Here is a 100,636-nt window from a genome sequence, read left to right as displayed (position 1 = left end):
TCTTGAGCTCCCGGTACGGCTTGCCCTCGATCAACGCCGCACCCGACGTCGGCTGATCCAAACCCAGGATCATCCGCATCGTCGTCGACTTACCGGCACCGTTCGGGCCCAGGAAGCCCGTCACGATGCCCGGCTTGACCGTGAACGACAAATCGTCCACCGCTTTCGTCGGTCCGTAAACCTTGGTCAATCCCCTCAGTTCAATCATGAGGAGAACTGTGCCCTACCGGCACTGACCAGCACATCGGTCCCGAGGATGACATGAACCCTGAGATGTGATTACGGCAGTTCAGGGAAAACCCTGTGCTCGACCGGAAGTCGGAACTGGCGCGGCATGCGGGTAGGGCGCATCGAAGTCGCCGTCGAACAATCGCCAGTAGAAGTCGTTCATCCTCGCAGCGGCGGGCGCGTGCCGTGTCACGATCGCGGCCACCTCTGGTGTCACATCACCTGGAATATGACCTGTGGCGCATCGTCGTACGTACTGGTTGCGGGCGACTGGTCCGCCGCTCGTCGGCCTCGGTACCCCGCAGACCTCGGTCACCAGCCAGTTGACCAGAAGCATGGCGGCGTAGTCGGCGTCATGAGTGGCGTGGCGCCGGACGAAGTCGTGCTCGGCAGTCGACAGGTCGAAGTGTGGGGATGTGGCCAGTCCGAAGTCGGTGAGATAGATCCGCTCCATGTCGGTGCGCATGTTGCCGAAATGTCCGTCCATGTGCAGCAACTGTCGATCGCGCAAGAACGCCACGATCTCCGAAAACTGTCGCTCGACTTCGGCAGCTTTGGCGGACGGGTTGTCTTCCAGCCAATTCGAGATCGGGTGTTCGATGTACTCGCAGAACAGTACGAGGCTGCACGGCGCAGCGGCAAGCGCTTCGAGACGGGTCCGCACTTCACGGCTGGCGCCGGCGGTGTGAACGGAATCGATGTCGGCGTGTTCGGCCGCAACGGGCGAACGTCCGGGAAGTATCCGCCAGTGGTAAAGCATTGGGAACGACTGTGTTTCGCCGGCCAGAACGGCATCGGTGACCACGAGGTTCGCGGCCAGTTCTCGCCAGGCGTTGAAGCTTGGGCCACCAATGCCGTACTGGCAGAACGTCGGCAGATCGAAATGGTTGGAAGTAGAGCCCACCTCGGCGATTTCCCGCACGCTCAGTGGGATGCGTTTGGTGAATACCGGAACGCCGTTGAGCCTGTTGTCATAGACCCTGATCACTCCTGCGGCGCCACCTACGCCGACACTCGAGATTCGAACGGTGTCGACCAGTCGGGCCAGTTCGACATCGTTCTGGGAAGACAGGAACGCCGACAGCTTTCGGTGGCGGTCAATCCTGACGTCTGTCATTCCACGACTGTGCCACAGGCTCGTCCGGCTTCGATTTCGCGGAGCCGCCTGTCGAAGTCACCGATTCTGGCGGTGTCCTCGTAGTAGTCCTCTTGCTCGATGATCTTTCCCCACTTGGTCCGAACGAGAAGCACTGTTCGATTTCGATAGATGACGGCGCCGTCGGGGCCAAGGGCTCGGTCGTCGAAACGGGCGAGCAGGGTCATGCGCCAGAGCGGACCACCGAAATACGCTTCGGTGACCGCGCCTTGAAGCCCCGCATCGACAAATTCTTGGAGAAACGTCTCGATTCGGTCCCGTCCGGCATGCACTCCTGACCACCGGTGATCACCATCCGCGAATCTCAGCACCGCGTCGCGGTGATAGGAATTCAACAGCGGCTGATAGTTGCCGGAATTGAGTGCACGTACGTCGCGTCGGAACTTGAAGATCAGCGCTTGGCGCAGTAGCGATCGCGAGACGATCGCCGTTCCGAAGCCCGCCGCGAACCATCGTTTCATCTTCGAAGCTTGTCGTGGCATCGAATGCCCTGTCAACGAAATGCCCGGGTCTGCTGATATCTGACAGAGAATTGGATATTGACAGTGACTGTCATAATAGGTGAGACTCGCATTATCGAGAACGGCCGGATCTCGGCCGAGGCGGGAGGACGTTGCTGATGTCACTACGGGAGAGACAGCGGTTGCAGGTGCGAGCAGACATTCAACGTGCGGCATTCGATCTGTTCGCGCGTGACGGTTTCGAGGACGTGACCACCGAGCAGATTGCGGCGGCAGCGGGGGTGTCGGCGAGTACGTACTTTCGGCACGTTCGTAACAAGGAGGATCTGCTGTTGGATCCGGTCAGGCAGGGCGGTGCCGGAATCGTGACGTTGCTCGAGGATCGCCCACCGACCGAGTCGGCTGATCTTGCGATATCACGGGCAATCCTCGAGCGTTCCAATGCTTTCGAGTCCGCGGAGATCGATCAGTGGCGATCGGCGTTCCGTACCGCGCCGCACCTGATGGATCGTGTCGCTCTGATCGCGCCCGAGCATCGTGATCGGTTGGTCGAGTTGGTGGCGCAACGTATGCAACTCGATCCGGAAAACGACAGCCGCCCAGGACTTCTCGTTCATTTGATGTTGGCGGCGGCGGAGTTCGGTTATCGGCAATGGATACGTAACCCTCACAAGCGCGGGGCATCACTTCCCGTGTGCGTCGAGGGGGCGCTCGACGCTGTTCGAGGATCCCGGTGGCACACGCAGGACGAAGATGACACGAAAGGTCGTGACCAGTGATGGACGAGAACCCTCAGGGCGCCGTGCCGCCCGTAGTAGATGTGCCCGTAGTGGATGTCGTTGTTGTCGGATCGGGGGCTGCCGGCATGTCTGCAGCTATCACCGCAGCCCGCAACGGACTCTCGACGATACTCGTGGAGAAGTCCGAATACTGGGGCGGTTCGTCGTCCCGGTCCGGGGGCGGCGTGTGGATTCCGGGAAACTCGATACTTCGCCGCGAGGCACCGACAGATGATATCGACTCTGCGCGAACATATCTGAAGAGCATTGTCGGAGAGGATGCAGACGCCGACCGAATCGACACGTATATCGATCGGGGTCCGGAAGCCCTCGATTTCCTGATTCGTCACTCTGCGTTGGAGCTCGAATGGGTGAAGGGGTACTCCGACTACTTTCCCGAGGCACCTGGCGGACGTGCAAGCGGCCGCTCGTGCGAGCCGCGCCCGTTCGACGCGCGAGCTCTGGGCGACGATCTTGCGACACTTCATCCGCCGTACATGAAGGTTCCGCTCAACATGGTTGTCCAACAATCTGATTACCGTTGGCTGAGCACGGGGATCCGGCATTGGCGGGGTCCGGTGCGGATGCTTCGGGTAGGAATGAGATCCCTGGCCGCAAGAGCTCGGAGGAAGAAGCTGATCGGGCTCGGGCCGGCGCTCATGGCCGAACTGATGCTCGGAGTTCGGGACGCCGGAGTGACGGTGGAGCTCGGGACGAGGCTTGTGGATTTGGTGACCGACAGTGATCGTGTCGTGGGTGTGCGACTCGAGTCCGGGGGAGTGCAGACCACCATGCACGCTCGATGCGGTGTCATCCTCGCGTGTGGCGGGTTCGACAACAACGACGACATGCGAGGCGAGTACCAGCGACGGCCGAGTAGCGCGCAGTGGACTCTCGGGGCACCGACCAATACCGGGGATGGCATCCGTGCAGCTCTACGCGTCGACGCCGCAATTTCGTACATGGACGACGCGTGGTGGGCCCCGTCGATTCCACTGCCCAAAGGCCCGTGGTTCGCCTTGGCGGAACGCTCGTTGCCTCGCAGCCTCATGGTCAACGCCAGCGGTCAGCGCTTCATGAACGAGTCACTTCCCTATGTCGAAGCGGCACACGCCATGTTCGGCGGAAAGTACGGCCGAGGTGAAGGACCCGCTGAGAACATCCCGGCTTGGCTGATCTTCGATCAGACGTACCGTGACCGTTACCTGTTCGCGGGGGTTCCGGCGCGCAGGCCGATACCTCGGTCGTGGATCGAATCGGGTGCGATCGTGCGAGCTGGATCGATTGCCGAACTCGCTGCCGAGATCGGAGTGCCGGGCGATGCGCTGTCCGCGACCATCACACGATTCAACAGTCACGCGCGCGACGGAGTCGATCGCGACTTCGGCCGTGGGACAAGCAGATACGACCACTACTACGGCGACTGCACCAACAAGCCCAACCCCAGCCTCGGAGAACTCACGAAGGGTCCGTTCTATGCCGCGAAGATGGTGCCTGGAGACCTGGGGACCAAAGGCGGCATCAACACGGACGCTCGCGCGCGAGCGTTGCGCGCCGACGGTTCGGTCATCGACGGGCTCTACGCAGCAGGTAACACCAGCTCACCGGTGATGGGTCATACCTATGCCGGTCCAGGTGCAACTATCGGTCCCGCAATGGTTTTCGGATATCTGGCGGCGCTCGATGCGGTCGGACGATCCCACGACGGTAGTGAGCTCGAGACCGAAGGCAGGAATAATGGTTTGGCAGATCGCCGTGGGTAGGGTTCTCTTGACAGCGTGACCCACCTCAACATCGCCGACGTCGACTACTTTCTCCCTGATGGTCGGCAACTGCTCAGCGGTGTCAGCTTTCGGGTCGGCAACGGTGCAAAAACTGCACTGATAGGCCCCAACGGGACTGGTAAGACGACGTTGCTCCGCATTGTCGCCGGAGACGTCGTCGCCGACGAGGGCGCTGTCACTCGATCCGGAACACTGGGCGTGATGCGGCAATTCGTCGGCCAGGTTCGCGACGAGTCCACCGTGCGCGATCTTCTGTTGTCCGTCTCGCCGGCACGGATCCGGGACGCAGCACTGGCGCTCGATACGGCAGAAAACGCGATGATCGAGCGCGACGAGGAATCAACTCAAATGAAGTATTCGCATGCGCTGGCCGATTGGGCCGACGTGGGCGGCTACGAGACCGAAGACTTCTGGGACAAGGTCACTACCGCGGCTCTCGGTGTTCCCTATGACCGTGCGAAGTGGCGCGCGGCCAACTCCCTCAGTGGTGGCGAGCAGAAACGGTTGGTTCTCGAAGCACTGTTCGCTGGGCCCGACGACGCACTCCTACTGGACGAGCCGGACAACTACCTCGATGTTCCGGGCAAGCGATGGCTGGAAAAGACGATCTCGGAATCGTCGAAAGTGGTTTTGTTCGTCAGCCACGACCGCGAACTGATCGCCAACGCGGCCACCCACATCGTGACGCTCGAGCCCGGAATCAGCGGCGCAACGTCGTGGACCCACGGTGCTGGGCTGGCCAGCTACCACCAAGCCCGCGAGGATCGCAACGCTCGATTCGAAGAACTGCGCCGACGCTGGGACGAGGAGCACGCGAAATTACGTGCCCTGGTTCTGCGATTGCGTGAAAAGGCCAAGTTCAACGACGGCGTCGCTGCGCGGTATCACGCCTCGCAAACCAGGTTGGCGAAGTTCGAGGAGGCAGGGCCACCCGAAGCGATTCCACTTCAGCAGAAGGTGACGGTTCGGCTGGCGGGCGGGCGAACCGCCAAGCGCGCGTTGGTATGCCAAGATCTCGAGCTGACCGGATTGATGAAGCCTTTCGACACCGAGATCTGGTACGGAGATCGGGTTGCCGTGCTGGGCTCCAATGGATCCGGAAAGTCGCATTTCCTTCGGCTCTTGGCGGGTGGAGGGACCGATCCGGGGACCGAGCATCTGCCCGTCGAGGCGCTCGACATCGCGCCGGTCGAGCACGGGGGTACTGCAACGCTGGGTGCCCGGGTACGTCCCGGATTGTTTGCGCAGACACACTCCAGGCCCGATCTGACCGGAAACACGCTGCTCGAGATCCTGCACATGGGCGACGAACACCGCAACGGAATGGGACGCGAAGCGGCGAGCCGCGCGCTGGACCGTTACGGATTGTCCCAAGCTGCGGAACAGAAGTACGACGACCTGTCCGGCGGTCAGCAGGCACGATTGCAGATCCTGCTCCTCGAGCTCTCCGGCGCCACGATGTTGTTGCTCGACGAACCGACCGACAACCTCGACCTTCATTCGGCTGACGCGCTCGAGCAGGGCATTGCTCAGTTTGCCGGCACGGTCATCTCGGTCACGCACGATCGCTGGTTCGCGCGCGCGTTCGACAGGTTCCTCGTCTTCGGATCGGACGGGAACGTGTACGAGAGCGAGTCGCCGGTGTGGGACGAGGCCAGGGTCGAACGAGCGCGCTGAGATCGAGCAGCCGCTCCCTACCTGGGGAGAGGCGGCAGCTCGTCGATCACCGCGCGAAGAAGGCCCAGATCGCTGCGATCCGATCGAGGTGGGGGACAGCGCGAAAGATCGAGCTGTGTCGGAAAGCGCCACACAACGCGACCTGGATCTACCCTGTCCACCGCCGAGTACCAGTGGGTGAGGGGCTCGGCGAGCGCCGCGTGAAGCTCGAAATGCCGTCGGCGGCGGCTGGGGTCTCCTTCGCGCTGAAGTAGAAGCTGCTCCGGTGACGGTATCGAGATGACGGTCAGATCCGCGAAACCCAGTTCGAGGCGCGTAAAAGCCGTCTCGACTGCCGCGAGCTCGTACTCGAATCGCTCCCGAGGTGCTGCGCCCACCGCAGCGAGACACCAGCTGTAGTGCAGTTTCAGCGGGTCGCTGTCGCAGAGCGCGATACCGGTTCTCGCTTCGAGATCTTCCGCTTGCGACCATCGCTTCGAATTGACCGTTGCCCAGTAACTTGCCTGGACGTCGAGATCCGTACCGTCCGGCTCGCGCCCCGTGGGCTGATACTCGGCGACGAATCCTTCCGCTGCGGTTTGTACACCGAGTTGGGTTCGGCACCAGGTGGTCTTGCCGGCGGCGCTGGGTCCTTCTACTGCGATGATCACCAGTCCATTCTCCATAGTGATTGGGGCGGTTGGTTTTTCCCGTTGCCAGGACTCTCTTAACATCCCCAGGATCCTCGTTGGCGGTCCGACACGGCCTGTTTCGGTGTGGTGGGTCACAAAATCACCGTGACGGTTGCCACATAACGGACGGATAACGATCGGTATGGTTGAAGCTCGAATCAATTAGTTGACCTGTGGTTATTGCTCGAGTTTCGACTGAGTCTGGTACAGCAGTGCCGGAAAACTGCCCCGTGACCAATCCGTGACCATCACCTACGGTCGTTGACAGCCCGAAACTACCGGGCAAACACCGACCCGCAACTGCGTGCTTCTGCCCCGCGGGTCCGGTACTCCCGAAACCTTCGCGGGGCAGGAGTGAAACAGACGAGTCGATCGACGAGACGTGAAAGCGTCCGGGCCGACCTCGTCCGCGGTAGCGGAGAGGATTTACCCAATGACCAGCATCACCTTCAAGCGCGCCCTCGGCGCAGTTGCAACCGCAGGCGCAGTCGTCGCGATCCCGCTCGCCATGAGCACCGGCACCGCTTCGGCAGCCGGCCACGACTGGTCCGGAGTCGCAAACTGCGAGTCCTCCGGTAACTGGGCCGCCAACACCGGAAACGGCTTCTACGGTGGTCTGCAGTTCACGCAGAGCACCTGGAACGCATTCGGTGGATCGGGCAACGCTGCCAACGCCAGCCAGGCCGAGCAGATCCGTGTCGCCGAGAACGTTCTCGCAGGCCAGGGCGTCGGCGCATGGCCCGTCTGCGGTCAGTACCTGACCACCGGCACCACCGCAGGCAACTACGAGGCCGCAGCCGCCCCCGTCACCGCTGAGGCTTCCGTCGAGTCGGCTCCGGCAGCAAGCACCGGAAGCGGCAACTACGTGGTCAAGGCAGGCGACACCCTGTCGAAGATCGCTGCTGCACACGGCATCTCGCTCGAGAACCTCGCCAGCCAGGTTCCGAACATCAACCTGATCTTCCCGGGACAGTCCCTCTCGGTCTAGTCTCGTGGCCGTTTAGGTCCTCAATGCGTCGAAATTGTCCGGAGCTGATGCAGCCCCGGACAGTTTCGGCGTTTCTGCGTTCGCAATGATCGTTGCCGCTTCCGTATGGATGGGGTCAAGATCCTGGCGCCACCCAAGAATGTGCAGCGCCGACCCGGCGATGACGGCGGCGTCGGGAATCGGGGTGCCTTCGAGCGCGTCGGCTCGCGCGCTGATCACACTTTCTACCAGGCGAAACGGAAGCTCGGCCAGGTGCGTTGATGATGGATCGTCAATCGCGTCGAGCACATCCTGGGCGAGTGCCCGGTATTGCTCGCGAAGCCGATCGCGATCGGCTCGGAACGACATGAACCTGTCACTTCTCAGTTCCGGTAAGAGATAAAGGACGCCGAGGTTCCACCGTCCGGTGATCAGTTGTGCCGCGTCGATGTACGAAAGTGCGTACAGCTTGACCTCGGGTGCGGTGTCGAGTGGCCTGAGATTCTCCGCGAAGTCGAGCGCCGGCGTCACGGTGTCGGCGAGAAGTGCAACCAGAATGTCGTCCTTGGTGGCGAAATGGTTGTACAGCGACGCCTGACGCATTCCGACTGCTTCGGCGATGTGTCGTGTGGACGTCGCGGCGAAGCCTCGGGTGGTGAACAGTTCAGCGGCTGCATCCAAGATCTCCGCCCGGGCAGTGCCACCCGGGCGTCGGCGAGCGGTCAGGCGGGGTCGTCCGGGGCCGGCGTTGGTCACGCCTTCCATAGTGGCAGGCTGCGGCCTTACGTGCGGGATGGCCGCCGCTGTGAGCATTCGGTCACGTGCTCGAAACGTACTCAACGAGCCTGTTACAGAATCAGGCGAATCGTATACGCGGGCGTCACCTGCGGCGAGTGGATTTCACGAAAACTATCAATCGACAGTTATTCGCCTCTGAATCGCTTCGCCGAAGGAGTACGCCGTTGAGTGCAACCACCCCGGCTGCGCAGCCCACCACCGCTTCCGCACTCGCCTCTTCGCCTCACGACGACGGTGACCTCGCGGAGTTCGGCTACGAGCAGCAGCTGCATCGATCGCTGGGAAAGTTCGCGTCTTTCGCCGCGGGCTTCTCCTTCGTCTCCATCCTCACCACGATCTTCCAATTGTTCGGCCTCGGTTTCGGTTTCGCGGGTCCGGCATTCTTCTGGACGTGGCCGGTCGTCTTCATCGGTCAGTTCATGGTCGCTCTCAACTTCGCGGAACTTGCTGCCAGATATCCGATTTCGGGGGCCATCTACCAGTGGTCGCGGCGGATGGGTGGTGAGATCGTCGGCTGGTTCGCCGGTTGGTTCATGATTCTCGCTCAGATCGTCACTGCATCGGCCGCCGCGATCGCCTTGCAGGTCGTGCTCCCCAATGTGTGGAGCGGGTTCCAGATCATCGGCGAGGACAGCGCACTCACCTCATCGAGCGGTGCCGCCAACGCCGTGCTGCTCGGATCGGTACTTCTGGTTCTGACCACCTTCATCAACTGCATCGGCGTCAACTGGATGTCGCGTATCAACAACATCGGCGTGACCTGCGAAATCGTCGGTGTCATCGCGGTGATCGGGATGTTCTTCACCCACGCTCAGCGCGGACCGGACGTCGTCTTCGACACCGGCAGTGCCGGCGGTCAGCCCGGATACGCCTGGGCGTGGATTATGTCCGGACTGATGGCTGCTTACGTCATGGTCGGCTTCGGTTCGGCAGGCGAACTGGCCGAGGAGACCCGCAACCCCCGACGCGTCGCACCTCGTACGATCCGGCTTGCACTGTCCGCTTCCGCGCTCGGCGGCGGTTTGATGATCCTCGGCGCGTTGATGGCAGCGCCCTCTCTCACCGACGGACGCCTGGCCACGGAAGGTTTGCCGTACGTACTGACATCGATTCTCAGTTCCCCGTGGGGCACGGTCTTGTTGATCGACGTCTCGATCGCAGTGTTCGTGTGCACCTTGGCCATTCAGACTGCTGCTTCACGGCTGATGTTCTCGATGGCCCGCGACGGGCGTCTGCCTGCCTCGCAGATACTGGCAAAGGTCAACCCCCGCACCGGAACACCTATCGCGCCGTCCGTCCTCATCGGTTTGGTCTGCATTGCCGTCCTGGCCGTCAACGTGGGCAACTCGGCAATCTTTGCAACCCTGTCCAGCGTATGCATCATCTTGATCTACTTGGCCTACCTCATGGTGACCGTGCCGCTGCTGGTTCAGCGTCTCAAGGGATGGCCGCGCACCGCTGTCGGCCCCAAGTTCGACGCCGAAGGCAAAAAGCTTTTCTCCCTGGGTATCTGGGGAGTTCCGGTCAACATCGCCGCGGTTGTGTACGGCGCGCTGATGGTGATCAACCTGTCCTGGCCACGAGCCGAGATCTTCAACCCCACCGGGGAGTACCCCATTCTGCAGTGGGCCGCGCCCATCACGGTAGCGCTGGTCGTGGGGCTGGGAGTCGCTTGCTTCCCACGTGGCCGCGCCACCCCGAATCCCGTCACGATCGGAGCCTGACCATGAGTACTCAGACCACCGCCGGAGCGCGCGAGCATGCCCGGTCTCAAGCTGGAACGATCACCGATTCCATGCCCGTATTGCCGGCAACGCGTTGGCCGAACCCACCCGAAGACGTCGCTCCCGAACGTCTGACCTGGGCTGAGACCGTGCCGGGTGGGCGGTACACGACCAAGGTTCTCGCACGTGGAACCCGATTGCGACTTCGCGACATCGCTGGCAGCGCCTGCGCAAACATCTTGCTCTATCGCGCCGACGCCCCCTGGGAGCGTCTCAACGTCGCCGATACCGTCAAGGTGCCATGGCAGGCCTATCTCGGCGTCGGGCACCCGTTGCTCTCCGATCAGGGGCGAGTACTTGCGACCGTGGTCGCAGACACGTCGGGTCACCACGATGCGTTCTGCGGAACGACGTCACGCGCCACCAACGAGGCGAAGTACGGGCAGGGCTCGCTGCACAGTGCCTCACCCGCCGGGCGTGAACTGTTCACCGTCGCTGCCGCGAAAAACGGGCTCGGGCCGCAGGACATCGCGCCTCCGTTGTCCTTCTTCCATGGTGTCCGCGTCGAGGCGGACGGCGCTCTCACCAGTACGGGTTCCGCCGGCGCCGGCGCGACGGTCGATCTTCTGATCCACCTGCCCGTCATCGTGATGATCGCCAACACCGCGCACCCACTCGATCCGGCGCCGCAGTTTCCCACCACGTCCCTCGAAGTGCTCGCGTGGAAGGCCGCCGACGAACTCGGCAGCCTTGACGATCTCGGGCCGGAATACCAACGCGCAGTGCTCAATACCGAAGATGCCTGGACGGCTTCGAACCTGGAGGAGATCGCATGACCACCACCTTGGATGTCCCCGCCCTCGTTCCCGGAACGGTGATCCTCGACGAGATTGCTGACGCATTCGGGCCGTGGTCCGCAGTTGTCCGTGCCGGTGACGTTCTGACCATCGTCGATCTACACGGAAATCAAGCCGTCGACACCCTCGTCTACGCCGGTGACGATCACAGCGTTCGGTACTCGGCAGCAGCGACGGTCACAGCCCAGAAGAACCTGTTTCTGTCCACAGGCTCCGTGCTCCGCAGTGACGACGGAACTCCACTCATGACCCTGGTCGCAGACGAGGTCGGAAACCACGACACCGTCGGCGGCGCGTGCTCACAGGAATCGAACACCCTGCGATACGGCCACCACACCAAGCATCAGCACGCGTGCGTCGAGAACTTCCTCGTCGAGGGCGCAAAATGGGGGCTCGGTAAGCGGGACCTGGTGTCCAACATCAACTTCTTCATGAACGTCCCGGTCGACCCCGACGGAACACTCGGAATCGTCGACGGACTGTCGGCACCAGGCAAGCGGCTCGCGTTGCGTGCCGAACGTGACGTGCTCGTCCTCGTGTCCAACTGCCCGCAGATCAACAACCCGTGCAACGGCTTCGATCCCACGGCCGTCCGCATGATCGTCACACGGCCGGGAGCAGACGAATGAACGCAAAACTGACCATCGTGCGTCCCGGAATGCTGACGACGGTTCAGGACTATCCAGGACGCGTCGGATACTGGCAGATCGGAGTCCCACCATCGGGCCCGATGGACGACCTGTCGTTTCGGTTGGGAAACACCGCACTCGGAAACCCCGAAGGCGCCCCCGGCATCGAATGCGCGATGGCCGGACCTGCCATGACGTTCGACGAAGACACCACGGTCTGCATCACAGGTGCCCCGGTGTCGGTGACCGTCGACGGCGTCGTACACGGTCAGTGGCGTCCCGTTCTCGTCCCCGCTGGATCGGTGCTCGACGTTGGAACGGCCAGCGGCCCGGGACTGCGCATCTACGTACTCGTACAGGGCGGAATCGAGACCGACGATTATCTCGGCAGTGCGTCGACCTTCACCCTGGGCAGGTTCGGGGGACACGAAGGTAGGACTCTGCGGGCAGGAGACGTTCTCAAACTCGGACAGGCGACCGGGGTCGCGGGAGCTGTTCCCGCCGAGCATGTTCCGGCGATACACACGTGCTGGGAACTTGCGGTGACCGAGGGCCCGCACGGGGCGCCGGAGTTCTTCACCCGCTCCGACATCGACACGCTGTACGCGACCGAGTACGAGGTCCACTTCAACTCCGACCGCACCGGTGTCCGGTTGATAGGTCCGAAACCAGACTGGGCCAGAACCACCGGCGGCGAAGCCGGACTTCACCCTTCGAACATCCACGACAACGCGTATTCGATCGGTGCACTCGACTTCACCGGCGACACGCCCATCCTCCTCGGACCCGACGGACCGAGCCTCGGCGGCTTCGTCTGCCCGATCACGGTGGTGTCCGCTGATCGCTGGAAGCTCGGACAGTTGGCTCCCGGGAACAAGATACGCTTCGTGCCGGTCCGCGCCGAACGGGCAGCCTCCCGGCGTGACCTCGGAGTATCGCGTCGAGCCTCCAATTCGGTTGTTCATTCCTCCGGTGGTGACGGCGACGACGGCGTCATAGCCCGTCGTGACGGCGACACCGCGGTCACGTACCGGCGCTCAGGCGACGACAACGTGTTGGTCGAATACGGCGACATGAATCTCGACCTGGCGTTACGTGCGCGTGCTCATGCACTGCATCAGCGACTCGAAGCCGAGAAGCCGGCCGGACTACTCGATCTCACCCCGGGAATCCGCAGCCTGCAGGTCCGCGTCGACCCGGACGTGCTGCCCGTCCGCAAGCTGATGGGAATGCTCGCCGAGGCGGAGGACACCTTGCCGGCGGTCAACGAACTCGTTGTGCCCAGTCGCACTGTGCGGATGCCACTGTCGTGGGACGACCCGGCTACGCGCGAAGCGATCCAGCGGTACATGCACGGGGTTCGCGCCGACGCGCCGTGGTGCCCGTGGAACATCGAGTTCATCCGCCGGATGAACGGTCTCGAATCCGTGAACGACGTGTTCGACACCGTCTTCGGCGCCGAATACATGGTGCTCGGACTCGGTGACGTTTACCTCGGAGCGCCGGTCGCGACGCCGCTCGACCCACGTCATCGCCTTGTCACGACCAAGTACAACCCCGCCCGCACCTGGACCCCCGAAAATGCCGTCGGGATCGGTGGGGCGTACCTCTGCATCTACGGCATGGAAGGCCCGGGCGGGTACCAGTTCGTCGGACGTACGACGCAGGTGTGGAATCACCGCCACCCCGCGAAGTCCGGGCCGTTCGAGGAGGGCACTCCGTGGTTGCTGCGATTCTTCGACCGGATCTCCTGGTACCCCGTCGAGCCGGAAGAGTTGATGGATCTGCGCGCGGACACCGCCGCCGGCCGCGGTGGGGGCGTCGAGATCGAGGACGGCAGCTTCTCGCTGGCCGAGCATCAGGAGTTCCTCGCGTCGAACTCGCGCTCGATCGACGAGTTCCGCGCGATGCAGTCCGTCGCGTTCGGGGCCGAGCGTCAGCGTTGGTCCGACGCAGGAGAGTTCGCGCTGCCCGGCTGATGGTCGAGTGAGCACAGTCGTCTTAGAGTGAGCACCGCTTCCAGAGTGTCGGAAGCGGTGCTCACTCAGCAGTAACGGTGTTCAGTCCGCCTGGAACGGGCAGCAGATGTCTGCGTCAGCGAGTCAGCGCGCGATTGAACAGATCGGTGAACGGGCGAGGCGACGGGGTTCCGGTGGGCCGGAAAGGCGCAGAATCCCTCGACGCGGATACCCACTCGGTTCTGCTCACCCGCGACAAGTCGAGCTGATACCGGGTGTCCGCGGCGAGTCGGTGCAGGAAGAGGGTTCCGGTTCGCCCGTTTCCTTCCCGAAACGGGTGGGCATGATTGAGCGTCGAGTACACCGATGCGAGCGCGAACGACGCAGCGCCGTTATCGAGCGCTACCCAATCGACGGCGGCGATGATCTCTTCCACCTCGGACAGGTAGTTCCGAATCGCCGAGACCGGAGCAAACGTTGCCGCACCTTTCCTGATGTCGACGGTTCTGATGTGGCCGGCCCACTGGTACAGATCTTGGAAAACGTGCTGGTGAAGTAGGAGAAGTTCGGCTGTGTCTCGCGTGTGCGGTACGAGGTCGCTGCCGAGATGCGCCTCACCCAGACGAAGCGCGGTCGCCGCGAACTCGAGTGATTGCAGTGCGGCGGGATCTCGCACGTCGAAATTGTTCTCGAGCACCGATGTACCGCGATAGACGTACGGCGCTGATCTTCGCCAGCGGATTCGCGGGGGAATTGCAGACGAGAGGCCGACTGCTCGCGCTAATTCCTGCTCGAAATACTCACGCCGAGAGAGCATCCCGATCATGACGGCCTCGAGTTCCGCGATCTGCTCGTTACTCGGATCCCAGCCTTCGAGGCGCTCCGCCGCTAGAACCTGTTCGAGCGCAGTGCGATTCACGGGTCGATGTCGGGTAGCGCCGACGCGGACGCGGCATATTCGAGTCGTCGTTGCACACCTGCGACCTCGCGCACTGCATTGCTCAGCAAGCTCCGCGAGAGCGGAGTGAGTTCGGAGATCACGACTTCGTCGGTCGGTGGCCGACCTGCCGCGAACTGATCGGTCTGGTGGCGGACACGAATCTGCTGCAACACCTCGAAAGATTCGATCAGTACCTGGGCGTCGTCGTCGAGTAGGAAACCGCTTCCCGCTGCAGCCTTGAGGCGTTCGAGTGTCGAACTCGTGCGGGCGCCCACGGAAATCCCCGCCCAACGAGCGATGTTCACGATCGGTTGGACGGCGCTGGCTTTGAGGTCGACGGTTCCGGTCCGACGCGTCATCACGTCCTTGAACGAATGGAGCTTTGCCTTGTCTCCGACGGCTTCGCGAAGGAGCAGTCGCATGACGGCCGGATGCAGTCGCAGTTGATCCAACGCCGCAGGACGAGGATCCAACGCCGGATCGCCCGCGACGACGCGGGCATCCGCCAGCATCGACAACATGACCAGGGCTTGGTCCTGGTACGGATTGGATACCCATTTCCGCAGCGCAGTGCGCCATTGTGGGAGCGTCCGAGCAAACCTGGCCTGGGTCGCGACGGCGTTCTTGGTGTCGCGAGGGAACCCGCAGAGATCGAGGATGTCGTGGATGGTCTTCGCGGCGTCGGCTCCCTCGTGATGAGATTCGCCGCCCCACACCAGCGCACTGTCGATATCCGAAGAGGGGAGCGCTTCACGTCTGGCGACGCTGCCGAGCGACAGCCACGCGAAATCCGGTCGCTCGTCTCCGCCCACCACCAATTCGATGGCGCGCCTGACTGTCACGTCGATCAGCACCGCCAGCGTCGCACCGATGTCGAGCGGAGAGACCCGTGACGCCACCAATTCCGTCACCAGAACAGGGACCGCGCGGGCTGTTTCGACGAGGTGGGCGTCATCCTGTGCTGTGGCGAGCGCTGCGCGCAGTTCGAAACCCTGATTGGTGGCCGAAGTCAGGAGGTCGCTGAGTTCGAGCACACCCATCAGTGCGCCTGCCTCGGTCACGACCGGGAGATGGCGCAATCCGTACTCGAGCATGTCGGTCACGGCGTCGGCGCCCAATCGATCCGGATCGACTGTCACTGCTGACGGCGTCATCACCGTTGATACCGGCTGATTGCTGTCGATACCACCGACTACCACACGAGCACGTAGGTCACCTTCGGTGAAGATCCCGAAACCGGTTGTCTCCGTCGGGATCACAACAGCGCGGCGGCCCGCATCGGTCATCAACTTCGCGGCCTCGCGGATGGTTGCCCGGCCATCGCAGACAATTGCGGGCCCGCGCAACAGGTCTCGCACCCGGCGCATGGCGGGACTCTGCATGCCTTGCCCCGTCGAGTGCCCCGTCATGGGGTCATTGTCGCAGGTGTGTCCGGTTCAGGCAGCGGAGGGTGAGATGTCAGAGACCACCGAGTCGCGAGAGTACGTCGAGAGCGGAATCTGTAGTACGCCAGAGCGCGTCGATCTCCTGTTCTGCGCCAGGACGTGTCTGCGGATTCTGGAGGGCGAATCCGTTGGCCAGCGTGATGGTGTTGTATCCGCTGTCGGCGGCGCGGAGCAACAATTCCGAGGGCTGCGAGTTTCCGGCCAATCGGTCGAGTCCTTCGCCGACGAAGTAGAACCGCCAGAGCGGCCCCAGATCGGCGTCGTACTCGGCCTTGGTGAGGGTCACGATCGAACCACCCTTGACGGCAATGGAATCGACGATCTTGTAAAAATCGGGGACATCCTCCGCAGTGGTTCCGGACGTGGCGACGGCGTGAGCGAGGTCGACGGTGAGATGCGCGTTGTAGCCGGCCATGGCGACCCGTGCTGGACTGGCGTCGCACTGACGTGTCAGGGCGAAGTAGTTGCTCCACGCCGGATCGGTGGGCGTACCGGTGAACTCTGCATGGACGTTCACCAGGTACCTGCGCAGCAATTCGAAGCTGACGGAATGGGCCCACTCGTCATCGGCGAAGGCCGCAGGGTCTCGCTGCAGCGGCATCACCGCCTCGTGTTCGACAGCGTCCAGGCCGATGGAGAACAAGCCTCGCCAATCGTGGTGTGAGACGAGGATCGACGTGATCTCACGATGTCGTTCGACAGCGGTCTCGAGCCGAGGCAGTCCGGCACCGTTCAGGGTCGTGACGTCGCTGAGTTCGGCAATCCGGCCCACCTCGGCATTGCTCAACTGGCTGCCGCAAGCCGTCGAAAGACTCTCGCCCGGTTCTGCGAGTGCAGAACCGGGCGAGAGGAAAGCGGCGGTGATGCCGAGCGCGAGCGTCAACGGATACAGCCGCATCGGTTTCATCGGCTCAGACTAGGCGCCCACTGTCACAAACGTCCGGATTGGCGATCAGCTGAGAACCGCGTCGGCCTCGATCTCGATGAGCAGAGCGGGGTCGATCAGCGAGCTGACCTCGAGGATCGTCGTGGCGGGACGAATCTCGCCGAACACTTCACCGTGCGCGAGAGCGGCCTGCTCCCACTGCGTCATGTCGCGCAGGTACATGCGAGTGCGGATGACGTCGTCGAGCGAGGCGCCGGCCTCGGCCAGTGCCGCCTTGATCGTTTCGAGCGCTGCGCGGGTCTGATCTGTGAGGGTCTCACCAGGAGCGGTGGTGCCGGAGACTGCGATCTGGTTACCGATGCGCACGGCACGGGAGTAACCGATCTTGGGTTCCCATTCGGAACCGGACGAAATATTGATTCTGTTCGACATGCACCGAATTCTGCCAACAACTTCCCGGCCGTGGTGAGGCACGGTCGGGTATTCGCTCCATCTTGACATACCTTAGAACAAGTGTTCGACTTGGGGCCATGAGGTGGTCGGGTCAGGCATTGGATGCAGATGACGGAGCGCTACCCGGACTCGAACGGGCCGGGTTGGTTCGCTCCGTGCAGACTCCCGAGTTCGAGGGAATCACGTTTCACGAGGTGCTCTGCAAGAGCGCGCTCAACAAGATGCCCGAAGAGTCGACGTTGCCGTTCAGCTTCACCGTCAACCCTTTTCGTGGTTGCTCGCACGCATGCCGATATTGTTTCGCGAGACCGAGTCACGAGTATCTCGACCTCGACGCCGGCGCGGATTTCGATTCCCAAGTGGTCGTGAAGACGAACATTGCCGCGGTGCTCCGCAAAGAGTTGGCGCGAAAGTCCTGGAAACGGGAGGCGGTGGCACTGGGTACCAACACCGATCCCTATCAGCGAGCCGAGGGCCGATACCGCTTGATGCCCGGCATTATTCGCGCGTTGACCGAATCCGGAACTCCCTTCTCGATCCTGACGAAGGGAACTCTGCTCCGACGGGACCTGCCGCTGTTGAAAATGGCGGCAGCGCAGGTCGACGTCGGAATCGGTGTGTCGTTGGCGATCAACGACGCTGCACTTCAGAAGCAGATCGAGCCTGGTACCCCGTCGCCGCGGGCGCGTCTCGAGATGATCCGCGCCATCACCGACGCGGGATTCTCGTGCAATGTCATGGTGGCGCCGGTCATTCCGTTCCTCACCGATTCCACCAGTCATCTCGACGGGCTGTTCGAGGCACTGTCCGAAGCCGGTGCGACGAGTGTGACGGTCTTCCCGATGCACCTGCGGGGGAGTACTCGGGGTTGGTTCATGAATTGGCTTGCTCAGGAACATCCGGCGCTCATCCGTCGCTACCGCGAGCTGTACGGGCGGGGCGCGTATGTCACTCCCGAATACAAGCGTTGGCTCGCAAGCCGTGTCGAGCCATTGGTCGAGCGCCATGGGTTGGGTGGTCGTTCGGAGCATCGAGACGTCAGTGCAGCTGGCAGTGAGCCGCGTGAGGCGCCCCGGGAACTGGTGGGTGCGGGAGCAGCTCTCACTTTGTTCTGACGGCCGCGGGCGCGTAAATCGGAGGCGCCCCGGACGTTTGCCGGGCTACATTCGCCTGGTGCTACTCACACTGACGTCCACCCCGACCCCGCAGACTCCTGATGCGACCGCGTTGAGCTACCTGCTGCACAAACATCCCGACCGCGTGCAAAGCTTCGACTTGGCGATCGGCACCGCCACGGTTCTGTACCCTGAGGCCTCAGCCGAAAAGACCACGGTGGCAGTGATTGTGGACGTCGACCCCATCGAACTTGTGCAGAGTAGGTATCGACGCGGCAAGAGTGGCGACAACTTTTCGCTGGGTGAGTATGTCAACGATCGTCCGTATGCGGCGTCGTCCATACTCTCGGTTGCTCTGTCGAAGCTGTTTCGCACCGCGTTGACGGGAACGTGCAAGTCGCACCCGGAACTCGTCGGAACCGAACTCGCGTTGACTGTCTCGATTCCGGTGGTTCCGTGTGGCGGCGATGCGGAATTGCCTCGTCGGTTGTTCGAGCCGCTGGGCTGGGATGTGGCCGCGATACCGGTGCAGCTTGATCCGCACCTGCCGACGTGGGGAAACTCCGACTTCGTGTCGTTGACGCTCACCGGGGAACACACGGTGCAGAGTGCCCTTCGGCACCTCTACGTGCTGTTGCCGGTCCTCGACGACGTGAAGCACTACTGGGTGGGACCCGACGAGGCAGACAAGTTGATCCGCGTCGCTGGAGAGTGGTTGGCGTCGCATCCGGATTCCGCGCTGATCATGTCCCGCTACCTGGCGCGTCGACGCGACTTGGTCGAATCGGTGGTCGATCGACTGATTCCCGACCAAGCAGAGGCGCAGATCGAACTACCGCGACCGGATCCGCCGCTGGCACGGCTTCGCGTCGACGCAGTTTTGGCGACGCTTCAGCGACTGCACGTCAGAACGATTGTCGACATCGGTTGCGGCGAAGGCAAACTGATCGAGGTGCTGATGCCGCACGCTCAATTCGACAAACTTGTCGGCGTCGATGTGAGCGCGCGCGAACTGACACGGGCGCAACGCAGATTGAAGTTCACCGAAATGTCCGACGCCCAACGTGAACGTGTGTCTTTGATGCAGTCGTCCGCGACGTACCGCGACGCACGCTTGAAAGGCTTCGACGCAGCCGTGCTGATGGAGGTGGTCGAGCACGTCGACACGGCGCGCCTGCCGGCGCTGGTCAGATCGGTCTTCGTGGACGCAGCACCGCAGTATGTGCTGCTGACTACTCCGAATGCCGACTACAACGTGCTGTATCCGGCATTGGCCGCGGGAGAGTTCAGGCACCCCGATCACAGGTTCGAGTTCTCCCGAACCCAATTCCGCGACTGGGCAACCGAAACGGCCCGAGTCCACGGCTATTGCGTGGAGTTCGAATTTATCGGAGCAATTGATCCGGTCCTTGGCGGGCCGACACAGATGGCAATCTTCACGAAGGAGGCACGAACGTCATGACGGTGTACGAGATTCCAGATCTCGCCCTGGTAGTACTCATCGGCGTCAGTGGCTCGGGAAAGTCGACCTTTGCGGCGCGCCACTTCGGTGAGTACGAAACCCTCTCGAGTGACACATTCAGAGGGTGGGTCAGTGATGATCCGAACTCACAGGAGTCGACGTCCGATGCTTTCGAAGTGCTGGAGTTCGTCGCGGCCAAGCGTTTGCGACGCGGACGCCTCACGGTGGTCGACGCGACCAACGTCCAGCCCGCCGCGCGCAAGCGACTCGTCGCGTTGGCTCGCGAGCACGACATACTGCCGGTGGCAGTCGTGCTCGATGTTCCGGAATCGGTCTGTTCTGCACGAAACGACGCTCGCTCTGACCGGACGTTCGGACGCGACGTGATTCGCCGCCAGCACCAACAGCTGACTCGCTCGCTCCGCGGGCTGGGTAAGGAAGGTTTCCGTTCGGTTCACATCCTCAGAGGTGAGGACGCGGTTTCCGAAGCCACATTCTTGCGCCACCCGCTCCGCAGCGATCTGCGTGTCGAGCGTGGTCCGTTCGACGTCATCGGTGACATCCACGGATGTCGAAGCGAGCTCGAGACGCTCCTCGTGAAACTCGGCTACACCGTCGACTACGGGACGGACGGCAGAGCTGTCGATGCGGTGCCGCCGGAAGGGCGAACTGCCGTCTTCCTCGGTGACTACGTGGATCGAGGACCGGATTCGGTCGGTGTGCTGCGTCTGGTCATGGGGATGGTCGCGGCGGGACATGCGATAGCGGTTCCGGGTAACCACGAGAACAAACTCGTCAAGGCCTTGCGCGGTAAGAAGGTCACGGCCAGTCACGGACTCGCCGAGACCCTCGAGCAGATGGCCACCGAGTCGGCGGAGTTCCGCGAAAGCGTCGTCGACTTCTGTGACGGCCTCGTCGCGCACCTCGTCCTGGACGACGGCAAACTCGTTGTCGCGCACGCCGGTCTCAAGGAGGATTACCACAACAGGGCATCCGGTCGAGTCCGGAGCTTTGCGCTCTACGGTGAAACTACCGGTGAGACGGACGAATTCGGCTTACCCGTTCGATACCCGTGGGCGCAGGACTACCGAGGATCAGCGATGGTCCTCTACGGTCACACGCCGGTGCACGAGGTGGAATGGATCAACAACACCGCGTGCCTCGACACCGGGTGCGTCTTCGGTGGATCCCTCACCGCCCTTCGATACCCGGAACGAGAGATCGTGTCGGTTCCGGCGGAGCAGGTTTGGTACGAGCCGGTGGTACCGCTGGCACCGCCGACTCGTGATCCGGATGTGCTCGATCTCGCCGACGTCCTCGAAACGACCGGCGTCGACACCGAACTGCGCGGTCGAGTGTCCGTTCGCACCGACAACGCTGCCGGCGCCTTGGAAGTGATGAGCCGATTCGCGGTCGCGCCGCAATGGCTGCGATACCTACCGCCGACCATGGCGCCCTGCGCGAGCGCCCAATCCGATGACTATCTGGAACACCCGTCGACCGCGTTCGACGCATACCGGGCCGGCGGAATCGGAACAGTGATCTGCGAAGAGAAGCACATGGGTTCGCGGGCAGTGGTGCTCGTGTGCCGTGATCGATCGGTTGCTCAGTCCCGCTTCGACGCTCCGGATGCGCTCACCGGGATGGTGCACACCCGCACCGGCCGCCAGTTCTTCGACGACGACCTGACTCAGCAGTTGATCGACGACATCGCCGCCGCAGTCACCTCCGCTGGGTTGTGGGAAGCGCTGGGCACCGACTGGCTGCTCCTCGACTGCGAACTGTTGCCGTGGAACGTCAAAGCGGAAGGTCTGCTGCGCTCGCAGTACGCGTCGGTCGCGGCGGCCGGGCGATCAGACCTCACAGCTCGCGAGGCCGTGTTGGCGCGGGCCGGGTCGCAGGGCCTGGACGTGGCGGAGATGTTCGAACAGACAACTGTTCGGGCCGCCAGTATCGAGCGCTTCGGCGAGGCGTACCGACGGTACGTGTGGCCGACGAACGGACTGGACGGCGTCACCATCGCGCCGTTCCAGATTCTGGCGGCCGAGGGCCAGTCGTACGGGGAACGGGATCACGAATGGCACCTCGGTATTTCGGACCGCCTGGCCGCGGCCGACCCGAGTCGATTTACCACTACACGTCGCCTGGTGGTCGATCTCGGTTCCGAGGACTCGGTGTTCGAAGCGACGAAGTGGTGGGAGTCGATCACCGGCGACGGTGGTGAGGGGATGGTCGTCAAACCGCTGGCGAATCAGATTCACGGACCGCGGGGGTACAACGCGAAGGTTCAGCCGGGGATCAAGGTCCGCGGCCGGGAGTACCTGCGATTGATCTACGGTGCCGACTACCTCGAACCGTCGACGCTTGCGAGATTGCGTAACCGCAACCTCGGACACAAGCAGTCGATGGCGCTGCGCGAGTACGCGCTCGGCATGGAGGCGGTATCCAGGCTCGTCGACCGTGAACCTTTGTGGCGAGCGCACCAGGCCGTGTTCGCGGTGTTGGCTCTCGAATCGGAGCCGGTCGACCCGCGGTTGTGACGGCCGGTGCCGGGGCTCGGATTGATACCGTCGGGTATGGGTGTGATTGCTCGCTTGGACGGTTTCAATCGACGCCATCCGTGGAGTCACAACGATCACTACGGCCGGTGGGTTCTACGTAGTCTGCGCGGGGTCAGGTCCGGTCGCGCTCTCGACGTGGGGAGCGGGACGGGCAATCTGATCGACCTCTTGCGTCGGCGGTTCGACGTGGTGGTCGGTGTGGAACCCGACCTGACAACCTCGGCCGCCGTGCGCGCAAGGTTTGTCGACGACGAGAACGTGATCATCGACGCGCAGCGGATCGAGGACTTTGCATCCGAGGCGAAGTACGACGCGATCACAGTCGTCGCAGCGTTGCATCATCTTCCACTCGAAGAATCGATGAAGCAGCTGAGTAGCCTGCTCGAACCGGGCGGGCGGCTCGTCGTGGTCGGGTGTTATCGGTCGACCACACCCACCGATGCACTCCTGTCGGTGTTGGCGACCGTGTGCAATCCCGTCGTCGGAGTCGTCAAGCATCGACGGGTTGCCTTCGAGCCACTGAAGGCGATGACAGCTCCCACCGCGGAACCGGGTGAGTCGATGGCTGACGTCCGGCGCGCGGCCGCGTTGTGTCTGCCAGGTAGCCGGATCAGGAGACGCCTGTTCTGGCGATACACCCTGATCTACGACGAGAGTCCGGCCGGCGCGTCGGTGGGGGAGTGAGTAGACCGTTCCGGTTCCTGGGGAAACGCGCGTCGGCCGAACCCGACTATCGCCAACGAAGCGATCATCAGAGCGACCCCGATGCCCGCCAGATGTGAGAGCCCGCCACTGTCGACGACGGCCGCACCGAGCAGAGCGCCCGTTGCAATCGCGATCTGGAACACGACAACGTAGATGGCCGAGGCACGGTCGGTCCCGATAGGGACGGCGCGCAGAACCGAGGACTGGAGGCAGATCGGAACGGTGGTGAACGCCGCACCCCACAAGATCGTGGCGACGACAGCGAACGCTCCCATCGATGGCGCCAAGAGCCAGAAGATGGCCAGCGCGCCTGCCACCGTCGCGATCGAGATGAGCGTGAAGAGACGCGGTCGGCGGTCGTAGTACTTGCCGGCGACCCACACTCCGACGGCGCCGGCGGCACCGTAGACCAGAAGCATCGCGGTACGGATGCCACCGGACGAGCCGAGGCTTTCCTCCACCAGAAGTGTGAAGAACGTGTACGAAGCGAATTGCCCCAGGGCGGCAAACAGCGTTGCCGCGCAGATGACGGCGAGTGCCCGTTTCATCGCCGGCGTCGGCTTCGGTTTGTCTCGCTTGCTCCGATGGTGTTGATCGACCGGCATTTCGGGCAACGCACGATGCAGTGAGAAAGCAATGACCACTGCCACCACACCGATTGCCGCCGATGCGGTCCGCCAACCCCAGGACTGGCCGATCGCCGAAGACAGTGGACCTCCGAGAACAAATGCGAGAGACGTACCGGCATACACCATCGCGATGGCCTTGCCCTGTTGTCCGCGCGGAACCAGAGTGGCTGCGACCGGGGCAACGACAGCCCAGAACACTCCGTGCGTCGCAGCGCAGAGCAATCGTCCGATCACCAGCATCGGATAGTTGACGGCCAATGCTGCGACCAGTTGCGACACCGCGAGGGTGGCCACCGTCAGAACGACGACGCGTCGTCGCGGCCAGGTTTTGACCGCTCCGATCAGCGGAAGCGTCAACGCCGCGACACCGTATGCGTAGAAGGTCAGCAGTAGGCCGACACGCCCTTCGGTGACGTCGAGGTCCGTCGAGATTTCGCTGAGCAGTCCGACGGGGAGCATTTCGGCCGTCACGTAGGCGAAGGCTGCTCCGGCCAGTGTCATCAGCCGTAGCGTGGTTGCCTTCGGCAGTCGAGCAGTCATGGTGTGTAACGATACATGTATCGATACACACCTGCGTAATGGATATTTTTCACTCGCTATGCTGATGCTCATGGCCATACGTGCGCAGCGTTCGAGTCGTCCGACGATGGCCGACGTCGCCAAGGCCGCAGGCGTGTCGGTGATGTCGGTGTCGTACTCCTTCGCGCAGCCCGAGCGCGTGTCTGAATCAACGCGGGCCAAGGTGTTCGCCGCAGCCGAAGAGCTCGAGTACGCGGGCCCGAACCGGGCGGCGCAGTCCTTGCGGAGCGGGAAATTCAACAACATCGCGGTCGTCTTCAGCGAGAAGCTGACGTACGCCTTCGAAGACGCAGTAGCTCGGCGATTCCTCTCGGGAGTCGCCGAAGCGTGCCTGGATGCGAACGCCGCGCTGATGATGCTGCCGAACTCGGGGAAACCGGGAGACGTCGACAGAGTTCGCGACGCGGCAGTAGACGGTTTTGTCGTCTGGACCACCGTCTTCGACGATCCCATCCTCGACGCGATTGTCGGCACCGGAAAACCCGCATGCGTCCAGGGGGGGCCGTTGCACGAGGGTGTGGATCTCGTCGGGATGGACGATGTTGCCGGCGCCGTTGCGATCGCGGCAGTCGGGTTGTCGGGGGCGCAGCGACCCGCGGTGATCAGCCTTCCGTGGGATCGTGAGCGTCGGTCCGAGATTCGGATGGACGTGGATCCAGGTGAAGCGTTCTTTCCGGTGTCCCGCCATCGGCTCGAGGGCTACGAGCGCGCCGTCCGCGATGCGGGCCTCGATTGGTCCTCGGTGCAGGTGGGGGTGGTCACCGTCAACGAGCGAAGTGAGGGTGCGCGGATGGCTCGGTCCCTGCTCGACGTTCCCGAGAGCCGAAGGCCCGATGTCATCTTGGCGATGAGTGACGAACTGGCTCTGGGGGTTCTGGACGCGATCCGTGAACTCGGCCTCGCGCTGCCCGACGATGTCGCAGTCGTCGGATGGGACGACACAACAGCCGCATCGGACGCCGGCCTGACGACCGTTCGCCAGTCCCTGTTCGATCAAGGGCGCAATGCAGCTCGCGTGGTTCTCGGGCTGGACGATGCGGTCGAGCCGGTCGAATGGTCGGTGCGTCGGCGAACCTCGACGCGATGATCACGCCGGTAGTCATCGACGGTCTGCGTTTTCGGTGGTTTGTTCCTCCAGAATTGGGGGAGACCGTCCGTTGGGGGCTCTCGTGGAATGCCGACAACCCGCGCCGGTGGGCGGTTGCCGAAGTCGCGGGTGCATTGCACCTACTTGCCGGAACTCCTCGTGACGACCCAAACGCGCGTCAGGCGTGATAGACTTCGGCGCAGATGCCGCCACGACCGGAGTAGTTCGGCGCCTGCGGCTCATGTCGATCGAGTCCGACATGCTTCCCGACCCGAAGATTCCGCACGGCGCAGATTGGGGTTGGGCTACGACGCAATTCGTGCCGGGCTCCGAGCGCTTCTACGAGTTGGCGCGTGCACCTCGTGCGTTGCGCTCGTACCAGCTGACCGATCGTGAATACGGGCCGCGGCGCGAGGACTTCCTCCTGGTCGACCTCGAGACGGCTGCTTGATCGTTGGGACCTGACACCGTTTTCATTCAGTGGACATAGACTCCAGCTGACCGGAACCAGTGTCTGCTCGACGCAACCGGTGCCAGGTGCTGCGACTAGCGCGCTCCACCGGCCACGTTCAGTGAGTATTTGCCGGGCGGCGCCCCGACATGCTTGACGAAGTGCCGCGACAGGTGGGATTGATCGTGGAATCCGACGTCGACGGCCACGTCCGCCAATTCGCGCCCGGCGAGGATTGCGCGTCGCGCCAGATCGATTCGACGTCCCGTCACGTACTTGTGAGGCGGAAGCCCGAAATGCTTCGCGAAGTTCTTGATCAGATACGTGGGGTTCCGCTGCAGGATGTTCGACGCTTCCCGCATCGTGATTCCCGTTGTGAGTCGCGCATCGAGCAGGTCCCGAAGTTGATCGGCAACGCGTTCGTCAACGGTCGGCGTGTGACGGGATCGACCTGTGGCCGGTGTGAGGATCTCGTTCAATCTTTCAGAGAGGAACCCCAGGCGACTTTCGGCCTCGAGTGATTCGCCGTCCGGGCCGAGTGCAGAGTGCAGTTGATCGATGCGATGGCGCAGGAGATGGTCTCGAATCTCGGGGCTGTCCACCGCCGGGCCGATGAGGACCTCGCCGAGAACTGACGTGTCGAGGTAGAGGATTCGTTGACGAAATCCGGCCTCGGTGACCGGAACTCCGTCGTGTGCGATGCCTGGCGGCAACAGAGTCACGATCTCGGGTGCCGCGCCATGAGCGCGATGATCGAGGTCGTATGCAATCGTGCCGCGGTCGACGAGCATCAGGGACCACTGATCGTGCGTGTGTTTGGGATAGGCGTGTCCGACGAAATCGGCATGGAAGACCTCGGTGATTCCCGCGAGGCCCGGTGCCCACGCGGTGATCTGTGCGCCGCGGGGGTCCATGTCAGAAACGTACAAGACGCAGCTGCCTCGGGTGACGAAGAGTGGCGGGGTCGTCATCGCAGTGGTGGCGCGCCCGAGGGAGGAACAACATGAACAGTTCGGCAACAGCGGTATCGCTCCGCGAGAAGTTCGGTCAGTTCACCGAGCACTGGTCGCCCAAGAAGATTGCGGCCCTCAATGATTACGAGATCAAGATCGTCAAGATCAAAGGTGAATTCGTCTGGCACTCCCACACCGACACCGACGAAATGTTTCTGGTGACAAAGGGGCAGATCCGAATCCAACTGCGCGACGGAGATGTTTCGCTGGGGCCCGGTGAATTGTTCGTTGTGCCTCGCGGAGTCGAGCATTGTCCCATCGCCGAAGAGGAAGCGGAGGTGATGTTGATCGAACCCGTGGGCGTGGTGAATACCGGGAACGTCGGAGGATCACGAACCGCGGTGCTCGAGGACTGGACGTAGCTAGCGGCTCTTCCAATCCAGGGGATTGGTTCGGAGCGGCAGTGCCATGCCCGATCTCCAGAGCGTCGCCGCGCGAGAGTGCGGACGGAGCTGGACCTCGCGCCTCATCGACTGCGTGAACTCGTCGGTGAACCCTGTTCGCGGGTACTCCGCGATTGCTGCATCAACAGTTGCTCGCGGAATTTCGGGCGCACGCCGACCGGCAACGTCGAAATGCGCTGCGGCATGCAGTAGATAGGCGTCAGCGCCCGCGCCGCGGTCGACGGTCAGATCCATGTGCAGACGGATCGCTTCGCCGATTCGCTGTACCGACCTCTCCGAAGTTCCCACTCGGGTCGCGAGTTCTTCTGCGTCTGCGGCACTGATGTAGGTGAAACACCCGTGCTCGGCCGATCCTTCTGCGCCCAGTCCGACATCGTGAAGGGCGCACGCAGTGAAGAGATCTTCGGGGTCGTACTCGATCGCATCGATCTGCGCGAAGGCGTCGGCCCAGATCCAGCAGCGCAGGCTGTGGTTCAAGACCGCGGGGGAGAGGGTTCCTCTGGCGTGATCGAGCGCTTCGCTGCACAGCTTGGTGTCGGGGAGTGGGCGTTTGCGCAGCTCGGGTGTGCGAGTGGGGTAGCGGCCGAGCCGGAGTCGGAGCATCGACGGAGCACTCATGGCCTGCGCAGCAGCCGCGCGGGCCATGAGTTGTATCTGCTCGAGAGTGGTGAGCTCACCAGGGCGCATCGAATTCCTGTTCTGGGTGGGGGACAGCTGGATACGAATCTAGTTGGCAGGGAAACTTCTTCACAGATGTCCAATATCTGCCAATGACGGAAACACGGAATTATCCGAATATTGGTTGAAAGCAAGTGCCATCCAACGGCAACCCCGAATCTGTAGCCTCACCTCTGCACTTCGCAAGAACCATCAAGCAACGACGGTGGGGCTCGGGCTCAGATGACGCCGAACCCGACGATCCCCGGGACTTCCGACGGGACGATGCGATGGAGCATGACCTTGTTGTTCTCGTTGCCGCCGACGGTCGTCAGAGTGCCGGCGTCGTTGACCAGAACGACGTTGACGTGTTGGCCGAAGGGGCTCGAGTCGCCGTACAGGATCGTGTCGCCGACCTTGGGTTGGTAGTCCTGACCGTAGGGGACAAACGCGTCGACGGACTCGTAATACTCCTGCAGCGTGTACACCCCGGGGATGCGCCACGACCCTGAGTTGGGGTTCGAGAACGGCGTGCCGATCTGGTTCATCGACCAGCTCACGAAATCGGCACACCACGATTCTTCGACACCCTCGGCGTATTTGGTGCCGGGACTCCCTGACTCCCACTCCTGCTCGAGGACGCCCAGTAGCGCACTCTGCTGAGCGCTGAGAATGCTGTGGTCGACGGCCGGGAACGAATCGAGATTCTCGCCGGCAAGAGCGTCGTCGCCGCGCGCGAACCACCACAGTGCGCCGGCGACAACTACGACCACCACAACGCCGAATACGCCCAGAACAGCGAGAGTGCGTCTGGGCGTATTCGGTGCGTGCGACATCACGCCACGATAGTCAATTACTCGAGCGGGGGCGCCGAGCGATCGATCGTCGTCGCGAGGGGCTTCTCCTTGACGAAGAGCAACAGGACAACCGCCGCGATGACCAAGGGGACGAGGTACAGGAAGATCGGCGCCAGCGCGTCGTTGTATGCACCGACGATGATCTCGCGAACCTGGCTCGGCAACTTCCAGAGGATTCCCGGGGTCAAGGAGTTCTCGTCACCACCGACCGCGCCGCCATTCGCCGGGAGTCGCTCGGCCAGGAGATTGGTCAGACGCGAGGCGAACAGGCTGCCCACGATCGCGCTGCCCAACGACGCACCGATCTGGCGGAAGAAGTTGTTCGACGCGGTGGCCGTTCCCACTTCGGCCGCGGGGAAGGTGTTCTGCACGATCAAGATCAAGATCTGCATGACGAGGCCGAGTCCGATACCCATGAGTGCGATGTAGCAACCGAAGACCAGCAGTGAGGTCGACGGCGTCAGACGTGAGAGCAGGACCAGAGCAACAGCGACGATGGATGTTCCGACGATGGGGAAGATCTTGTAGCGGCCGGTCTTGCTGACCAGCTGGCCGGACCCGATGGAGGCGACGAGCAGGCCCGCCATCATGGGAATCATCATCAATCCAGCTTCGGTGGCGTTCTTGCCGGTCACCATTTGGATGTAGGTCGGCAGGTAGGCGAGCGCACCGAACATTGCGATTCCGATGATCAGGCCGGCGACGGTGGTCAACACGAAGTTGCGCTGAGCGAACAGGTGCATCGGAATCACCGGTTCGTCGGCACGCTTTTCGACGAAGACAAAAGCCACTGCCGTCACGACGCAGCCGACGATCAACCCGATGATGACGGCCGATCCCCAGGCGTAGGTGTTTCCGCCCCAGGTAGTGAACAGGATCAGACACGTCGCTGCCGTCGCGACGAGAACCATGCCCAGATAGTCGATGCGAGGCTTGCCGAGGTTCGGCTTCCGCAGGTGCAGAAATGCCATCGCGCTCGCGATGGCGAGTAGGCCTAGGGGGATGTTGATCCAGAAGGCCCAACGCCAACCGATGCCCTCGGTGAACCAGCCGCCGAGTAGGGGACCGGCAACCGAAGCCAGTGCGAACACCCCGCCCATCGCACCCATGTACCGGCCGCGTTGCCTGGCGGGGACGACGTCGGCGATGATCGCCTGGGAAAGCAGGATCAATCCGCCGCCGCCGAGTCCCTGCACGGCTCGACCAGCGATGAGTGTGGTCATGTCGTGGGACAGACCGCCGATCACCGAACCGACGATGAAAATGCTGATGGCGCCGATGAAGAGGCCCTTGCGGCCGATCAGGTCACCGAGTTTTCCGTACACCGGCATCATGACGGTCGAGGCGAGGATGTATGCCGTCGTCACCCAGACCATGTGGTTGACGCCGTTCAATTCGCCCACGATGGTGGGCAACGCGGTACTGAAGATCATCTGGTCGAGCGAAGCCAGAAGCATCGTGATCATCAGCCCGACAAAAACGAGGATGATCGACCGTTTGTCCGGCGAGGCCTCGGTGTCGGTATGCGTGCCGTCGGGCTCGACGGTCGCAGCTTCTCGAGTGGACATGTAGTTCCTTAGTTGAGTGACGGCGGGTGCGAGAGTGTGGATCAGCTCTCGGACCTCAGTATTCGAGCCATCAGGAGTAGTGCCGGATCGAGCAAATCTGTTCTGGGGCTTGCCCGTTCACTGTTCTGCCATTTTCGGAAGACGTAACGCATCGCGGCGCCTGCGGTGATGACCGTTGCTGTGGCTTCGTCGGCAGCGGCTGTGTCCGAGTGCAGGCGGCGATACTCGGTTCTGTTCGACAACTCCCGCGTGAGGATCCGGGTGAGCGTGTCTTCAAGATCGTGGAAGGTGGCCAGATGTTGTTGCAACAGCGTGGGATGACGCTCGAACAATTCGCGTCGATGCGCGAGCAGATCGGGTCGCTCGTCGACGATTTGCATCGCCGCCTCGAATACCGCGAGGGCGCCGCGCAGCGGATCGTCCGGGTGCTCGCCGATGAGCGTGAGCATGGTCGTCTCACTTGGCACGACGAGCATGAGCCCACCGATCGCTGCGTCCTTGGTGGGGAAGTAGTTGAAGAACGTGCGGGTCGACAGATTGCAGGCTTCGCAGATTTTCTCGACGGTCACTTCGTCATAGCCCAGGTCGAGAACGAGTTCGACGGCGGTGTGCTCGATCAGCTGCCTCGTCGCAATTCGTTTTCGTTCGCGCAATCCGAGAGTTTCGGTTCCCATTTCATCCATAATTGCACAGAGTGCAAAGTTTCATCGAATGCAATATTTCGCCCAAGAATGCCTCATGAAATGCAAAAATGGGGATCGGGTGCCTGGTGGATAGGATGAACCGCGTGGAAGACACCTTGCCCCCTTGCCCTGAATGCGCCGGCGAATACACCTACGAGATGGGCGCGTTGATGGTCTGCCCGTCCTGCACGCACGAGTGGGCGCCGACCGATAGTGCCGGCGAGGACCTGGGTGTGGTGAAAGATGCCGTAGGCAACATTCTTGCGGACGGCGACACGGTGACGGTCGTCAAGACGCTCAAGGTGAAGGGCAGTCCGACCGGCATCAAGTCAGGTACGAAAGTTCGCAACATCCGCCTTGTTCAGGGTGTTGGTGACCACGACATCGACTGCAAGGTCGACGGCATCGGACCGATGCAATTGAAGTCGAGCGTCGTCAAGAAGGTGTGACCGGACAGCGATAGTTGTCGGCTCGAAATCCTGTTCAGTTTCGACGGTTCGATAGCCACAATCGAGGTGATTCTCGACCGCTCGAACGAATGGACCGAACTGTGCCGAACTCGATCTGCCTGGCGCCCGCACTCGATAACACCGCACTCGATACAGAGGAGCAGTGGAAACGCATCGTCGATGCGCTGACGCGCAGGGGTTTCCTCGGCGCCGGGCTCGGTGCCGCGGCCGCGACCTTGCTGGCAGCGTGCAGCAGTGACGAAAATGGCTTGGAGTCAGGCGGTCTCGTCACGGTGCAGGACGAGACGGGCAGTGTTGAGATCCCTTCGGATCCGCAGCGAATGGTCATCGCCCATGTCAGCGCCATGGCGACGGTGCTCGACCTCGGTGTGCCGCCGGAGAAGATCGTCGGCGGCTTCTTCGGTCTCGAGGGTGTGAGCGGTGACGCGGTGTTGCGCACGATGCCGGAGGCTGCGAACATCCCGAACCTCGGCACGGCGGGAACGTGGAACAAGGAAGCAATCATCGGCGTGTCGCCGGATCTGATCGTCATGCTCCTGACGGCCGGAAATGCTTACGCAGCAAAGTCTTACGACGAACTCTCTGCCACAGGCGTGCCGGTGTTCGCCGGCTTCAACGGGTTCCTCACGTGGGACGAGATGAAGAAATTGGTCACCTCGATGGGCGTCGCGGTCCGACGCGAAGACGCGGCGGCCGAATTGAACGCGCGAACGGAAGACCGCCTCCTCACAATCAAGGATCGACTCTCCGCCCTCGGTTCGTTGCCGTCGGTGACCCTCCTCCGCACCGGCGAGAACGGTGTCGTCTACAACCAGGTCGACGCTCTTCTCGACGCCCTCGGTTTCCCCGGCGAACGAGCTACATCGGAGGAGTTCACGCGCACACTCACAGCGGAGCAACTCGATCAGGTGACCAGCGACGTGATCATCGTGGGCGCATTCCAGGACCAGCAGGACGTCCGCGCGCAGTTGGCGATGAACCCGCTCTGGGAGCGTCTTCCCGCTGTCCGCTCGGGGAACGTCCATTACGTCGACGACAGCCTGTGGGGCTCGGGCTATTCTCCCCGCGCGACCGAGCTGCGACTCGACGACATCGAGCGGATCTTCAGCTGACGCCGTCGTGTCACCTCGACTTATCGGTGCATTACCTCGAGAATCATGACCATGGACAAAATCAGGTTCTTCGAGCTGGTCACCGAATGGTTCGAGGTACTCGGTGTTGTCGCCATGGTTCTCGGGTTCGTGTTCGCATTCGTGATCGCGGTGCGCGCATGGAGTCGAACGCGGGACGGTAGTTCGGCGTTTCGTACTCTGCGCGAGACCATGGGCGCGGTCATCCTTCTCGGCCTCGAGATCCTTGTCGCCGCTGATCTGGTGAAGACGGTGACGTCGTCGCCGTCGCTGACAGACGCCGCAGTTCTGGGCATGATCGTTCTTATTCGGACCGTGCTGAGCCTGTCGATTCAGATCGAGATCGACGGGGTACTTCCGTGGCGCAAGGCGTTGGTGTCAAGTCCGGAACTCCTGGTACGCGCAGCGCGCGGATCAGGAGGCCGCACGACGCCCGACGCGTCGAGTTCGTAGCGATAGCCGTTGCGAGTGAAAGGTCGGGCAGATGACAGCAGTGCGTACCGAGCATCTCACGGTCGACGAAAGGCGGGCGCGCGGGCGTCAGGCGCGTAGAGATACGCCATTGGCCGCGCTCGCGGATCTGGCAGAGAGTGACCGTGATCCGATATCACTGCTCGAATTGCAGGCGAAGTCGCGGGTACAGGACCTGGTGCCCATCCGATACGGGCGGATGTCGGCATCGCGGTTATCGTTCTTCCGCGGCGCTGCTCTGGTGATGGCCGACGATTTGTCACGCAGTCCGGATTCGGGTCTTGCCAGCCAACTCTGCGGCGACGCGCACCTGAGCAACTTCGGTATCTATGCGACGCCCGAGCGAAAGCTCGCGTTCGACATCAACGACTTCGACGAAACGTACCCGGGACCGTTCGAATGGGACGTGAAACGACTGGCCGCAAGTTTGGTGATCGCCGCAAAGGACAACGGATTTTCGGGCAAGGAGCGGAAGAAGATCGTTCGCGGATGCGCGGCCGAGTATCGGGAAACCATGATCACCCAGGCAGGATTGGGAAATCTTGCAGTCTGGTACTCGCACATCGCACCCGAGGACGGGCTCGAGGCTCTCCAGATCGACCTGAAGAAGCGCATGCTTGCTCGCACACAAGCGACGCTGGACAAGGCTCGTCGCCGCGACAGTGTGCAGGCGGCAGGCAAGTTCACCGAAATCGTCGACGGCCGGCGGCAATTCATCAGTGATCCGCCGCTGATCGTGCCCGCAAACGAGTTGTTCGCAGGGACCGATCTCACGCAGATCGAGGAGTTGCTACGTCAGCGCGTTCGGTCGTATCGGAGCACGCTGCAGTGGGACCGTCGGGTGTTGCTCGAAAGCTTCGAGATGACGCACATTGCGCGGAAGGTTGTCGGTGTCGGGAGCGTCGGAACACGCGCATGGATGATCCTCATGAAAGGCGTCGACGACGACGATCCGTTGATCCTGCAGGTCAAGGAAGCGCAACCCTCGGTATTGTCCGGCTACGTCGATGGTCCGACCTTCAAGAACGAAGGGGAACGCGTCGTCAACGGGCAACGCTTGATGCAAGCGACAAGCGACATCTTTCTCGGCTGGGAACGAGGGCCGGGGCTCGACGAGGGTGAGCACGATTTCTACATTCGTCAACTGCGTGACGGTAAAGGGTCGGCAGTCATCGAAGAGATGGTGCCGCAGGGGCTGGAACTCTACGGGCGCCTGTGCGCCAGGGTCCTTGCCTACGCACACGCTCGCTCGTCCGATCGGATAGCGATCGCCGAATATCTCGGTGACGGAACCGAATTCGATTTCGCGATCGGGGAGTTCGCGGCTGCCTACGCCAAGCGCAATGCTCGCGATCACGCCGCTCTGCTGACCGCGATCGACGACGGTCGCGTGTCAGCAGAGCGGGGAGTGTGACGACTCAGGCGAACGCGCCGTCGAGCCAGCCCTGCCACGCTGCCGTTGCTGATCCACCGTCAGCACCCTCTGCGAAGAGGTGATGGGCCGCGTCGACGGTGCCGCCGAAAGCATTTCGGCCGTAGAACCGCAGCAATGCGTCCTGGGTGCGCAAGCCGATGAACCAGTCGTTGATGTAGTCGACAATCGCGTCGACGGTTCCGATTCCGGGGACTTCCACCGACGCGGAGTCACCGACAGCGGCGTCCGAGGTGATTCCGAGGGCGCTGCGAAGCGTTCCCATCGCTTGCGGCGCGGAAGAGGATTCCGGGCCTTCAGCCGAGACATAGGTGGTGGGCCTGCCGGCGAAGTACCGCACGTACTGGCCGAGACTGTGCAGGTAGAAGTCCGTGTGCTTGCTCGCGCCGTCGTACTGGTTGTCCCAGTCATCGGCAAACACTCCGGCGTGGACGTAGCGGACAACGGCGGTGCTCTCGTCGCGGGCCTCGACGACGTATTCAAGGTTGTTGAACCAGCCGTCGGGGCCTTGCATGTGGATGGCGAGTTCGCGGGGTGGCTCCCACGTGGCGATGATCGGGCTGTCCGGGCGGCTGCCGTCGGCGGGGATCTCGAGAGGGGAGGGGAACATCCAGCCGGCCGTTTCGGCCGAGATGGCGGCCCAGATCTGCTCGGGAGTTCCTGGGACGACCACCTCGCGGCGGATTTCGAATTTCTCGGACATTGCTACTTCTCCGTTTCGGGCGCGTCGATCGCTTGGGTTGTGATGGTTTGGGGTGTGGTGAGGCTGGGATGCAGGGCGACAACGAGGCGGTGTTTGCGTCCGCCTTCGGAATTGCCGTCGTGATACTTGGCGACGAGTGAGTTGATCGACTCGCCGAGTTCGCCGGCGAAGGCGGCACGGTCGGCCGCCGTGGCAAAGGTGATGTCGCTGTCGATGGCAAAGGACGCCAACGGTTTTCCGGCTGCAGTTGCTCCGGCGATCAGTTCGCCGACCTCTCGGACGATCCGCGCTGCGAGACTGACGAGCCAGCGCGCCGAGAGTTGATCGGGGAACCGGCCCGGGTCCGGGGCGAGCGCCGACATGGCGGCAGGGGATATGACGTACGACGCGGCACTGGCCTGCATGATTCGCTCGGTCATGTTGCCTCGCTTGCGTTCCTCGACGAGCTCGACAAGTCCGTGGTCTTCGAGAGTGCGCAGGTGGTAGTTCACCTTCTGGCGTGTCAGCCCGATCCGGGGCGCCAGCGAGGATGCCGATCCCGGCACCGCCAATTCGGCCAGAATCCGTTGCCGAATCGGATCGAGCGACGCCTCGGCAGCTCCGGGGCGATCGATGACTGCTACGTCCAACATGAGAAAACCATCCCACCGACAACAAAATCTGTCAAGACAGAAAAAATTGTCGGTGGGAGGGTTTCGGAGATTCGCTATCGCTTGAGGTCGGGCGGGTTGTTCAGATCCCGCGCCGAGTACGTGTCACACGACGAAATCTGGCCGGTCTGGTATCCGGTCATGAACCACGCCTGACGCTGTGCGGAGGAGCCGTGTGTCCAACCTTCAGGGTTGACCCGACCGGTCGTGGACTTTTGGATACGGTCGTCGCCCACCGACGAGGCGGCGGACAACGCGTCGCGAATGTCGTCTTTTGACAAGGGCTTCAGGAACGGTTGACCGGTCGCCTGATCGGGAATCGTGTCCGCAAAATGTGCCCAGACGCCTGCGTAGCAATCGGCCTGGAGTTCGGTGCGAACCGCACCCGACTGCTCACCCTGCGGGTCGGCCTGCGCGCGGCCGATGTCGCCGAGCTGATTCTGGATGTGATGTCCGAACTCGTGCGCGACCACGTACTCCTGTGCGAGCGGTCCGGCGCTGGAACCGAAACGGTCGACGAGTAGTTGGAAGAAACTCGTGTCGAAGTACGCAGTCTGGTCGGCCGGGCAGTAGAACGGACCGACGTCACTAGACGCCTGGCCGCAACCGGTGTTGACCGAACCGCTGAACAGAATGACTTCGGGTCGCACGTACGCCGTGCCGGTCTGCTTGACCAACTGCTGTTCCCAAACGTCGTCGAGGCTTCCGACGGTCAGTGTGACGCGGCAGTTCACATCGGCGTTTGCCTGAGCGCCGGTGCACTCGTCGACCGACGACAGTCCGGTCGACGAACTCGAAGTCTCGGTAGACGTACCCAGGAGTGAGCCGGGGTCACCGCCGAACAACAGCGCCAGGATCAGAACGATAATGCCGCCCGCGCCACCGCCGATCGCGATTTTGCCGCCGCGGCCACCGCCACCCCCGCCGCCTTGAACCTGAACGCGTCCCGCTTCGCCGCGGGCCCCCTCGTTGAAGGTCATCTATGTCCGCTTTCTGCTGTCGTGAACAAGTGCTTGCCGTCACTTCTGGAGATAGCTTCGCATGCGATGCGGGTCCGCGTTTCCGCTCTGTGCAGTTCGCTCCGTAGGATCGCAGGCAAAGTAGTCGGTCGTCGGTTATTGGAAGTAGTTCGAAAGGAATCCCGTGCTGCGCACACATCTCGCCGGTTCATTGCGACCCGAGCAGGCAGAGCAGACCGTAACGCTCACCGGTTGGGTAGCCAGGCGTCGTGATCACGGCGGAGTGATCTTCATCGATCTCCGTGATGCATCCGGAGTTGCGCAGGTAGTTTTCCGGGCAGGTGACGTGGCCGAGCAGGCGCACCGTCTGCGCGCGGAATACTGCGTTCGCGTGACCGGAACGGTCGAGGTTCGCCCAGAGGGCAACCAGAACTTCGAGATCCCCACCGGAGCGATCGAGGTCAACGCCACAGAACTCGAGGTTCTCAACGAAAGCGCACCGCTGCCGTTCCAGCTCGACGATCAGGTCGGCGAAGAAGCGCGCCTCAAGTACCGCTACCTCGACCTGCGTCGTGAAGGCCCCGGCTCCGCAATTCGCTTGCGCTCCAAGGTAAGTGCTGCAGCGCGCGGCGTTCTCGCGCATCACGAGTTCGTCGAGGTCGAGACTCCGACGCTCACGCGCTCGACGCCCGAGGGTGCCCGTGACTTCCTGGTGCCGTCGCGCCTTCAGCCCGGTAGCTTCTACGCACTGCCGCAGAGCCCGCAGCTGTTCAAGCAGCTCCTCATGGTCGGCGGCATCGAGCGCTACTACCAGATCGCACGTTGCTACCGCGACGAGGATTTCCGCGCCGATCGCCAGCCCGAGTTCACTCAGCTCGACATCGAGATGGCTTTCGTCAACCAGGACGACATCATCCTGCTCGCCGAGGAAATCCTGACGGCGCTCTGGAAGCTCGTCGGCCACGAGATCAAGACGCCGATCGACCGCATGACCTACACCGAGGCAATGCGTCGTTACGGCAGCGACAAGCCGGACCTGCGTTTCGACATCGAACTCGTCGAGTGCATGGACTTCTTCAAGGACACGACGTTCCGCGTGTTCCAAGCGGAGTACGTCGGCGCCGTCGTGATGCCCGGTGGTGCAAGCCAGCCGCGCAAGCAACTCGACGCCTGGCAGGAATGGGCCAAGCAGCGTGGGGCCAAGGGTCTGGCGTACGTGTTGGTCGGTGAAGACGGCACTCTCGGTGGACCTGTTGCCAAGAACCTGACCGACGCCGAGCGTGAGGGCCTGGCGGCTCACGTCGGAGCTCAGCCGGGAGACTGCGTCTTCTTCGCAGCTGGTGCAACGAAGCCGATGCGCGCCCTCCTCGGCGCTGCCCGTGGTGAGATCGCCCGCAAGAAGGACCTCATCGATCCTGACGCGTGGGCGTTCGTGTGGATCGTCGACGCTCCGATGTTCGAGCCGACCGCCGACGCCACTGCATCCGGTGACGTCGCTCTCGGCCACTCCGCGTGGACCGCCGTGCACCACGCGTTCACGTCGCCGAAGCCGGAGTTCTTCGACACGTTCGACACCGATCCGGATTCCGCTCTCGCCTACGCCTACGACATCGTCTGCAACGGCAACGAGATCGGCGGCGGCAGTATTCGTATCCACCGCAAGGACATTCAGGAACGAGTGTTCAAGGTGATGGGTATCTCCGAGGAAGAGGCGCAGGAGCAGTTCGGCTTCCTCCTCGACGCCTTCGCCTTCGGTGCGCCGCCGCACGGCGGAATCGCATTCGGCTGGGACCGCATCACCGCGCTCCTCGCCGGCATGGATTCCATCCGTGAGGTCATCGCGTTCCCGAAATCCGGCGGCGGCGTCGACCCGCTGACGGATGCTCCGGCACCGATCTCGGCTCAGCAGCGCAAGGAATCGGGTATCGACGCGAAGCCCGAGAAGAAGTCGGAGGACAAGAAGTCCGAAGGCGACACCGGCGAAGCCAAGTAGAGCCGACACCGGATCGCCATGCTGCATTTGCGGGTGATCTGCCCGACCGAGCGCACCGAGCAAGTTCTCGGTGCGCTCGCGTCGCAGCGGGGCGCGACACACATCGTCGTGATGCGCGATGTCGCGGTTCATCCTGCCGGCGACATGGTGGAGGCCGACGTCGCCCGTGAGGCGGCAAACGACGTCGTCGATGCCCTGAACGAACTCGGCGTCGCCGAGGACGGCGGAATGACGCTCGTACCGGTCGAGACGGTGTTGTCGGCGTCGGCGCGCAAAGCCGAGCGTGACGTGCCTGGTGATCCCGCGGATTCCGTCGTGTGGGAGGAATTGCTGTCCCGCACTCGCGAAGAGTCGACTCTCAACGGATTGTTCGTCGCGTTCCTGACCATTGCGTGTCTGCTGGCCGCGATCGGCGTCGTCACCGACTCTCAGATCACGATCGTCGGCGCCATGGTCGTCGGTCCGGAGTTCGGTCCGCTGGCTGCTTTGGCAGTCGCACTCGTACGGCGAGATCGACGGTTGCGTCGACGTTCGATTCTCGCGCTTGCCGTCGGATTCCCCATCGCGATGGGCGTGACGCTTGCCGCAACGTTCGTGGTGAAGTTCTTCGGATGGATGGACGTCGTCAGTCTCGAGTCACTCCACGAGGTCGATTTCGTATACAAGGTCGGGCCCATTTCGTTTGTCGTCGCGCTTCTTGCCGGTGCGGCTGGGATGCTGGCACTCGTCTCGTCGAAGTCCGCTGCATTGGTCGGGGTGTTCATCTCTGTCACCACGGTTCCTGCCGCCGGTTTCGCGGTGGTTGCGGCAGCAAACGGAGAATGGCGGATCGCCGGGTTGTCGTCTCTGCAACTGGCTGTCAACCTGCTCGGGATCGTCACTGCCTGCGTGCTTGTTCTCTGGCTTAGAACCCGGGCCGACGAGGAATTCGAAGCAGCGTTGAAAGGCATTTCTCGATTTGTCGACGAGGACAAGACTCCATGACGTCGCAGGTTCGGAGTTCTGCTCACCGACAGCAAAATTCTCGAGAGAACTGTGTGCCGGTGTGGCGATTGGGGACTTTTGTCATCGCCGCAGGTAGTCGGCAATTTCTGTTGCTGTGAGGCCTTGAATTCTCCGCTGCGAGCGGACGAGCTGGGCATGATCGGAGTCACTAACGGGTAAGTTGGTCGGTGATGACCGCATTACTGGCAGACCCCGTTTCCGAAGTCGTCGCAGCTGCTGAGCAGTTGCTGACACGCCGCACAGGGGCACCCGTAACCCTGGTGGATCCCGTAGATCTCGGGGGGAGTGGCCGCACCGTCGTGCTGCGCGTTCGTGTCGCCGAGAACCCGTTCTCCCTGCCCCGAACTTTGGTGATCAAGCAGGTCCGCGACAACTTCCAGGGAGCTACCAAAACAGCGATTGCGCTCCCGGCCGCGTCCGAAGGTGACTTCGACGTCGAGACCGCATTCCTTCGTGAAGCGGTGTCGTATCAGTTCGCCAACGCGCTTGCCAAGGACGCACGCCCCGGCGCCGAACTGTTGGCGTCCGACCTCGATGCTCGCCTCCTGATCCTGAGTGATCTCGGCGACGCCACCGCAATCAGCGTCCGACTCGAAGACTCCGACCCGGACACCGTCACTTACACGTTGATGGCCATGGCTCAGGCAATGGGACGCATGCACGCCGCGACCGTCGGCCGGGAGGACGACTTCACCGCACTGCTGCGTCGAGCCGAGGTTGCCCATTGCTCCGATGAAGTTGCGGATCAGGTGGGACGTGCCGTGGCCGGTGTTCCCGCGATGCTGGTGGAAAGTCTCGGCATCGATGTGAGTTCGGACATTCTCGAGCAGGTTCAGCATGCGCAGACACTGTTCAGCGGTGGCCGGTTCCGTGCCTTCAGTCCGTCGGACCTGTGCCCCGACAACATCATCGTCAACGACGACGGCGTGCAGTTCCTCGACTACGAGTGGGGTGGCTACCGCGATGCCCTCCTCGACATCACCTACGCGTTGGTGTCTTTCCCCGGTTGCCTGTGCAACATCGACCTGACCGAAGAGCGGGCGTCGGCGATGGTCGATGCCTGGCGGGCCGAGGTAGTGGGGATGTGGCCCGCCCTGGCCGACGAGGCCGAATTGGGCCGCCGGATTGTCGAGGCCCAACTCATCTGGGTCTGGCTCAGTACCTATCTGTACCTGCCCGAGGATCATTCGCGTATCGCCGCCGTCCGCGAACATTATCTCTCGATTCCACGCGCCGACGCACTGGTCGGACGCTGGGCCAGGCTCGCACGCTCGGCTCAGCTCGCCGGCAACGCCGCCGTCGAGGCACACGCCCGCGACGTCGTGGCGGCGCTGCGGACCGAGTTCAGCTGACCGATCACACACAGAAGGGCGCCCGTGCACGAAGCACGAGCGCCCTTTCTCGGTCGAGTCCGCTCAGTTGTCGGAGACCAGATCGTTCTCGGACAGGTCCGTCGCCGCGAGCGCTGTCGCCAGATCGGGATGCCGGAACGTCGACGTCACCTGGTCGGCCACGACTCGGAAAGCAGAGGCCAGGGTCGCGGACTTGTCCGGTTCGGCCGCCCACGTTGCGGTCTGTTCGACGACGACCACGCCGTGGTGGACGTACATCTTTCCGGGGACGAGCGTGATGCCGGCGTTGGTGGCCCACTCGCGCAGGGCAGCAAGTCCCTGGCTCGCGCCCTTGGGGCCGCCTACCTCGATGTCGTCACTCGACAACTGCAGCAGAGTGTCGACGTCTTGGGAGTTGAGTGCATCGTGCCACGCGAGGACGGTGGCGATCTCGGAGGTGCTCATGGCGACAACGCTATCCAATGCGGATTCACGACTGGGTGAGGGCTGGCGGAACAGCGGATTGTGTCGGGCGTCGGTGGTCTCTAGTAGCGTCGATTCGTGAGCGATTGGCAAGCGGAAGACAGTGTGGGGGCGAAAGACGGCGTGGTGGCGGAAGACGGCCTGTTCGAGGCAACCCCGGAGGAATCCGCGATCGTCGACGAACCAGATGTCGTGTCTGTAGCCGAGCGCGCCCTGTCCTCGGTGCCGCCCGGAGCTCCTCTGGCTGTCCGCATGCGTCCGCTCACTCTTGGTGAAGTTGTCGGTCAACAGCACTTACTCGGGCCCGGCGCGCCACTCCGCAGAATGGTCGAGGGGTCCGGCGCCGCATCGGTACTTCTGTACGGACCTCCCGGCACCGGCAAGACCACGCTCGCATCGTTGATCTCGGGTGCTACCGGCCGCCGGTTCGAGGCTCTGTCGGCTCTGTCCGCCGGAGTCAAAGAAGTCCGCGGTGTCATCGAACTCGCGCGCCGCCGCCTGCTGAACGGCGAACAAACCGTCTTGTTCATCGACGAGGTTCATCGCTTCTCCAAGACCCAGCAGGACGCCTTGCTCGCCGCGGTCGAGAACCGCATCGTGCTCTTGGTCGGCGCGACCACCGAGAACCCGTCGTTCTCGGTCGTCTCCGCTCTGTTGTCGCGCTCGTTGGTCCTGCAACTGCAATCGCTCACCGCTGCGGATGTCCAGGAACTGCTCGAGCGCGCTGTCGCCGACGAACGCGGGTTCGGCGGAGCGATCACGATCGACGACGACGCGATGGAACACCTCGTTCGTCTGGCGGCCGGCGACGCCCGCCGAGCCCTGACGGCACTCGAGGCTGCCGCCGGAGCTGCACTGGACACCGCAGGTGACGCTTCGGGCCCGGTGGTGCTCGACCTCGCGACCGTCGAGGCCAGTGTCGACAAGGCCGCGGTTCGGTACGACCGTGCCGGAGATCAGCACTACGACGTCATCAGTGCATTCATCAAGAGCATTCGTGGATCAGACGTCGACGCCGCCCTGCACTACCTCGCACGGATGCTGACCGCGGGCGAAGACCCTCGCTTCATCGCACGGCGTCTGGTGGTTCACGCCAGCGAAGACATCGGCATGGCTGATCCGATGGCGCTGCAGACTGCCACCGCCGCGGCGCAGGCAGTGCAGCTGATCGGTATGCCGGAGGCTCGTCTGGCGCTGGCACAGGCCACCATTCATCTGGCGACGGCTCCCAAATCGGGTGCGGTCATCGCCGCACTCGGCGCGGCCATGGCCGACGTGGCCGCCGGAAAATCCGGACTGGTACCGCCGCACCTGCGTGACGGGCACTACAAGGGCGCCGAGCAATTGGGCAACGCAGTCGGATACAAGTACCCGCACGACACACGTGATGGTGTTCTGCGGCAACAGTATCCACCGGACGATCTGGTGGGTGTCGACTATTACCAGCCCACCGCGCACGGCAACGAGCGGGAGATCGCCGATCGGGTGAGCAAACTTCGCCGAATAGTTCGTGGCTGACGCCTGCCAGGTTCCACCGGCCGACGCGTTAGTCTGGACACCCATAGCTCGACGCTCTTGAAGGTAAGGACCGGTTAGTGCAAACCCACGAGATCCGCAGGCGATTCCTCGACCACTTCGTCAAGGCCGGCCACACCGAGGTGCCCAGCGCCTCGCTGATTCTCGACGACCCGAACCTTCTGTTCGTCAACGCGGGCATGGTTCCGTTCGTGCCGTTCTTCCTCGGGCAGCAGACGCCGTCCTACTCACGGGCGACGTCCGTGCAGAAGTGCGTCCGCACCCTGGACATCGAAGAGGTCGGCATCACCACCCGCCACAACACCTTCTTCCAGATGGCGGGCAACTTCTCCTTCGGTGACTACTTCAAGAAGGAAGCCATCTCCCACGCCTGGCAGTTGCTGACAGGTTCGGTCGAGGACGGCGGATACGGCATCGATCCCACGCGCCTGTGGGCCACCGTCTACCTCGACGACGACGAAGCATTCTCGATCTGGCGCGACGAGGTAGGAGTGCCCGAAGAGCGCATCCAGCGCCGCGGCATGAAGGACAACTACTGGTCCATGGGCATTCCCGGGCCGTGCGGCCCCTGCTCGGAGATCTTCTACGACCGCGGCGCCGAATACGGCGTCGAGGGTGGCCCCGAAGCCGACGAGGATCGCTACATCGAGATCTGGAACCTCGTGTTCATGCAGAACGAGCGCGGCGAGGGCACCAACAAGGGCGACTACCCGATCCTCGGACCGTTGCCGAAGAAGAACATCGACACCGGCATGGGCGTCGAGCGCGTTGCGTTCCTCCTGCAGGGCGTCGAAAACGTCTACGAGACAGATCTTCTCCGCCCCGTCATCGACAAGGCCGCCGAACTGACCGGCAGTGTCTACGGGACCGACCACACTTCAGACGTCCGTTTCCGCGTCATCGCCGACCACGCACGCACCGCAGCGATGTTGATCGCCGACGGTGTGAACCCCGGCAACTACGGCCGCGGCTACGTCCTGCGCCGGTTGCTGCGTCGCATCGTGCGTTCGGCCAAACTGCTCGGCAGCGAGCAGCCCACCATGCGCGAGTTCATGATCGTCGTCCGCGACACGATGGCGCCGTCGTACCCGGTTCTGGAAACCGACTTCACGCGCATCGAGAACGTTGCCGTCGGCGAGGAGACCGCGTTCCTCAAGACGCTGGCTTCGGGTTCTGCTCTGTTCGAGAATGCTGCCGAGACGGTCAAGTCGTCCGGAAAGTCGGTCATCGCCGGCGATCAGGCGTTTGCACTGCACGACACCTACGGCTTCCCGATCGACCTCACGCTCGAGATGGCGTCCGAGGCCGGTCTCACCGTGGACGAGGACGGCTTCCGCACGCTCATGGCCGAGCAGCGCAAGCGCGCCAAGGACGACGCTCAGGCTCGTAAGCACGCCCACGCCGACCTCACGGTCTACAAGGAACTGCTCGACCGAGGCGCCACCGAGTTCACCGGTTTCGACGAACTCGTCTCCGAGGCTCACGTCCTCGCACTGATCGTCGACGGCGTCCGTGTCCCGGTCGCGAAGGCCGGTCAGGACGTCGAGGTCATCCTCGACCGAAGCCCGCTTTACGCAGAGTCCGGTGGACAGATCGCCGACATCGGTTCGCTCACCGCGCCGGGCCTCGAAGCCAAGGTCAACGACGTACAGAAGATCGCCAAGAAAGTCTGGACGCACAAGGTGACGGTGCAGAAGGGCGAGATCACCGAGGGCGACGTCGTGCTCGCGCACGTCGACGCCGAGTGGCGCAAGGGTGCAACCCAGGGGCACTCCGGTACCCACATGGTGCACGCGGCGCTGCGTCAGGTGCTCGGCCCCAACGCCGTTCAGGCGGGCTCGCTCAACAAGCCGGGTTACCTCCGCTTCGACTTCTCCTGGCAGGGCGCGCTGTCCGACTCCCAGAAGCAGGACATCGAGGCACTCACCAACGAAGCCGTGGCGTCGAACTACGCGGTCAACACATTTGTCACGGATCTCGACAAGGCCAAGGCGATGGGTGCGATGGCACTCTTCGGTGAGAACTACGGCGACGAGGTTCGTGTCGTCGAAATCGGCGGCCCGTTCTCGATGGAACTGTGCGGTGGCACTCACGTCGGAAGCTCCGCACAGATCGGTCAGGTAACGCTGCTCGGTGAGCAGTCGGTCGGCTCCGGAATCCGACGCGTCGAGGCGTACGTCGGTTTGGACTCCTACCGCTACCTCGCCAAGGAACGCGCGCTCCTGGCCGGACTCTCCTCCTCGCTGAAGGTTCCTTCGGAAGAGGTGCCCGCCCGCGTCGAGGCGCTCGTCGAGCGACTCAAGGTGGCCGAGAAGGAACTCGAGCAGACCAAGGCCAAGGCTGTGCTGGCGTCGGCAGGCGAGTACGTCGCCAAGGCCAAGCGCATCGGCAGTGTCCTCGTCATCGCCGAGCCTGCTCCCGCCGGAGTCGGCGGAAACGACCTGCGCAGCCTCGTCACGGACATCAAGGGTCGCCTCGGCTCCGAACCTGCCGTCGTAGCTCTGCTCGGTGATGTCGACGGCAAGGTTCCGTTCGTGGTCGCCTCGAGCAAGGCAGCTCAAGGTCTCGGTGTGAAGGCCGGTGAGCTGGTCGCGTCGTTCGGTCCCAAGATCGGTGGCCGCGGCGGCGGAAAGCCCGACATGGCCCAGGGTTCGGGTTCGGACTCCGCAGGAATCCCGGCGGCGCTCGATGCGATCCGGGACAGAGTCGGAGAGCTGGCGGGCGGCAGCTGACGGTGGTGGCTACGCAGCAGGGTCCCGATCGCCCCGGCATCGACGACCCTGGTCGCGGGCGGCGCATCGCCATCGACGTGGGCAGTGTTCGCATCGGCGTCGCGTCCAGCGACCCCGACGGCATCCTCGCGACACCGGTGGAAACGGTTCCACGCTCGAAGGAGCGTGGGCCCGACGCGCCGGATATCCGGCGCATTATCGCCATCGTGTCCGAATACGAGGCCGTTGAGGTTATCGTCGGACTGCCACAGACGCTGCGCGGTGAGCAAGGTAAAGCCGCCGGTATCGCGACTGCATTCGCCAAACGACTGCAGCGGGCCGTCGAACCGATCCCGGTGAGACTGTCCGACGAACGACTGACGACCGTCACGGCTGCGCGCAATCTCCGCGAAAGTGGAGTCAAGGCACGCGGCCAGCGACCGATGATCGATCAGGCTGCGGCGGTGGAAATCCTGCAAGGCTGGCTGGACGAGCGGAGTAGAGCTGTGAAACCAGGGGAGTCGTCGAAGGACGCTGCACTGGAGGGCGATCTGTGAACGCGCGGTGGGATGAGGGCGGCGGAAGCCGGCCCACCAGTTCGTTCGACTTCGACAACGACGAGACCATGGTCATGCGTGCACTGCCGCAGAACATCGATCCGCCGCATATGTCGCGAGCCGAGGCACGCAAGCAACGCGAATCGCGCAACAAGCGCGCCAAGCGTGGCAAGAAGGTCGGCGTTCTCGCCCTGCTGGTGTTGGTGATCGCAGTCCTCGGTGTCGGTGCATACGGCGCTCTCTGGTACATGGATCGCAACAAGACCGCGGAGGATTTTGCCGGCCCCGGCGGCGCACCCGTGGTCATCCAGATCAACAGTGGAGAAACCGCATCGGAGATCGGTGCGACGCTCGAGGCGAAGAACGTCGTCGCGAGTTCCGCTGCTTTCTACAACGCGGCGATCGCCAATCCGTCTGAGATCCAGAAGGTGCAACCCGGCTTCTACCAGGTGCCGGTGCAGAGTAGCGCCGCGAGCGCTCTCGACACCTTGGTTGCCCCGGACTCCCGAGTCGGCAGTGTTGTCATCGCCGAAGGGCGTCAGCTGCACGACAGTTCGGACGCGCAGACCGGCTCGCTCAAGAAGGGCATCTACAACCTCATTTCCGAGGCGAGTTGTGTCGGCCCGGTTTCCGCTCAGAAATGTGTCTCGACAGACGAATTGAACACTGCGGGAGCATCTTCCGATCTGGCTTCGCTCGGCGTGCCCGAATGGGCGATGTCGTCGGTCAAGAGCGTGCCGGACAAGGACCGTCAGCTCGAAGGCCTGATCGCCGCCAGCAGTTGGGATTTCGATCCCACTGCGACGCCCACCGAGATCCTGCGGTCGTTGGTCGAGGGTAGCGCCGCCAAGTACGAGGCCACGGGAATTCTGACAGCCGGCAGCGGGGTCGGAATGTCTCCGTACCAGTTGTTGGTGGCAGCGTCGCTGGTCGAGCGTGAGGCGTTGCCCGCAGACATGGCCAAGGTCGCGCGGGTGATCGTCAACCGACTCGCAGTCGATCAGCCTCTGCAGTTCGACTCCACGGTCAACTACTCACTCGACACCACCGAGGTCGCAACCACGGATGCCGACCGTGAGCGCGTCACGCCGTGGAACACGTACGCAATGCCGGGTCTGCCTGCAACGCCCATCGCTTCGCCGAGCATCGACGCGCTGAAGGCCGTGGAATCGCCGGCGGCCGGTGACTGGTTGTACTTCGTCACGATCAACAAGGAAGGCCAGACGCTCTTCACCAAGAGCTACGAGGAGCATTTGGCCAACATCGAACTGGCACAGCAAAGTGGGATTCTCGACAGTGGACGGTAGTACCGCGACTTCGCTCGCGACGCCACGTAAGGCGGCAGTTCTCGGAAGCCCGATCGCTCACTCGAAGTCCCCGTTGCTGCATCTTGCGGCGTACGCGGCTTTGGGGCTGAGCGATTGGACCTACGAGCGGATCGAATGCACCGGCGAGCAGTTGCCTGCCCTCGTCGACTCACTCGGCCCCGAATGGATCGGTCTCTCGGTGACGATGCCGGGCAAGATCGCAGCACTCGAATATGCCACCGAACGCACACCGCGAGCGGTGACCATCGGCTCGGCCAACACCCTGGTTCGCATCGACGGCGGTTGGCGTGCCGACTGCACGGACGTCGACGGAGTCAGCGGTGCGTTGATCGCCGGCGGTGTCGGCGATCTCAGCGGCACTTCGGCGGTAGTTGTCGGCGCGGGCGGCACCGCGCGGCCGGCATTGGTCGCGTTGGCCGACATGGGAGTTCGGACGGTCACCGTGGTCGCGCGTGATCCGGGGCGCGCATCCGGTGCCATCGAATGCGGCGGTGCTGTCGGGTTGGACATTGATCTGGTCGCCTTCGACGACGCACGGCTAGGCGGGATCTGCGCCGAATCCTCGGTCTTGGTCAGTACCGTTCCCGCGGAAGCGGCAGCGCCCTTTGCCCAGCAATTGGGGAAGGCGCGATTTGTCCTCGACGCGATCTACAACCCCTGGCCGACGCCACTTGCTTCGGTTGTCGAGGCGGCCGATGGCACGGTGATCGGTGGCCTCGAGATGTTGCTCAATCAGGCCTTCGGGCAGGTAGAGCAGTTCACGGGCAAGCCCGCTCCGCGAGAGGCGATGGCAGCCGCTATCGCTTAGGTCTGTTCACAGTGTCGAGGTAGTCCACAAGACGATTCGTAGTCTGCCGCTGGCGAACGGCAGACGCCAAGCTCGAAACCATGTGGACGTTGATGGTCTTGGCAGGCTCGGGGGTAGTCGCTGGCTTCGGAGCTCGGGCGATCGTCGACAATTGGTTGCGGCGACACGGTTATCGACCAGTCGTGACTTTCTGTTGTGTGCCGCAGTGCGCCGTCGCAACAGGCTGGGTTGTCGTCGGTGCGCTGAATACCTCGGTGGTGCAGTTATTTTCCGGTCTCGCCGTGGTGTGGTGGTGCGTCGCGATCTCGACTGTCGACCTGGCTGTGCGTCGGCTGCCCAACAGTTTCACGCTGCCGGGCTACGCCGTCGTGATGGTCTACGCGACGGTGTCGGGAACGGTGTGGGTGGCGGTGGTGGGGTCGGCACTGCTCGCCGGAATCCACCTCCTGGCGCACGTGATGTCGCCTGGTTCCATGGGCGTCGGCGATGTGAAGCTCTCGCTTCCTCTGGGCGCCGTGACCGGATTGGTGGGAGCGGACGCCTGGCTGTGGTCGTTGGTGTCTGCGTCGGTGCTCACCGCAACGCTGGGCACCGCGCTGGAACTGCGAAGACAAGGGCCGGTAGCCCATAATTCGCCCATTGCGCACGGACCCTCGATGTGCCTGGCAGCCTGCGGTTCGATTGTGTTTGCCTGGCTGACGTGACGAGTGCAACATCCGCGAGAAGTCTGGCGTTATTGACCGTTCAACGACGGACGGTGAACTGCAGGAAAGACGTAACCGTCGGTTTCATAAATGCGGGTATTGCCAGCGCGCGGTCCCAGTATGCGGCGAGTCGGACTTGCCGAATGTCCACATCCTGACGTTCACTGAGGTTTCGGAAATGGGACAAAACGAATCTCGTTTCGCACTCGATTATCGGGGGAACCTATGCGCACAAGGCTTTTCGTCGCTGCGGCAGCCTGTTTGGCGGCTGTGGCTGCAGGAGCGGGCGTCGCCGGCGCCGCGCCTGCACCTTCATCGGTGGCACTGGGCGGGGGCTCAGGAATCCTGCTGCCGGACGTGGATCACTCCGATCCTGACCGAGTTGCAGCATGCACGTTGACCGCGGTCGGCTACGACAACGCCGGTTCTCTCGTGGCACTCACCGCCGGACACTGCGGAGTTGTCGGGGACCGGGTGTTCGCCGAGTACCTGCCCGAGGCCGGACCCATCGGTCGGTTCTCTTACTCGAGTCCGGTCTCGGACATCGCCGTGATCGATCTCGACGACGCCAAGGTAGCTCCGCTGCGTACCGTCGGCGGCACGACGATCAACGGAATCGGCGCCCCGCCGGCCCCGGGCACGATCGTGTGCAAGGAAGGCCGTTCGACCGGCAACACGTGCGGTATCACCTGGGGTTACGACTCCGTCTACGGTGAGATCGTCGAGCACACGTGCTCGATTCCCGGTGATTCCGGTGGACCGCTCGTCGTCGGTGACCGCCTGGTGGGCTTGATCAGCAACGGCTACCCGCCGTACTGCTTCGAGCCGCTTCCGCCGCCGTTCCACGCTCCCGACAACTCGGCGGACATCAACATCGGTTTGGCTGACATCAACGCAAACGGTGGAGGATTCCGCCTGTTCTAGACCCACAGGTACCTCTGAGATGGCCCACACGCCTCGTGCGTGTGGGCCATCTGTGTTCACCGGGAGGACCACTGTGACAACTGAGGTCTGCGACGTGGAAAGATGGTCGGCGTGCTGCGTTGGATAACTGCCGGAGAATCCCATGGTCCCGCCCTCGTCGCGATGCTCGAGGGCATGGTCGCGGGGGTCGAAGTGACCTCTGAGGCCATCTCGTCCGAACTTGCCCGTCGTCGACTCGGTTACGGCCGTGGCGCACGGATGAAGTTCGAGGCCGACAAGGTCACCATCATCGGCGGTGTCCGCCACGGATTTACGCTCGGTGGCCCCGTGGCCATCGAGATCGGCAACACCGAGTGGCCCAAGTGGGAAACCATCATGTCCGCCGACCCGGTCGACCCGGACCTGCTCGCCGATCAGGCTCGCAATGCCCCGTTGACGCGCCCGCGTCCCGGACACGCCGATTACAGCGGCATGCTCAAGTACGGCTTCAACGACGCGCGTCCCGTCCTCGAGCGCGCCAGCGCTCGCGAGACCGCGGCCCGCGTAGCCGCTGGAACCGTCGCACGGTCCTTCCTGCGTCAGGTATTCGGTGCCGAGGTCGTTTCACACGTTATTTCCATCGGTGCTTCCGAGCCGTACGTCGGCCCCGTGCCGGCGGGCAAGGATCTCGACGCGATCGATGCGAGCCCGGTCCGCGCATTCGACAAGGCTGCAGAAGAGTCGATGATCGCCGAAATCGAATCGGCGAAGAAGGACGGCGACACCCTCGGTGGCGTCGTGGAGGTCGTCATCCACGGCCTGCCGGTCGGACTCGGCACCTTCGTCAGCGGCGCCGAGCGTCTCGATTCACGACTTGCTGCTGCTCTCATGGGAATTCAGGCCATCAAGGGCGTTGAGGTCGGTGACGGCTTCGAGACCGCGCGACGTCGTGGCAGCGAAGCTCACGACGAAATCCGCCCGGGCCCGGACGGCATCGTGCGCTCCACGAACCGCGCAGGCGGAATCGAAGGTGGCATGACCAATGGTGAGGCTCTTCGAGTTCGCGCCGCGATGAAGCCGATCTCGACGGTTCCGCGCGCTCTGGCGACGGTCGACATGGAGAGCGGCGAGGAAGCGGTTGCCATCCACCAGCGCAGCGACGTGTGCGCGGTTCCGGCCGCCGGCGTCGTCGCCGAGTCGATGGTCGCGCTCGTCGTGGCTCAGGCTGCACTCGAAAAGTTCGGTGGTGATTCCATTGCTGAAACCACTGCCAACTACCGTCGTTACGCCGAGGGCATCGCAGCCCGACCGCCTCGATAGGACTCACGTATCGATGAAGCCGAAGGCTGTACTCATCGGTCCGCCCGGTGCCGGCAAATCGACCATCGGTCGACGTCTCGCGCAGGCACTCGAACTCGAATTGGTCGATACCGACGCCGAGATCGAACGGACCACGGGTAGGACGATCCCGGAGATCTTCACCCATGACGGAGAGCCTCGGTTTCGTGAAATCGAGGAATCGGTGGTTCGCGAAGCGTTGCAGGCCACCGACGGAATCGTCTCGCTCGGCGGTGGTGCGATCCTCTCCGATCGCACGCGCGAACTGCTCCAGGGGCACACGGTCATCTACCTCGAGATCAGTGTCGCCGAAGGGCTTCGCCGCACGGGGGCGAACAATCATCGCCCGCTGCTGGCCGGCGGAGATCCCAAGGTCAAGTACCAGGAGTTGATGAGGCGTCGTCGTCCGCTGTACCGGCGTTCGGCCACGATTCGGATTCGGACCGACGGCCGAAGTCCGGCGCGTGTCGTCGGGCAACTGGTGTCGAAACTTCAAGACAAATGAACAACCGGAGCGGAGTAGTGGAGCAGTGACCGAACCCGTACGTGTAGAGGTGAAGACCGCAAGTCCTTACCCGGTCGTGATCGGCCGCGGCCTGCTCGGTGATCTCGTTGCCGAGTTCGACGGCGCGCGCACTGTCGCGATCTTCCATCAGCCGCCGCTGGCAGAGACCGCGGAGGCCGTACGGGCTGCGTTGGCGGAGAAGGGAATCGACGCCCACCGTATCGAGATCCCCGATGCCGAGGACGGCAAGGATCTTGCTGTGGCGGGCTTCTGCTGGGACGTGCTCGGCCGGATCGGCCTGACTCGCAGCGACGCGATCATGAGTTTGGGCGGGGGAGCGGCGACCGACCTCACCGGCTTCGTCGCGGCTACGTGGATGCGCGGTGTCAAGGTAGTTCACGTCCCCACCACCTTGCTCGCGATGGTCGACGCAGCAGTGGGCGGCAAGACCGGTATCAACACCGAAGCGGGCAAGAACCTCGTCGGTTCGTTCCACGAACCGGGAGCGGTGTTCATCGATCTCGCGACGCTCGAGACTGTGCCGCACAACGAGATCGTTGCAGGCATGGCCGAGGTCATCAAGACCGGATTCATCGCCGACCCGGTGATCCTGGATCTCATCGAAGCCGATCCCAAGGCAGCTCTCGATCCGTCGGGAACTGTTCTGCCCGAGTTGATTCGGCGCTCCGTAGAGGTCAAGGCCAAGGTCGTGGCCGCGGATCTGCGCGAGTCGGATCTGCGCGAAATCCTCAACTACGGCCACACCCTCGGCCACGCGATCGAACGTCGTGAGCGCTACAAGTGGCGCCACGGTGCCGCTGTCTCCGTCGGCCTGGTCTTCGCTGCCGAACTCGGACGGCTCGCGGGCCGACTCGACGACGCCACCGCGGATCGTCACAAGTCGATCCTCGATCTCGTCGGGCTGCCGACGTCGTACGACGGTGATGCGTTCGGCGATCTGATGAAGGGAATGCAGACCGACAAGAAGAACCGTGCCGGGCTGCTGCGTTTCGTGGTCCTCGACGGACTGGCCAAGCCGGGTCGCCTCGAGGGGCCGGATCCGAGTCTGCTGGTTGCGGCGTACTCCGCGATTGCCCGCGATGCGCGGCCGGCCGGCGGAACGGTCCTGCTGTGAGGATCAACGTCGTCAACGGACCCAATCTGGGGCGTCTGGGTAAGCGTCAGCCCGAGGTCTACGGCGCGACCACACACGACGATCTGATCGAATTGTGCGTCGCGGCAGGCAAGGAGCTCGGTGTCGAGGTGATCGTCCGTCAGAGCGATCACGAAGGCGATCTGCTCGGTTGGATCCACGACGCGGCGGACGCGGGGGAACCGGTGATCCTCAATGCCGGTGGCTTGACGCACACGTCGGTGGTCCTGCGAGATGCATGCGCCGAACTGACCGCAGGTCTCGTCGAGGTACACATCTCGAACGTTCATGCGCGAGAAGAGTTTCGGCACCACTCCTACCTGAGTCCGATTGCGACCGGAGTGATCGTCGGACTCGGCGTCGCCGCGTATCCGCTGGCGATCAGGTTCCTCGCCGAGCGAGGCTGAACGAGGCAAGTCGAAAAAACAGTCACACGAATGCGGCCCCGAGGAGAATATCCTCGGGGCCGCATTCGGTTGTGTGGACGGCGGGCGTTACTGCTCGCGCTTGCCCAGATCGATCGCCGGGAAGACCGCGGTATCGGCGTCGGATTCCTCGACGGACATGGCGGCTCCGCTGTATGCGTGCTGCTCGGTGGGGGAGTCGTAGCCCTCGCTGACGGGCACCGGTTCGTGGTGACGCTCGTGGGACGGGGTCTGCGGAGCTGTTCCGTTCTTGCGCTGTTCACGGCTGACGAAGAAGCGTCCGACAGTGATGGCGATCATGGCGGGGACGAAGATGAGAAGGATCGTGAACGCCGCACCGGAGGTCACCTCGAAGAACAAGCCCTGCTGGGTCAGTTCGAGGGAGGGGACGAGGCTGAGTGCCCAGCTGGCAGCGCCGGAGACGAACCCGCCGACCAATGCGGCCTTGAGCCACAGCATGGTCAGATCGGCGCCGTCCTCGGGTTCGGGGAAGCTCCGGCGGTCTCGAATGCCGTCGATACCACCCCAGATCGCGGCGAAGACGATGACGATCAACAGGGACAGCCAGCGCAGGGTGGACCCCTGAAGTGGCCACTGTGCGATCGCTGCACCGAGCAACGCACGAAACACAACATGTATCAGGGCCATGCCGAGGCCACGTACCAACCACGCATTCATGGGTACAGCCTAACTAGAACCCATTACACCTTGTGGCCTAACCCACACTTATTGCTGTAACCGCGAGTTTCGAGTTGATCGGCAGGTCTGCGCGGGCGGTAGGTTCGAGGGATGCCGGTCGACTTCAGAACACGCCGTGAATCCCTCAGACGCCTCCTCTCGGAGCGCGAACTCGACGCGATTCTCGTCACAGATCTCCTCAACATCAGATACCTCACCGGTTTCACCGGTTCCAATGCGGCGCTCGTCGTCAGTGCATCCGATTCAGCGTCCGACGAGCGTGAGACGGTGATCTGCACCGACGGCCGCTACGTGACGCAGGTGTCAGAGCAGGTGCCGGACCTTCGGGCCGAAATCGCCCGTTCGAGTGCTGCGCACTTGATCGAGAAGTCCACGGCGCCCGTTCTCGCGTTCGAGTCACATGTGGCGACGTTCGCCGAACATCGGGCTTGGACCGAAGCAGCGCCGAAGATCCGGTTCGAACCGGTGAGTGGACTCGTCGAACAATTGCGCATGGTCAAGGACGAGTACGAGGTGGAGTTGTTGCGAGCCGCGTGCACCGCAGCCGATGTCGCGTTGGCGCAGTTGATCGCTCGCGGCGGTCTGCGACCTGGCCGAACGGAACGAGAGGTCGGCCGCGAGCTGGAAAATCTGATGCTCGACAACGGGGCGGACGGTATTTCCTTCGAGACGATCGTGGCGGCCGGCGCCAACTCGGCGATTCCGCATCACCGACCGACCGACGCGATCCTGGCGTCGGGTGACTTCGTGAAACTCGACTTCGGCGCCCAGGTCGGTGGGTACCACTCGGACATGACACGGACCTACGTGCTCGAGTCCGTTTCCGATTGGCAACGGGAGATTTACGAGCTCGTCGCGCGTTCGCAAGCTGCCGGTTGCGACGCGCTCGCGCCGGGTGTCGAATGTGCGGCAGTCGACGCCGTCGCCCGTGCGGTGATCGACGATGCAGGCTACGGCGAGTTGTTCCTGCACGGCCTCGGCCACGGTGTGGGGCTCGAAATCCACGAAGCACCGGGGATCGGCAAGCTCGGCACCGGTACACTTCTTTCCGGCGCGGCGGTGACCGTCGAGCCGGGCGTGTACTTCTCCGGGCGCGGAGGTGTACGGATCGAGGACACGCTCGTTGTTCGTGAGCAGGGGCCAGAGCTGCTCACACTGACCGCAAAAGACCTTACCGTCGTCTGAGACGGTTTCCCGACCCCTAGGAGACGCGAAGCAAGTGGCTTCCACCAGTGATTTCAAGAATGGTCTGGTTCTGCAGATCGAAGGCCAGCTGTGGACGATCATCGAGTTCCAGCACGTCAAGCCCGGCAAGGGCCCTGCCTTCGTGCGCACCAAGCTCAAGAACGTGCTCTCGGGCAAGGTAGTGGACAAGACGTTCAACGCCGGTGTGAAGGTCGAGACCGCCACGGTCGACCGTCGTGACATGACGTACCTGTACCACGACGGCAGCGACTACATCTTCATGGACGGCGACACCTACGACCAGGTGTCGATCAGCGAATCCACCGTCGGCGACCAGTCGCGTTTCCTGCTCGAGAACATGGCAGTCCAGGTCGCGACCCACGAAGACGTTCCCCTCTTCGTCGAGCTTCCGGTCACCGTCGAGCTCGTCGTCAAGCACACCGATCCGGGCCTGCAGGGCGACCGCTCCACCGGCGGCACCAAGCCTGCGACCCTCGAGACCGGTGCCGAGATCAACGTCCCGCTCTTCATCAACACCGGTGACAAGCTCAAGGTCGATTCTCGTGACGGCAACTACCTCGGGCGTGTGAATTCCTGAGTGTCCGGCACACATAAGAAACTCGGTGCACGCCACAAGGCGCGCAAGCGTGCCGTCGACTTCCTCTTCGAAGCCGAGGCACGTGACCTCGATCCGGTCGCACTGGCGTCGGAGCGTTCCGATCTGTCCGTCAAGGACGACGCGGTAGCACCCGTCGCGGCCTACACCGTCACGTTGGTGTCCGGCGTTGCGGAGAATCTGGACCGGATCGATCAGGTCATCTCCTCGCATCTGCAGGACTGGACGCTCGAGCGTCTGCCCGCCGTCGACCGTGCGATTCTGCGTATCGCCGTGTGGGAGCTCTTCCACGCGACGGACGTTCCGCCGGTTGTCGCCGTGGACGAGGCCGTCGAACTCGCGAAGCAGCTCTCGACGGACGACTCTCCGGGATTCGTCAACGGAATCCTCGGCCAGGTCGTTCTCGTTGCGCCGCAGGTTCGATCGGCTGCGGCCGCGACCTCCCAGCGCGCGCAGGAATCGGATTCGGGTACCGAGTAGCAAGTTTTGTTCCACCACCGCCGTGCGAGTGTCACCGAGCGCGTTGTGTGTCTGCACACAACCGGTCGGAGTCGCTGCTCGCACGGCGGGATCAGGTCTGTCGGCTGATAGGGTGGGGACCGTCAGACATCCTTTAACGATCCGTCCAGTGAGGCGGAGAAGGAGGTCGCTGCATGAGCGTGCCCGAAGGGTCTCGCCCATCCGATCTTGCAGGTCCAGGTAACTCGAAGGCGCCGGTCGGTGCCGAGGCAGGTAGCGAAACCCGCGAATTGTTGTCCGCCCAGGATGTGGGCCGGACCATCGCGCGGATCGCTCACGAGATCATCGAGAAGACCGCACTCGACGGACCCGAGGGAACTGCCCCTCGTGTGGTCCTGATCGGGATCCCGACGCGTGGAACCACCCTCGCCACGCGACTGCGCGCCAAGATCGAAGAATTCTCCGGTGTGCGTCTTCCCATCGGATCTCTCGACATCACCCTCTACCGCGACGATCTCCGGAACAAGCCGCACCGCCCGCTCGAGCGCACGTCCGTCCCCGAAGGTGGCGTCGACAATGCGCTGGTCGTTCTCGTGGACGACGTCCTCTTCTCCGGTCGCACCGTGCGCTCGGCACTTGACGCGTTGCGCGATCTGGGCCGCCCCCGCGCGGTCCAACTCGCAGTGCTCGTGGATCGTGGTCACCGCGAACTCCCGCTGCGCGCCGACTACGTCGGCAAGAACGTCCCGACCGCGAGGTCCGAGGACGTCAAGGTTCTCCTCCAGGAGCACGACGGCAGGGAAGCGGTAGTCATCTCCGGGGGTAAGAGCGCGTGAAGCACCTACTTTCCATCGCGGACCTCGATCGTGAGTCCGCGGTAGAACTTCTCGACGAGGCAGAACGGTTCGAGCAGGCACTTCTGGGACGAGAGGTACGCAAGCTCCCGACGCTGCGCGGACGCACGGTCATGACGGTGTTCTTCGAGAACTCGACGCGCACCCGGGTGTCTTTCGAGGTGGCAGGCAAATGGATGAGTGCCGACGTCATCAATGTCAGCGCATCCAGTTCCTCGGTGTCCAAAGGTGAATCCCTGCGCGATACCGCGATGACCCTGCGCGCGGCCGGTGCCGACGCACTCATCGTGCGCCACCCGGCTTCGGGCGCCGCCCACCAGATCGCAAAGTGGACCGGAGCGGCCGACGACGGTGGCCCGGCAGTCATCAACGCAGGTGACGGCACGCACGAGCACCCCACTCAGGCGCTTCTCGACGCTTTGACCCTTCGCCAGCGTCTCGGCGACATCGAGGGCAAGCGGATCGCCATCGTCGGCGACATCCTGCACAGCCGTGTCGCCCGCTCCAACGCACTGCTGCTCTCGATGCTCGGTGCCGAGGTTGTTCTTGTTGCGCCGCCGACACTGCTGCCGGTCGGTGCGCACACGTGGCCGGTCACGGTCTCGCATTCGCTCGACGCGGAACTGCCCGGACTCGACGCGGTGCTGATGCTGCGGGTTCAGGCCGAACGCATGAACGGTGGCTTCTTCCCGTCGCAGCGCGAGTACTCGATCAACTACGGCCTGTCCGAGAAGCGGCTGGCGATGCTGGCCGATCACGCGGTGGTCCTGCACCCCGGCCCGATGCTGCGCGGCATGGAGATTGCATCCGCCGTTGCCGATTCCTCCAAAACTGCTGTACTGCAACAGGTTACCAACGGCGTACACATGCGCATGGCTGTCTTGTTCCGACTGCTGGTCGGGTCGGAGGACGGTGCGCTGTGACCAGAAACGAGAACGGAGAATCACCCGTGAGTGTCCTGCTCCGCGGAGTCCTGATCTACGGAGAAGGTGAGCCCACCGACGTACTCGTCGGCGACGGCACGATCCTCGAGATCGGCGTGGACCTCGATCCGGCCACGGCATCCGAGGTGATCGATGCCGGCGGGCAGATCCTGCTTCCCGGCTTCGTGGACCTGCACACACATCTGCGTGAGCCCGGCCGCGAAGACACCGAGACCATCGAAACCGGAAGCTCGGCAGCGGCTCTGGGTGGATACACCGCGGTCTTCGCGATGGCCAACACGAGTCCCGTCGCCGATTCGGTGGTCATCACCGATCACGTCTGGCGACGCGGGCAGGAAGTCGGCCTCGTCGACGTCCACCCCGTCGGCGCAGTCACAGCGGGCCTGGAAGGCAAGCAACTCGCCGAGATGGCGACCATGGCCGCAGGCGTCGGCAAGGTCAAGATGTTCTCCGACGACGGCCACTGCGTTTACGACCCACTGATCATGCGTCGCGCGCTCGAATACTCCAGCTCACTGGGCGTCCTGATCGCCCAGCACGCGGAAGAGCCGCGTTTGACCGTCGGTGCGGTCGCCCACGAGGGCCCCACGGCCGCGCGTCTCGGCCTGGCCGGATGGCCGCGAGCAGCCGAAGAATCGATCGTGGCCCGCGACGCACTGCTCGCGCGTGACGCCGGCGCCCGCGTTCACATCTGCCACGCCTCCACCGCCGGAACCGTCGAACTCGTGAAGTGGGCTCGCAGCCAAGGGATTTCGATCACCGCCGAGGTCACCCCGCATCACCTGCTCCTCGACGATTCACGGCTCGAGACGTACGACGCGATCAACAAGGTCAACCCGCCCTTGCGTGAGGCCAGTGATGTTGCCGCGCTGCGCAAGGGTCTGGCCGAAGGAATCATCGACTGCGTCGCGACCGACCATGCTCCGCACGCCGAGCAGGACAAGTGCTGCGAGTTCGCAGCCGCTCGCCCTGGAATGCTCGGCCTCGAGACCGCACTCTCGATCATCGTGCAGACGATGGTCCAGCCCGGCCTGCTGGACTGGCGCGGTGTTGCCCGGGTCATGAGCGAGCGCCCCGCGGCAATCGTCGGCCTCGACGATCAGGGCCGTCCCATCGAGGTGGGGGAGCCCGCGAACCTGACATTGGTCGATCCATCGGCCGAGTGGACGGTCCACGGTCCCGACCTGGCGAGTGTCGCGCATAACACTCCGTACGAGTCGATGACATTGCCCGCTCGGGTCACGACCACACTGTTACGTGGCCGCATCACCGCACACGACGGGAATGTGCGGCTGCGGAGTAGCGAGGAGTAGCGCGTCATGGACAGAGCACTGTGGATCATCGGTCTGGCGATCTTCTGGGTCGCGATGATCGGCCTGATGTACGTCGGCTGGCGTGGACGCGCTCGACGCCAGAAAGACAAGATCGGCGAACTGCCGACGGTACCGGCAACCCTGGGTGAACTGCTCGTCCTGCCGACCACCGGCCTGTACGTCGGCAGCACCATCGCACCCAGTTGGCAGGACCGTATCGCCGTCGGCGACCTCGGTTTCCGCGCCACCTGCGAGATCAGCCGCTACAGCGGCGGAATTCTGGTCGAGCGTGACGGCGCGTCGGCCATCTGGATTCCGGAGAAGTCGATCCGCGCGATCCGCACGGAGAACGGTCTTGCCGGCAAGGTCATGAGCAAGGACGGCGTCCTGGTGATTCGCTGGGAATTGCCGAGCGGAACCGAGATCGACACGGGCGTGCGCGGTGACGACAAGACGGTTTATCCGGACTGGGTCAAGCCGGTGACTGCTTCGAACAAGACCGCTTCGAACAAGACGAATGACAACGAAGACGCAAGCTCTGGCGACATCGAGCAGAACGGAAAGAACGCATGAGCGGCTTTGGCAACAGCCCCGCAGTACTGGTCCTCGAAGACGGACGGGTGTTCCGCGGAACCACCTTCGGTGCGGTTGGACAGACCCTGGGCGAAGCGGTGTTCAGCACCGGCATGACCGGCTACCAGGAAACGCTCACCGATCCCAGCTACCACCGCCAGATCGTCGTCTCCACCGCACCGCAGATCGGCAACACCGGCTGGAACGACGAAGACGACGAGTCGGTCGGACCGACCGGCGAGAGTGCCGGCGCCAAGATCTGGGTTGCCGGGTACGTCGTTCGTGACCCCTCGCGCGTCACCTCGAGCTGGCGTGCAACCGGTTCGCTGCAGGCCAAGCTCGAAGAGCAGGGCATCGTCGGAATCGCCGGGATCGACACCCGCGCCCTGGTTCGCCACCTGCGTACTCGCGGTTCGATGAAGGCAGGCGTCTTCTCCGGTGAAGCCATCGCCGCCGATGACGAACTGGTCCGACGGGTTCAGGATCAGCCGACCATGCTCGGCGCCGATCTTGCCGGTGAGGTCAGCACCACCAGCGGCTACGTCGTCGAGCCGAAGGGCGGGGAGGCGCTGTACACGGTTGCCGCCATCGACCTCGGTATCAAGACCAACACCCCGCGCATGTTCGCCGAGCGCGGTATCCGCGTCCACGTGTTGCCGTCCAACGCGAGTCTCGAACAGATCCTCGACCTGAAGGCCGACGGAGTGTTCCTCTCCAACGGTCCCGGTGACCCAGCCACCGCCGACGGCGCAGTCCACCTCACGAAAGAGGTCATCGGACAGGGCTTGCCACTGTTCGGTATCTGCTTCGGTAACCAGATCCTGGGCCGCGCCCTGGGCCTGAGCACCTACAAGATGAAGTTCGGCCACCGCGGAATCAACATCCCGGTGATCGAGCATCAGACCGGTCGCATCGCGATCACCGCTCAGAACCACGGCTTCGCGCTCGAAGGCGAAGCCGGTCAGGAATTCGACACCCCGTTCGGCCGCGCGGTGGTCAGCCACACCTGCGCCAACGACGGAGCCGTCGAAGGTGTTCGCCTGCTGGACGATTCGGCCTTCTCGGTGCAGTACCACCCCGAGGCGGCAGCCGGCCCGCACGACGCCGCGTACCTCTTCGACCGCTTCACCAGCCTGCTCTCCGCACGGAAAGAAACCGGAGTCAAGAACTAATGCCACGCCGTACAGATCTCAAGCACATCCTGGTAATCGGCTCCGGTCCGATCGTCATCGGTCAGGCCTGCGAGTTCGACTACTCGGGCACCCAGGCCTGCCGCGTCCTCCAGGAGGAGGGCCTGCGCGTCAGCCTGGTCAACTCCAACCCGGCCACCATCATGACGGACCCCGAGTTCGCCGACGCCACGTACGTCGAGCCGATCACGGCCGAGTTCCTCGAGAAGGTCATCGCCAAGGAAGCCTTGCAGGGCAACAAGATCGACGCCGTCCTCGCGACGCTCGGCGGTCAGACTGCGCTCAACGCCGCAGTGGCGCTGCACGAGCAGGGCATCCTCGAGAAGTACGACGTCGAACTGATCGGCGCCGACTTCGACGCCATCCAGCGCGGCGAGGATCGCCAGAAGTTCAAGGACATCGTCGCCAAGGTCGGTGGCGAATCCGCGAAGTCCGCAGTTTGCTACACGATGGACGAAGTACACGCCACGGTCGCCGAACTCGGTTACCCGGTTGTCGTGCGTCCGTCCTTCACCATGGGCGGCCTCGGTTCCGGCATGGCGTACGACGTCGACGATCTCAACCGCATCGCCGGTGGCGGTCTGGCCGCGTCGCCGACGGCGAACGTCCTGATCGAGGAATCCATCCTCGGCTGGAAGGAATACGAACTCGAGCTCATGCGCGACAGTCGCGACAACGTCGTGATCGTCTGCTCCATCGAGAACGTCGACCCGGTCGGTGTCCACACCGGAGACTCGGTCACCGTCGCCCCGGCGATGACGCTGACCGACCGCGAGTACCAGGCGATGCGCGACCTTTCCATCGACATTCTGCGTGAGGTGGGCGTCGACACCGGCGGCTGCAACATCCAGTTCGCGATGGACCCGAAGGACGGCCGCCTGGTCGTCATCGAGATGAACCCGCGTGTCTCCCGCTCGTCGGCTCTGGCGTCGAAGGCGACCGGCTACCCGATCGCGAAGATGGCGGCCAAGCTTGCCATCGGCTACACGCTCGACGAGATCGTCAACGACATCACCAAGGAAACCCCGGCTTGCTTCGAGCCGACGCTCGACTACGTCGTCGTCAAGGCTCCGCGGTTCGCTTTCGAGAAGTTCCCCGGTGCCGACGGAACTCTGACCACCACGATGAAGTCGGTGGGCGAGGCCATGAGCATCGGCCGCAACTTCACCGAGGCTTTCGGCAAGGTCATGCGTTCGCTCGAGACCAAGCGTGCGGGTTACTGGACCGGCGCCGACATCGAGACGGAGAGCCTGGATGCACTGCTCGCCGATCTGAGCGTTCCGCAGGACGGCCGCATGTACGGCATCGAGAAGGCATTCGCGCTCGGCGCAACTGTCGAGCAGCTCTTCGACGCCACCAAGATCGATCCGTGGTTCCTCGACCAGTTCCAGCAGATTCACGAGCTCGGTGAAAAGCTGCGCGCTGCAGAGTCTTTCGACGAGGCTTCCCTGCGTCAGGCCAAGTACCACGGCATCTCGGACCGCCAGATCGCGGCTCTGCGCCCCGAACTCGGTGGTGACACGCACGCAGGTGAGGACGCCGTTCGCGCTCTGCGTGATCAGCTGGGCGTGCGCCCCGTCTACAAAACCGTCGACACCTGCGCCGCAGAGTTCGAGGCCAAGACGCCGTACCACTACTCGACCTACGAGCTCGATCCCGAGGCCGAGTCCGAAGTTGCTCCGCAGACCGAGCGACCCAAGGTTCTGATCCTCGGATCCGGCCCCAACCGCATCGGTCAGGGCATCGAGTTCGACTACTCGTGTGTCCACGCGGCGCAGACGCTGTCCGAGGCCGGGTACGAGACCGTCATGGTCAACTGCAACCCCGAGACCGTCTCCACGGACTACGACACCGCTGATCGCCTGTACTTCGAGCCGCTGACGTTCGAGGACGTCTTCGAGGTCTACCGCGCGGAGGCGCAGTCGGGCACCGTTGCCGGCGTCATCGTCCAGCTCGGCGGCCAGACCCCGCTCGGACTGGCGAAGCGTCTCGAAGCTGCCGGCGTCCCCATCGTGGGAACCAGCCCCGCAGCCATCGACCTGGCGGAGGACCGCGGCGAATTCGGTCGCGTACTGACCGAAGCCGGTCTGCCCGCACCGAAGTTCGGTACCGCCACCACGTTCGACGGCGCCCGCGAGATCGCAGCAGGCATCGGCTACCCGGTGCTGGTGCGTCCGTCGTACGTGCTCGGTGGACGCGGCATGGAGATCGTCTACGACGAGGCTTCCCTCGCCGACTACATCTCGCGCGCCACGGAGATCTCCGACGATCGTCCGGTCCTGGTCGACCGCTTCCTCGAAGACGCGGTCGAGATCGACGTCGACGCTCTGTGCGACGGCACCGAGGTGTACCTCGGCGGCGTCATGGAGCACATCGAGGAAGCCGGCATTCACTCCGGTGACTCGGCGTGTGCGCTCCCGCCCATCACTCTGGGCCGGGCGGATCTCGAGAACGTCCGCCGCTCCACCGAGGCTCTCGCGAAGGGCATCGGCGTCAAGGGCCTGCTCAACGTCCAGTACGCCCTCAAGGACGACATCCTCTACGTGCTGGAAGCAAATCCCCGCGCCAGCCGCACGGTTCCGTTCGTGTCCAAGGCGACGGCCGTCCAGCTGGCCAAGGCATGCGCCCGCGTCATGCTCGGCGAATCCATCGCGGAACTGCGTGCGAGCGGCATTCTGCCGGCGAAGGGCGACGGCGGAAACACCCCGGCCGGTGCACCGATCGCGGTCAAGGAAGCTGTGTTGCCGTTCAACCGCTTCCGCCGCGCCGACGGTACCGGCGTGGATACCTTGCTCAGCCCGGAAATGAAGTCCACCGGTGAAGTCATGGGAATCGACTTCGACTTCGGTACGGCTTTTGCCAAGTCGCAGACTGCCGCCTACGGTTCGTTGCCCACCACGGGCGCGGTGTTCGTCTCGGTCGCCAACAAGGACAAGCGTTCGCTGATCTTCCCGGTCAAGCGCCTGGCAGACCTCGGATTCACCATTCTTGCCACCGAAGGAACCGCAGATGTTTTGCGGCGCAACGGTATCGAGTGCAAGCAGGTGTACAAGCAGTCGGGTGAAGATGTTCCGGCCGGTGCCGAGACCATCGTCGACCAGATCCGCAGCGGCGAGGTCGCCATGGTCATCAACACGCCGTACGGCAACAACGGCCCGCGTGTCGACGGCTACGAGATCCGAAGCGCAGCGGTTGCGTCGAACATCCCGTGCATCACGACGGTGCAGGGCGCCTCGGCTGCCGTGCAGGGCATCGAAGCAGCCATTCGCGGCGACATCGGAGTTCACTCCCTGCAGGAATTGCACGCAGGTCTTCGTCAGCCGGCACAGCAGTCGTGAGTCACAGTTGGGGGCAGCGTCTCCGGTCCGCGATCGCGGACCGGGGGCGGCTGTGCGTCGGTATCGACCCGCATCCCGCGCTTCTCGACGCGTGGGGACTGCCGCGTACGGCCGAAGGTCTCGAGACTTTCGCCGAGATCTGCGTCGAGGCCTTCACCGGTGAGGTCGGACTGGTCAAACCTCAGGTCGCGTTCTTCGAGGCTTACGGCAGCGCCGGCTTCGCCGTGTTGGAGCGGACCATCTCGGTTCTTCGCGATGCGGGAACTCTGGTCGTCGCGGATGCCAAGCGCGGTGACATCGGTTCGACGATGGACGCGTACGCGCAAGCCTGGTTGGGTGATTCGCCGTTGGCCTCCGACTCGGTCACCGTTTCGCCGTACCTGGGATTCGGGGCGCTGACTCCGACACTCGAACTGGCAAGGCAGAACGCCCGCGGGATCTTCGTCCTGGCACGAACCTCCAATCCGGAAGGCGGCGTACTTCAACAGTCGTCGACTGACGGTGTGAGCGTGGCTCAGTCGATCGTCGACGCTGCGGTCGATGCGAACGGCGACGGCCGTGACACCGTCGGACTGGTGGTCGGTGCAACTCGGGACCACGGTCTGGACCTGTCGCAGTTCAACGGCCCGATTCTCGCTCCGGGACTCGGCGCTCAGGGTGCGACGGCAGCGGATCTCGCAGACATCTTCGCGGGATCGACCGAGCTCCTGCTGCCGAACACTTCCCGTGGGGTGCTCAAGCATGGTCCTTCGGTATCGGCACTTCGGGAGGCAGCAATGCGTGACCGAGACGAGATCGAAGCCGCATTGGCGAACTGATCCGTGAGTGACCTCGAGGCTCGTTCGAGCGGTGGAACCCGGTGGTACCGTCCGTCGGTGAATCGTTGGTGGCAGATCGGACTTCTCGTCGCGGCGTGCGCGCTGCTGGCCACCGGGTTCCAATCCGTCACCGGCGTACACGGCGACGATCTCGCCGTGTACCGGACAGCGGGTCAGGCCGTCCTCGACGGCTCGAACCTGTACGACGAGTCGTTCAACGCGAGACTGCCGTTCACGTATCCGCCCTTCGCTGCGCTCGTCGCCGTTCCCGTCGCCTTGGGTTCCTGGGGTGCGGTCCAGTGGGGATGGAGTTTCGTCAGCCTCCTGATGCTGGCCGCGATCATCGTGCTCAGCTATCGCGAAGTCCCGTTCACACGTAAGCGGCCAGTCGTCGTCTACGTGGGTTTCCTGGTCCTGTGGACGGCGGCATCGCCGATCTCCGATCACCTCGGGTACGGCCAGGTCGGGTTGTTTCTGACTCTCCTGTGCTTGATCGACGTGCTGGCTCGACCACGGTGGATTCCCGAGGGCGTGCTGGTGGGGATCGCCGGCGCGGTCAAACTGGTGCCACTCGTCTACATCGGTTACTACGTGATCACCGGGCGCTGGAAAGCAGTTGCGGGCGGCCTCGCCGGCTTCCTCGGCGCCACGGCTCTGGGCTTTGCGGTTCTCCCACGCCAGACGATCGACTACTTCGGCGACATCGCCTCACTCTCGGGGCGCGTCGCCGTCGGTGACCCGTCCGTGTTCGGTAACCAGTCCGTGCGTGGAATGGCCTTGCGGCTACTTCCCGAGGGCCTGGTGGGTCCGGCATGGCTCGTCGCCTGTGCGGTGTTGGGTGTCCTCGGAATTGTCGCGACGCGGCGCGCTCAGCGCCTGCGGGGCGATCTCGCCGGTTTCACGGTGGTGGCTCTGCTGGCGGCAATCGTGACTCCCATTGCCTGGACGCACCATTTCGTGTGGTTGGTGCCGGCGGTCGGTGTACTCCTCGTTCCGATCAAGTCTGGCGTGGGGGAGGGCACTCGATCGGTCCCTGTGTGGTCCTGGATCGCGATCGGTCTCACCGCTGTCGTAGTGCTGTTTCGGCTTCCTCGAGTCGGCGCGGACATGGATATCCCGGTAGTCGGCTTCGTGCTGGAGAATTCATTGCTCTGGGCGAGCCTCGCGGTAGTGCTCGCTCTGGCCGCCCCCGGCGTGAGTCGCATCGAACCCGAGACGGTCGACGCCGGCGATCCGAAATCGTCGCTGCAGACCTGAAAACGGGCCGCGACACGCGCATAGGCGCCGAAAATGCTCGAAAATTTTGGATGTGTCGGCGACCACGTTCATTCCCGCAGGTAACGATTTCGCACACTCGCACGGGGGTGTCGCACGCTATGGGTCGAAATACATTGTGTTACAGTCTATTTCGGTACTGTACGCACGTTCGTGCGGCGTCGAATTCGTCTCGATCCAGCCGAAAACGGTGACGATCCGTGACATCGATTCGACGCGCATAACCCACCGCGATCTGCATCGGACCGCGGGGGGTGGGTTAGCAATTCGCGCCAGGCGTGAGTACGGTCGCTATCGCTGCTGGTTATCAGCGGAATAGACAAAATTTGCACACGACGAGACGGAGGAACCGTGGCCCTTCCCCAGTTGACTGATGAGCAGCGCGCTGCTGCTTTGGAGAAGGCAGCTGCTGCCCGCAAGGCCAGGGCTGAGCTCAAGGAGCGCCTGAAGCGTGGCGGCACCGACCTCAAGCAGGTCCTCAAGGACGCCGAAGACAACGAAATCTTGGGCAAGATGAAGGTTTCGGCACTGCTCGAGGCGCTGCCCAAGGTGGGCAAGGTCAAGGCTCAGGAGATCATGACCGAGCTGGAGATTGCACCGACCCGTCGCCTTCGTGGCCTCGGTGATCGGCAGCGCAAGGCTCTGCTCACCAAGTTCGACTTCGAGGCCTGAGCCGACAAGTGATGATTGCTGACGCGGCAGTGTCTGATGATTGCTGACGCAACAGTGTCAGAGAGCAAGACCGCAGTGCGGAGGGGTCGGCTGGTTGTACTGGCCGGCCCTTCGGCTGTCGGTAAGTCCAGCGTCGTTCGCGAGCTGAGAACTCGGTTGCCTGAACTCGTTTTCAGTGTTTCGGCGACCACTCGCGATCCCCGCCCAGGTGAAGTGGACGGCAAGGACTACCGATTCACCTCCCGTGAAGAATTTCAACGGATGATCGACTCCGGTGAACTTCTCGAATGGGCGGAAATCCACGGCGGCCTGCAGCGCTCCGGCACCCCCGCAGCTCCGGTCGAAGAAGCGCTCGAAGCTGGAAAGCCCGTTCTCGTCGAGGTCGATCTCGCCGGAGCACGAGCTGTCCGCAAGGCGATGCCCGAGGCTCTGTTGGTGTTCATGGCTCCACCGAGCTGGGACGTTCTGGTGCAACGGCTGACCGGACGTGGAACCGAAACGGAAGACGTCGTGGCGCGCCGACTCGAGACGGCCCGAGTGGAATTGGCCGCACAGGACGAGTTCGACACGGTCATCGTGAACGAGGATGTAAGCCGTGCTTGCGATGAGTTGGTATCCTTGTTGGTTGGGAACTGATTCCGCACCCTTCGGGAACCGATTTCCACCCCGTTTCTCAGATATCCGGATCGATAAAACTAGTTCTTCAATGAAGATCTAATTCAGGAGATACAAGAGTGAGCAGCACTTCAGCCGCGTCCGCAGCAGGTCAGGGCGCTCTGCCTGCCTACGACACCCCGCTCGGCATCACCAACCCGCCGATCGACGAGTTGCTCGAACGCACCTCTTCCAAGTACGCCCTGGTCATCTACTCGGCCAAGCGCGCGCGCCAGATCAACGACTACTACAACCAGCTCGGTGACGGCATCCTCGAATACGTCGGACCTCTGGTCGAGCCCGGTCTGCAGGAAAAGCCGCTGTCCATCGCGTTGCGTGAAATCCACGCTGATCTCCTCGAGCACACCGAAGGCGAGTGAGCACCACATCTGCCGCACCCGAACCTCGTTCGGGTGTCGGGGGAGTGTCCGACGCGCCCACATCGATACGTAAGCGCATTGTCGTCGGTGTCGGTGGGGGTATCGCCGCGTACAAGGCGTGCTCGATCATCCGCAGCTTCACCGAGAGCGGTCATCACGTCCGCGTGATTCCGACCGAATCCGCTCTGGAGTTCGTCGGGCGCGCGACGTTCGAAGCACTCTCCGGCAACCCGGTTCACACCGGCGTCTTCAACGACGTCCCGCAGGTTCCGCATGTCCGTCTCGGACAGGAAGCCGATCTGGTCGTCATCGCGCCGGCAACCGCTGATCTGATGGCGCGAGCGGTCATGGGTCGCGCAGACGACCTGTTGACGGCCACTTTGTTGACCGCGCGCTGTCCGGTCGTCTTCGCCCCAGCAATGCACACCGAGATGTGGGAGCACCCCGCAACGGTCTCGAACGTGGCGACACTGCGTTCGCGCGGCGTCCACGTGATCGAACCTGCCTCCGGGCGTTTGACAGGGAAAGACACCGGAGCCGGTCGACTTCCCGAACCCGACGAGATCGTCGGGTTGGCTTCGTTGCTCCTCGAGCGCTCGGACGCGTTGCCGCGCGACCTGGAGGGTCGCCGCATTCTGGTCACCGCCGGCGGTACTCGCGAGCCGCTCGATCCCGTGCGCTTTCTCGGTAATCGCAGCTCGGGCAAGCAGGGCTACGCGCTCGCCCGTCTTGCCGCGCAACGCGGCGCGCACGTGACACTGATCGCCGGGTACACGGCTGATCTCGCCGATCCCGCCGCTGTCGACGTCGTGCACATCAAGACGGCCGAAGATCTCCGGTTGGCAGTGGAAAAGCACGCACCGGGACACGACGGAGTCGTCATGGCTGCGGCTGTCGCGGACTTCCGCCCCACCACCGTCGAAGGCAGCAAGATCAAGAAGGGCGCAAACGAACCCGACTCGATCAGCCTCACCAGAAATGCCGACATCCTCGCCGGTCTCGTCGAAGCGCGTCGTGACGGCGACTTGGATGCTCGAACGGTGATCGTCGGATTTGCCGCTGAGACCGGTGACGCCCACGGTGACGTTCTCACCTATGCCCGCTCCAAGCTTGCCCGCAAAGGTTGCGATCTCCTCGTGGTCAATGCGGTCGGCGAGGGCAAGGCGTTCGAGGTCGATCACAACGACGGTTGGCTGCTCGGTTCCGACGGCTCGGAGTCCGCTCTCGAACACGGATCCAAGGCTTTGATGGCCAGTCGAGTACTCGACGCCCTGGTCAAGCTCTTCCCCGAGTAGCGACACGCGCCCGGTGATGAGAGTTACCCCACGATAATCGGGTGAGTACAAGGGTGTTGCGCAGGCGGTCCAACCGTTATCGTCGGCTCAGCCCCCAGCTAACAAAGCATGACAAAACGGTCACCGAACGGTGATTCGGATACTTCAATAAGCTGTAGTCAAGAACTCAGTCGTCGAGAGGGAGATCTGTGAGCAAGTCCGGCAGTCGGCTATTCACCAGCGAGTCCGTCACCGAGGGGCACCCGGACAAGATCTGTGACGCGATCAGCGACTCGATCCTCGACGCGCTGCTCACCCAGGACCCGCGCGCCCGCGTGGCCGTCGAGACACTGGTCACCACCGGCCAGGTTCACGTAGCCGGTGAGGTCACGACCACTGCGTACGCGGACATTCCGAAGATCGTGCGCGACACGGTCCTCGAAATCGGCTACGACAGCTCCGCAAAGGGCTTCGACGGAAATTCGTGCGGCGTCAACGTCGCGATCGGCGCCCAGTCGCCCGAGATCGCGCAGGGTGTCGATCACTCGCACGAGGCCCGCGTCGACGGAATCAGCGACGACGAGATCGACCGTCAGGGTGCGGGCGACCAGGGCCTGATGTTCGGCTACGCCACCACCGACACGCCGGAACTGATGCCGCTGCCCATCGCGCTGGCTCATCGTCTCTCTCGCCGGTTGACCGAGGTCCGTAAGTCCGGCGTGCTGCCGTACCTGCGCCCGGACGGCAAGACCCAGGTCACCATCGAGTACGACGGTGACAAGGCTGTCCGTCTCGACACCGTGGTCATCTCCACCCAGCATGCCGCTGACATCGACCTCGACAACCTGTTGACGCCCGATCTTCGCGAGAAGGTGCTTCACTCGGTGCTGACCGACGTCAACCTCACCGATCTCGACACCTCCGATGTTCGTCTGTTGGTGAACCCGACGGGCAAGTTCGTCCTCGGTGGCCCGATGGGTGACGCCGGTTTGACCGGCCGCAAGATCATCGTCGACACCTACGGCGGAATGGCTCGCCACGGTGGCGGCGCGTTCTCCGGCAAGGACCCGTCAAAGGTCGACCGCAGCGCTGCCTACGCCATGCGCTGGGTGGCCAAGAACGCTGTTGCCGCAGGTCTGGCCGACCGCATCGAGGTTCAGGTCGCCTACGCCATCGGCAAGGCAGCTCCGGTCGGACTCTTCGTCGAAACCTTCGGCACCGAGAAGACCGATCCGGCACGGATCCAGAAGGCGATCACCGAGATCTTCGACCTGCGTCCGGGAGCGATCATCCGCGACCTCGACCTGCTGCGCCCGATCTACGCGCAGACGGCGGCATACGGTCACTTCGGTCGCACCGATATCGACCTCCCGTGGGAGAGCACCGATCGCGCCGACAAGCTGCGTAGCGCAGCTGGTCTCTGATCACTGACGTACAGACGGGGCGCGGGTGGGCGCGGAAAGAGTAGCGGCAGAAGTCGATCCGGTCGCCCGGGTGCTGCCGATGCTCCCGCTCGCTCACCTCGACCGTGAATTCGACTACCTCGTTCCTCGTGAACTCGAAGCGGATGCGCAGCCCGGAGTCCGGGTGCGCATCCGCTTCGCTGGTCGTCTGGTGGACGGTTTCATCGTCTCGCGCGAGGCGACCAGTGACCATCAGGGGAAGTTCGGCTGGCTCGAACGCGTCATCTCGTCCGAGCGGGTCCTGACGGCCGAAATCGCGCAAGTCGTCGATCGTGTGGCGGAGCGTTATGCCGGAACCCGTGCCGATGTTCTCCGTTTGGCGGTACCGCCGCGGCACGCGAAGGTCGAGGCGGAACCGTGGGGGCCCGCCGAGCCGCCGTCCGCTCCTGAACCGATCGAAAATGGTTGGCATCTCTACAGATTCGGTGACGCCTTCCTGTCCGCGATTCGCGAGTCGAAAAGCCCACGTGCGGTCTGGCAGGCGTTGCCTGGTGAAAACTGGCCACTGCGCCTGGCCGAACTGGCCGGGGCCGTAGCGGCAAGTGGTAAATCCGCGATCCTGGTTGTGCCCGATCAACGCGACCTGGACCGCGTCGTCGCCGCTTGTACCGAACTCTCCGGAGCGGATGCGGTGGTAGGTCTGTCCGCGGGCCTGGGGCCGGCCATGCGATATCGGAGGTGGCTCGCTGCACTGCGCGGGACCGCCCGGATCGTCGTCGGCACGCGGAGTGCTGTTTTTGCGCCGACGCCAGAGACCGGTCTTGTCGTCGTCTGGGACGACGGCGACGACAACTTGTCCGAGCCGCGGTCGCCGTATCCACATGCCCGCGAAGTTGCCGTCCTGCGTGGCTACGTCGCCGGGTGCGCCGTCGTGATCGGTGGGTTCTCCCGTACGGCAGAAGCGCAGGTACTCGTCGACTCGGGATGGGCGCACGATCTGGTCGCTACGCGGGACGTCGTTCGTGCCCACGCACCCAAGATCACCGCGCTTGCCGACAGCGATCAAGCCTTGGCCCGCGATCCGGGAGCCAGAGCGGCTCGTTTGCCCGCTATTGCATTCGCGGCCGCCCGGCGCGCTCTGGGTGAGGGCAACGGAGTCCTGGTACAGGTGCCTCGGCGGGGGTACGTACCGACCCTGGCCTGCGGAAAGTGCCGTGCCCCGGCACGGTGCCGTCGGTGCAACGGCCCACTGGCTCTTCCCGCTGCGGCAGGTCCCGACGGCGCCGGGACACCGGCGTGCCGCTGGTGCGGGGTTGCCGATGCCGCCTACCGATGTCACGCGTGCGGGGCGAAAGCGTTGCGCGCGGTGGTGGTCGGTGCCGGCCGGACCGCCGAAGAACTCGGGCGGGCGTTTCCCGGTGTGAAAGTTGTTCTGTCCGGGGGCAGTGATGTGGTCAAGGAACTGCCACACGGGCCCGCGTTGGTGGTCTCGACAGTGGGTGCGGAGCCGGTGATGACCGGCGGCTACGGCGCCGCGCTCTTGCTCGACGGTTGGGCACTGCTCGGCCGGCCCGATCTTCGCGCCGCCGAGGAAACACTCAGACGCTGGATGTCGGCTGCTGCCATGGTGATTCCGCTGTCCGAAGGCGGTGAAGTTGTGGTTGTCGCAGACTCGGGTATCCCGACGGTGCAGGCGTTGGTCCGATGGGATCCAGTGGGGCACGCACAGTCTCAATTCGAGGAACGGGACGAGGTCGGCTTTCCTCCGGCCGTTCACATGGCTGCGATCGACGGTGGATCCGCGGCAATTGCGGAGTTGGTGGATTCAGCTGATCTGCCGGCAAGTGCTGTACTGCTCGGACCAGTGGAATTGCCTGCGGGGGAGAGGCTTCCGTATTCCGGTGAGGACGAGAGCGGTGTCGCGCCGGAGCGAATGCTGGTCCGCGTTCCACGCAAGGACGGTCGCGGCCTTGCGGACGCTCTGGCACATGCGAGGGCCGCGCGCAGTGCGCGGAAGTCTTCGGGTCCGGTCCGCATTCAGATCGACCCACGCCGCATCGGCTGAGTTTCGAGTTGTCGGAGGAATCCTTGCGCTACCCGATATGACGATATATCGTCGAACTATCAACGATAGTGATGGAGGTTCGACGATGGATGCAAGTTTCCCGAACGAGGGGATGTTCGGCCGGCGCGGTTTCTTCGGCGGTTTCGGCCGTGAGCAACGGCCACCATTTGTGATGTGGGTGCCGACGGACGACGGCGCGTCGGGCGATGGTCCCGGCGATCGAGACGGTGGACGACGCGGTCGACCGCACGAGCGGCCGGGCTTCGGTGACATGCCACGCAGAGGCCATCGGCGGGGGCGTTTCGGTCCAGACGGCGGACCCGGCCCCGGCTTCGGTCCGGGCGCTCAGTTCGGTCGCGGGCGAGGACGTGGCGGACGAGGTCGTCGAGGAGATGTGCGCGCTGCGATTCTGCTGTTGATCGCGGAAGAGCCGATGCACGGCTACGAATTGATTCAGCAGATCGTCGAGCGCAGCGGCGGCGTCTGGAAGCCGAGTCCGGGCTCCATTTATCCCGCGCTGTCCCAACTCGAGGACGAAGGACTGGTGATCATCGAAAAGGTTGCCGGCCGCAAGACCGCCAAGCTGACAGAAGAAGGCGTCGCGTACGTCGAGGAACATCGCGCCGATCTCGGGGCGCCGTGGGATGACGTTCGTCTCAGCGTAGGGGAGCCGGAGCAGGACCTTCGAGAACTGATCGGCCAGCTGATGGGCGCGGCCGGTCAAGTGGCTGCTGTAGGCACACCAGCGCAGGTCAAGGCCGCAGCCGACGTGCTTGTCGAGGCGCGCAAATCGCTCTACCGAGTGCTTGCCGGTGATGACGCCGATGAAGGCGGCAATTGAGACGTCGGATACCTACTGTTCGGTAGGGTATGCGCCTCGAAGTTTCTGGTGTTACGGTCAGCTCCCTCGTAGGATCAGAGCAGGAGCAGGAACAATGTCTGGCGTCAAACGGTCTGTGGGACTGACATTTTCGGTAGCAATGGCGCTGCTGATCGGAGCACCGCCGGCGATATCGGCTGCCGCACCGACGCTCCCGTCTGCGAGTGCCGACGCGATGGATGTTCCCCTCGTCATCGGCCCAGGCCAGGTGTCACGTTCGGTAGCCACCGCATTCGCTCATGCTCATCCAGGATCCGCACCTGCCGGGTCGAACGATTTCGGCTGTGAGCCTTCCGGCACGCATCCCCGACCGGTTGTACTCGCGCACGGAACCGACACCGAGGCGTACGCGGATTGGGCGGCCCTGTCGCCGGCACTGGCAGCTGACGGCTACTGCGTCTTCGCCCTCAATTACGGCGGTGCGATCAAAGAAGAAGACGGGGACGTCGCACACGAGACCTACGGCGTCGGCGACATAGTCGGTAGTGCCACCGCGTTCGGTTCTTTCGTCGATCAGGTGCTGACCGCGACCGGAGCGGACAAGGTCGACGTGATCGGCTACTCCCAAGGCGCGACGGTGACGCGGTACTACGTCAACAAGATGGGCGGCGACGCCTACGTCGATCATTGGGTCGGTTTGGCTTCGCCGACCTACGGTGGGGTGATGTTCGGGTTGGTTCCCATTGTCCGTGCGATCCCCGGCGGAGAAGACTTTGTCGAAGACGTCTTTTCGCGAGCTGTCCGCGAGCAGATGCAAGGGTCGGATATGTTGAACGCCCTCAACGCCGGAGGCGACACCGTTCCCGGAGTGCGCTACACGACCATCGGGTCCACTGTCGACGAGATGATCCAGCCGTCCTCGAACATCGCGCTCCGCGATGCCGGTGCAGAAAACATCGTCCTCCAGGATCTGTGCCCGTCGAACCTGACCGGCCATTTCCGCATGCCGTACGACCCCTACGTGATCGACGTCATCCGGACGGTCCTCGACCCCGATGCCGAGCGGCACGCTTCGTGCACCGTGGTGCCGCTCGGCACGGATATTCCGCAAGTGGTCATCGACGCAAATTCGTGAGCTGCAACTTCGTGAGCTGCTAACTCGTGAGCACCGAGATCACGTGGGTCGGGATGTTTACTCGGCGAGCTTGGCAGTGGCCTGCGCCCACAGGAAGAACTTGTTCGTTCCGAGGTCGCGGACGGTCTTGATGTTGAACGCTGCCTTCAAATGTTCTGCGTCCGAATCGCTCACGCCGTTGAGTGCCGCGACCGGGGCGTCCGCCAATTCTTCGACGGACTTTCCTGCGTAGGCCTTGTCGAACTTACTGTCGATGCCTGCCATCTAAGTTCCTCCGTGTGATCGGTGTATCCCGTATCAGCCTCCGCCGAGTGGCGACGACAGAAACAGTCAATACCGAGGACCGGTGAATGTGCAGGGTTCTGATCAAAGAAATTGCTGAGAAAGTGGTTCGGTGCGGCGCGAGGTAGGTCGTAGCTCTCGCAGTCCTTAGACTGACAGTTCCACCCACCGACACATCCGGGAGCATTTTCGTGAGTTGCAGTCCACCGCGTTCGACAGGCCGATCGGCTGATCAGAGTCCGAAGAGCCCAACGAAACGGGAGAGCTGACATGCGCGTCGTGTTCGCCGGAACACCCGAACCCGCGGTTCCTTCACTGCGTCGGCTCATCGAATCCGCCAACCACGAAGTGGTAGCCGTCGTCACGCGTCCGGACGCTGTGGCGGGCCGCGGTCGAAAAGTCACCCGATCGCCGATCGGTCTGCTTGCCGACGAGCACGGCATCCCGGTGCTGACGCCGGCCAAGGCGTCCGATCCCGACTTCGCGGCCGAACTCGCCCGCCTCGAACCGGACTGTGCACCCGTCGTCGCCTACGGAAACCTGTTGCCACAGAACGTCCTCGACATTCCGAAATACGGTTGGGTCAATCTGCATTTCTCGTTGCTTCCCGCGTGGCGCGGCGCCGCGCCGGTGCAGGCCGCGATCAGTGCCGGTGACGAGGTGACGGGTGCGAGCGCGTTCCGTTTGGAAGCCGGGATGGATACCGGCCCCGTGTACGGAGTGATGACCGAGCGGATTCGCGACACCGATACGGCGGGCGACCTGCTCGGACGTCTCGCGGAAAACGGCGCTGCCCTCCTCGAATCGGTACTCGACGGACTCGAGGCCGGCGAGATCAACGCGGTTCCGCAGTCTGCCGACGGCGTCTCGTATGCCCCCAAGGTGACGGTGGACGCGGCCCGCGTGCGGTGGGAACTGCCCGCTCGCACAGTGGACCGGCATATCCGAGCCGTCACACCCGCACCCGGGGCATGGACGATGATCGGTGATCTTCGAGTCAAGGTCGGCCCGATCACCGTCACGGATGAGACCCTGGCAGTCGGTGAGATCTCGGTACGCAAGGATGGTCTGTACATCGGTACCGCGACCACCGCGGTGCGACTCGGGCAGATTCAGCCCCCGGGCAAGAAATTGATGTCGGCAGGGGACTGGGCACGCGGTGCCCGACTCGACGCGGAGGTACGAGCACAGTGACCGAATCACGACGACCGGCACGACGGGCACAGGGTCCCGGAGCCAAGACCGGCGGCGGCGCCAAGAACACCAAGCCGAAGCAGGCCAAGCGGCCTGATCCGGCAACCGCCGGGCTCGATCAACCGCGTCTGGCGGCGCGTGACGTCCTGCGCGCGGTCCGTGAGCGTGACGCGTACGCGAACCTGGTTCTGCCAGGGCTCCTGCGTGACCGCAAACTCGACGCACGCGACGCTGCGCTGGCAACCGAACTGGCGTACGGCGCGGCACGTGCTCAGGGACTGCTGGATGCGGTGATCGCCCATGCAGCGGGTCGGCCGATCGAAGAGATCGACGGAACGCTGCTCGATGTACTCCGACTCGGCTCGTACCAATTGCTGCGCACTCGTGTCGCACCGCACGCTGCCGTCGCAACCTCGGTCGATCTGGTCCGCGCCGAAAACGGCCAGGGCCGAGCAGGATTCGTCAATGCGGTCCTGCGCCGTGTTTCCGAACGCACCCAGGAGGAGTGGGTCGAGCTGCTGGCCCCGAAGGACCCGGTCGGCCGGCTCGCCTTCGAGCACGCTCACCCCCTGTGGATCGCGCAGGTATTTGCCGACTCGCTCGGCGCTGCTGCCGGTGAACTCGAAGACGTCCTGATCGCCGACGACGCCCGCCCTGCCGTACACCTCGTCGCCCGCCCCGGCGAGATCTCCGCCGAGGAGCTTGCACTGGTGACCGGCGGCGAGATCGGGCCGTACTCGCCGTACGCCGTGCATCTCGACGGCGGTGACCCCGGACAGCTCGAGGCGGTCCGCCAAGGCTTGGCGGGCGTGCAGGACGAGGGCAGTCAGCTGGTGGCCCGCGCCCTCAGCATTGCTCCTCTCGAAGGTGAAGACTCCGGACGCTGGCTCGACCTCTGTGCAGGTCCAGGAGGAAAAGCGGCACTTCTCGGTGCTCTTGCCGGCATTGAAGGTGGTCGACTCGACGCCGTCGAGCCCGTCGAACATCGCGCCGAACTGATCCGCAAGACCACTCGCGAACTTCCCGTCGACGTACACGTGGCGGACGGCCGCGAATCCGGGCTCGAACCCGGATACGACCGCATCCTCGTCGACGCTCCCTGCACCGGGTTGGGTGCGCTGCGTCGGCGCCCGGAGGCACGTTGGCGTCGCCAGCCGTCCGATGTGGCTCCGCTCGTGAAGTTACAGCGTGAATTGCTCGCTGCCGCAATCGAACTGGTTCGCCCCGGCGGAGTGGTGCTGTACTCCACGTGCTCGCCGCACTTGTCGGAAACGCTGGCAGTGGTCGCCGATGCAGTGCGACGTCACGGCGTCGTGGAACTCGACACCAAGGAATTGGTGCCAGGTGTCCCAGACGTCGGCGACGGATCGTCGGTTCAGTTGTGGCCGCACCGACACGGGACCGATGCGATGTTCATGGCCGCTTTGCGCAAGCCGCTGGCCTGATCGGATGACTTCTGGGCATCGGTAGTCGTATGGTGCCTACATGGTTACGTGGGAACAGGTTGTAGTACTGGGTTCGGCTCTTCCCTCCGTGGAAGAGTCGACCTCGTACAACACCCCGGCACTCAAGGTGGCAGGTAAGACTTTTGCGCGGCTCCGCACCGAAGCGGAGGGCGCTTTGGTCGTGATGTGCGGTCTGGACGAGAAGGAGGCGCTACTCGCCAGTGGCGAGGCGGCTTTCTTCACCACCGATCACTATCACGGGCACGGCTCGATCCTCGTGCACCTCGAACTGATCGACGAGGTGCAGTTGGGTGAGATGCTCGAAGACGCGTGGCGGATCAAGGCACCGGCCAAGGTGCGAAAGCTCCACACCGTCGTCAAGAACTGATCTGATTGCACCGGCTCCGATGTGCATGCATGGTCGGCAATGAGACACAGCTAAACTCGGCGTCGTGGCTTCCCCGATGATTGCACCGTCCATTCTGTCCGCAGATTTTGCTCGACTCGCTGATGAAGCGACTGCCGTGTCCGGCTCCGACTGGCTTCACGTCGACGTGATGGACGCGCATTTCGTTCCCAATCTCACGCTGGGTCTGCCGGTGGTCGAGAGTCTGCTGAAGGCGACGGATATTCCGCTCGACTGCCATCTCATGATCGAGAATCCGGAGCGCTGGGCGCCGCCGTACGCCGAGGCCGGTGCGTACAACGTCACGTTTCACGCCGAGGCCACCGACGATCCGCGTTCGGTTGCCCGCGATATTCGTGCAGCTGGTGCCAAGGCGGGGCTGAGCATCAAGCCTGGAACCCCGATCGACGACTACCTGGAAATCCTCAAGGACTTCGACACCCTCTTGATCATGAGCGTCGAACCCGGATTCGGTGGTCAGTCCTTCATGCCTCAGGTGCTCGACAAGGCACGCGCAGTTCGAAAGCTCGTCGACTCGGGTGAGCTGACGCTCCTTGTCGAAATCGACGGCGGCATCAACGCTTCCACGATCGAGCAGGCCGCTGAAGCAGGGATCGACTGCTTCGTCGCCGGTTCGGCGGTGTACGGAGCGAGTGATCCCGGTGAGGCGGTGCGCAAGCTGCGCGCGCAGGCCGCCTCGGCGTCGCCGCACCTGACGCTGTCGGTCTGAGCCGCTCGATGGCAAAGGGTGGACAGGCGTCGACGGCTGATCTCGACGCCGCGATGCAGATCGCGCTGGCCGCAGCTGATTCCGCGCGCGGATTCACCAGCCCCAACCCACCGGTCGGCGCGGTCATCCTCGCTGCCGACGGAACCATCGCGGGCGTCGGTATGACGCAACCGCCCGGTGGACCGCACGCCGAGGTTGTAGCTCTCGACGAGGCCGGCGATGCGGCACGTGGCGGTACGGCAGTGGTGACACTGGAACCGTGCAATCACCAGGGACGAACCGGCCCTTGCTCACAGGCATTGATCGACGCCGGAGTCTCGGCGGTTGTCTACGCCGTCGGTGATCCCAATCCCGAGGCTTCCGGCGGCGCAGCGACGCTCATGCGCGCTGGAATCAGCGTCACGGCCGGACTGCGAGCACCCGAGGTGGAAGCTGGTCCACTGCGAGCCTGGCTGCACAAACAGCGCACCGGTCGCCCGCACATCACGTGGAAGTACGCGGCCAGTCTGGACGGACGCAGCGCCGCCGAGGACGGAACGAGTCAGTGGATCACCGGTCCGCAGGCGAGGGCGCGCGTGCATGCGCAGCGAGCGCAGATCGATGCGATCGTGGTCGGTACCGGCACCGTGTTCGCCGACGATCCGTGGCTGACCGCACGTCAGCCCACCGGTGAGCTCGCGGCGCACCAGCCCGTTCGCGTCGTCGTCGGAAAGCGCGAAATACCCTCGACGGCAAGCATTCTCGACGACACCGCACCGACTCTGGTGCTCAACACCGACAACGTCGACGAAGTAGTCGAGGCGTTGGGGGAGTACACGGACGTACTTCTCGAGGGTGGGCCCCGTCTGGCCGGAGCATTCCTTGCCGCCGGATATGTCGACGTCATAGAGGCATACATCGCTCCGATCCTGCTCGGCGCGGGCGCCTCCGCACTCGTCGATGCCGGAGTGCACACCATCACCGACGCCCACCGATTCCGTCTGGAGTCCGCGGTAACGATCGGCCCCGATATTTTGTTGAGTCTGGTTCCGGAGAGTTCTGCTCCGGGGAACGAGGAGTAGGGCGCGTGTTCACAGGAATTGTGGAAGAACTCGGCGAAATTGTCGCCAAGGAAGAACTGGTCGATGCTGCACGTTTCACGGTGCGCGGGCCACTGGTCACCTCCGACGCCGGCCACGGTGATTCAATCGCGGTCAACGGAGTGTGCCTGACGGTGGTCGACGTGCTTGCCGACGGTTCGTTCACCGCAGATGTCATGCAGGAAACCCTGAACCGCTCGAGCCTGGCGAAATTGGATGTCGGCTCTCGCGTCAACCTCGAGCGTGCCGCGGCGCTGAACAGCCGACTCGGCGGCCACCTGGTTCAAGGGCATGTCGATGGAACAGGCCACGTCATTTCCCGCTCGCCGTCCGAGAACTGGGAGGTAGTGCGGATCGCACTGCCCGACTCCATTTCCCGTTACGTCGTGGAGAAGGGTTCGATCACCGTCGACGGAGTCTCGCTGACGGTCTCCGCGCTGGGCGGAGACCGCGGGTTCGAGTACTTCGAGATCTCGCTGATCCCGACAACGCTCGAGTTGACGACGCTCGGAACCGCTGTGGTCGGTACGCCGGTCAACCTCGAGGTGGACGTGATCGCGAAGTACGTCGAGCGGCTTCACTCTGCCGGTCGGTAGGACCAGGCTGATCGGACCCGTCCGATTGGTCGTAGGGTTGTCAGTGCATCCGTCGGATGCACTTGTTGTATTCGATGATGTGAAAAGTCAAGACTTTGGAGTGCGAGCACGTGACCAGGTTCGACAGTATCGAGCGCGCAGTAGCAGATATCGCTGCAGGTAAAGCTGTTGTCGTCGTGGACGACGAGGATCGCGAGAACGAGGGCGACCTCATCTTCGCCGCCGAGAAAGCCACCCCGGAACTGGTGGCGTTCATGGTCCGGTACACCTCCGGCTACCTGTGCGTGCCGCTCGACGGTGACGATTGCGATCGGCTGGGCCTGCCCCCGATGTACGCCACCAACCAGGACAAGCACGGCACGGCGTACACCGTCACGGTCGACGCCCGTGAGGGAATCGGTACCGGCATCTCGGCGTCGGACCGCGCTGCGACGATGCGTCTGCTCGCCAACCCCGAATCCGGTGCCAACGATTTCACTCGCCCCGGTCACGTCGTTCCGCTCCGCGCGAAGGAAGGCGGAGTACTGCGTCGTCCTGGTCACACGGAAGCTGCAGTCGACCTCGCCCGCATGGCGGACCTGCGTCCTGCCGGCGTCATCTGCGAAATCGTCAGCCAGAAGGACGAAGGCGCGATGGCTCAGACCGACGAGCTGCGAGTCTTTGCCGACGAACACAACCTTGCTCTGATCTCGATCGCGGACCTCATCGCGTGGCGTCGCAAGCACGAGAAGCACGTGCTGCGTATCGCCGAGGCCCGCATCCCCACCCGCCACGGTGAGTTCACCGCTGTCGGCTACACGAGCATCTACGACGAGGTCGAGCACGTTGCGCTGGTGCGCGGCGACATCGCAGGCCCCGACGGCGACGGTAGCGACGTACTCGTCCGCGTTCACTCCGAGTGCCTCACCGGCGACGTCTTCGGTTCGCTGCGGTGCGATTGCGGCCCGCAGCTCGACGCCGCACTGGACATGGTCGCCCAGGAGGGCCGCGGCGTTGTTCTGTACATGCGCGGGCACGAGGGTCGTGGCATCGGTCTCATGCACAAGCTGCAGGCCTACCAGCTCCAGGACGCCGGTTCCGACACCGTCGACGCCAATCTCGAACTCGGCCTACCGGCGGACGCCCGTGACTACGGCATCGGTGCCCAGATCCTCGTCGATCTGGGGATCTCGTCGATGCGTCTGCTGACCAACAACCCGGCCAAGCGTGTGGGTCTGGACGGCTACGGCCTGCAGATCACCGATCGTGTTCCGATGCCGCTGCGCGCGAATGCGGAGAACCTCACCTACCTGCGCACCAAGCGCGATCGGATGGGGCACGATCTGATCGGACTGGACGAGTACGAGGCGAACCAGAACACCGCACAGCCGGGAACCGCACTGTGAGCGGCGAAGGTCAGCCGCAGCTCGCGATCGCCGAGGCCAAGGATCTGAAGCTGGCGATCGTTGCCGGGCAGTGGCACGCGACGATCTCCGAGGCCCTGATCGCCGGCGCGCAGCGCGTCGCGCAGGAAGCACAGATCAAGGACGTGACACTGGTCCGTGTCGCCGGCGCGATCGAACTGCCGGTCGTTGCGCAGGCATTGGCGCGCACGCACGACGCCGTCGTCGCTCTCGGTGTTGTCATCCGCGGCGGCACGCCGCACTTCGAGTACGTGTGCGACGCGGTCACCGCGGGCCTCACACGCGTCTCGCTCGACGAAAGCACCCCCGTGGGGAACGGTGTCCTGACCACCGACACCGAGCAGCAGGCTCTTGACCGTTCGGGTCTGCCGGGTAGCGTCGAGGACAAGGGCGCACAGGCCTGCGCCGCCGCACTGGACACCGCAGTGACCCTGCGCCATCTCCGAGCACCATGGACCGAGGATTCGTTTCGATGAGTACACCCGGCGACAACGAGAACTGGGAACTGATTGCGTCACCGCGTAAGTCGACGCGATACGCGATCGGAGTTGCCGTCCTCCTGGTGATCGTTCACGTCACTCTGGCACTCCTGCTTCGCCAGGGGTCCACCGGCGTGTACTTCCGTGCCGCGGACCAGATCGCGATGGCAGGCATCGGCACCATTCTGGCTCTCGGTGTGCTGATGTTGACGCGGCCCCGGGTCAAGGTGGGCAAGCAGGGTATTGCCGTACGAAACATCCTGGGCGAGAAGATCGTCGACTGGGATCTGTTCGAGGGACTCTCGTTCCCCGACGGTGCCGCCTGGGCACGCATCGAATTGCCCGACGACGAGTACATGGCAGTGATGGCGATCCAGTCCAACGACCGCGAGTACGCCGTCGACACGGTCGGTAAGTTCCGCGAACTGGCCGACCGCTACGCACCGGTCGCGCACAAGAGCAACTGACGTCTTCCGACCGGTTCGGTGCCCGCATCCTGCGTGTTTCCGAGTCGGTCGGTGGCGGCGACTAACCTGAAACCGTGCCGGATCCCTCGACTTACCGCCCCACTACCGGAACCATTCCGGCTGCGCCGGGCGTCTACAAATTTCGCGATCCGCATGGTCGGGTCATTTACGTCGGAAAGGCGAAAAGCCTCCGTTCACGTTTGAACTCGTACTTCGCGGACGTCACGACACTTCATCCCCGTACTCGGCAGATGGTGACCACCGCCGGCAGCGTCGAGTGGACCGTCGTCAGTACCGAAGTCGAAGCGCTTCAGCTCGAGTACAACTGGATCAAGGAATTCGATCCGCGGTTCAACGTCCGGTACCGCGACGACAAGACGTATCCGGTTCTCGCTGTGACGCTCAACGAAGAGTTCCCGCGCTTGTTCGTCTACCGCGGTCCGCGGCGCAAGGGTGTCCGGTACTTCGGTCCCTACTCCCATGCCTGGGCCATCCGCGAAACACTCGATCTGCTGCTACGAGTCTTTCCCGCACGAACGTGCTCGTCCGGAGTCTTCAAACGACACAACCAGATCGGCCGGCCGTGTCTGCTCGGCTACATCGACAAGTGCTCGGCGCCCTGCGTCGGGCGAGTCAGCGCCGAGGAGCATCGACAGATCGTCGAAGATTTCTGCGACTTCCTCGCCGGCCGCACGGACAAGCTGGTCAAAGATCTCGAAAAGCGCATGCAGCAGGCTTCCGAGGACCTCGACTTCGAGACCGCAGCCCGTCTGCGTGACGATATCGGCGCTTTGCGCAAGGCGCTCGAGAAGCAGGCCGTCGTACTCGGTGACGGCACCGACGCCGATCTCGTCGCCTTTGCCACCGATGATCTCGAAGCCGCCGTTCAGGTGTTCCACGTGCGGGGCGGACGCGTGCGGGGTCAGCGTGGATGGGTCGTGGAGAAGGCAGGCGACGCCATCGACTGGGCCGCACTCGACGCCGAGTCCGACCTGCCGATCCTGGTCGAGCAGTTCCTCACCCAGTTCTACGGGGAGCAGGCGGCCCTCGACCCGGGAGCGGGTTCCGAGGCCGGGATCAGCGCAGTTCCCAAGGAAGTTCTGGTGCCGGTTCTGCCGGCAAACGCGACCGAGATCCAGGCGTGGCTGAGCAAGCTTCGGGGATCGCAAGTGCAACTGCGGGTTCCGCAACGCGGCGACAAGAAAGACCTCGCCGAAACAGTCCAGCGAAACGCGAAAGAGGCTCTGGCGCAGCACAAGCTCAAGCGCGCCGGCGATTTCACTTCGCGTTCTGCGGCGCTGCAGGGCATCCAGGAAGCACTGGACCTGGACTCGGCTCCGCTACGAATCGAATGCATCGACATCAGTCACGTCCAGGGAACCGACGTCGTGGCGTCACTGGTCGTGTTCGAGGACGGGCTCCCGCGTAAGTCGGACTACCGCCACTACGCGATCAAGGAAGCTGCCGGCGACGGTCATTCCGACGACGTCGCGAGTATCGCGGAGATCACGCGTCGGCGGTTCCTGCGCCACAACCGCGACCTGGGCGTCCTCGCGGCGTCGGCGTCGACCATGGACTCGGACGGTGGGGACCTGGCTCCCGAAGCGGCGATCGACCCGGCGACGGGCCGGCCTCGGCGGTTCGCCTATCCGCCCAATCTGTTCGTCGTGGACGGCGGCGCCCCTCAGGTCACGGCGGCAGCGGCGGTCCTCGACGAACTGGGGGTCACTGACGTCGCGGTAGTCGGGTTGGCCAAAAGACTCGAAGAGGTATGGGTACCGGGGGAAGAAGATCCGGTCATCCTCCCTCGGACGAGCGAGTCGTTGTACCTACTGCAGCGCATCCGAGACGAAGCCCACCGCTTCGCGATCACGTTCCATCGCAGCAAACGCTCGAGGCGGATGACGGCTTCGGCTCTGGATTCGGTCAAGGGGCTCGGTGAAACTCGTCGAACCGCTCTGGTGGCTCACTTCGGTTCCGTGGCGAAGCTGAAAACGGCAACGGTCGAGGAGATCATGCAGGTCCCCGGTATCGGTGAGACCACCGCCACAGCAGTTCTGGCCGCACTCGGCACGGATTCGGCTGCAGCCGACGCGGGTGCTGAAGCTCGAGCGCTGCCAGCCGCGGTAGGGGATGATGAGCTGGACACGGAATCCGAATCGTCTGTTACGTCTGCTGACGCGCCCAGCGCCGAATCCGGTAGCGGTGACGAGGGCTCCGAGTCGCGAGAATTGTCCATGCCGACGACGGGGCCGAGTGCACAGTGACTACCGACAGCGCCAAAGACAGTCGAACGATGGATTTCCTGCTGGTGACGGGATTGTCCGGAGCAGGTTTGAGTACCGCTGCCAAGGTGCTCGAAGACCTCGGCTGGTATGTCGCGGACAATTTGCCACCTGAGCTCATTTCCCGAATGGTCGGTCTGAGCCTGACCTCCGATCCGCCGGTCGATCGTCTCGCCGTCGTGATCGACGTGCGGAGTCGACTCTTCACCGGCGATCTCGGGTGGGTGCTCACCGAACTCGAGGCGGAACCGATCCATACTCGGGTGCTGTACCTCGAAGCGTCGGACGACGTGTTGATCCGACGGTTCGAACAGGTGCGCCGCAGTCATCCGTTGCAGAACGACGGCATCGACGGCACGTTGTCCGAAGGGATCGCAGCCGAGCGTCGGCAGTTGGCCGTGGTGAAGGCGGCCGCCGATCTGGTCATCGACACGTCGGCACTGAAGGCGCATCAGCTGCGTCAGAAGATCGAAACGGCGTTCGGGAACGATGCCAACCGAACGATGAAGGTGACGGTCCAGTCGTTCGGATTCAAGTACGGCCTGCCGATGGACGCCGATCTCGTCTGTGACGTTCGTTTCCTGCCCAATCCCCACTGGATCCCTGAACTTCGCCCGCACACCGGTCAGGATGCCGACGTTCGCGACTACGTGTTGTCCCGCGAGGGCGCGGAAGACTATCTCGACACCTACCGACATCTGGTGGATTTGACGATCGCCGGATATCGACGAGAAGGAAAGCGCTACATGACAATTGCGGTCGGATGCACCGGCGGTAAGCACCGAAGCGTGGCCATGTCCGAAGCTCTCGCGAGGAGTTTGGGTTCCGAGGACGACATCTCGGTCAGCATCGTGCACCGGGATCTGGGGCGCGAATGAGTGAACCGACACATCGCTCGCGGGAGACACCCGAAGGGCCGGCCATCGTCGCGCTCGGCGGCGGGCACGGATTGTTCGCCACGCTCCAGGCCGTCAGACGCTTGACGGTCGACGTCACCGCCGTGGTCACGGTCGCCGACGACGGTGGTTCGTCGGGCCGGCTGCGCGCCGAACTCGGCGTCATCCCGCCTGGAGACCTCCGGATGGCGCTGGCAGCTCTCGCGTCGGACGAACCCGAGATAGTCGACTGGACTCGGACCATTCAGCATCGCTTCGGCGGTGTCGGCGCACTTGCCGGGCACTCGGTGGGCAATCTCATCCTGGCCGGACTGACCGAGGTGCTCGGCGATCCGGTCGTCGCGCTCGACGAGATGGCGCGACTGCTGCGAATCCGTGGCCGTGTGCTGCCGATGTCGCCGATCGCGCTCGAGATCGAAGCCGACGTTCAGGGACTCGAAGAGGACCCCCGCGTCAGCCGCTGCATTCGTGGACAGGTTGCCGTCGCGACCACCCCGGGCAAGGTTCGGCGTGTGAGACTGCTCCCGTCCAATCCGCCCGCGTGCCCCGATGCCGTGACTGCGATCGATCGTGCCGATCTCGTGGTTCTCGGCCCGGGATCGTGGTTCTCGAGCGTGATCCCACACGTCCTGGTACCCGAACTCGTCGAATCACTGTCGTCGACGAACGCTCGAAAGGTGCTGGTGCTCAATCTCGCACCCGAGCCGGGGGAGACCGCCGGATTCTCCGCAGAGCGTCACCTGCACGTACTCTCCCAACACGTGCCCGATTTCCGGGTCGACTACGTGGTGGTCGACTCGGCGTCGGTACCGGCCGGGCGTGAACGTGAACATCTGCAGCGTGCGGCGGATCAATTTTCAGCCGAAGTCAGGTACGCGGATGTCGCGGACACCTCACCGGGCGCAGCGCATGTACACGATCCGGCAAAACTGGCCGATGTACTGGCTGAACTGTCGAGCAGTGCGGCAGTAGGGGATTCGACACAGTCTTCCCTGCAAGAACAGCAATCCGAAGAACAGAGGGAGAACGCTTCGTGGCAATGACAGCGGAGGTCAAGGACGAACTGAGCCGGTTAGTGGTGACTCAGGTCAGCTGCCGCAAGGCAGAGGTCTCCGCGTTGCTGCGCTTTGCCGGTGGGCTCCACATCGTCGGCGGCCGGGTGGTCGTCGAAGCAGAGGTGGATCTGGGCTCCACGGCGCGACGTCTGCGCCGGGAGATATTCGATCTGTTCACCTACAGTGCCGACGTGCACGTACTCAGTGCGGGCGGGCTTCGAAAGTCCGCGCGCTACATCGTGCGTGTGGCGAAGGAGGGTGAGGCCCTCGCACGCCAGACGGGACTGCTCGATCTTCGCGGGCGTCCGGTTCGCGGCTTGCCTGCGCAGGTCGTCGGCGGAAGTGTCGGCGACGCCGAAGCAGCGTGGCGCGGTGCGTTCCTCGCGCACGGTTCCCTGACCGAACCCGGCCGTTCGTCGGCGCTCGAAGTGAGCTGCCCGGGCCCGGAAGCCGCACTTGCTCTGGTTGGAGCTGCGCGACGTCTGGGGATCTCGGCGAAGGCACGTGAGGTTCGCGGAACGGATCGTGTGGTGATCCGCGACGGTGAGGCCATCGGCGATCTCCTGACCCGAATGGGAGCCCAGGACACACGTCTGGTGTGGGAGGAGAGGCGGATGCGACGCGAGGTCCGCGCCACCGCCAATCGTCTCGCCAATTTCGACGACGCAAACCTGCGACGCTCTGCTCGCGCTGCCGTTGCGGCTGCTGCGCGCGTCGAGCGTGCGTTGGAGATCCTCGGTGAGGACGTGCCCGATCACCTCGCGGCGGCGGGTGCACTGCGCGTCGAGCATCGGCAGGCGTCCCTCGAAGAACTCGGCCAGTTGGCCGACCCGCCGATGACCAAGGACGCCGTTGCCGGACGTATCCGTCGCCTGCTGTCCATGGCTGATCGCAAGGCCAAGGAAACGGGCATACCCGACACCGAATCCGCAGTGAATGTGGAGCTACTCGAAGAGGGGTGACCTGCCCTCCGTCAGGGTGGGCTGCGCACGTTCGGGCCACGCGCATTAGGGTATGAGTCACATCGACCGATGAACCCCACGTCCGCGTCGTGCACACACGGATTCGGAGTATGCGTGGGTCAAGTTGCACACCAGAATCATGGTCAAAGGAGCGAATTGTGACTGTCCGGGTTGGCGTAAACGGTTTCGGCCGTATCGGACGTAACTTCTTCAGGGCGGTGGATGCGCAGAAGGCGCTCGGAACCACCGATATCGAGATCGTGGCAGTCAACGACCTGACTGACAACGCGACGCTCGCTCACCTGCTGAAGTACGACTCCATCCTCGGCCGTTTGCCGTACGACGTGTCGCTCGACGGTGACGACACGATCGTCGTCGGCGATCAGCGCATCAAGGCCCTCGCACACCGTGGCCCGTTGAACGAACTTCCCTGGGGCGAGCTGGGCGTCGACGTCGTCGTCGAGTCCACCGGCATCTTCACCGACGCCGCAAAGGCCAAGGGACACCTCGAAGCCGGCGCCAAGAAGGTCATCATCTCGGCTCCGGCCAAGGGTGAAGACATCACCATCGTGATGGGCGTCAACGACGACAAGTACGACGGCAGCCAGAACATCATCTCCAACGCGTCGTGCACCACCAACTGCCTCGGCCCCATCGCCAAGGTTCTCGACGACGAGTTCGGCATCGTCAAGGGTCTGATGACCACGATCCACGCGTACACCCAGGATCAGAACCTGCAGGACGCTCCGCACGCAGACCTCCGTCGCGCCCGCGCAGCTGCCCTCAACATCGTTCCCACCGGTACCGGTGCAGCCAAGGCAATCGGCCTGGTTCTCCCGCAGCTGCTCGGCAAGCTCGACGGCTACGCACTGCGCGTGCCGATCCCCACGGGCTCGGTCACCGACCTCACCGCGAACCTGAAGAAGTCGGCCACCGCCGACGAGATCAACGCTGCGATGAAGGCTGCTGCCGAAGGACCCCTCAAGGGCATCCTGAAGTACACCGACGCACCGATCGTCTCCTCGGACATCGTCACCGACCCGCACTCGTCGATCTTCGACTCGGGTCTGACGAAGGTCATCGACGACCAGGTCAAGATCGTCTCCTGGTACGACAACGAGTGGGGCTACTCCAACCGCCTCGCCGACCTCATCGGCCTCGTCGCCAAGTCTCTCTGAGCGGAGTTTCGATAACAGTGGCAGTTCAGACGCTGAAGGATCTGCTGGACGCTGGGGTCGAGGGGCGCACCGTACTGGTGCGTTCCGACCTCAACGTCCCGTTGGATGGCGGAGAAATCACGGACCCGGGTCGCATCGTCGCGTCCGCTCCCACCCTGCGGGCACTCGCCGAGGGTGGAGCGAAGGTCATCGTGACCGCGCACCTCGGGCGCCCCGACGGTCAGCCCGATCCCAAGTTCTCCCTCGCACCGGTTGCCGCGAAGTTGGCCGAAATCCTCGGTCGTAACGTGCAACTCGCCGGTGACGTCGTGGGACAGGACGCGCTGGCTCGTTCCGAAGGACTCACCGACGGTGACGTCCTGATGCTCGAGAACATCCGTTTCGACCCTCGCGAGACCAGCAAGGACGAAGCCGAGCGGGTCAAGCTCGCCAAGGCTCTCGTCGAGCTGGTCGGTGACGACGGCGCATTCGTCTCCGACGGATTCGGTGTTGTTCACCGTAAGCAGGCGTCGGTCTTCGACGTCGCGAAGCTGCTCCCGCATTACGCCGGATACCTGGTCGGCGCCGAGGTCGAGGTGCTCGCCAAGCTCACGCAGGACGCAGCGCGTCCGTACGCGGTGGTGCTCGGTGGCTCCAAGGTCTCGGACAAGCTGGCCGTCATCGAGGCACTGGCACCGAAGGTCGACACTCTGGTGATCGGCGGCGGAATGTTCTACACGTTCCTCGCGGCTCAGGGTGTGTCCGTGGGCAATTCGCTGTGCGAAGAGTCCATGATCGAGACCTGCAAGGATCTCCTCGACCGGTACGCCGACGTCATCCACATCCCTCAGGATGTTGTCGTCGCGGACTCCTTCTCGGCCGATGCCGAGTCGAAGATCGTTCCGTTCGACAAGATTCCCGACGGCTGGATGGGTCTGGACATCGGACCGGAGTCGGTCAAGCGCTTTGCCGCGATCCTGACCGGCGCCAAGACGGTGTTCTGGAACGGCCCGATGGGCGTGTTCGAGTTCCCGAAGTTCGAGGCAGGCACCCGCGGTGTCGCCGAGGCAATCGTGGAGGCAACCGAGAAGGGCGCCTTCAGCGTCGTCGGCGGCGGCGACTCCGCAGCAGCCGTTCGTCAGCTCGGTATCCCGGACGAGGGCTTCTCGCACATTTCCACCGGTGGTGGCGCTTCCCTCGAGTACCTCGAGGGCAAAGAGCTGCCTGGCATCGCAGTACTGGAAGGCTGATCCGACATGGCACGTAAGCCGTTGATCGCCGGCAACTGGAAGATGAATCTGAACCACCTCGAGGCTATCGCCCTGGTGCAGAAGATCGCTTTCTCCTTGCCTGCGAAGTACTTCGACAAAGTGGACGTCACGGTCATCCCGCCGTTCACCGACATCCGAAGCGTCCAGACGCTGATCGAGGGCGACAAGCTCCTCCTCACGTACGGCGCGCAAGATGTCTCGGCTCATGACTCGGGTGCGTTCACGGGCGAGATCAGCGGCTCCATGCTGGCCAAGCTCGGTTGCACCTTCGTCGTGGTCGGTCACTCCGAGCGTCGCACCCTTCACGGTGAGACCAACGAGACCGTCCTCGCGAAGACGAAGGCTGCTCTCAAGAACGGCCTCACGCCGATCGTGTGCATCGGCGAAGGCCTCGAGATCCGCGAAGCGGGCGAGCATGTCGCCTACAACGTCGACCAGCTCAAGGGTTCGTTGGCGGGCCTGAGCGCGGAGGAGATCTCCAAGATCGTCATCGCGTACGAACCTGTCTGGGCCATCGGCACCGGCCGTGTCGCTTCTGCCGCCGATGCGCAGGAAGTGTGTGCTGCGGTACGAGCAACAGTGGCCGAACTTGCCGACACCGAGGTCGCGGCCGGCGTTCGCGTTCTGTACGGCGGTAGCGTCAGCTCCAAGAACGTCGGAGAGATCGTCGGCCAGACCGACGTCGACGGCGCTCTTGTCGGCGGCGCGTCACTCAAGGCTGACGAGTTCGCGACACTGTCTGCGATCGCTGCAGGCGGTCCACTCCCGTGATGATCGGGTAGTGAGCTGAAACTGCTCGAGACTAAGACTGCGGGTGTGTGACCGAGTAGGTCACACGCCCGCAGTTTTTTGTTCGCGAGTCAGCTCAGGAGTTTGGTTTTCAGAGCGCCGACGAGTTCGGGAGCAAGCTCCAACCCGGAGGTCAAATAGTTCTCGACGGTCCCGTAGTGGTCATCCACCTGCTCGAAGGCAGCGCCCAGGTAACTCGCGTCGACGGAAAGCAGCAACCGGATCACCTCGCCCTTGTCTGCATCTGTGGCAGCGGCGATCTTCGCAACTGTTGCATCGATGTACTCGGCCGAGTACGTGTTCGTGAGCAGGTAGTCCGCCGTGATCGTTTCGCGCGGTACACCAGCGAGTGTCTGCAGTAGTGCTGCCGCCCAACCTGTTCGGTCCTTGCCCGCCGTGCAGTGGAAGAGTTGCGGCCCCTCGGTGGTCGCCAGGGCGGCGAACAACTGCGAAAATCCGTTCCGAGTGACGGGGTCTGCGACAAAGCTGCGATTGATGTTCTGCATGAAAGCTGTTGCAGCGTCCGCTGTTCGGAGAGCCATCGCTTCGGCGTGGATGTTTCCGGACAGGATGGGAATGTGGGCGTACATCGCCGGCGCCGGCACGATGTCGGGAGTTTCGTTCGCCTCGGTTTCGGAGCGCACGTCATAGACGGCGGTCAGCCCCAGCGATTCCACGATTGCAAGATCCTCGGGCGAGGGCGTCAGTACGTTTGCACGGTAGAAGACTCCGCGGCTCATCGCCTGTCCGCTGGTCGTGACGTACCCGGGGCCGGCCACGTCGCGGAAGTTGTGAATCGAAGCCAGACGCGGTGTGTCAGGCAGGGGTGTGTCGGGCAGGGCAGTGTTGGGCAGGGCAGTGTCGGAAAGCATGGAGCCGGCCTTTCGGAGGTAGAGTCGCGTCAACTGAAAAACTACTGAATCGGTATCTCGACAGTGTGATCGATGCCACTGACCAAGAATCGTGCCTGGCCGGGTGCAAAGTCATGTGCGAGGCGGGTATGTGGTCAGGCTATCTGCGCGCGCCTGTATGGTGTTATCGGTTGTAGTTGTCCCTATTGGATTGGTGGACGTAGACAGACATGAAACTGTTCCTGGATATCCTGCTGGTCATCACCAGCTTGCTCCTCATCGCCTTGGTGCTCCTGCATCGCGGTAAGGGCGGCGGTTTGTCGAGTCTGTTCGGTGGCGGTGTCCAGTCCAGCCTGTCCGGATCGACTGTTGTCGAGAAGAACCTCGACCGGTTGACGGTCTTCACCGCGTTGATCTGGCTCATTTCGATCGTCGGCATCGGCCTGGAGATCAAGTTCGCCTGATTCTCGGCTCATGACTTACAGCCGGTAGTTTTTCACACACGAATTTCAGACACGGAACCCCGCCTATCGAGCGGGGTTCTTTGTTTCGGTCGATAATTGTGTGATGACTGAAACCGCGTCGCATCGAGAAACACCGCGAGAGGCCACCGAGCCGCTGCGCGAAGACATCCGGCTTCTCGGCGGAATACTCGGACAAATAGTGCGAGAGCAAGCCGGCGACAATGTGTTCGATCTGGTCGAGCGAGCCCGTGTCGAGTCGTTCCGAGTCCGTCGTTCGGAGATCGATCGCGCCGAACTGGTGTCGCTGTTCGCCGAAATCAGTACGGACGACGCCATTCCCGTCATCCGGGCGTTCAGTCACTTCGCACTGCTCGCCAACCTGGCCGAGGACATCCACCGCGAGCGTCGACGGGCCATCCACGTCAACGCGGGGGAACCGCCCCGCGACAGCACTCTCGCGGCCACGTACACCAAACTTGATGCAGCCGATATCGATTCGGCCACCGTCGAAGAAGCGCTTCGGGGCGCCCTGGTCTCACCCGTCATCACCGCTCACCCGACGGAGACTCGACGCCGTACGGTGTTCGAGACGCAGAGTCGGATCACCGAGTTGATGCGATACCGCGAGCGCACGGCGCTGAGCGTCGCAGAAACCGCTGATGTCGATCTGCAATTGCGCCGTCAGATCCTGACCCTGTGGCAGACGGCTCTGATCCGGCTCAGCCGCCTCCGCATCCAGGATGAAATCGAGGTAGGCCTGCGCTACTACGACGCAGCGTTGTTCGAGGTGATTCCGAAGATCAACGCCGAGGTTCGCAAAGCTCTGCGCACTCGTTGGCCGGACGCCGGGCTCCTGCCGGAACCGATCCTGAGGCCGGGTTCGTGGATCGGCGGTGACCGAGACGGCAATCCGTACGTGACCGGCGAAATCGTCCAGCGTGCCACGTCGCGCGCTGCGGCGACTGCTCTCGAGCATCACCTCGAGGAACTCGAACATCTCGAGCGTGAACTGTCGATGTCGGCGCGGCTGGTTTCCGTCACGCCCGAACTCGATCTGCTGGCGTCTACCTCCGGCGACGACTCTGCCTTCAGGGCCGACGAGCCGTACCGTCGCGCGATTCGCGGTATCCGCGGGCGCTTGAGCGCCACAGCACTGACGGTACTGGGGGAGTTGCCCGCCCACGGGTCCGACGACGGACTCGAGGCGTACACCGACCCGGCACAGTTGCAGCGGGATCTCGGAATCATCGACACCTCGTTGCGTCGTTTCGGTGACGAGACCATCGCCGACGATCGACTCGATCGGCTCCGAGAAGCGGTGGAGGTGTTCGGCTTTCACCTGTCCGGTCTGGACATGCGGCAGAACTCCGAGGTACACGAAAGCGTCGTCGCAGAACTTCTGGCGTGGGCCGGAGTTCACCCGGACTACGCGTCCTTGCCGGAAGCCGATCGAGTCGAATTGCTGTCGGCCGAGTTGACGACGCGGCGACCACTGACTTCGCCGGACGCCGAGTTCAGCGAATTGACCACCAAGGAACTGGCCATCATGGCGGCCGGTGCCAAGGCAGTGCGGGCTCTCGGAGCGGGTGCGGTACCCAACTACATCATCAGCATGTGTACCTCGGTCAGTGACATGCTCGAGGCTGCAGTGCTGCTCAAAGAGGTCGGGGTGCTCGATCCGGGCGTCGGTAGCGAGCCCTCGTGCCCGATCGGCATCGTGCCGTTGTTCGAGACGATCGAGGATCTGCAGGGCGGCGCCGACACATTGCTGGCGACGCTCGACATCCCGATCTATCGTGCGATCGTCCGTTCCCGTGGTGACAGTCAAGAAGTGATGCTCGGGTACTCCGACTCGAACAAGGACGGCGGGTACCTGGCAGCCAACTGGGCGCTGTACCGTGCCGAACTCGACCTCGTCGATGCCGCGAGTAAGAGCGGAATCAGGTTGAGGCTCTTCCACGGCCGCGGCGGAACCGTCGGACGTGGCGGCGGACCGAGTTACGAAGCGATTCTGGCTCAGCCTCCCGGTGCAGTCGCTGGTTCTCTGCGAATCACCGAGCAGGGTGAGGTGATTGCGGCCAAGTACGCCGAACCGCGTCTGGCACATCGCAACCTCGAAACACTCATCGCCGCGACTATCGAGTCGACGTTGCTCGACGTCGAAGGACTCGGCAGCGATGCCGACGCTGCCTACGCGGTACTGGACGAGCTCGCGGCCCTCGCCCGCACCGCGTACAGCGAATTGGTGCACGACACACCAGGATTCGTGCAGTACTTCGAAGCGTCGACACCGGTCGCCGAGATCGGGGCACTCAACATCGGCTCTCGTCCGGCCTCTCGCAAGCAGACCAAGGCGATCTCCGACCTGCGAGCGATTCCCTGGGTGCTCTCGTGGAGTCAGTCTCGCGTGATGCTTCCGGGTTGGTACGGAACCGGCGCCGCGTTCGAAAGATGGATAGACGGAGACGACACTCGGCTTGCCACGTTGACGGCCCTGTACGAGAAGTGGCCGTTCTTCCGAACCGTTCTCTCGAACATGGCCATGGTGATGTCGAAGTCGGATCTCGGTTTGGCGGCCCGGTACGCGGACCTCGTGCCCGACGCCGAACTGCGCGATCGAGTCTTCGGAATGATCACCGACGAGCACGAACGCACAATTCGCATGTACAAGGCAATCACGGGCAACGAGAACCTCTTTGCCGACAACTCGGGCCTCGAGCGTTCGGTCCACAACCGGTTCCCGTACCTCGAACCTCTCAACCATCTACAGGTCGAGCTGATCCGTCGGTACCGTTCCGGCGACGAGAGCGATCAGGTGCGTCGGGGTATCCAGCTGACGATGAACGGCCTGGCCACTGCGCTTCGTAACAGTGGCTAGGTAACAGCGGCTGGTTCTGCAGGTTTACCAGGGTGTGCGTGCGGCGACTCTAGAGCTGTCGTACGCACACCCAACGCTGCGCACCGGACCGAACGGGGACCGCAGTGGATCTGCAATTGGACGGACGAACTGCCGTCGTTACCGGCGCGGGAAAAGGTATCGGACTGGCTGTCACGCGGGCGTTGGTGGCCGAGGGAGTCCACGTCGTCGCGGGCTCGCGGACGCTCTCGCCGGAACTCGAATCGCTGCAGTCCGGCGGCGCCGTCACCTTTGTCGGCGTCGACCTCGCGAGTGTCGAAGGATCAACCCGACTGCTCGAGGTTGCAGCAGTGAGGGGCGGCGTCGACATCCTGGTCAACAATGTCGGGGCCGTCACCCCGAGAACGAGCGGTTTCGCGGCCATCACAGACCAAGAGTGGGCGGCGTCGTTCAATCTGACGTTCTTGTCGGCTGTACGCACTGTTCGCGCTGCGCTGCCGGAGTTGATCCGCCGAGGTGGCGGGAGCATCGTGACGATCAGTTCGGTCAACGCATTCTTACCTGACCCCACGGTGATCGACTACAGCGCCGCCAAAGCGGCGTTGACCAACTTCTCGAAGTCGTTGTCGAAAGAACTGGGCGGGCAGGGGATCCGCGTCAATACCGTCAGCCCTGGCCCGGTGCAAACGGAGTTGTGGCTCGGCAAGCACGGAGTGGCCTCGACGCTGGCGAAGGCGAGTGGATCAGCCGCCGACGACATCGTCGAAAGCGCCGCGGCCGGAGCCGAGACTGGGCGGTTCACCTTCCCCGAAGAGGTTGCCGACCTGGTGTTGTTCCTCGCCAGCGATCGTGCGGGGAACGTGACAGGCGCGGATTTCGTGATCGACGGCGGTCTGATCAAGACCTTGTGATCATTGCTGCCTGAAACCTGATCATGTGCGCGACGGTCGACGACGTGATGCACAGGATCACTGCGGACGCGATGACCACCCACAGTCCCCACCCGATGGACGGTCCGGCAGTGTGCCCTGCGAACTCGGTACTACGTCGCACGATGGACGCGGCGTTTCCGACGGCAACGATCAAGACCGCGATTCCGACCAAAGGGCCGGTGCAGTGATTCTTGATCTCGGGCGTGACGTCTCGAACCATGAGGGTGATCAGCGCGGTCACCGCACACAGAGCGAGGACGAGAGTGATCACTCCGCATTCGTCGATACCACTGTGGTCCAGCGCGGAGGATGACGTCCACGGGCCGAGGCTTCCGGCGACGATCCCGGCGCACGCCCAGAGCGATCCGATGAGGCTAGGTCCGAAACGGTCGGGCATGAGGGAGGGAATTGCGCGGGTCGACGGCAGCTGAAACCCGAAGGCGCGTTGGTGATCCGGCTGATTGGGTGTGAACGTCACGGGACGGACCACCTTTCCTCCGCGGCGTCGAGCCGCCCAATCCAATGCTTTTCCGGAGTCTAAGGGCCGCCCAGTTCACTTTTGCCGAATCGAGCGAAATTGATCGAACCGGCGCTAGGGCTCGAGCAACTCGGCGTGAGAACATTCGTTGCAGCCCGCACCGACGAGGCGCTTACTGTTCAAACGGCGTCGTGAACGACACTGGTTTGCCGGCGGCGCGCGCGTACGCGATCTCTCGGCGCGTGGACTCACCGATGTATCCGCGAGGGTTGACGACCAGAACCCGATCGGCGAGGTCGATCTTGCGCAGATGGAGCGCGTCGAGCAGGATCTTCTGCTCGACAGAAACCGCCTCGTCTGCTTCAACCGGCGCGACGACGATCACGCCCGCGAACGTCAGGTCGCGGTTCGCCTCCCGCATCTCTTCAGCGAATCGCGCAGAGCCGCAGATACAGACAATCTCAGGTCGATCGGGCACGGTTCAGTCTCTCATCGACGCGAGAGCCCGCGGCCACACCAGTCTCGTCAGATATCTTCGGCAACGCACCCCAGCTGTCAGTGAACGAAGTCCAGAGCTTCCTTGATCCACGCGTTGAATTCGACGTTCGAACTCGTCCCGGTTCGGTCGACGACGATCCATCCCTTGCTCATCGGCTTACCCCGCATCTCGGGCCAGCTTGCACCCTTGTGCGTCAGAAGCTCGTCGACTCGATCGGGGTCACACCGAACCATGATGTTGCCGTGTGAGTTCGCACTGGCGGCCAGCTTCCCGTTCACCATGAAGCTCAGCCCACCGAACATCTTTACTTCCTCGACGTCGTCCTCGCCCGAGAGCGCATCGCGGATACGCTCAGCCAGCGCTTTGTCGTATGCCATGGAGGCCTCCTGGGGTGGAGTTCCAGGTTAGATCAGATGGCGCAGGTACGTGTGCGGGTCGTGAAGGAACCGCTGCCAGTTCGACACCAGATCGAGGTCCTCCCAGCTCGAGGCTCGGATTCCCCATTCTCCGATCTCGAGCAGGTTGGCGTTCGGCAGCGCCGCGATGATCGGCGAGTGCGTCGCGATCACCGCCTGCGCGCCGGATTCCACCAGCTCGCCGAGCAGCGCCGCCAGTGTCAGGGTTCCTTGGAAGGAGAGTGCGGCATCGGGTTCGTCGATGAGATAGAAGCCGCCGTCGGAGGTCCTCGACGACAGGATCTCGAGCAGCGCCTCACCGTGGGAGAGGTGATGGTAAAGCGGTTCAGGTCGCTTGGGATTGGGGTTGTCCTCCAAGTACGTGTACAAACCGTGCAGGGTTTCGTCTCGGAGGTAGTACGCCCACTTCGATGCTCCGGGACTCCGCTCGATCACAAGGTCGAGGCCGCCCGGTTCACTCGATCGAGTCTGATGCCGCGTATTGGTCGACCCGCCTTCGGCGTTGAGACCGAGAACGGCGGCAATAATTTCGATGACGGTCGACTTTCCCGCTCCGTTTTCGCCGACCAGAATGGTGACACCCGGTGGAAGCTCGAGACCGTGCTGAACGATCTGCGCGACTGCAGGCACCGTCATCGGCCAGCTGCCTACGTCGGCGCCCGACGATGGCCCGGCCTTGATGCGGCGGATGGGTTGTCTCTGCACGGCCATACGTTCTCACAAGGCTCCGACGAGAACGGACGTTAGTGGCGCTGCGCGAGCAATTCGACGATCTGAGCCACGAGATCGAGAGGGATCGGTTTGTTCAGCGGGAACTTCACCGTTGATTTCGCAGCCCGGTAAGGGTCGACGGACTTCTCGAACTCGGCGTCACCCGCCGGGAGCGGGTACATCGAGATGTGGTTTTTCCAGCCTGCGAAGTGAATCAGGTTCTTTCCGTTCACCGTCATGGTCGGCATCTGATAGCTGATGGTCTCATCGAGGCCTGGAACCGTGTTGTGAATCGTCTCGCGGATACTCTCGAGGGCTGGTTGCACGTCGGTGGGAAACGAAGCGATGTATTCGTTGATCGTCGCGAATTCGGCCATGCGCGGATCATAGTCGCAGCCGGATTCATTTGGTCCGCCAGAAATCGGGGCGGCTGCCGTCCGCGTCGGTGAACCCGTATTCCGTTCCGAGTTCGCCTGAACTGACCGATCGCTGATTCCATCGCTGTCGATTCGGATCGGCAGCGATGGCCGCGATCGCACGTCCGATGAATCTTGGTGACTCGGAGCGTGCGAAATCCGCGGGCGCAGTCGGACCATCCCGCTCCGGCAACAGAGCGTCACGCCAATTCGATTCGCCGACACCAAAATTGTCCAGCATCATCTCCGATCGCAGGAACCCGGGAGTGATGGCGACGGCAGTACATCCAAACGGGGCAAGTTCGTGGCCTTGCGAAAATGCGAGCCTGTTCACGGACACCTTGGCCAAGTCGTAGAACACCGAGATACGATAGTTCGATGCGTTGTATTCGGTAGTGCCATCGGTTATTTCGGCGACCAGTCCGCCTGGCCTATCGGTCATGAGCGGCAGGAGGTGGTGCGACGTGGTGATGTGGGTGTCGATCGCCAGGCGCAGAATGTGAAACCCCTTGTCCAGATCGTGTTCCCATACCGGCGTGTTCCACTCCGCCGGCCCACCCTTGAGTAATTCCGCGCCCCAGATGTCGTTGACCAAGATGTCGATATGGTGATAGTCGATTCGCAAGCGTTCGGCGAGATCAGCCACTTGTTTGCTCTTGAGATGATCGACGGCAATCGGCACGCCGACGCCGCCCAGTTCGGTGACCAACTCTGCCGTCTCTTCGATGGTCTCTCCGCGCGGATAGTCCGACTGAAGAATTCCGGCAGATGTGCTCCGGCCAGTGCAGATGACGGTTGCACCGGCCTCGCCCAATGCCGCGGCGATTCCGCGTCCGGCGCCCCTCGTCGCCCCGGCAACTACAGCCACTCGCCCGCGAAGTGCGTCCGGATTCGGTGTCCACGACATTGTTCGATTGTTCTCGCCTGGATTGCTTCGTTCAAGAGTGAACGCGATCTGCGGAACCGAACGTTACTTTGCGGCGTCCAAGGTAGTAATCACTCGGATGAAGGAGGCAGCGGGAGAGATGAATCGTTGTGTGGGGCGCAGTGCCGGTTGGAGAAACGGGATC

General features: G+C 63.4%; 100 protein-coding genes. 72 read left to right on the top strand and 28 right to left on the bottom strand.

Annotated elements, in window-relative coordinates; translation table 11 throughout:
• The 3 genes from ACYP01_RS22900 to ACYP01_RS22890 form a co-directional block, all read right to left on the bottom strand.
• Positions 1-208: ATP-binding cassette domain-containing protein (locus ACYP01_RS22900; RefSeq protein ID WP_459682600.1), on the bottom strand; the 208-nt coding region annotated here is incomplete at its 3' end.
• 81 nt (positions 209-289) lie between these two features.
• A complete protein-coding gene (locus ACYP01_RS22895) occupies positions 290-1,345 on the bottom strand; it encodes a BUD32 family EKC/KEOPS complex subunit (protein ID WP_459682597.1) in 1,056 nt (351 codons plus the stop codon).
• Positions 1,342-1,845: a nuclear transport factor 2-like protein gene (locus tag ACYP01_RS22890; RefSeq protein WP_233272422.1), complete on the bottom strand. Its 504-nt coding sequence runs from the start codon at positions 1,843-1,845 to the stop codon at positions 1,342-1,344. The genes ACYP01_RS22895 and ACYP01_RS22890 overlap by 4 nt, the downstream gene beginning before the upstream one ends.
• 158 nt (positions 1,846-2,003) lie before the next feature.
• Between ACYP01_RS22890 and ACYP01_RS22885 the strand changes: the two genes are divergently transcribed.
• The 3 genes from ACYP01_RS22885 to ACYP01_RS22875 are packed head-to-tail and all read left to right on the top strand — an operon-like array spanning position 2,004 to position 6,085.
• Entirely contained in the window at positions 2,004-2,624 is a 621-nt protein-coding gene (locus ACYP01_RS22885; protein WP_039972893.1) for a TetR/AcrR family transcriptional regulator, read from the top strand.
• Positions 2,624-4,387 (top strand): 3-oxosteroid 1-dehydrogenase, encoded by a 1,764-nt coding sequence (gene kstD, locus ACYP01_RS22880; protein WP_162113560.1) that lies wholly within the window; start codon positions 2,624-2,626, stop codon positions 4,385-4,387. Before ACYP01_RS22885 ends, kstD begins: the two co-directional genes overlap by 1 nt.
• A 15-nt stretch (positions 4,388-4,402) precedes the next feature.
• On the top strand, positions 4,403-6,085 hold the full coding sequence (locus ACYP01_RS22875; protein ID WP_204855794.1) for an ATP-binding cassette domain-containing protein: 1,683 nt from the start codon (positions 4,403-4,405) through the stop codon (positions 6,083-6,085).
• 17 nt (positions 6,086-6,102) lie between these two features.
• Here ACYP01_RS22875 and ACYP01_RS22870 read toward each other — a convergent pair whose 3' ends face one another.
• A complete protein-coding gene (locus tag ACYP01_RS22870; RefSeq protein ID WP_459682592.1) occupies positions 6,103-6,750 on the bottom strand; it encodes a hypothetical protein in 648 nt (215 codons plus the stop codon).
• 439 nt (positions 6,751-7,189) lie between these two features.
• Between ACYP01_RS22870 and ACYP01_RS22865 the strand changes: the two genes are divergently transcribed.
• Positions 7,190-7,744, top strand: a complete 555-nt coding sequence (locus tag ACYP01_RS22865) for a LysM peptidoglycan-binding domain-containing protein (RefSeq protein ID WP_003944949.1) — start codon at positions 7,190-7,192, stop codon at positions 7,742-7,744.
• A gap of 12 nt (positions 7,745-7,756) precedes the next feature.
• Here the strand turns inward: ACYP01_RS22865 and ACYP01_RS22860 are convergent, their stop codons facing one another.
• Positions 7,757-8,488, bottom strand: a complete 732-nt coding sequence (locus tag ACYP01_RS22860; RefSeq protein ID WP_054188193.1) for a TetR/AcrR family transcriptional regulator — start codon at positions 8,486-8,488, stop codon at positions 7,757-7,759.
• 197 nt (positions 8,489-8,685) lie between these two features.
• Between ACYP01_RS22860 and ACYP01_RS22855 the strand changes: the two genes are divergently transcribed.
• The 4 genes from ACYP01_RS22855 to ACYP01_RS22840 are packed head-to-tail and all read left to right on the top strand — an operon-like array spanning position 8,686 to position 13,710.
• Positions 8,686-10,245: an amino acid permease gene (locus tag ACYP01_RS22855; RefSeq protein WP_030536447.1), complete on the top strand. Its 1,560-nt coding sequence runs from the start codon at positions 8,686-8,688 to the stop codon at positions 10,243-10,245.
• 2 nt (positions 10,246-10,247) lie between these two features.
• Positions 10,248-11,081 (top strand): urea amidolyase associated protein UAAP1, encoded by an 834-nt coding sequence (locus ACYP01_RS22850; protein WP_030536446.1) that lies wholly within the window; start codon positions 10,248-10,250, stop codon positions 11,079-11,081.
• Entirely contained in the window at positions 11,078-11,731 is a 654-nt protein-coding gene (locus ACYP01_RS22845) for an urea amidolyase associated protein UAAP2 (RefSeq protein WP_007728099.1), read from the top strand. The genes ACYP01_RS22850 and ACYP01_RS22845 overlap by 4 nt, the downstream gene beginning before the upstream one ends.
• Positions 11,728-13,710 (top strand): 5-oxoprolinase/urea amidolyase family protein, encoded by a 1,983-nt coding sequence (locus ACYP01_RS22840; protein ID WP_459682586.1) that lies wholly within the window; start codon positions 11,728-11,730, stop codon positions 13,708-13,710. Before ACYP01_RS22845 ends, ACYP01_RS22840 begins: the two co-directional genes overlap by 4 nt.
• A 115-nt stretch (positions 13,711-13,825) precedes the next feature.
• On the opposite strand, the gene ACYP01_RS22835 is transcribed toward ACYP01_RS22840, so the two are convergent.
• From ACYP01_RS22835 to ACYP01_RS22820, 4 genes are read right to left on the bottom strand one after another with little or no spacing between them, the layout of a single operon-like run.
• A complete protein-coding gene (locus tag ACYP01_RS22835; protein WP_042448718.1) occupies positions 13,826-14,608 on the bottom strand; it encodes a Fic/DOC family protein in 783 nt (260 codons plus the stop codon).
• Complete coding sequence (locus tag ACYP01_RS22830; RefSeq protein WP_228232711.1) at positions 14,605-16,038, bottom strand: putative nucleotidyltransferase substrate binding domain-containing protein; 1,434 nt, start codon at positions 16,036-16,038, stop codon at positions 14,605-14,607. The genes ACYP01_RS22835 and ACYP01_RS22830 overlap by 4 nt, the downstream gene beginning before the upstream one ends.
• Before the next feature lie 49 nt (positions 16,039-16,087).
• On the bottom strand, positions 16,088-16,972 hold the full coding sequence (locus ACYP01_RS22825; RefSeq protein ID WP_081305406.1) for a DUF5995 family protein: 885 nt from the start codon (positions 16,970-16,972) through the stop codon (positions 16,088-16,090).
• A 54-nt stretch (positions 16,973-17,026) separates the two neighbouring features.
• Entirely contained in the window at positions 17,027-17,392 is a 366-nt protein-coding gene (locus tag ACYP01_RS22820; protein ID WP_019748335.1) for a RidA family protein, read from the bottom strand.
• 98 nt (positions 17,393-17,490) lie between these two features.
• Between ACYP01_RS22820 and ACYP01_RS22815 the strand changes: the two genes are divergently transcribed.
• From ACYP01_RS22815 to ACYP01_RS22800, 4 genes are read left to right on the top strand one after another with little or no spacing between them, the layout of a single operon-like run.
• Positions 17,491-18,528, top strand: coding sequence for an Rv2578c family radical SAM protein (locus ACYP01_RS22815; RefSeq protein WP_459682583.1), 1,038 nt, complete (start codon positions 17,491-17,493; stop codon positions 18,526-18,528).
• 37 nt (positions 18,529-18,565) lie between these two features.
• Positions 18,566-19,990: a 3' terminal RNA ribose 2'-O-methyltransferase Hen1 gene (locus ACYP01_RS22810; RefSeq protein WP_459682581.1), complete on the top strand. Its 1,425-nt coding sequence runs from the start codon at positions 18,566-18,568 to the stop codon at positions 19,988-19,990.
• Positions 19,987-22,530, top strand: coding sequence for a polynucleotide kinase-phosphatase (locus tag ACYP01_RS22805; protein ID WP_459682578.1), 2,544 nt, complete (start codon positions 19,987-19,989; stop codon positions 22,528-22,530). Before ACYP01_RS22810 ends, ACYP01_RS22805 begins: the two co-directional genes overlap by 4 nt.
• A gap of 36 nt (positions 22,531-22,566) precedes the next feature.
• Positions 22,567-23,235 carry a class I SAM-dependent methyltransferase gene (locus ACYP01_RS22800; protein ID WP_459682575.1) on the top strand — a complete coding sequence of 223 codons (669 nt, stop codon included), beginning with the start codon at positions 22,567-22,569 and terminating at the stop codon, positions 23,233-23,235.
• On the opposite strand, the gene ACYP01_RS22795 is transcribed toward ACYP01_RS22800, so the two are convergent.
• Complete coding sequence (locus ACYP01_RS22795; protein ID WP_459682573.1) at positions 23,196-24,425, bottom strand: MFS transporter; 1,230 nt, start codon at positions 24,423-24,425, stop codon at positions 23,196-23,198. The genes ACYP01_RS22800 and ACYP01_RS22795 overlap by 40 nt on opposite strands.
• Positions 24,426-24,495: 70 nt before the next feature.
• Between ACYP01_RS22795 and ACYP01_RS22790 the strand changes: the two genes are divergently transcribed.
• The 3 genes from ACYP01_RS22790 to ACYP01_RS22780 are packed head-to-tail and all read left to right on the top strand — an operon-like array spanning position 24,496 to position 26,002.
• Positions 24,496-25,551, top strand: coding sequence for a LacI family DNA-binding transcriptional regulator (locus ACYP01_RS22790; RefSeq protein WP_459682571.1), 1,056 nt, complete (start codon positions 24,496-24,498; stop codon positions 25,549-25,551).
• Positions 25,548-25,739, top strand: coding sequence for a hypothetical protein (locus tag ACYP01_RS22785; RefSeq protein ID WP_459682569.1), 192 nt, complete (start codon positions 25,548-25,550; stop codon positions 25,737-25,739). Before ACYP01_RS22790 ends, ACYP01_RS22785 begins: the two co-directional genes overlap by 4 nt.
• Before the next feature lie 53 nt (positions 25,740-25,792).
• Complete coding sequence (locus ACYP01_RS22780; protein WP_459682566.1) at positions 25,793-26,002, top strand: hypothetical protein; 210 nt, start codon at positions 25,793-25,795, stop codon at positions 26,000-26,002.
• A gap of 95 nt (positions 26,003-26,097) precedes the next feature.
• Here the strand turns inward: ACYP01_RS22780 and ACYP01_RS22775 are convergent, their stop codons facing one another.
• Positions 26,098-26,916 (bottom strand): helix-turn-helix domain-containing protein, encoded by an 819-nt coding sequence (locus ACYP01_RS22775; RefSeq protein ID WP_459682563.1) that lies wholly within the window; start codon positions 26,914-26,916, stop codon positions 26,098-26,100.
• 89 nt (positions 26,917-27,005) lie between these two features.
• On the opposite strand from ACYP01_RS22775, the gene ACYP01_RS22770 reads away from it, so the two are divergent.
• Positions 27,006-27,377 (top strand): cupin domain-containing protein, encoded by a 372-nt coding sequence (locus ACYP01_RS22770; protein ID WP_030536435.1) that lies wholly within the window; start codon positions 27,006-27,008, stop codon positions 27,375-27,377.
• Here ACYP01_RS22770 and ACYP01_RS22765 read toward each other — a convergent pair whose 3' ends face one another.
• The 4 genes from ACYP01_RS22765 to ACYP01_RS22750 form a co-directional block, all read right to left on the bottom strand.
• The gene (locus ACYP01_RS22765) at positions 27,378-28,106 is read right to left on the bottom strand and encodes an HD domain-containing protein (RefSeq protein ID WP_050656334.1); all 729 of its coding nucleotides are present in this window, start codon (positions 28,104-28,106) and stop codon (positions 27,378-27,380) included.
• Positions 28,107-28,315: 209 nt separating this feature from the next.
• Complete coding sequence (locus ACYP01_RS22760) at positions 28,316-28,915, bottom strand: CHAP domain-containing protein (protein WP_030536433.1); 600 nt, start codon at positions 28,913-28,915, stop codon at positions 28,316-28,318.
• 14 nt (positions 28,916-28,929) lie between these two features.
• Positions 28,930-30,501, bottom strand: coding sequence for an MDR family MFS transporter (locus tag ACYP01_RS22755; protein ID WP_003944867.1), 1,572 nt, complete (start codon positions 30,499-30,501; stop codon positions 28,930-28,932).
• 41 nt (positions 30,502-30,542) lie between these two features.
• On the bottom strand, positions 30,543-31,175 hold the full coding sequence (locus tag ACYP01_RS22750; protein WP_003944787.1) for a TetR/AcrR family transcriptional regulator: 633 nt from the start codon (positions 31,173-31,175) through the stop codon (positions 30,543-30,545).
• 113 nt (positions 31,176-31,288) lie between these two features.
• Here ACYP01_RS22750 and ACYP01_RS22745 point away from each other — a divergent pair, with 113 nt between their 5' ends.
• From ACYP01_RS22745 to ACYP01_RS22730, 4 genes are all read left to right on the top strand, one after another.
• Positions 31,289-31,633, top strand: a complete 345-nt coding sequence (locus tag ACYP01_RS22745; protein ID WP_064688469.1) for a zinc ribbon domain-containing protein YjdM — start codon at positions 31,289-31,291, stop codon at positions 31,631-31,633.
• Between the two features lie 101 nt (positions 31,634-31,734).
• Positions 31,735-32,766 (top strand): ABC transporter substrate-binding protein, encoded by a 1,032-nt coding sequence (locus ACYP01_RS22740; protein WP_232330039.1) that lies wholly within the window; start codon positions 31,735-31,737, stop codon positions 32,764-32,766.
• Positions 32,767-32,817: 51 nt separating this feature from the next.
• A complete protein-coding gene (locus ACYP01_RS22735; protein ID WP_081558809.1) occupies positions 32,818-33,237 on the top strand; it encodes a DUF1622 domain-containing protein in 420 nt (139 codons plus the stop codon).
• A gap of 31 nt (positions 33,238-33,268) precedes the next feature.
• The gene (locus ACYP01_RS22730) at positions 33,269-34,669 is read left to right on the top strand and encodes a DUF2252 domain-containing protein (protein ID WP_459682558.1); all 1,401 of its coding nucleotides are present in this window, start codon (positions 33,269-33,271) and stop codon (positions 34,667-34,669) included.
• A gap of 4 nt (positions 34,670-34,673) precedes the next feature.
• Here the strand turns inward: ACYP01_RS22730 and ACYP01_RS22725 are convergent, their stop codons facing one another.
• The 3 genes from ACYP01_RS22725 to ypfJ form a co-directional block, all read right to left on the bottom strand.
• The gene (locus ACYP01_RS22725) at positions 34,674-35,390 is read right to left on the bottom strand and encodes an SRPBCC family protein (protein ID WP_459682556.1); all 717 of its coding nucleotides are present in this window, start codon (positions 35,388-35,390) and stop codon (positions 34,674-34,676) included.
• A gap of 2 nt (positions 35,391-35,392) precedes the next feature.
• The gene (locus tag ACYP01_RS22720; RefSeq protein ID WP_007728048.1) at positions 35,393-36,022 is read right to left on the bottom strand and encodes an ArsR/SmtB family transcription factor; all 630 of its coding nucleotides are present in this window, start codon (positions 36,020-36,022) and stop codon (positions 35,393-35,395) included.
• A 74-nt stretch (positions 36,023-36,096) separates the two neighbouring features.
• Entirely contained in the window at positions 36,097-37,020 is a 924-nt protein-coding gene (gene ypfJ, locus ACYP01_RS22715; protein WP_003945028.1) for a KPN_02809 family neutral zinc metallopeptidase, read from the bottom strand.
• 163 nt (positions 37,021-37,183) lie between these two features.
• Between ypfJ and aspS the strand changes: the two genes are divergently transcribed.
• The 3 genes from aspS (at position 37,184) to ACYP01_RS22700 (ending at position 41,349) form a co-directional block, all read left to right on the top strand.
• The gene (gene aspS / locus ACYP01_RS22710; RefSeq protein WP_003944808.1) at positions 37,184-38,992 is read left to right on the top strand and encodes an aspartate--tRNA ligase; all 1,809 of its coding nucleotides are present in this window, start codon (positions 37,184-37,186) and stop codon (positions 38,990-38,992) included.
• Positions 38,993-39,010: 18 nt separating this feature from the next.
• Entirely contained in the window at positions 39,011-39,976 is a 966-nt protein-coding gene (locus ACYP01_RS22705) for a DUF389 domain-containing protein (RefSeq protein ID WP_042448764.1), read from the top strand.
• 191 nt (positions 39,977-40,167) lie between these two features.
• The gene (locus ACYP01_RS22700) at positions 40,168-41,349 is read left to right on the top strand and encodes a protein kinase family protein (RefSeq protein ID WP_047270379.1); all 1,182 of its coding nucleotides are present in this window, start codon (positions 40,168-40,170) and stop codon (positions 41,347-41,349) included.
• Between the two features lie 63 nt (positions 41,350-41,412).
• On the opposite strand, the gene ACYP01_RS22695 is transcribed toward ACYP01_RS22700, so the two are convergent.
• Positions 41,413-41,793 (bottom strand): nuclear transport factor 2 family protein, encoded by a 381-nt coding sequence (locus ACYP01_RS22695; RefSeq protein WP_003944973.1) that lies wholly within the window; start codon positions 41,791-41,793, stop codon positions 41,413-41,415.
• Positions 41,794-41,916: 123 nt separating this feature from the next.
• Between ACYP01_RS22695 and ACYP01_RS22690 the strand changes: the two genes are divergently transcribed.
• From ACYP01_RS22690 to aroQ, 11 genes are all read left to right on the top strand, one after another.
• Complete coding sequence (locus ACYP01_RS22690; protein WP_003944982.1) at positions 41,917-43,329, top strand: replication-associated recombination protein A; 1,413 nt, start codon at positions 41,917-41,919, stop codon at positions 43,327-43,329.
• 77 nt (positions 43,330-43,406) lie between these two features.
• Positions 43,407-46,079, top strand: a complete 2,673-nt coding sequence (gene alaS, locus ACYP01_RS22685; protein WP_019748361.1) for an alanine--tRNA ligase — start codon at positions 43,407-43,409, stop codon at positions 46,077-46,079.
• Between the two features lie 2 nt (positions 46,080-46,081).
• Positions 46,082-46,615 carry a Holliday junction resolvase RuvX gene (gene ruvX / locus ACYP01_RS22680; RefSeq protein ID WP_003944838.1) on the top strand — a complete coding sequence of 178 codons (534 nt, stop codon included), beginning with the start codon at positions 46,082-46,084 and terminating at the stop codon, positions 46,613-46,615.
• Positions 46,612-47,922, top strand: a complete 1,311-nt coding sequence (mltG, locus tag ACYP01_RS22675) for an endolytic transglycosylase MltG (protein WP_459682551.1) — start codon at positions 46,612-46,614, stop codon at positions 47,920-47,922. The genes ruvX and mltG overlap by 4 nt, the downstream gene beginning before the upstream one ends.
• Positions 47,912-48,751, top strand: coding sequence for a shikimate dehydrogenase (locus tag ACYP01_RS22670; RefSeq protein WP_003944839.1), 840 nt, complete (start codon positions 47,912-47,914; stop codon positions 48,749-48,751). The genes mltG and ACYP01_RS22670 overlap by 11 nt, the downstream gene beginning before the upstream one ends.
• A 182-nt stretch (positions 48,752-48,933) precedes the next feature.
• Entirely contained in the window at positions 48,934-49,455 is a 522-nt protein-coding gene (locus ACYP01_RS22665) for a prepilin peptidase (RefSeq protein ID WP_257216610.1), read from the top strand.
• 225 nt (positions 49,456-49,680) lie between these two features.
• A complete protein-coding gene (locus tag ACYP01_RS22660) occupies positions 49,681-50,379 on the top strand; it encodes a S1 family peptidase (protein WP_007728030.1) in 699 nt (232 codons plus the stop codon).
• Between the two features lie 111 nt (positions 50,380-50,490).
• Positions 50,491-51,678 (top strand): chorismate synthase, encoded by a 1,188-nt coding sequence (gene aroC / locus ACYP01_RS22655; RefSeq protein ID WP_063316721.1) that lies wholly within the window; start codon positions 50,491-50,493, stop codon positions 51,676-51,678.
• A 13-nt stretch (positions 51,679-51,691) separates the two neighbouring features.
• Entirely contained in the window at positions 51,692-52,201 is a 510-nt protein-coding gene (locus ACYP01_RS22650) for a shikimate kinase (protein WP_030536425.1), read from the top strand.
• 25 nt (positions 52,202-52,226) lie between these two features.
• Positions 52,227-53,336: a 3-dehydroquinate synthase gene (gene aroB / locus ACYP01_RS22645; RefSeq protein WP_003944873.1), complete on the top strand. Its 1,110-nt coding sequence runs from the start codon at positions 52,227-52,229 to the stop codon at positions 53,334-53,336.
• Entirely contained in the window at positions 53,333-53,761 is a 429-nt protein-coding gene (gene aroQ / locus ACYP01_RS22640) for a type II 3-dehydroquinate dehydratase (protein ID WP_003944916.1), read from the top strand. Before aroB ends, aroQ begins: the two co-directional genes overlap by 4 nt.
• Before the next feature lie 87 nt (positions 53,762-53,848).
• On the opposite strand, the gene ACYP01_RS22635 is transcribed toward aroQ, so the two are convergent.
• Positions 53,849-54,457 (bottom strand): B-4DMT family transporter, encoded by a 609-nt coding sequence (locus ACYP01_RS22635; protein WP_459682544.1) that lies wholly within the window; start codon positions 54,455-54,457, stop codon positions 53,849-53,851.
• Positions 54,458-54,568: 111 nt separating this feature from the next.
• On the opposite strand from ACYP01_RS22635, the gene ACYP01_RS22630 reads away from it, so the two are divergent.
• From ACYP01_RS22630 to ACYP01_RS22540, 19 genes are all read left to right on the top strand, one after another.
• Positions 54,569-55,663 carry a M24 family metallopeptidase gene (locus tag ACYP01_RS22630; RefSeq protein ID WP_003944812.1) on the top strand — a complete coding sequence of 365 codons (1,095 nt, stop codon included), beginning with the start codon at positions 54,569-54,571 and terminating at the stop codon, positions 55,661-55,663.
• 34 nt (positions 55,664-55,697) lie between these two features.
• The gene (efp, locus tag ACYP01_RS22625; protein ID WP_003944958.1) at positions 55,698-56,261 is read left to right on the top strand and encodes an elongation factor P; all 564 of its coding nucleotides are present in this window, start codon (positions 55,698-55,700) and stop codon (positions 56,259-56,261) included.
• Positions 56,262-56,759 carry a transcription antitermination factor NusB gene (nusB, locus tag ACYP01_RS22620; RefSeq protein ID WP_007728014.1) on the top strand — a complete coding sequence of 166 codons (498 nt, stop codon included), beginning with the start codon at positions 56,262-56,264 and terminating at the stop codon, positions 56,757-56,759.
• Between the two features lie 173 nt (positions 56,760-56,932).
• On the top strand, positions 56,933-57,574 hold the full coding sequence (gene pyrR, locus ACYP01_RS22615; RefSeq protein ID WP_003944977.1) for a bifunctional pyr operon transcriptional regulator/uracil phosphoribosyltransferase PyrR: 642 nt from the start codon (positions 56,933-56,935) through the stop codon (positions 57,572-57,574).
• Positions 57,571-58,515, top strand: a complete 945-nt coding sequence (locus ACYP01_RS22610) for an aspartate carbamoyltransferase catalytic subunit (RefSeq protein ID WP_003944883.1) — start codon at positions 57,571-57,573, stop codon at positions 58,513-58,515. The genes pyrR and ACYP01_RS22610 overlap by 4 nt, the downstream gene beginning before the upstream one ends.
• A gap of 26 nt (positions 58,516-58,541) precedes the next feature.
• Positions 58,542-59,849: a dihydroorotase gene (locus ACYP01_RS22605; protein WP_003944990.1), complete on the top strand. Its 1,308-nt coding sequence runs from the start codon at positions 58,542-58,544 to the stop codon at positions 59,847-59,849.
• A gap of 6 nt (positions 59,850-59,855) precedes the next feature.
• Positions 59,856-60,422, top strand: a complete 567-nt coding sequence (locus ACYP01_RS22600; RefSeq protein WP_003944773.1) for a PH-like domain-containing protein — start codon at positions 59,856-59,858, stop codon at positions 60,420-60,422.
• Positions 60,419-61,594 (top strand): glutamine-hydrolyzing carbamoyl-phosphate synthase small subunit, encoded by a 1,176-nt coding sequence (carA, locus tag ACYP01_RS22595; RefSeq protein ID WP_003944927.1) that lies wholly within the window; start codon positions 60,419-60,421, stop codon positions 61,592-61,594. The genes ACYP01_RS22600 and carA overlap by 4 nt, the downstream gene beginning before the upstream one ends.
• The gene (gene carB / locus ACYP01_RS22590; RefSeq protein WP_003945010.1) at positions 61,594-64,950 is read left to right on the top strand and encodes a carbamoyl-phosphate synthase large subunit; all 3,357 of its coding nucleotides are present in this window, start codon (positions 61,594-61,596) and stop codon (positions 64,948-64,950) included. Before carA ends, carB begins: the two co-directional genes overlap by 1 nt.
• Positions 64,947-65,768: an orotidine-5'-phosphate decarboxylase gene (gene pyrF / locus ACYP01_RS22585; RefSeq protein ID WP_007728008.1), complete on the top strand. Its 822-nt coding sequence runs from the start codon at positions 64,947-64,949 to the stop codon at positions 65,766-65,768. The genes carB and pyrF overlap by 4 nt, the downstream gene beginning before the upstream one ends.
• A 57-nt stretch (positions 65,769-65,825) precedes the next feature.
• Positions 65,826-67,025 (top strand): glycosyltransferase 87 family protein, encoded by a 1,200-nt coding sequence (locus tag ACYP01_RS22580; protein ID WP_225320370.1) that lies wholly within the window; start codon positions 65,826-65,828, stop codon positions 67,023-67,025.
• A gap of 369 nt (positions 67,026-67,394) precedes the next feature.
• Positions 67,395-67,715 carry an integration host factor, actinobacterial type gene (gene mihF, locus ACYP01_RS22575; RefSeq protein WP_003944825.1) on the top strand — a complete coding sequence of 107 codons (321 nt, stop codon included), beginning with the start codon at positions 67,395-67,397 and terminating at the stop codon, positions 67,713-67,715.
• A gap of 36 nt (positions 67,716-67,751) precedes the next feature.
• Positions 67,752-68,351, top strand: a complete 600-nt coding sequence (gene gmk / locus ACYP01_RS22570) for a guanylate kinase (RefSeq protein ID WP_003944801.1) — start codon at positions 67,752-67,754, stop codon at positions 68,349-68,351.
• 98 nt (positions 68,352-68,449) lie between these two features.
• Complete coding sequence (gene rpoZ, locus ACYP01_RS22565) at positions 68,450-68,749, top strand: DNA-directed RNA polymerase subunit omega (protein ID WP_003944996.1); 300 nt, start codon at positions 68,450-68,452, stop codon at positions 68,747-68,749.
• Entirely contained in the window at positions 68,746-70,044 is a 1,299-nt protein-coding gene (gene coaBC / locus ACYP01_RS22560) for a bifunctional phosphopantothenoylcysteine decarboxylase/phosphopantothenate--cysteine ligase CoaBC (RefSeq protein ID WP_003944888.1), read from the top strand. The genes rpoZ and coaBC overlap by 4 nt, the downstream gene beginning before the upstream one ends.
• A 188-nt stretch (positions 70,045-70,232) precedes the next feature.
• A complete protein-coding gene (gene metK / locus ACYP01_RS22555) occupies positions 70,233-71,447 on the top strand; it encodes a methionine adenosyltransferase (protein WP_003944827.1) in 1,215 nt (404 codons plus the stop codon).
• A 25-nt stretch (positions 71,448-71,472) separates the two neighbouring features.
• Positions 71,473-73,491, top strand: coding sequence for a primosomal protein N' (locus tag ACYP01_RS22550; RefSeq protein WP_081557843.1), 2,019 nt, complete (start codon positions 71,473-71,475; stop codon positions 73,489-73,491).
• Between the two features lie 172 nt (positions 73,492-73,663).
• Complete coding sequence (locus ACYP01_RS22545) at positions 73,664-74,332, top strand: PadR family transcriptional regulator (protein WP_370852745.1); 669 nt, start codon at positions 73,664-73,666, stop codon at positions 74,330-74,332.
• 94 nt (positions 74,333-74,426) lie between these two features.
• On the top strand, positions 74,427-75,446 hold the full coding sequence (locus ACYP01_RS22540) for an esterase/lipase family protein (protein ID WP_459682533.1): 1,020 nt from the start codon (positions 74,427-74,429) through the stop codon (positions 75,444-75,446).
• Positions 75,447-75,503: 57 nt separating this feature from the next.
• On the opposite strand, the gene ACYP01_RS22535 is transcribed toward ACYP01_RS22540, so the two are convergent.
• On the bottom strand, positions 75,504-75,710 hold the full coding sequence (locus tag ACYP01_RS22535) for a hypothetical protein (RefSeq protein ID WP_003944900.1): 207 nt from the start codon (positions 75,708-75,710) through the stop codon (positions 75,504-75,506).
• A gap of 288 nt (positions 75,711-75,998) precedes the next feature.
• Here ACYP01_RS22535 and fmt point away from each other — a divergent pair, with 288 nt between their 5' ends.
• The 16 genes from fmt to tpiA all read left to right on the top strand — a co-directional run bounded on the left by fmt (position 75,999) and on the right by tpiA (position 91,924).
• Positions 75,999-76,922, top strand: a complete 924-nt coding sequence (fmt, locus tag ACYP01_RS22530; protein WP_007727991.1) for a methionyl-tRNA formyltransferase — start codon at positions 75,999-76,001, stop codon at positions 76,920-76,922.
• Entirely contained in the window at positions 76,919-78,367 is a 1,449-nt protein-coding gene (locus tag ACYP01_RS22525) for an RsmB/NOP family class I SAM-dependent RNA methyltransferase (protein WP_459682530.1), read from the top strand. Before fmt ends, ACYP01_RS22525 begins: the two co-directional genes overlap by 4 nt.
• 40 nt (positions 78,368-78,407) lie before the next feature.
• The gene (locus ACYP01_RS22520) at positions 78,408-78,755 is read left to right on the top strand and encodes an MmcQ/YjbR family DNA-binding protein (protein ID WP_003944924.1); all 348 of its coding nucleotides are present in this window, start codon (positions 78,408-78,410) and stop codon (positions 78,753-78,755) included.
• Between the two features lie 64 nt (positions 78,756-78,819).
• Positions 78,820-79,503: a ribulose-phosphate 3-epimerase gene (gene rpe / locus ACYP01_RS22515; RefSeq protein ID WP_019748384.1), complete on the top strand. Its 684-nt coding sequence runs from the start codon at positions 78,820-78,822 to the stop codon at positions 79,501-79,503.
• An 8-nt stretch (positions 79,504-79,511) separates the two neighbouring features.
• On the top strand, positions 79,512-80,564 hold the full coding sequence (gene ribD, locus ACYP01_RS22510) for a bifunctional diaminohydroxyphosphoribosylaminopyrimidine deaminase/5-amino-6-(5-phosphoribosylamino)uracil reductase RibD (protein ID WP_003945026.1): 1,053 nt from the start codon (positions 79,512-79,514) through the stop codon (positions 80,562-80,564).
• Positions 80,565-80,569: 5 nt separating this feature from the next.
• Positions 80,570-81,178 carry a riboflavin synthase gene (locus tag ACYP01_RS22505; RefSeq protein WP_003944892.1) on the top strand — a complete coding sequence of 203 codons (609 nt, stop codon included), beginning with the start codon at positions 80,570-80,572 and terminating at the stop codon, positions 81,176-81,178.
• 110 nt (positions 81,179-81,288) lie between these two features.
• A complete protein-coding gene (locus ACYP01_RS22500) occupies positions 81,289-82,563 on the top strand; it encodes a bifunctional 3,4-dihydroxy-2-butanone-4-phosphate synthase/GTP cyclohydrolase II (protein ID WP_003944833.1) in 1,275 nt (424 codons plus the stop codon).
• The gene (gene ribH, locus ACYP01_RS22495; RefSeq protein ID WP_003944999.1) at positions 82,560-83,057 is read left to right on the top strand and encodes a 6,7-dimethyl-8-ribityllumazine synthase; all 498 of its coding nucleotides are present in this window, start codon (positions 82,560-82,562) and stop codon (positions 83,055-83,057) included. Before ACYP01_RS22500 ends, ribH begins: the two co-directional genes overlap by 4 nt.
• Positions 83,054-83,527 carry a PH domain-containing protein gene (locus ACYP01_RS22490; protein WP_003944987.1) on the top strand — a complete coding sequence of 158 codons (474 nt, stop codon included), beginning with the start codon at positions 83,054-83,056 and terminating at the stop codon, positions 83,525-83,527. The genes ribH and ACYP01_RS22490 overlap by 4 nt, the downstream gene beginning before the upstream one ends.
• Before the next feature lie 74 nt (positions 83,528-83,601).
• Positions 83,602-85,794 (top strand): excinuclease ABC subunit UvrC, encoded by a 2,193-nt coding sequence (gene uvrC, locus ACYP01_RS22485; protein WP_459682525.1) that lies wholly within the window; start codon positions 83,602-83,604, stop codon positions 85,792-85,794.
• A complete protein-coding gene (gene rapZ / locus ACYP01_RS22480; protein WP_459682523.1) occupies positions 85,791-86,690 on the top strand; it encodes an RNase adapter RapZ in 900 nt (299 codons plus the stop codon). Before uvrC ends, rapZ begins: the two co-directional genes overlap by 4 nt.
• Positions 86,687-87,751 carry a gluconeogenesis factor YvcK family protein gene (locus ACYP01_RS22475; protein ID WP_065455725.1) on the top strand — a complete coding sequence of 355 codons (1,065 nt, stop codon included), beginning with the start codon at positions 86,687-86,689 and terminating at the stop codon, positions 87,749-87,751. The genes rapZ and ACYP01_RS22475 overlap by 4 nt, the downstream gene beginning before the upstream one ends.
• A complete protein-coding gene (gene whiA, locus ACYP01_RS22470) occupies positions 87,748-88,725 on the top strand; it encodes a DNA-binding protein WhiA (protein ID WP_021344225.1) in 978 nt (325 codons plus the stop codon). Before ACYP01_RS22475 ends, whiA begins: the two co-directional genes overlap by 4 nt.
• 158 nt (positions 88,726-88,883) lie before the next feature.
• Positions 88,884-89,903 (top strand): type I glyceraldehyde-3-phosphate dehydrogenase, encoded by a 1,020-nt coding sequence (gene gap / locus ACYP01_RS22465; protein ID WP_003944851.1) that lies wholly within the window; start codon positions 88,884-88,886, stop codon positions 89,901-89,903.
• 17 nt (positions 89,904-89,920) lie between these two features.
• Positions 89,921-91,132: a phosphoglycerate kinase gene (locus ACYP01_RS22460; protein WP_003944901.1), complete on the top strand. Its 1,212-nt coding sequence runs from the start codon at positions 89,921-89,923 to the stop codon at positions 91,130-91,132.
• Positions 91,133-91,138: 6 nt separating this feature from the next.
• Positions 91,139-91,924: a triose-phosphate isomerase gene (gene tpiA / locus ACYP01_RS22455; protein WP_459682519.1), complete on the top strand. Its 786-nt coding sequence runs from the start codon at positions 91,139-91,141 to the stop codon at positions 91,922-91,924.
• 89 nt (positions 91,925-92,013) lie between these two features.
• On the opposite strand, the gene ACYP01_RS22450 is transcribed toward tpiA, so the two are convergent.
• Positions 92,014-92,814 (bottom strand): tyrosine-protein phosphatase, encoded by an 801-nt coding sequence (locus ACYP01_RS22450; protein WP_459682517.1) that lies wholly within the window; start codon positions 92,812-92,814, stop codon positions 92,014-92,016.
• Between the two features lie 209 nt (positions 92,815-93,023).
• Here ACYP01_RS22450 and secG point away from each other — a divergent pair, with 209 nt between their 5' ends.
• The 3 genes from secG (at position 93,024) to ACYP01_RS22435 (ending at position 97,025) form a co-directional block, all read left to right on the top strand.
• The gene (gene secG / locus ACYP01_RS22445) at positions 93,024-93,257 is read left to right on the top strand and encodes a preprotein translocase subunit SecG (RefSeq protein WP_003944946.1); all 234 of its coding nucleotides are present in this window, start codon (positions 93,024-93,026) and stop codon (positions 93,255-93,257) included.
• Between the two features lie 103 nt (positions 93,258-93,360).
• Positions 93,361-96,135, top strand: coding sequence for a phosphoenolpyruvate carboxylase (ppc, locus tag ACYP01_RS22440; RefSeq protein ID WP_459682514.1), 2,775 nt, complete (start codon positions 93,361-93,363; stop codon positions 96,133-96,135).
• Between the two features lie 104 nt (positions 96,136-96,239).
• Complete coding sequence (locus ACYP01_RS22435; protein WP_372027802.1) at positions 96,240-97,025, top strand: oxidoreductase; 786 nt, start codon at positions 96,240-96,242, stop codon at positions 97,023-97,025.
• Here the strand turns inward: ACYP01_RS22435 and ACYP01_RS22430 are convergent.
• The 6 genes from ACYP01_RS22430 to ACYP01_RS22405 form a co-directional block, all read right to left on the bottom strand.
• Positions 97,012-97,524, bottom strand: coding sequence for a hypothetical protein (locus ACYP01_RS22430; protein WP_007727952.1), 513 nt, complete (start codon positions 97,522-97,524; stop codon positions 97,012-97,014). The genes ACYP01_RS22435 and ACYP01_RS22430 overlap by 14 nt on opposite strands.
• Before the next feature lie 172 nt (positions 97,525-97,696).
• Complete coding sequence (locus ACYP01_RS22425) at positions 97,697-97,945, bottom strand: hypothetical protein (RefSeq protein ID WP_218960106.1); 249 nt, start codon at positions 97,943-97,945, stop codon at positions 97,697-97,699.
• Between the two features lie 134 nt (positions 97,946-98,079).
• The gene (locus ACYP01_RS22420) at positions 98,080-98,400 is read right to left on the bottom strand and encodes a TfoX/Sxy family protein (protein ID WP_003944891.1); all 321 of its coding nucleotides are present in this window, start codon (positions 98,398-98,400) and stop codon (positions 98,080-98,082) included.
• A gap of 27 nt (positions 98,401-98,427) precedes the next feature.
• Positions 98,428-99,150: an AAA family ATPase gene (locus ACYP01_RS22415; RefSeq protein WP_118607249.1), complete on the bottom strand. Its 723-nt coding sequence runs from the start codon at positions 99,148-99,150 to the stop codon at positions 98,428-98,430.
• Between the two features lie 32 nt (positions 99,151-99,182).
• Positions 99,183-99,527, bottom strand: a complete 345-nt coding sequence (locus ACYP01_RS22410; protein WP_459682508.1) for an iron chaperone — start codon at positions 99,525-99,527, stop codon at positions 99,183-99,185.
• 25 nt (positions 99,528-99,552) lie between these two features.
• Positions 99,553-100,473 carry an SDR family oxidoreductase gene (locus ACYP01_RS22405; RefSeq protein WP_064075321.1) on the bottom strand — a complete coding sequence of 307 codons (921 nt, stop codon included), beginning with the start codon at positions 100,471-100,473 and terminating at the stop codon, positions 99,553-99,555.
• Between the last annotated feature and the right edge of the window lie 163 nt (positions 100,474-100,636).

It is taken from the genome of Rhodococcus sp. no. 34 (genome assembly GCF_054589475.1).
This window is presented reverse-complemented; position numbering and strand designations above follow the sequence as displayed.

Bases quoted from the DNA above. Each gene is read 5' to 3' on its own strand.
- ACYP01_RS22535 (WP_003944900.1), bottom strand. From the start codon at position 75,710: ATGGCAGGCATCGACAGTAAGTTCGACAAGGCCTACGCAGGAAAGTCC.
- ypfJ (WP_003945028.1), bottom strand. From the start codon at position 37,020: ATGACCTTCAACGAGGGGGCCCGCGGCGAAGCGGGACGCGTTCAGGTT.
- ppc (WP_459682514.1), top strand. From the start codon at position 93,361: ATGACTGAAACCGCGTCGCATCGAGAAACACCGCGAGAGGCCACCGAG.
- ACYP01_RS22635 (WP_459682544.1), bottom strand. From the start codon at position 54,457: ATGAATGCGTGGTTGGTACGTGGCCTCGGCATGGCCCTGATACATGTT.
- ACYP01_RS22885 (WP_039972893.1), top strand. From the start codon at position 2,004: ATGTCACTACGGGAGAGACAGCGGTTGCAGGTGCGAGCAGACATTCAA.
- ACYP01_RS22630 (WP_003944812.1), top strand. From the start codon at position 54,569: ATGCCGGTCGACTTCAGAACACGCCGTGAATCCCTCAGACGCCTCCTC.
- ACYP01_RS22800 (WP_459682575.1), top strand. From the start codon at position 22,567: ATGGGTGTGATTGCTCGCTTGGACGGTTTCAATCGACGCCATCCGTGG.
- ACYP01_RS22775 (WP_459682563.1), bottom strand. From the start codon at position 26,916: ATGGACCCCCGCGGCGCACAGATCACCGCGTGGGCACCGGGCCTCGCG.
- ACYP01_RS22815 (WP_459682583.1), top strand. From the start codon at position 17,491: ATGAGGTGGTCGGGTCAGGCATTGGATGCAGATGACGGAGCGCTACCC.
- gmk (WP_003944801.1), top strand. From the start codon at position 67,752: ATGATTGCTGACGCAACAGTGTCAGAGAGCAAGACCGCAGTGCGGAGG.
- ACYP01_RS22695 (WP_003944973.1), bottom strand. From the start codon at position 41,793: ATGAGCACCTCCGAGATCGCCACCGTCCTCGCGTGGCACGATGCACTC.
- ACYP01_RS22830 (WP_228232711.1), bottom strand. From the start codon at position 16,038: ATGACGGGGCACTCGACGGGGCAAGGCATGCAGAGTCCCGCCATGCGC.
- ACYP01_RS22475 (WP_065455725.1), top strand. From the start codon at position 86,687: ATGAGTGAACCGACACATCGCTCGCGGGAGACACCCGAAGGGCCGGCC.
- ACYP01_RS22755 (WP_003944867.1), bottom strand. From the start codon at position 30,501: ATGTCCACTCGAGAAGCTGCGACCGTCGAGCCCGACGGCACGCATACC.
- ACYP01_RS22600 (WP_003944773.1), top strand. From the start codon at position 59,856: ATGGACAGAGCACTGTGGATCATCGGTCTGGCGATCTTCTGGGTCGCG.
- secG (WP_003944946.1), top strand. From the start codon at position 93,024: ATGAAACTGTTCCTGGATATCCTGCTGGTCATCACCAGCTTGCTCCTC.
- ACYP01_RS22545 (WP_370852745.1), top strand. From the start codon at position 73,664: ATGTGGGTGCCGACGGACGACGGCGCGTCGGGCGATGGTCCCGGCGAT.
- ACYP01_RS22825 (WP_081305406.1), bottom strand. From the start codon at position 16,972: ATGCGGCTGTATCCGTTGACGCTCGCGCTCGGCATCACCGCCGCTTTC.
- ACYP01_RS22735 (WP_081558809.1), top strand. From the start codon at position 32,818: ATGGACAAAATCAGGTTCTTCGAGCTGGTCACCGAATGGTTCGAGGTA.
- ACYP01_RS22490 (WP_003944987.1), top strand. From the start codon at position 83,054: ATGAGTACACCCGGCGACAACGAGAACTGGGAACTGATTGCGTCACCG.
- ACYP01_RS22865 (WP_003944949.1), top strand. From the start codon at position 7,190: ATGACCAGCATCACCTTCAAGCGCGCCCTCGGCGCAGTTGCAACCGCA.
- ACYP01_RS22700 (WP_047270379.1), top strand. From the start codon at position 40,168: ATGACCGCATTACTGGCAGACCCCGTTTCCGAAGTCGTCGCAGCTGCT.
- ACYP01_RS22770 (WP_030536435.1), top strand. From the start codon at position 27,006: ATGAACAGTTCGGCAACAGCGGTATCGCTCCGCGAGAAGTTCGGTCAG.
- pyrR (WP_003944977.1), top strand. From the start codon at position 56,933: ATGAGCGTGCCCGAAGGGTCTCGCCCATCCGATCTTGCAGGTCCAGGT.
- ACYP01_RS22410 (WP_459682508.1), bottom strand. From the start codon at position 99,527: ATGGCCGAATTCGCGACGATCAACGAATACATCGCTTCGTTTCCCACC.
- tpiA (WP_459682519.1), top strand. From the start codon at position 91,139: ATGGCACGTAAGCCGTTGATCGCCGGCAACTGGAAGATGAATCTGAAC.
- ACYP01_RS22660 (WP_007728030.1), top strand. From the start codon at position 49,681: ATGCGCACAAGGCTTTTCGTCGCTGCGGCAGCCTGTTTGGCGGCTGTG.
- ACYP01_RS22785 (WP_459682569.1), top strand. From the start codon at position 25,548: ATGATCACGCCGGTAGTCATCGACGGTCTGCGTTTTCGGTGGTTTGTT.
- ACYP01_RS22520 (WP_003944924.1), top strand. From the start codon at position 78,408: ATGGTTACGTGGGAACAGGTTGTAGTACTGGGTTCGGCTCTTCCCTCC.
- ACYP01_RS22720 (WP_007728048.1), bottom strand. From the start codon at position 36,022: ATGTTGGACGTAGCAGTCATCGATCGCCCCGGAGCTGCCGAGGCGTCG.
- ACYP01_RS22850 (WP_030536446.1), top strand. From the start codon at position 10,248: ATGAGTACTCAGACCACCGCCGGAGCGCGCGAGCATGCCCGGTCTCAA.
- ACYP01_RS22415 (WP_118607249.1), bottom strand. From the start codon at position 99,150: ATGGCCGTGCAGAGACAACCCATCCGCCGCATCAAGGCCGGGCCATCG.
- ACYP01_RS22750 (WP_003944787.1), bottom strand. From the start codon at position 31,175: ATGGGAACCGAAACTCTCGGATTGCGCGAACGAAAACGAATTGCGACG.
- ACYP01_RS22540 (WP_459682533.1), top strand. From the start codon at position 74,427: ATGTCTGGCGTCAAACGGTCTGTGGGACTGACATTTTCGGTAGCAATG.
- ACYP01_RS22805 (WP_459682578.1), top strand. From the start codon at position 19,987: ATGACGGTGTACGAGATTCCAGATCTCGCCCTGGTAGTACTCATCGGC.
- ACYP01_RS22425 (WP_218960106.1), bottom strand. From the start codon at position 97,945: ATGCGGGAGGCGAACCGCGACCTGACGTTCGCGGGCGTGATCGTCGTC.
- ribD (WP_003945026.1), top strand. From the start codon at position 79,512: ATGGCAAAGGGTGGACAGGCGTCGACGGCTGATCTCGACGCCGCGATG.
- ACYP01_RS22765 (WP_050656334.1), bottom strand. From the start codon at position 28,106: ATGCGCCCTGGTGAGCTCACCACTCTCGAGCAGATACAACTCATGGCC.
- ACYP01_RS22420 (WP_003944891.1), bottom strand. From the start codon at position 98,400: ATGGCATACGACAAAGCGCTGGCTGAGCGTATCCGCGATGCGCTCTCG.
- ACYP01_RS22790 (WP_459682571.1), top strand. From the start codon at position 24,496: ATGGCCATACGTGCGCAGCGTTCGAGTCGTCCGACGATGGCCGACGTC.
- whiA (WP_021344225.1), top strand. From the start codon at position 87,748: ATGACAGCGGAGGTCAAGGACGAACTGAGCCGGTTAGTGGTGACTCAG.
- ACYP01_RS22845 (WP_007728099.1), top strand. From the start codon at position 11,078: ATGACCACCACCTTGGATGTCCCCGCCCTCGTTCCCGGAACGGTGATC.
- ACYP01_RS22795 (WP_459682573.1), bottom strand. From the start codon at position 24,425: ATGACTGCTCGACTGCCGAAGGCAACCACGCTACGGCTGATGACACTG.
- carA (WP_003944927.1), top strand. From the start codon at position 60,419: ATGAGCGGCTTTGGCAACAGCCCCGCAGTACTGGTCCTCGAAGACGGA.
- ACYP01_RS22780 (WP_459682566.1), top strand. From the start codon at position 25,793: ATGTCGATCGAGTCCGACATGCTTCCCGACCCGAAGATTCCGCACGGC.
- ACYP01_RS22450 (WP_459682517.1), bottom strand. From the start codon at position 92,814: ATGCTTTCCGACACTGCCCTGCCCAACACTGCCCTGCCCGACACACCC.
- fmt (WP_007727991.1), top strand. From the start codon at position 75,999: ATGCGCGTCGTGTTCGCCGGAACACCCGAACCCGCGGTTCCTTCACTG.
- ACYP01_RS22705 (WP_042448764.1), top strand. From the start codon at position 39,011: ATGCTGCATTTGCGGGTGATCTGCCCGACCGAGCGCACCGAGCAAGTT.
- ACYP01_RS22860 (WP_054188193.1), bottom strand. From the start codon at position 8,488: ATGGAAGGCGTGACCAACGCCGGCCCCGGACGACCCCGCCTGACCGCT.
- carB (WP_003945010.1), top strand. From the start codon at position 61,594: ATGCCACGCCGTACAGATCTCAAGCACATCCTGGTAATCGGCTCCGGT.
- ACYP01_RS22870 (WP_459682592.1), bottom strand. From the start codon at position 6,750: ATGGAGAATGGACTGGTGATCATCGCAGTAGAAGGACCCAGCGCCGCC.
- ACYP01_RS22840 (WP_459682586.1), top strand. From the start codon at position 11,728: ATGAACGCAAAACTGACCATCGTGCGTCCCGGAATGCTGACGACGGTT.
- ACYP01_RS22820 (WP_019748335.1), bottom strand. From the start codon at position 17,392: ATGTCGAACAGAATCAATATTTCGTCCGGTTCCGAATGGGAACCCAAG.
- ACYP01_RS22730 (WP_459682558.1), top strand. From the start codon at position 33,269: ATGACAGCAGTGCGTACCGAGCATCTCACGGTCGACGAAAGGCGGGCG.
- ACYP01_RS22890 (WP_233272422.1), bottom strand. From the start codon at position 1,845: ATGAAACGATGGTTCGCGGCGGGCTTCGGAACGGCGATCGTCTCGCGA.
- ACYP01_RS22405 (WP_064075321.1), bottom strand. From the start codon at position 100,473: ATGTCGTGGACACCGAATCCGGACGCACTTCGCGGGCGAGTGGCTGTA.
- kstD (WP_162113560.1), top strand. From the start codon at position 2,624: ATGGACGAGAACCCTCAGGGCGCCGTGCCGCCCGTAGTAGATGTGCCC.
- ACYP01_RS22895 (WP_459682597.1), bottom strand. From the start codon at position 1,345: ATGACAGACGTCAGGATTGACCGCCACCGAAAGCTGTCGGCGTTCCTG.
- ACYP01_RS22725 (WP_459682556.1), bottom strand. From the start codon at position 35,390: ATGTCCGAGAAATTCGAAATCCGCCGCGAGGTGGTCGTCCCAGGAACT.
- ACYP01_RS22650 (WP_030536425.1), top strand. From the start codon at position 51,692: ATGAAGCCGAAGGCTGTACTCATCGGTCCGCCCGGTGCCGGCAAATCG.